At 69.3% G+C, this 108,052-nt stretch carries 112 protein-coding genes and 1 other RNA gene (2 of these 113 running past the window's edge); 50 read left to right on the top strand and 63 right to left on the bottom strand.

Annotated features, from left to right (window positions below; genetic code table 11):
- The 3 genes in view from ACRAQ3_RS13820 to phbB are tightly spaced (at most 58 nt apart) and all read left to right on the top strand, a layout consistent with a single transcriptional unit that may run on beyond the window.
- Positions 1 to 351, top strand: the 3' portion of a protein-coding gene (locus ACRAQ3_RS13820; RefSeq protein WP_269395653.1) for an acetyl-CoA C-acetyltransferase. Its footprint begins 825 nt before the window's first position; the window shows 351 of its 1,176 coding nt (coding positions 826-1,176); its start codon lies off the left edge, out of view; it ends in the stop codon at positions 349 to 351.
- Positions 351 to 1,178 (top strand): patatin-like phospholipase family protein, encoded by an 828-nt coding sequence (locus ACRAQ3_RS13815; protein ID WP_269395654.1) that lies wholly within the window; start codon positions 351 to 353, stop codon positions 1,176 to 1,178. Before ACRAQ3_RS13820 ends, ACRAQ3_RS13815 begins: the two co-directional genes overlap by 1 nt.
- Before the next feature lie 58 nt (positions 1,179 to 1,236).
- Positions 1,237 to 1,962: an acetoacetyl-CoA reductase gene (phbB, locus tag ACRAQ3_RS13810; RefSeq protein ID WP_432255006.1), complete on the top strand. Its 726-nt coding sequence runs from the start codon at positions 1,237 to 1,239 to the stop codon at positions 1,960 to 1,962.
- Positions 1,963 to 2,240: 278 nt separating this feature from the next.
- Here phbB and ACRAQ3_RS13805 read toward each other — a convergent pair whose 3' ends face one another.
- The 3 genes from ACRAQ3_RS13805 to ACRAQ3_RS13795 all read right to left on the bottom strand — a co-directional run bounded on the left by ACRAQ3_RS13805 (position 2,241) and on the right by ACRAQ3_RS13795 (position 3,493).
- The gene (locus ACRAQ3_RS13805) at positions 2,241 to 2,408 is read right to left on the bottom strand and encodes a YdcH family protein (RefSeq protein ID WP_085896234.1); all 168 of its coding nucleotides are present in this window, start codon (positions 2,406 to 2,408) and stop codon (positions 2,241 to 2,243) included.
- A 127-nt stretch (positions 2,409 to 2,535) separates the two neighbouring features.
- Positions 2,536 to 3,300: a tRNA1(Val) (adenine(37)-N6)-methyltransferase gene (locus tag ACRAQ3_RS13800; protein WP_432255005.1), complete on the bottom strand. Its 765-nt coding sequence runs from the start codon at positions 3,298 to 3,300 to the stop codon at positions 2,536 to 2,538.
- Positions 3,281 to 3,493, bottom strand: coding sequence for a DUF2007 domain-containing protein (locus ACRAQ3_RS13795; protein WP_432255004.1), 213 nt, complete (start codon positions 3,491 to 3,493; stop codon positions 3,281 to 3,283). The genes ACRAQ3_RS13800 and ACRAQ3_RS13795 overlap by 20 nt, the downstream gene beginning before the upstream one ends.
- 50 nt (positions 3,494 to 3,543) lie before the next feature.
- Between ACRAQ3_RS13795 and ACRAQ3_RS13790 the strand changes: the two genes are divergently transcribed.
- Positions 3,544 to 4,542: a polyprenyl synthetase family protein gene (locus tag ACRAQ3_RS13790; protein ID WP_432255003.1), complete on the top strand. Its 999-nt coding sequence runs from the start codon at positions 3,544 to 3,546 to the stop codon at positions 4,540 to 4,542.
- Here the strand turns inward: ACRAQ3_RS13790 and ACRAQ3_RS13785 are convergent.
- The 3 genes from ACRAQ3_RS13785 to ACRAQ3_RS13775 form a co-directional block, all read right to left on the bottom strand.
- The gene (locus ACRAQ3_RS13785; RefSeq protein WP_432255002.1) at positions 4,535 to 5,395 is read right to left on the bottom strand and encodes a 4-(cytidine 5'-diphospho)-2-C-methyl-D-erythritol kinase; all 861 of its coding nucleotides are present in this window, start codon (positions 5,393 to 5,395) and stop codon (positions 4,535 to 4,537) included. The genes ACRAQ3_RS13790 and ACRAQ3_RS13785 overlap by 8 nt on opposite strands.
- Positions 5,395 to 7,089, bottom strand: coding sequence for a tetratricopeptide repeat protein (locus ACRAQ3_RS13780; protein WP_432255001.1), 1,695 nt, complete (start codon positions 7,087 to 7,089; stop codon positions 5,395 to 5,397). The genes ACRAQ3_RS13785 and ACRAQ3_RS13780 overlap by 1 nt, the downstream gene beginning before the upstream one ends.
- A gap of 102 nt (positions 7,090 to 7,191) precedes the next feature.
- Entirely contained in the window at positions 7,192 to 8,862 is a 1,671-nt protein-coding gene (locus tag ACRAQ3_RS13775; protein WP_432255000.1) for an electron transfer flavoprotein-ubiquinone oxidoreductase, read from the bottom strand.
- Between the two features lie 247 nt (positions 8,863 to 9,109).
- On the opposite strand from ACRAQ3_RS13775, the gene greA reads away from it, so the two are divergent.
- Both greA and ACRAQ3_RS13765 read left to right on the top strand, forming a co-directional pair.
- Entirely contained in the window at positions 9,110 to 9,580 is a 471-nt protein-coding gene (greA, locus tag ACRAQ3_RS13770; RefSeq protein ID WP_085896227.1) for a transcription elongation factor GreA, read from the top strand.
- A gap of 28 nt (positions 9,581 to 9,608) precedes the next feature.
- Positions 9,609 to 10,583, top strand: coding sequence for a hypothetical protein (locus ACRAQ3_RS13765; RefSeq protein WP_432254999.1), 975 nt, complete (start codon positions 9,609 to 9,611; stop codon positions 10,581 to 10,583).
- A 3-nt stretch (positions 10,584 to 10,586) separates the two neighbouring features.
- Here the strand turns inward: ACRAQ3_RS13765 and ACRAQ3_RS13760 are convergent, their stop codons facing one another.
- From ACRAQ3_RS13760 to ACRAQ3_RS13740, 5 genes are all read right to left on the bottom strand, one after another.
- On the bottom strand, positions 10,587 to 11,168 hold the full coding sequence (locus ACRAQ3_RS13760) for a GNAT family N-acetyltransferase (protein WP_432254998.1): 582 nt from the start codon (positions 11,166 to 11,168) through the stop codon (positions 10,587 to 10,589).
- Positions 11,165 to 11,779 carry a molybdenum cofactor guanylyltransferase MobA gene (mobA, locus tag ACRAQ3_RS13755; protein WP_432254997.1) on the bottom strand — a complete coding sequence of 205 codons (615 nt, stop codon included), beginning with the start codon at positions 11,777 to 11,779 and terminating at the stop codon, positions 11,165 to 11,167. Before mobA ends, ACRAQ3_RS13760 begins: the two co-directional genes overlap by 4 nt.
- A gap of 81 nt (positions 11,780 to 11,860) precedes the next feature.
- Complete coding sequence (locus tag ACRAQ3_RS13750; RefSeq protein WP_432254996.1) at positions 11,861 to 12,472, bottom strand: hypothetical protein; 612 nt, start codon at positions 12,470 to 12,472, stop codon at positions 11,861 to 11,863.
- 3 nt (positions 12,473 to 12,475) lie between these two features.
- The gene (locus tag ACRAQ3_RS13745) at positions 12,476 to 12,625 is read right to left on the bottom strand and encodes an aa3-type cytochrome c oxidase subunit IV (RefSeq protein WP_085896222.1); all 150 of its coding nucleotides are present in this window, start codon (positions 12,623 to 12,625) and stop codon (positions 12,476 to 12,478) included.
- Between the two features lie 58 nt (positions 12,626 to 12,683).
- Positions 12,684 to 13,196, bottom strand: a complete 513-nt coding sequence (locus ACRAQ3_RS13740) for a hypothetical protein (protein WP_432254995.1) — start codon at positions 13,194 to 13,196, stop codon at positions 12,684 to 12,686.
- 127 nt (positions 13,197 to 13,323) lie between these two features.
- On the opposite strand from ACRAQ3_RS13740, the gene ACRAQ3_RS13735 reads away from it, so the two are divergent.
- A complete protein-coding gene (locus ACRAQ3_RS13735) occupies positions 13,324 to 14,286 on the top strand; it encodes an acetyl-CoA carboxylase carboxyltransferase subunit alpha (RefSeq protein WP_269395667.1) in 963 nt (320 codons plus the stop codon).
- Positions 14,287 to 14,347: 61 nt separating this feature from the next.
- Here the strand turns inward: ACRAQ3_RS13735 and ACRAQ3_RS13730 are convergent, their stop codons facing one another.
- The 4 genes from ACRAQ3_RS13730 to ACRAQ3_RS13715 are packed head-to-tail and all read right to left on the bottom strand — an operon-like array spanning position 14,348 to position 17,281.
- Positions 14,348 to 14,953 carry a pyridoxamine 5'-phosphate oxidase family protein gene (locus tag ACRAQ3_RS13730; RefSeq protein WP_432254994.1) on the bottom strand — a complete coding sequence of 202 codons (606 nt, stop codon included), beginning with the start codon at positions 14,951 to 14,953 and terminating at the stop codon, positions 14,348 to 14,350.
- The gene (locus ACRAQ3_RS13725; protein WP_432254993.1) at positions 14,953 to 15,705 is read right to left on the bottom strand and encodes a lysophospholipid acyltransferase family protein; all 753 of its coding nucleotides are present in this window, start codon (positions 15,703 to 15,705) and stop codon (positions 14,953 to 14,955) included. Before ACRAQ3_RS13725 ends, ACRAQ3_RS13730 begins: the two co-directional genes overlap by 1 nt.
- On the bottom strand, positions 15,702 to 16,610 hold the full coding sequence (locus ACRAQ3_RS13720) for a cell division protein FtsX (protein ID WP_432254992.1): 909 nt from the start codon (positions 16,608 to 16,610) through the stop codon (positions 15,702 to 15,704). The genes ACRAQ3_RS13725 and ACRAQ3_RS13720 overlap by 4 nt, the downstream gene beginning before the upstream one ends.
- Positions 16,607 to 17,281, bottom strand: coding sequence for a cell division ATP-binding protein FtsE (locus ACRAQ3_RS13715; RefSeq protein WP_085896216.1), 675 nt, complete (start codon positions 17,279 to 17,281; stop codon positions 16,607 to 16,609). The genes ACRAQ3_RS13720 and ACRAQ3_RS13715 overlap by 4 nt, the downstream gene beginning before the upstream one ends.
- Before the next feature lie 164 nt (positions 17,282 to 17,445).
- Here ACRAQ3_RS13715 and ACRAQ3_RS13710 point away from each other — a divergent pair, with 164 nt between their 5' ends.
- Positions 17,446 to 19,410 (top strand): zinc-ribbon domain-containing protein, encoded by a 1,965-nt coding sequence (locus ACRAQ3_RS13710; protein ID WP_432254991.1) that lies wholly within the window; start codon positions 17,446 to 17,448, stop codon positions 19,408 to 19,410.
- A 12-nt stretch (positions 19,411 to 19,422) separates the two neighbouring features.
- On the opposite strand, the gene ACRAQ3_RS13705 is transcribed toward ACRAQ3_RS13710, so the two are convergent.
- The 5 genes from ACRAQ3_RS13705 to argH form a co-directional block, all read right to left on the bottom strand.
- A complete protein-coding gene (locus ACRAQ3_RS13705; protein WP_432256297.1) occupies positions 19,423 to 21,957 on the bottom strand; it encodes a TIGR02302 family protein in 2,535 nt (844 codons plus the stop codon).
- A gap of 70 nt (positions 21,958 to 22,027) precedes the next feature.
- Positions 22,028 to 23,293, bottom strand: coding sequence for a diaminopimelate decarboxylase (gene lysA, locus ACRAQ3_RS13700; protein WP_432254990.1), 1,266 nt, complete (start codon positions 23,291 to 23,293; stop codon positions 22,028 to 22,030).
- Positions 23,294 to 23,370: 77 nt separating this feature from the next.
- Positions 23,371 to 23,679 (bottom strand): DUF2834 domain-containing protein, encoded by a 309-nt coding sequence (locus tag ACRAQ3_RS13695; protein ID WP_432254989.1) that lies wholly within the window; start codon positions 23,677 to 23,679, stop codon positions 23,371 to 23,373.
- Positions 23,676 to 23,804: a hypothetical protein gene (locus ACRAQ3_RS13690; protein WP_432254988.1), complete on the bottom strand. Its 129-nt coding sequence runs from the start codon at positions 23,802 to 23,804 to the stop codon at positions 23,676 to 23,678. The genes ACRAQ3_RS13695 and ACRAQ3_RS13690 overlap by 4 nt, the downstream gene beginning before the upstream one ends.
- Complete coding sequence (gene argH / locus ACRAQ3_RS13685) at positions 23,801 to 25,189, bottom strand: argininosuccinate lyase (protein ID WP_432254987.1); 1,389 nt, start codon at positions 25,187 to 25,189, stop codon at positions 23,801 to 23,803. Before argH ends, ACRAQ3_RS13690 begins: the two co-directional genes overlap by 4 nt.
- A 24-nt stretch (positions 25,190 to 25,213) precedes the next feature.
- Here argH and ACRAQ3_RS13680 point away from each other — a divergent pair, with 24 nt between their 5' ends.
- A complete protein-coding gene (locus tag ACRAQ3_RS13680; RefSeq protein ID WP_269395674.1) occupies positions 25,214 to 25,771 on the top strand; it encodes a TlpA family protein disulfide reductase in 558 nt (185 codons plus the stop codon).
- Positions 25,772 to 25,886: 115 nt separating this feature from the next.
- Here ACRAQ3_RS13680 and ACRAQ3_RS13675 read toward each other — a convergent pair whose 3' ends face one another.
- Positions 25,887 to 26,456, bottom strand: a complete 570-nt coding sequence (locus ACRAQ3_RS13675; protein WP_269395675.1) for a YqgE/AlgH family protein — start codon at positions 26,454 to 26,456, stop codon at positions 25,887 to 25,889.
- 117 nt (positions 26,457 to 26,573) lie between these two features.
- Between ACRAQ3_RS13675 and ACRAQ3_RS13670 the strand changes: the two genes are divergently transcribed.
- Positions 26,574 to 27,368: a protein-disulfide reductase DsbD domain-containing protein gene (locus ACRAQ3_RS13670; protein WP_432254986.1), complete on the top strand. Its 795-nt coding sequence runs from the start codon at positions 26,574 to 26,576 to the stop codon at positions 27,366 to 27,368.
- A gap of 7 nt (positions 27,369 to 27,375) precedes the next feature.
- Here the strand turns inward: ACRAQ3_RS13670 and moaB are convergent, their stop codons facing one another.
- The 6 genes from moaB to ubiA all read right to left on the bottom strand — a co-directional run bounded on the left by moaB (position 27,376) and on the right by ubiA (position 32,807).
- Positions 27,376 to 27,903 (bottom strand): molybdenum cofactor biosynthesis protein B, encoded by a 528-nt coding sequence (gene moaB, locus ACRAQ3_RS13665; protein ID WP_370161186.1) that lies wholly within the window; start codon positions 27,901 to 27,903, stop codon positions 27,376 to 27,378.
- A 2-nt stretch (positions 27,904 to 27,905) separates the two neighbouring features.
- The gene (locus ACRAQ3_RS13660) at positions 27,906 to 28,523 is read right to left on the bottom strand and encodes a LysE family translocator (RefSeq protein ID WP_269395678.1); all 618 of its coding nucleotides are present in this window, start codon (positions 28,521 to 28,523) and stop codon (positions 27,906 to 27,908) included.
- The gene (locus ACRAQ3_RS13655) at positions 28,520 to 29,311 is read right to left on the bottom strand and encodes a uracil-DNA glycosylase (protein ID WP_432254985.1); all 792 of its coding nucleotides are present in this window, start codon (positions 29,309 to 29,311) and stop codon (positions 28,520 to 28,522) included. Before ACRAQ3_RS13655 ends, ACRAQ3_RS13660 begins: the two co-directional genes overlap by 4 nt.
- A gap of 143 nt (positions 29,312 to 29,454) precedes the next feature.
- Positions 29,455 to 29,781, bottom strand: a complete 327-nt coding sequence (locus ACRAQ3_RS13650; RefSeq protein WP_432254984.1) for a hypothetical protein — start codon at positions 29,779 to 29,781, stop codon at positions 29,455 to 29,457.
- Between the two features lie 10 nt (positions 29,782 to 29,791).
- Positions 29,792 to 31,780: an OmpA family protein gene (locus ACRAQ3_RS13645; protein ID WP_432254983.1), complete on the bottom strand. Its 1,989-nt coding sequence runs from the start codon at positions 31,778 to 31,780 to the stop codon at positions 29,792 to 29,794.
- 58 nt (positions 31,781 to 31,838) lie between these two features.
- The gene (ubiA, locus tag ACRAQ3_RS13640) at positions 31,839 to 32,807 is read right to left on the bottom strand and encodes a 4-hydroxybenzoate octaprenyltransferase (RefSeq protein ID WP_432254982.1); all 969 of its coding nucleotides are present in this window, start codon (positions 32,805 to 32,807) and stop codon (positions 31,839 to 31,841) included.
- 12 nt (positions 32,808 to 32,819) lie between these two features.
- Between ubiA and ACRAQ3_RS13635 the strand changes: the two genes are divergently transcribed.
- From ACRAQ3_RS13635 to ACRAQ3_RS13625, 3 genes are all read left to right on the top strand, one after another.
- Positions 32,820 to 33,539 carry a 16S rRNA (uracil(1498)-N(3))-methyltransferase gene (locus ACRAQ3_RS13635; RefSeq protein ID WP_269395682.1) on the top strand — a complete coding sequence of 240 codons (720 nt, stop codon included), beginning with the start codon at positions 32,820 to 32,822 and terminating at the stop codon, positions 33,537 to 33,539.
- A 69-nt stretch (positions 33,540 to 33,608) separates the two neighbouring features.
- Positions 33,609 to 34,124, top strand: coding sequence for a hypothetical protein (locus ACRAQ3_RS13630; RefSeq protein WP_269395683.1), 516 nt, complete (start codon positions 33,609 to 33,611; stop codon positions 34,122 to 34,124).
- 114 nt (positions 34,125 to 34,238) lie between these two features.
- Entirely contained in the window at positions 34,239 to 35,609 is a 1,371-nt protein-coding gene (locus ACRAQ3_RS13625) for a glutamate--cysteine ligase (RefSeq protein WP_432254981.1), read from the top strand.
- Positions 35,610 to 35,639: 30 nt separating this feature from the next.
- On the opposite strand, the gene ACRAQ3_RS13620 is transcribed toward ACRAQ3_RS13625, so the two are convergent.
- From ACRAQ3_RS13620 to ACRAQ3_RS13590, 7 genes are all read right to left on the bottom strand, one after another.
- Positions 35,640 to 35,948 carry a TM2 domain-containing protein gene (locus ACRAQ3_RS13620; protein ID WP_432254980.1) on the bottom strand — a complete coding sequence of 103 codons (309 nt, stop codon included), beginning with the start codon at positions 35,946 to 35,948 and terminating at the stop codon, positions 35,640 to 35,642.
- Between the two features lie 104 nt (positions 35,949 to 36,052).
- A complete protein-coding gene (plsY, locus tag ACRAQ3_RS13615; protein ID WP_085896199.1) occupies positions 36,053 to 36,658 on the bottom strand; it encodes a glycerol-3-phosphate 1-O-acyltransferase PlsY in 606 nt (201 codons plus the stop codon).
- Positions 36,658 to 37,932: a dihydroorotase gene (pyrC, locus tag ACRAQ3_RS13610; RefSeq protein WP_269395687.1), complete on the bottom strand. Its 1,275-nt coding sequence runs from the start codon at positions 37,930 to 37,932 to the stop codon at positions 36,658 to 36,660. Before pyrC ends, plsY begins: the two co-directional genes overlap by 1 nt.
- Entirely contained in the window at positions 37,929 to 38,885 is a 957-nt protein-coding gene (locus tag ACRAQ3_RS13605; RefSeq protein WP_085896197.1) for an aspartate carbamoyltransferase catalytic subunit, read from the bottom strand. Before ACRAQ3_RS13605 ends, pyrC begins: the two co-directional genes overlap by 4 nt.
- A 77-nt stretch (positions 38,886 to 38,962) precedes the next feature.
- Positions 38,963 to 40,303 (bottom strand): chromate efflux transporter, encoded by a 1,341-nt coding sequence (gene chrA, locus ACRAQ3_RS13600; protein WP_432254979.1) that lies wholly within the window; start codon positions 40,301 to 40,303, stop codon positions 38,963 to 38,965.
- Positions 40,300 to 41,121, bottom strand: coding sequence for a chromate resistance protein ChrB domain-containing protein (locus ACRAQ3_RS13595; protein ID WP_432254978.1), 822 nt, complete (start codon positions 41,119 to 41,121; stop codon positions 40,300 to 40,302). Before ACRAQ3_RS13595 ends, chrA begins: the two co-directional genes overlap by 4 nt.
- Before the next feature lie 188 nt (positions 41,122 to 41,309).
- Positions 41,310 to 42,059, bottom strand: coding sequence for a DUF6473 family protein (locus ACRAQ3_RS13590; protein WP_269395690.1), 750 nt, complete (start codon positions 42,057 to 42,059; stop codon positions 41,310 to 41,312).
- 135 nt (positions 42,060 to 42,194) lie between these two features.
- On the opposite strand from ACRAQ3_RS13590, the gene ACRAQ3_RS13585 reads away from it, so the two are divergent.
- Positions 42,195 to 43,070 (top strand): 3-hydroxybutyryl-CoA dehydrogenase, encoded by an 876-nt coding sequence (locus ACRAQ3_RS13585; RefSeq protein ID WP_269395691.1) that lies wholly within the window; start codon positions 42,195 to 42,197, stop codon positions 43,068 to 43,070.
- 42 nt (positions 43,071 to 43,112) lie between these two features.
- Here ACRAQ3_RS13585 and ACRAQ3_RS13580 read toward each other — a convergent pair whose 3' ends face one another.
- Genes ACRAQ3_RS13580 through ACRAQ3_RS13555 form a run of 6 tightly spaced genes read right to left on the bottom strand, consistent with a single transcriptional unit; the run spans position 43,113 to position 47,652 of the window.
- Entirely contained in the window at positions 43,113 to 43,385 is a 273-nt protein-coding gene (locus tag ACRAQ3_RS13580; RefSeq protein ID WP_085896192.1) for an HPr family phosphocarrier protein, read from the bottom strand.
- Complete coding sequence (locus ACRAQ3_RS13575) at positions 43,382 to 43,801, bottom strand: PTS sugar transporter subunit IIA (RefSeq protein ID WP_085896191.1); 420 nt, start codon at positions 43,799 to 43,801, stop codon at positions 43,382 to 43,384. The genes ACRAQ3_RS13580 and ACRAQ3_RS13575 overlap by 4 nt, the downstream gene beginning before the upstream one ends.
- A complete protein-coding gene (gene rapZ / locus ACRAQ3_RS13570; protein WP_432254977.1) occupies positions 43,798 to 44,757 on the bottom strand; it encodes an RNase adapter RapZ in 960 nt (319 codons plus the stop codon). The genes ACRAQ3_RS13575 and rapZ overlap by 4 nt, the downstream gene beginning before the upstream one ends.
- On the bottom strand, positions 44,754 to 45,188 hold the full coding sequence (locus tag ACRAQ3_RS13565; RefSeq protein ID WP_432256296.1) for an HPr kinase/phosphorylase: 435 nt from the start codon (positions 45,186 to 45,188) through the stop codon (positions 44,754 to 44,756). The genes rapZ and ACRAQ3_RS13565 overlap by 4 nt, the downstream gene beginning before the upstream one ends.
- Positions 45,185 to 46,921 (bottom strand): sensor histidine kinase, encoded by a 1,737-nt coding sequence (locus tag ACRAQ3_RS13560; protein ID WP_085896189.1) that lies wholly within the window; start codon positions 46,919 to 46,921, stop codon positions 45,185 to 45,187. Before ACRAQ3_RS13560 ends, ACRAQ3_RS13565 begins: the two co-directional genes overlap by 4 nt.
- A gap of 29 nt (positions 46,922 to 46,950) precedes the next feature.
- Positions 46,951 to 47,652, bottom strand: coding sequence for a response regulator transcription factor (locus ACRAQ3_RS13555; protein ID WP_269395695.1), 702 nt, complete (start codon positions 47,650 to 47,652; stop codon positions 46,951 to 46,953).
- A 317-nt stretch (positions 47,653 to 47,969) separates the two neighbouring features.
- On the opposite strand from ACRAQ3_RS13555, the gene ACRAQ3_RS13550 reads away from it, so the two are divergent.
- Both ACRAQ3_RS13550 and ACRAQ3_RS13545 read left to right on the top strand, forming a co-directional pair.
- The gene (locus tag ACRAQ3_RS13550; protein ID WP_432254976.1) at positions 47,970 to 49,568 is read left to right on the top strand and encodes a phosphoenolpyruvate carboxykinase; all 1,599 of its coding nucleotides are present in this window, start codon (positions 47,970 to 47,972) and stop codon (positions 49,566 to 49,568) included.
- A gap of 107 nt (positions 49,569 to 49,675) precedes the next feature.
- Positions 49,676 to 50,710, top strand: a complete 1,035-nt coding sequence (locus ACRAQ3_RS13545; protein WP_432254975.1) for an alpha/beta hydrolase family protein — start codon at positions 49,676 to 49,678, stop codon at positions 50,708 to 50,710.
- Here the strand turns inward: ACRAQ3_RS13545 and ACRAQ3_RS13540 are convergent.
- Positions 50,707 to 51,342, bottom strand: a complete 636-nt coding sequence (locus ACRAQ3_RS13540; protein ID WP_432254974.1) for a ribonuclease T2 family protein — start codon at positions 51,340 to 51,342, stop codon at positions 50,707 to 50,709. The genes ACRAQ3_RS13545 and ACRAQ3_RS13540 overlap by 4 nt on opposite strands.
- A 134-nt stretch (positions 51,343 to 51,476) precedes the next feature.
- Between ACRAQ3_RS13540 and ACRAQ3_RS13535 the strand changes: the two genes are divergently transcribed.
- Positions 51,477 to 52,253, top strand: a complete 777-nt coding sequence (locus tag ACRAQ3_RS13535; RefSeq protein WP_269395699.1) for a DUF1013 domain-containing protein — start codon at positions 51,477 to 51,479, stop codon at positions 52,251 to 52,253.
- Between the two features lie 46 nt (positions 52,254 to 52,299).
- Here the strand turns inward: ACRAQ3_RS13535 and ACRAQ3_RS13530 are convergent, their stop codons facing one another.
- From ACRAQ3_RS13530 to ACRAQ3_RS13495, 8 genes are all read right to left on the bottom strand, one after another.
- Complete coding sequence (locus ACRAQ3_RS13530) at positions 52,300 to 52,728, bottom strand: PACE efflux transporter (protein ID WP_269395700.1); 429 nt, start codon at positions 52,726 to 52,728, stop codon at positions 52,300 to 52,302.
- A 130-nt stretch (positions 52,729 to 52,858) separates the two neighbouring features.
- Positions 52,859 to 53,452, bottom strand: coding sequence for a recombination mediator RecR (gene recR / locus ACRAQ3_RS13525; RefSeq protein ID WP_085896182.1), 594 nt, complete (start codon positions 53,450 to 53,452; stop codon positions 52,859 to 52,861).
- 67 nt (positions 53,453 to 53,519) lie between these two features.
- On the bottom strand, positions 53,520 to 53,864 hold the full coding sequence (locus ACRAQ3_RS13520; RefSeq protein WP_085896181.1) for a YbaB/EbfC family nucleoid-associated protein: 345 nt from the start codon (positions 53,862 to 53,864) through the stop codon (positions 53,520 to 53,522).
- Between the two features lie 77 nt (positions 53,865 to 53,941).
- Positions 53,942 to 55,705, bottom strand: a complete 1,764-nt coding sequence (locus ACRAQ3_RS13515) for a DNA polymerase III subunit gamma/tau (protein ID WP_432254973.1) — start codon at positions 55,703 to 55,705, stop codon at positions 53,942 to 53,944.
- 71 nt (positions 55,706 to 55,776) lie between these two features.
- Positions 55,777 to 56,166: a YidH family protein gene (locus ACRAQ3_RS13510; protein WP_269395702.1), complete on the bottom strand. Its 390-nt coding sequence runs from the start codon at positions 56,164 to 56,166 to the stop codon at positions 55,777 to 55,779.
- 45 nt (positions 56,167 to 56,211) lie between these two features.
- Positions 56,212 to 57,231, bottom strand: a complete 1,020-nt coding sequence (gene rsgA, locus ACRAQ3_RS13505; protein ID WP_432254972.1) for a ribosome small subunit-dependent GTPase A — start codon at positions 57,229 to 57,231, stop codon at positions 56,212 to 56,214.
- Between the two features lie 143 nt (positions 57,232 to 57,374).
- Positions 57,375 to 57,471: signal recognition particle sRNA small type (ffs, locus tag ACRAQ3_RS13500), an RNA gene on the bottom strand.
- A 52-nt stretch (positions 57,472 to 57,523) separates the two neighbouring features.
- Complete coding sequence (locus ACRAQ3_RS13495) at positions 57,524 to 58,183, bottom strand: HAD family hydrolase (RefSeq protein ID WP_432254971.1); 660 nt, start codon at positions 58,181 to 58,183, stop codon at positions 57,524 to 57,526.
- Between the two features lie 320 nt (positions 58,184 to 58,503).
- On the opposite strand from ACRAQ3_RS13495, the gene nudC reads away from it, so the two are divergent.
- Both nudC and ACRAQ3_RS13485 read left to right on the top strand, forming a co-directional pair.
- Complete coding sequence (gene nudC, locus ACRAQ3_RS13490) at positions 58,504 to 59,478, top strand: NAD(+) diphosphatase (protein WP_432254970.1); 975 nt, start codon at positions 58,504 to 58,506, stop codon at positions 59,476 to 59,478.
- Between the two features lie 60 nt (positions 59,479 to 59,538).
- The gene (locus ACRAQ3_RS13485; RefSeq protein ID WP_432254969.1) at positions 59,539 to 60,006 is read left to right on the top strand and encodes an SRPBCC family protein; all 468 of its coding nucleotides are present in this window, start codon (positions 59,539 to 59,541) and stop codon (positions 60,004 to 60,006) included.
- A gap of 4 nt (positions 60,007 to 60,010) precedes the next feature.
- Here the strand turns inward: ACRAQ3_RS13485 and ACRAQ3_RS13480 are convergent, their stop codons facing one another.
- Positions 60,011 to 60,862, bottom strand: coding sequence for a prephenate dehydratase (locus tag ACRAQ3_RS13480; RefSeq protein ID WP_085896174.1), 852 nt, complete (start codon positions 60,860 to 60,862; stop codon positions 60,011 to 60,013).
- 108 nt (positions 60,863 to 60,970) lie between these two features.
- Here ACRAQ3_RS13480 and ACRAQ3_RS13475 point away from each other — a divergent pair, with 108 nt between their 5' ends.
- The 5 genes from ACRAQ3_RS13475 to ACRAQ3_RS13455 all read left to right on the top strand — a co-directional run bounded on the left by ACRAQ3_RS13475 (position 60,971) and on the right by ACRAQ3_RS13455 (position 67,461).
- The gene (locus ACRAQ3_RS13475; RefSeq protein WP_269395708.1) at positions 60,971 to 61,507 is read left to right on the top strand and encodes a c-type cytochrome; all 537 of its coding nucleotides are present in this window, start codon (positions 60,971 to 60,973) and stop codon (positions 61,505 to 61,507) included.
- 174 nt (positions 61,508 to 61,681) lie between these two features.
- The gene (locus ACRAQ3_RS13470; RefSeq protein ID WP_432254968.1) at positions 61,682 to 63,661 is read left to right on the top strand and encodes an extracellular solute-binding protein; all 1,980 of its coding nucleotides are present in this window, start codon (positions 61,682 to 61,684) and stop codon (positions 63,659 to 63,661) included.
- Between the two features lie 18 nt (positions 63,662 to 63,679).
- Positions 63,680 to 64,756 carry a microcin C ABC transporter permease YejB gene (locus ACRAQ3_RS13465; protein WP_269395710.1) on the top strand — a complete coding sequence of 359 codons (1,077 nt, stop codon included), beginning with the start codon at positions 63,680 to 63,682 and terminating at the stop codon, positions 64,754 to 64,756.
- Positions 64,757 to 65,881 carry an ABC transporter permease gene (locus ACRAQ3_RS13460; protein WP_432254967.1) on the top strand — a complete coding sequence of 375 codons (1,125 nt, stop codon included), beginning with the start codon at positions 64,757 to 64,759 and terminating at the stop codon, positions 65,879 to 65,881.
- Positions 65,878 to 67,461, top strand: a complete 1,584-nt coding sequence (locus ACRAQ3_RS13455; RefSeq protein WP_432254966.1) for an ABC transporter ATP-binding protein — start codon at positions 65,878 to 65,880, stop codon at positions 67,459 to 67,461. The genes ACRAQ3_RS13460 and ACRAQ3_RS13455 overlap by 4 nt, the downstream gene beginning before the upstream one ends.
- Positions 67,462 to 67,876: 415 nt before the next feature.
- Here ACRAQ3_RS13455 and ACRAQ3_RS13450 read toward each other — a convergent pair whose 3' ends face one another.
- Together ACRAQ3_RS13450 and ACRAQ3_RS13445 are read right to left on the bottom strand one after the other, a co-directional pair.
- Complete coding sequence (locus tag ACRAQ3_RS13450) at positions 67,877 to 69,361, bottom strand: D-alanyl-D-alanine carboxypeptidase family protein (protein ID WP_432254965.1); 1,485 nt, start codon at positions 69,359 to 69,361, stop codon at positions 67,877 to 67,879.
- 316 nt (positions 69,362 to 69,677) lie between these two features.
- The gene (locus ACRAQ3_RS13445) at positions 69,678 to 70,379 is read right to left on the bottom strand and encodes an HAD family hydrolase (RefSeq protein WP_432254964.1); all 702 of its coding nucleotides are present in this window, start codon (positions 70,377 to 70,379) and stop codon (positions 69,678 to 69,680) included.
- 125 nt (positions 70,380 to 70,504) lie between these two features.
- Between ACRAQ3_RS13445 and clpS the strand changes: the two genes are divergently transcribed.
- Genes clpS through ACRAQ3_RS13430 form a run of 3 tightly spaced genes read left to right on the top strand, consistent with a single transcriptional unit; the run spans position 70,505 to position 72,714 of the window.
- Positions 70,505 to 70,849, top strand: coding sequence for an ATP-dependent Clp protease adapter ClpS (gene clpS, locus ACRAQ3_RS13440; protein WP_085896168.1), 345 nt, complete (start codon positions 70,505 to 70,507; stop codon positions 70,847 to 70,849).
- Positions 70,850 to 70,892: 43 nt separating this feature from the next.
- Positions 70,893 to 71,885, top strand: coding sequence for a class I SAM-dependent methyltransferase (locus ACRAQ3_RS13435; protein ID WP_432254963.1), 993 nt, complete (start codon positions 70,893 to 70,895; stop codon positions 71,883 to 71,885).
- A 25-nt stretch (positions 71,886 to 71,910) separates the two neighbouring features.
- Entirely contained in the window at positions 71,911 to 72,714 is an 804-nt protein-coding gene (locus tag ACRAQ3_RS13430; protein WP_085896166.1) for an SDR family NAD(P)-dependent oxidoreductase, read from the top strand.
- Between the two features lie 15 nt (positions 72,715 to 72,729).
- On the opposite strand, the gene ACRAQ3_RS13425 is transcribed toward ACRAQ3_RS13430, so the two are convergent.
- A complete protein-coding gene (locus ACRAQ3_RS13425) occupies positions 72,730 to 73,116 on the bottom strand; it encodes a hypothetical protein (protein WP_269395715.1) in 387 nt (128 codons plus the stop codon).
- Positions 73,117 to 73,215: 99 nt separating this feature from the next.
- Here ACRAQ3_RS13425 and hemF point away from each other — a divergent pair, with 99 nt between their 5' ends.
- On the top strand, positions 73,216 to 74,109 hold the full coding sequence (gene hemF / locus ACRAQ3_RS13420) for an oxygen-dependent coproporphyrinogen oxidase (RefSeq protein ID WP_432254962.1): 894 nt from the start codon (positions 73,216 to 73,218) through the stop codon (positions 74,107 to 74,109).
- A 79-nt stretch (positions 74,110 to 74,188) separates the two neighbouring features.
- Positions 74,189 to 74,875, top strand: a complete 687-nt coding sequence (locus tag ACRAQ3_RS13415) for a DUF2270 domain-containing protein (RefSeq protein ID WP_269395717.1) — start codon at positions 74,189 to 74,191, stop codon at positions 74,873 to 74,875.
- Between the two features lie 7 nt (positions 74,876 to 74,882).
- On the opposite strand, the gene hemE is transcribed toward ACRAQ3_RS13415, so the two are convergent.
- Entirely contained in the window at positions 74,883 to 75,935 is a 1,053-nt protein-coding gene (hemE, locus tag ACRAQ3_RS13410) for a uroporphyrinogen decarboxylase (RefSeq protein ID WP_432254961.1), read from the bottom strand.
- 104 nt (positions 75,936 to 76,039) lie between these two features.
- Between hemE and hemC the strand changes: the two genes are divergently transcribed.
- Entirely contained in the window at positions 76,040 to 76,984 is a 945-nt protein-coding gene (gene hemC, locus ACRAQ3_RS13405) for a hydroxymethylbilane synthase (protein WP_432254960.1), read from the top strand.
- A 43-nt stretch (positions 76,985 to 77,027) separates the two neighbouring features.
- Here hemC and ACRAQ3_RS13400 read toward each other — a convergent pair whose 3' ends face one another.
- Complete coding sequence (locus ACRAQ3_RS13400; RefSeq protein ID WP_085896160.1) at positions 77,028 to 77,588, bottom strand: cytochrome P460 family protein; 561 nt, start codon at positions 77,586 to 77,588, stop codon at positions 77,028 to 77,030.
- A 221-nt stretch (positions 77,589 to 77,809) separates the two neighbouring features.
- Between ACRAQ3_RS13400 and ACRAQ3_RS13395 the strand changes: the two genes are divergently transcribed.
- Entirely contained in the window at positions 77,810 to 78,691 is an 882-nt protein-coding gene (locus tag ACRAQ3_RS13395) for a DUF2189 domain-containing protein (protein ID WP_269395721.1), read from the top strand.
- A gap of 34 nt (positions 78,692 to 78,725) precedes the next feature.
- Here ACRAQ3_RS13395 and ACRAQ3_RS13390 read toward each other — a convergent pair whose 3' ends face one another.
- Entirely contained in the window at positions 78,726 to 80,366 is a 1,641-nt protein-coding gene (locus ACRAQ3_RS13390) for a glycoside hydrolase family 13 protein (protein ID WP_432254959.1), read from the bottom strand.
- A gap of 168 nt (positions 80,367 to 80,534) precedes the next feature.
- Between ACRAQ3_RS13390 and ACRAQ3_RS13385 the strand changes: the two genes are divergently transcribed.
- The 4 genes from ACRAQ3_RS13385 (at position 80,535) to rpsD (ending at position 84,537) form a co-directional block, all read left to right on the top strand.
- Entirely contained in the window at positions 80,535 to 81,539 is a 1,005-nt protein-coding gene (locus ACRAQ3_RS13385) for an aldo/keto reductase (protein ID WP_432254958.1), read from the top strand.
- Between the two features lie 89 nt (positions 81,540 to 81,628).
- Entirely contained in the window at positions 81,629 to 82,777 is a 1,149-nt protein-coding gene (locus tag ACRAQ3_RS13380) for a CaiB/BaiF CoA transferase family protein (protein ID WP_432254957.1), read from the top strand.
- Positions 82,778 to 82,849: 72 nt separating this feature from the next.
- On the top strand, positions 82,850 to 83,728 hold the full coding sequence (locus ACRAQ3_RS13375) for a lipid A-modifier LpxR family protein (RefSeq protein ID WP_432254956.1): 879 nt from the start codon (positions 82,850 to 82,852) through the stop codon (positions 83,726 to 83,728).
- A 188-nt stretch (positions 83,729 to 83,916) separates the two neighbouring features.
- Positions 83,917 to 84,537, top strand: coding sequence for a 30S ribosomal protein S4 (gene rpsD / locus ACRAQ3_RS13370; RefSeq protein ID WP_269395726.1), 621 nt, complete (start codon positions 83,917 to 83,919; stop codon positions 84,535 to 84,537).
- Between the two features lie 76 nt (positions 84,538 to 84,613).
- Here rpsD and ACRAQ3_RS13365 read toward each other — a convergent pair whose 3' ends face one another.
- Complete coding sequence (locus ACRAQ3_RS13365) at positions 84,614 to 85,426, bottom strand: hypothetical protein (RefSeq protein WP_432254955.1); 813 nt, start codon at positions 85,424 to 85,426, stop codon at positions 84,614 to 84,616.
- 110 nt (positions 85,427 to 85,536) lie between these two features.
- Here ACRAQ3_RS13365 and hisC point away from each other — a divergent pair, with 110 nt between their 5' ends.
- From hisC to ACRAQ3_RS13350, 3 genes are read left to right on the top strand one after another with little or no spacing between them, the layout of a single operon-like run.
- Positions 85,537 to 86,616 (top strand): histidinol-phosphate transaminase, encoded by a 1,080-nt coding sequence (gene hisC, locus ACRAQ3_RS13360; protein ID WP_432254954.1) that lies wholly within the window; start codon positions 85,537 to 85,539, stop codon positions 86,614 to 86,616.
- Entirely contained in the window at positions 86,613 to 87,560 is a 948-nt protein-coding gene (locus ACRAQ3_RS13355) for a prephenate/arogenate dehydrogenase family protein (RefSeq protein ID WP_432254953.1), read from the top strand. Before hisC ends, ACRAQ3_RS13355 begins: the two co-directional genes overlap by 4 nt.
- Positions 87,557 to 88,477 carry an extensin family protein gene (locus tag ACRAQ3_RS13350; protein ID WP_432254952.1) on the top strand — a complete coding sequence of 307 codons (921 nt, stop codon included), beginning with the start codon at positions 87,557 to 87,559 and terminating at the stop codon, positions 88,475 to 88,477. The genes ACRAQ3_RS13355 and ACRAQ3_RS13350 overlap by 4 nt, the downstream gene beginning before the upstream one ends.
- Here ACRAQ3_RS13350 and ACRAQ3_RS13345 read toward each other — a convergent pair.
- Complete coding sequence (locus tag ACRAQ3_RS13345) at positions 88,474 to 89,442, bottom strand: DUF2125 domain-containing protein (RefSeq protein ID WP_432254951.1); 969 nt, start codon at positions 89,440 to 89,442, stop codon at positions 88,474 to 88,476. The two genes, ACRAQ3_RS13350 and ACRAQ3_RS13345, sit on opposite strands and share 4 nt — an antisense overlap.
- 64 nt (positions 89,443 to 89,506) lie before the next feature.
- Here ACRAQ3_RS13345 and ACRAQ3_RS13340 point away from each other — a divergent pair, with 64 nt between their 5' ends.
- From ACRAQ3_RS13340 to ACRAQ3_RS13330, 3 genes are all read left to right on the top strand, one after another.
- Positions 89,507 to 90,052 carry a gamma-glutamylcyclotransferase gene (locus tag ACRAQ3_RS13340; protein WP_085896151.1) on the top strand — a complete coding sequence of 182 codons (546 nt, stop codon included), beginning with the start codon at positions 89,507 to 89,509 and terminating at the stop codon, positions 90,050 to 90,052.
- Positions 90,053 to 90,156: 104 nt separating this feature from the next.
- Positions 90,157 to 91,344 carry a biopolymer transporter ExbB gene (locus ACRAQ3_RS13335; protein WP_269395733.1) on the top strand — a complete coding sequence of 396 codons (1,188 nt, stop codon included), beginning with the start codon at positions 90,157 to 90,159 and terminating at the stop codon, positions 91,342 to 91,344.
- A 3-nt stretch (positions 91,345 to 91,347) separates the two neighbouring features.
- On the top strand, positions 91,348 to 93,483 hold the full coding sequence (locus tag ACRAQ3_RS13330) for a peptidoglycan -binding protein (RefSeq protein WP_432254950.1): 2,136 nt from the start codon (positions 91,348 to 91,350) through the stop codon (positions 93,481 to 93,483).
- Between the two features lie 3 nt (positions 93,484 to 93,486).
- Here ACRAQ3_RS13330 and ACRAQ3_RS13325 read toward each other — a convergent pair whose 3' ends face one another.
- The 3 genes from ACRAQ3_RS13325 to gloB all read right to left on the bottom strand — a co-directional run bounded on the left by ACRAQ3_RS13325 (position 93,487) and on the right by gloB (position 97,907).
- Positions 93,487 to 94,470: a M23 family metallopeptidase gene (locus ACRAQ3_RS13325; protein WP_432254949.1), complete on the bottom strand. Its 984-nt coding sequence runs from the start codon at positions 94,468 to 94,470 to the stop codon at positions 93,487 to 93,489.
- 143 nt (positions 94,471 to 94,613) lie between these two features.
- Positions 94,614 to 96,944, bottom strand: coding sequence for an ATP-dependent Clp protease ATP-binding subunit ClpA (gene clpA, locus ACRAQ3_RS13320; protein ID WP_269395736.1), 2,331 nt, complete (start codon positions 96,942 to 96,944; stop codon positions 94,614 to 94,616).
- Between the two features lie 201 nt (positions 96,945 to 97,145).
- A complete protein-coding gene (gloB, locus tag ACRAQ3_RS13315) occupies positions 97,146 to 97,907 on the bottom strand; it encodes a hydroxyacylglutathione hydrolase (protein ID WP_269395737.1) in 762 nt (253 codons plus the stop codon).
- 96 nt (positions 97,908 to 98,003) lie between these two features.
- On the opposite strand from gloB, the gene ACRAQ3_RS13310 reads away from it, so the two are divergent.
- The 7 genes from ACRAQ3_RS13310 (at position 98,004) to ACRAQ3_RS13280 (ending at position 104,329) form a co-directional block, all read left to right on the top strand.
- Entirely contained in the window at positions 98,004 to 98,765 is a 762-nt protein-coding gene (locus tag ACRAQ3_RS13310; RefSeq protein WP_432254948.1) for a methyltransferase domain-containing protein, read from the top strand.
- Between the two features lie 242 nt (positions 98,766 to 99,007).
- Positions 99,008 to 99,574, top strand: a complete 567-nt coding sequence (locus ACRAQ3_RS13305) for a F0F1 ATP synthase subunit delta (protein ID WP_269395738.1) — start codon at positions 99,008 to 99,010, stop codon at positions 99,572 to 99,574.
- Positions 99,574 to 101,112 (top strand): F0F1 ATP synthase subunit alpha, encoded by a 1,539-nt coding sequence (gene atpA / locus ACRAQ3_RS13300; protein WP_269395739.1) that lies wholly within the window; start codon positions 99,574 to 99,576, stop codon positions 101,110 to 101,112. Before ACRAQ3_RS13305 ends, atpA begins: the two co-directional genes overlap by 1 nt.
- A 30-nt stretch (positions 101,113 to 101,142) precedes the next feature.
- Entirely contained in the window at positions 101,143 to 102,015 is an 873-nt protein-coding gene (locus ACRAQ3_RS13295) for a F0F1 ATP synthase subunit gamma (protein ID WP_269395740.1), read from the top strand.
- Between the two features lie 20 nt (positions 102,016 to 102,035).
- Entirely contained in the window at positions 102,036 to 103,460 is a 1,425-nt protein-coding gene (atpD, locus tag ACRAQ3_RS13290; protein ID WP_269395741.1) for a F0F1 ATP synthase subunit beta, read from the top strand.
- Positions 103,461 to 103,472: 12 nt separating this feature from the next.
- The gene (locus tag ACRAQ3_RS13285) at positions 103,473 to 103,910 is read left to right on the top strand and encodes a F0F1 ATP synthase subunit epsilon (RefSeq protein ID WP_085896140.1); all 438 of its coding nucleotides are present in this window, start codon (positions 103,473 to 103,475) and stop codon (positions 103,908 to 103,910) included.
- A gap of 68 nt (positions 103,911 to 103,978) precedes the next feature.
- Positions 103,979 to 104,329, top strand: a complete 351-nt coding sequence (locus ACRAQ3_RS13280) for an H-type lectin domain-containing protein (protein WP_432254947.1) — start codon at positions 103,979 to 103,981, stop codon at positions 104,327 to 104,329.
- Between the two features lie 82 nt (positions 104,330 to 104,411).
- On the opposite strand, the gene ACRAQ3_RS13275 is transcribed toward ACRAQ3_RS13280, so the two are convergent.
- Positions 104,412 to 104,615, bottom strand: coding sequence for a hypothetical protein (locus tag ACRAQ3_RS13275; RefSeq protein ID WP_269395743.1), 204 nt, complete (start codon positions 104,613 to 104,615; stop codon positions 104,412 to 104,414).
- Positions 104,616 to 105,213: 598 nt separating this feature from the next.
- Here ACRAQ3_RS13275 and ACRAQ3_RS13270 point away from each other — a divergent pair.
- Complete coding sequence (locus ACRAQ3_RS13270; RefSeq protein ID WP_432254946.1) at positions 105,214 to 105,570, top strand: HIT family protein; 357 nt, start codon at positions 105,214 to 105,216, stop codon at positions 105,568 to 105,570.
- A gap of 119 nt (positions 105,571 to 105,689) precedes the next feature.
- On the opposite strand, the gene ettA is transcribed toward ACRAQ3_RS13270, so the two are convergent.
- Positions 105,690 to 107,345, bottom strand: coding sequence for an energy-dependent translational throttle protein EttA (gene ettA / locus ACRAQ3_RS13265; RefSeq protein WP_269395744.1), 1,656 nt, complete (start codon positions 107,343 to 107,345; stop codon positions 105,690 to 105,692).
- A 126-nt stretch (positions 107,346 to 107,471) separates the two neighbouring features.
- On the opposite strand from ettA, the gene ACRAQ3_RS13260 reads away from it, so the two are divergent.
- Positions 107,472 to 108,052 carry the beginning of an AI-2E family transporter gene (locus tag ACRAQ3_RS13260; protein ID WP_269395745.1) on the top strand. 631 nt of this gene lie beyond the right edge of the window, so the window shows 581 of its 1,212 coding nt (coding positions 1-581); its start codon is at positions 107,472 to 107,474; its stop codon lies off the right edge, out of view.

Below are 108,052 nucleotides of genomic sequence, written 5' to 3'. Positions count from 1 at the left end.
GCCTACGCCACCGCCGGTCTCGACCCGGCCTATATGGGCGAGGGTCCGATCTATGCCTCGAAGAAGGCGCTGGAAAAGGCGGGCTGGTCGGTTGACGACCTCGACCTGATCGAGGCCAACGAGGCCTTCGCCGCGCAGGCCCTCGCCGTGAACAAGGAGATGGGCTGGGATCCCGAGAAGGTGAACGTCAATGGCGGCGCCATCGCCATCGGCCACCCGATCGGCGCCAGCGGCTGCCGGGTGCTGGTCACCTTGCTGCACGAAATGGCGCGCCGCGATGCCAAGAAAGGCCTCGCCACGCTCTGCATCGGCGGCGGCATGGGCGTCGCTCTTTGCATCGAGCGCGATTGATGCCTTGGACCGCCCCCCGACAGCTCGTTTTCTCGGGGGGCGGTCTGCGCTGCTTCTGGCAGGGTGGCTTCATGGAGGTCCTCGGCCGCCATGCCAGCATCGCGCCGCAGCGTATCGCCGGCGTTTCGGGCGGCGCCTTGTCGGCGGCCTGCCATGTCGCGGGACGCGAAAGGGTTCTGCTCGACGCGATGTGCGAGGCGTTCGAGGAGCAGGACAGCAATCTGTTCGATCGCGAGGCGGGCGGCATCAGCCCGCATCAACGGATATACTGCAAGGTCGTCTCCAAGGTGCTCGACGAGGAGGCCGCACGGAAGGTGGCCGAGGGACCGCAGCTGCAGATTCTGATCGCGCATCCGCCGGCGGGCGGGCTGCCCAAGATCAGCGGCGTCGCGGCCACCGTCGCCTATGAGGCGGAACTTCACCTGATCAATTCACCGCATTTTTCTTGGGCCGCGAAGCTCGGTCTCGAACACGGGCTCGTAGATGCGCGGGCGGCCGCGCGCGACGGACGGCTGGTCGATCTGGTTTGTGCGGCGGCGGTGATTCCGCCGATTTTCGAGCCGCCCGATTGGGATGGCCGCCCGGTCGTCGACGGTGGCATGGCCGACCAGGCGCCGATGCCGGAGCCCGATGAAGGCGAGACTCTCGTGCTCCTCACCCGTCACTACCGCAGGTTGCCGGATGTGCCGGGGCGGCGCTACGTGATGCCCACCGACGAAACGCCTGCCGACAAGATCGATTTCACCGATCCCGAGAAGCTGCGCCGCACCTGGGATCAGGGAATGCGCGACGGCGAGGCCTTTTGCGACGAGCTTGGGCTTGCTTGACCCAGCGTGATGCGAGAGGGTCAATATAGACCACTTTGCAAGGCGAGGGAGAGCGGACATGGCACGCACGGCATTGGTGACAGGGGGCAGCCGGGGAATCGGCGCCGCCATTTCGAAGGCGCTCAAGGCGGAAGGATATAATGTCGTCGCAACCTACGCGGGCAACGACGAAAAGGCGCGTGCCTTCACTGACGAGACCGGGATTGCCACCTACAAATGGGATGTCGGCGACTACGAGGCCTGCAAGGCCGGCATCGCCCATGTCGAGGAAGAGCACGGTCCGGTCGACATCCTTGTGAACAACGCCGGCATCACCCGCGACGCGCCATTCCACAAGATGACGCCGCAGCAATGGCGCGAGGTGATCGACACCAACCTGACGGGTCTGTTCAACATGACGCATTGCGTCTGGCCGGGTCTGCGCGAGCGCAAGTTCGGTCGCATCGTCAACATCTCCTCGATCAACGGGCAGAAGGGTCAGTTCGCGCAGGCCAATTACGCCGCCGCCAAGGCCGGCGACATCGGCTTCACCAAGGCGTTGGCGCAGGAGGGCGCGCGCGCCGGCATCACCGTGAACGCGATCTGCCCGGGCTACATCAACACCGAGATGATGAGCACCATTCCTGAAAAGGTGATGAACGAGGTGATCCTGCCGCAGATCCCGGTGGGCCGTCTTGGCAAAGCCGAGGAAATCGCGCGCTGCGTGGTGTTCCTTGCCTCGGATCAGGCGGGCTTTATCACCGGCTCGACGCTCTCGGCGAATGGCGGTCAGTACCTGGCCTGAGATCCTGCCGACCGGAACATCGGGCGGGCGCCGGCGGCGCCTGCCCGAGCGCGGACGCGCACAACGATGCCTGCCAGAGGTCGCTCCGCGTCGCATGGCCGGAAATCGTCGCTGACAGGCAAAGCGGGTCCACCAGCGAGTTCACCCCTGCAAAGAAAAACGGGCGCCCGTTGCTCTGCCGCGGGCACCCGTCGATACGTGGATTGGCCGGATTTCCAGTACAGGCCATCCGATCGCGGGGAGGATGCGCGGCGGGGCGTCGCCGCCGCGCGGTAGCGCTAGTGCGGGCTGAGCCGCGTGATTTCTTCCTTAAGCATGAGCTTGCGCTTCTTCATCTGAGCGATCTCGAAGTCGCTGGTCGCAGGCGACCTCTGCGCCATCTCCACTTCCTGTGACAGGGTTTGATGTTTCCGGCGAAGTTCTTCCAGATGCGATGTCAGGCTCATGGACGTACTCCCGTGTCTGGTTTCGACCCTCCCAGTCGAGCACGGTTTTACAATTCTGTCACCTGCGAGATGCGACGGATTGAACCAATGTTCAGGTGACCGGCGAAATTTTGCGTACCTTCAGCGTTCAGAGGCGCAATTTTTCCCCATGACGAAGAATTGCTTCGGCCTCGGGGGTGAAATCGGCCGAGTCGGACAGGTGCCGCGCTCCGGCATGGAGCACCAGCGGCGCGGCCAGCCGGAACGCCGCGCGGCCGCTCTGGCGCGCCGTGACGAGTACCCGCTCCGCATCGCGCCCCGCCCGTGACACCAGCGGTCGCACCGCGAGACCGCCCATGCGGCCATGCAGCGCCGCCACGATCTCGGGCAACCGCTCCGCGCGCTGGATCAGCGTCAGCCGCCCCAAGGGCGCCACCCGGCGCGCCATGGCGTCGATCCAGTCCGCGAGCGGCAGCGGCGCCCCGAAGGCGGTCTCCTTCGTCACATCCGGGGCGGGGCGGGAATGGGCGCGGTCGAAATAGGGCGGGTTCGCGATGACATGGTCGTATCGCCTGGCGCGGATCTCGGGTGGCAGCCCGCGTAGATCAACAGTGTGAATCGCCGCCGTCGTGCCGTTCAGCACCGCGTTGCGCCGCGCCAGATCCGCATAGGGGGGCTGGATCTCGACGCCGGTGAGGTCGAGACCCGGCACCCGTGCCGCGAGGCACATCAGCGCCGCACCCGCGCCGCAACCGAGTTCGAGCACGCTTTGACCCCGCTCGGCAGGCACGGCAGCGGCAAGCAGCACCGGATCGGTCCCGGCCCGGTAGCCGCGCCGCGGTTGCAGCAGCACCACCCGCCCGCCAAGAAAGGCGTCACGGGTCAGCGCCTCCTCAGCCCAGGTCGATGTCATTGTCGCGCATCGCCCGCCGCGCCGCGGTCAGATCGGCCTCGCGCACCATCAGGCGGCGGGGCAGGATTCCGATCGAGCCTTCGAGGATGCTCGTGTTTACGTCCAACTCGAAGCAGTCTATACCCTCGCCGTTCAGAAGGGCGGTGGCAAAGGCGATGACCGTCGGGTCGTTGCTGCGCAGAAGCTCTTTCATCCGCAACCAGCTAGGACGTTCCGGCGTCCTTGTCGAGAAGACCGCCGCCCATGGATCTCGCCACCGATACCGCCAAGCCGCATGACCGCCTGTCCGAGGCCCTCTCGGATGACATGAGGGCGGTGAACGCGATGATCCGCGAGCGCATGGCCTCCGAGCACGCGCCGCGCATTCCCGAGGTCACGGCGCATCTGGTCGAGGCGGGGGGCAAGCGGCTCAGGCCGATGCTGACGCTCGCCGCCGCGCGGCTGTGTGGCTATGACGGGCCCCATCACGTGCATCTCGCCGCGACGGTGGAGTTCATCCATACCGCGACGCTGCTGCATGACGACGTGGTCGACGACAGCAAGCAGCGGCGCGGCCGCCCCACGGCGAACCTGTTGTGGGACAACACCTCCTCGGTGCTGGTCGGAGACTATCTCTTCGCGCGCTCGTTCCAGCTGATGGTCGAAACCGGCTCGCTGCGGGTGCTCGACATCCTCGCCAATGCCTCGGCCACCATCGCCGAGGGCGAGGTGCTGCAGCTCACCGCCTCGCGCAATCTCGATACCACCGAGGATACCTATCTGCGGGTGGTGCGGGGCAAGACCGCGGCGCTATTCTCGGCGGCGACCGAGGTGGGCGGTATCATCGCCGGCGCGTCGGAGGCACGCGTCGCGGCGCTCAGAGCCTATGGCGACGCGCTCGGCATCGCGTTCCAGATCGTCGACGACCTGCTCGATTACGGCGGCACGGCGGCGATCGGCAAATCCGTCGGCGACGATTTCCGCGAGGGCAAGCTGACGCTGCCGGTGATCCGTGCCGTGGCGCAGGCCGACGAGCCGGAGCGCGCCTTCTGGACCCGCTGCATCGGCCGGGGCCGGATCGACGAGGGCGATCTCGCGCAGGCGCAGGCGCTGCTGACCAAGCACGGCACGCTCGAGAGCACCCGGCAGACCGCGCTCGACTGGGCCGACCGTGCGCGCCGGAGCCTGAGGGACCTGCCGGATCATGAGCTGCGCGAGATGCTCGAGGATCTCGCCGATTACGTGGTCGAGCGGATCAGCTGAGCAGCGGGGCCGGGGCGACCCACCAGCCCATTTCCGACAGCTGGATCGCGCGGGCCACCTGCCGCGCGCGGCCCATGTCGCGGGTCAGGCCGATGCAGGTCGCGCCGGACCCCGACATCAGCGCCAGGTCGACGCCGGGCATGGCGCGCAGCCGCTTCAGCGCGCGGGCGATCTCCGGTGCGATGGCTTCTGCGGGGGCCTGCAGATCGTTGCGCTGCGCGGCCAGCCATTCGACGAAGCCCGGGTAATCGAGAGCCTCGGGCAACTCGTCCATGCCGGCATTGTCCGAGCGTTCCAGCTTGTCGAAGACCCGGCCAGTGGGCACCTCGACGCCGGGATTGACCAGCACGAGGCCGCAGGCGGGCAGGGCGGGCAACGGCTCGAGCACCTCGCCGATGCCGCGCATCCGCGCCGGTTCGGGGGCATGCAGGCAGACCGGAACGTCGGCGCCGAGTTCCAGCACCTCCGGGTCATTGGGCGCGAAATTCTCGACACCCCAGATCTGCGACAGCAGTCGCAGCGTCGCCGCCGCATCAGACGAGCCACTGCCAATGCCGGCGGCATGCGGCAGCGTCTTGGTCAGCTTGAGCTTTGCCCCCTGCGCCACGCCGCGCGCCTCCTGCAGCATCCGTGCCGCGCGCAGGACCGAGTTGGTCTCGTCGGCGGGGACGCCGCGCGAGAACGGACCCGTCACCTCCAGCGACAGTTCAGACGCGGGCAGCGCGGTGAGCTGATCGCCGACGCCGGCGAAGGCCACGATGCTGTCGAGCAGGTGATAGCCGCCAGCCCGCACCCCCGTGACGTGAAGCGCGAGGTTGATCTTGGCGGGCGCGAGCCCCTTGTCGAGCGGCATCAACGGTTCTCCGCGACCTGCCTGAGGGGGGTGCCGCCTTCGGAGGCAAGAACGGCGTCGAGCCCTTCTGCCAGCTTGCGGCGCAAGCGCTCGGCGTTTTCCGGCGTCGGCCCGAAGGACAGGGCGCGCTGCCACTGGAAGCGGGCCTCGGTCATCCGGCCCACGGCCCAGTAGCCGTCGCCGAGATGGTCGTTGACGATCGGATCGACCGGTTCGAGTTCGGCGGCGCGCTCGAGATTGCCGACCGCCTCGCGGTAGTGGCCAAGCTTGAACTGGGCCCAGCCGAGGCTGTCGACGATCGCGCCGTTGTCGGGCTGGGCGCGGACAGCGCGCTCAATCATCTCGAGCGCCTCCTCCAGCTTCTCGCCGCGTTCGACCAGAGAATAGCCGAGGAAGTTCAGCACTTCGGCGCGATCGGCATCGACTTCGAGCGCGGCGCGGAAATCGGCTTCGGCACCGGCCCAGTCATCCTGCGCATGGCGGGTGACGCCGCGCATGTAGTAGAGCCACCAGGCCGCATCGGCACCGGCGATGTCGATGGCGCGGCCATAGGCGGCCTCGGCCTCGGCAGGCGCGCTCTCGGACCGACGCAGATCGCCCAGCGCCACCTGCACCTCGGCAAGACCGGGGGCGGTGCGGGCCAATTCTTCGAGAACGGCGAGCGCGCGTTCGGGCTGGCCGGCACGGCGCAGCACCTCGGCCCGGCCAAGTTCGGCGGTGACATGGGCGGGATGCGTGGCGGGCACGCGCTCATAGACCGACTGCGCGAGGTCGTGGCGCTGCGACCGCTCCAGCAGACCGGCCGCGAGAAGCAGCCCGTCGACCCGGTCCGGATCGAGCTCCAGCGCCGCGCGGGCGTAGAGAAGGACGTAGGAGTCGGGCACCTCGTTGCTGAGCGCACCCGCGACGGAGATGTAGAGTTCCGACAGGCCGTCGGCCGGAGCGGTCACGCAGTCCCAGTCGACCGGCGCGCCGGATGCGATCTTGTCGCGCATCGCATCGAGTACCGGCGACCCGCGACCGGCTTCATCGAGAAGCGCCAGCGCATCGTCGCGACGGTCGAGCTGCGACAGCACCTGCGCATGCGCAAGCAGCACCGGCTCGCTCACCGGCAGGCCGTTTTCGGGGGCGGCGGCGAGGACCGTGTCGGCGCCCTCGAAATCACCGGCCGAGGCCAGCGCCAGCGCCTTGTGATAGAGACCGAAGCCGCGCAGGCCCGGGGTCTCGATCACCTCCTCGAGCGCCGAGAGCGCCTGATCCATGCGGCCCTGGCCGATCCGGGCCCAGACCCGGGTCAGCCCGTCCACGAGGGGGCCGACGCCACGATCGGCTTCGAGCAGTTCGAAGATCTCGCCCCAGGCACCGCGCTCGGCGGCATCAAGCTGGAGCACCATGTTGGCGACCTGGCTCGCGGCCCCGGTCTCGCGCATGCGCTGCGCCAGGGGCAACGCTTCGGACACCTCGCCCGCGGCGAGCAGCCCGGCGATGGCACCTTCGAGGAGGATGGGATTTCTGGGATCCGCGCCTAGCGCGGTCTGGAACCAATCTGCGGCTGCGGAGTAATCCTGTGCGGCTGCGGCGGCGCGTGCGGCGAGATAGGGACCCGCCTCGGTGTGGCTCGTTTGCGCGGCCACAGGCGTGGCTGCGACGAGCCCGGTCACGATGGCCAAGGCTCGCAGTCTTTGGATCACCATAGATTTGCTCCTGCCGTTTCCGGTGCTCACATTGGCGGGCACGCTAGTGATCGTAACGTGATCGCGCAATGTGAGTTCCGGATGACCGGCGGATATCCGCGATCACATGTTCGGGTAGTTGGGTCCGTCGCCGCCCTGCGGAACCGTCCAGACGATGTTCTGAGTGGGGTCCTTGATGTCGCAGGTCTTGCAGTGAACGCAGTTCTGGAAGTTGATCACGAACTCGGGTCCGCCTTCCTTTTCAACCACTTCGTACACCCCGGCCGGGCAGTAGCGCTGCGCCGGTTCGGCATAGACGGGCAGGTTGTGAGCGATCGGGACGTTTGGGTCCTTCAATTTTAGGTGACAGGGCTGACTTTCTTCGTGATTTGTGCCCGAAAAACTCACGTTGGTGAGTCGGTCGAAGCTCAGCACGCCGTCGGGCTTCGGATAAACGATCTCCACGTGATCCTTCGCCGGCTCGGTCGCCTCGGCATCGGACTTTCCATGGCCAAGAGTGCCCAGAAGCGAGAAGCCCAGCGTGTTGGTCCACATGTCGAAGCCGCCCAGCGCCATGGAGGCGGTAAGCCCCCAGCGCGACCAGATCGGCTTCACGTTGCGCACCTTCTTGAGGTCCTTGCCGATCACGCCCTCGCGCACCGCCATGTCGTAACTCTCCAGCACGTCGCCGGCACGGCCCGCGCCGATCGCCTCGAAGGCGGCTTCGGCGGCGTGGATGCCCGAGAGCATGGCGTTGTGATTTCCCTTGATGCGCGGCACGTTGACCATGCCAGCCGAACAGCCCAGCAGCGCGCCGCCCGGGAAAGCGGTCTTCGGCAGCGACTGCCAGCCGCCCTCGGTGATCGCGCGCGCGCCGTAGGCCACGCGCTTGCCGCCTTTCAGCAGCTCGGCCACCATCGGGTGGTGCTTGAAGCGCTGGAACTCCTGATAGGGGCGCAGATAGGGGTTCTTGTAGCCCAGATGCACGACGAAGCCGACATAGACCTGGTTGTTGTCGAGGTGGTAGATGAACGAGCCGCCGCCGGCGTTCTTCTCGAGCGGCCAGCCCATGGTATGGACGACGCGGCCCTCCGAGTGCTTGGCCGGGTCGATCTCCCAGATCTCCTTCATGCCGAGGCCGTATTTCTGCGGCTCGCGGCCTTCGGCCAAAGCGAAGCGTTCGATCACCTGCTTCGACAGCGATCCGCGCACACCTTCGCCGAGGAAGACGTACTTGCCCAAGAGCTCCATGCCCGGCTCGTAGCCCGGCCCGGGCGTGCCGTCGGGGTTCTTGCCGAACTCGCCCGCGACGACGCCGGCGACGCGACCATCCTCGCCCCAGACGATCTCGGAGCAGGACATGCCCGGGAACACCTCGACGCCCAGCTCCTCGGCCTTTTCGGCCATCCAGCGGCAGACATTGCCCATTGAGACGATATAGTTGCCGTGGTTGTTCATCAGCGGCGGCATGATCGCGTTGGGCAGGCGCATCGAGCCGCTTTCGCCCAGCATGTAGAAGCGGTCGTCGCGCACCGGCACGGTGATCGGCGCGCCCATCTCGCGCCAGTCGGGCAGCAGCCGGTCGAGACCGCAGGGATCGAGCACGGCGCCCGACAGGATATGCGCGCCCACCTCGGAGCCCTTTTCCAGCACCACCACCGAGATCTCGGGGTCGAGCTGCTTCAGGCGGATCGCCGCCGACAGCCCTGCGGGGCCCGCGCCGACGATCACCACGTCGTATTCCATCGCCTCGCGCTCGGGGCGGTTCTCGGTCTGGCTGGCGGTATCGCTCATGTTATGGTCCCTGCTGGCTCTCCTGCTGCGGGCCAATGGCTAGCGCATGCGCTGCGGCGGCACAATCGCGACAGGGTGACACCGCGTCACGCGCCGGGGTGACCGGCGCGCTCTTTGTACGGGGGCGGGCAAGGCTGGGGGACAGGCCAAGGGGACAGGCTGGGGCGGGCTTGACTTCGGCCCTTGGGGCGGGGTTAGAACGTCCGGTGTTGCACGGGCCCCGGGACCGGGGGAAAGGCTGTAGAAAATGGAAAAGATCCCGCTGACGCGCGCCGGTTTCGCCAAGATCGACGCGGAACTGAAGCACCTGAAGACGGTCGAGCGCCCGGCGATCATCGCGGCGATCTCGGAGGCGCGCGCGCATGGCGACCTCTCGGAGAACGCCGAGTACCATTCGGCCAAGGAGAAGCAGAGCTTCATCGAGGGCCGGATCAAGGAACTCGAAGGCGTGATCGGTCTGGCCGACGTGATCGACCCGTCGAAGATGTCGGGCTCGATCAAGTTCGGTGCCACCGTGAAGCTGGTCGACGAGGACACCGACGAGGAGAAGACCTACCAGATTGTCGGCGAGTACGAGGCCGACATCGAGGCGGGCCGCCTCAACATCAAGTCGCCGCTGGCGCGGGCGCTGATCGGCAAGGACGAGGGCGACAGCGTCGAGGTCCGGACCCCGGGCGGCGAGAAATCCTACGAGATCCTGAGCGTCAGCTATTCGTGAGGCCGCGGACGCGGCCCCAGGGGGCGGTATGAGCGACGATCCCGACAGCCCGGAGATCCGGCCCGTGGCCGAGCCCGCGACCGGGTCGGCCACGGGGCGCGAGGCCGATGCTCCCGCGCCGTGGGAGCTGATGGGCCGCGCCGAGCGCATCGCCGCCGGTGTCAGCCTGGGCTGGGTCGTGATCGCCGGCGCCGCCATGGCGATCGGCGGCCAGCCCCTGGTCGGGCCGGTGCTGGTCATCGTGGTGCCGGTGGCGCTGCTCTGGATGGGGCTGTTCGCCAGCCATGCCTCGCGCAGCGCCCGCGAGGAGGCGCATCGGTTGCGGGCCGAGATCCAGACATTGCAGCGCAGCCTGCGCACCCAGTCGCGCGGTGGGCTGCCGCCCGAGATGGACCGCAGGCTCGCGGCGATCGAGCGCGCGGCGCGGCAGACCGAGACCGCCCTGGCAGGGTTCGGCGTGAGCCGCCCGAGCGAGCCGGAGCCCGAGCCGGAACCGGCCGAGGAGGCACCCGCCGCGCCTGCCGCCCCGGCGCTGAGCCGTATCGAGATGGCGCGGGCGCTGAACTTTCCCGACAACGACCAGGATCTCGAGGGCTTCGCGGCGCTGCGCGCGGCGCTGCGCGACACCCGTGCCCGCCAGCTGATCCAGGCGAGCCAGGACGTGCTGACCCTGCTGAGCCAGGACGGCATCTACATGGACGATCTCGCGCCGCCACAGGCGCCCGCCGAAGCCTGGCGCGCCCTGGCCCGCGGGGAGCGCGGCGCGCCGCTCGAGCGGCTGGCCTACGGGCTCGACGAGGATGGTTTCGCCGGGACCGCCGCGGCGCGGCTCTCCTCGGACACGATATTCCGCGATACGGTGCAGCATTTCCTGCGGCTGTTCGACCGGATGCTCGACGAGTATTGCGACGGCGCCGACGACGACGAGATCGCGCTTCTGGCCGAAACCCGTACCGGTCGCGCCTTCCGCCTGCTTGGGGCGGCCGCCGGCAACTTCTCCTGAAGCTCAGCCGAGCCTGCGAATCATCGTCGTGGCGGCGCGGAACCCGAACAGCAGCCGCAGCACTCCTAGCGGGCGCCGCCCGGCGGCGGTGAAGCCGCGCCGCTCGTAGAGCGCCCGGGCGCGCGGGTTCTCGTCGATCACCTCTAGGCGGATCTCGGCATAGCCGCGCTGTCGCGCCTCCTGCGCCAGCGCTTCGATCAGGCGCGAGCCGACACCGCGACCGCGCGCCTCGGGGGCGACGAAGATGCCGTCGATCAGGAACCTGCGATTGTCGGTGTCGGTCTCGAGCAGAGTCAGCAACCCGGCCCGCCAGAGCGCGCCGGCCTCGCCATAGGCGCTGCGCATGCCGCGCAGGCCGCCCGAAACCAGCGCACCCTGCGCGGTCTTGAAGCCGGCCACCCCCAGAAGCGTGCCGTCGCCGTCGCGGGCACAGAGCGCGTGATCGGGATCGAGCGCGCGCTCGACGAAGCGCAGCGCTAGCCGCCGCGGGCCCAGCACCCGGCCGAGCTTGGCGCCGAAGGCGTCCCAGTAAAGCTCCGCAATGCGCTTGCGCTCGGCTTCGTCGAAGCCCGGGGCGATCTTCACGCAGCCCCCCCTGAAAGGGTTTCCGCCCGTGCGAAATCCTCCGGCGTGTTGAGGTTGGCGAAAGGGTCCGGTTCGCCGCTGGGAAACGGCGCGCGGGCCGCGCCCTGCGACAGCGCCCAGTCGCCGACGCGCCGCGCCCCCGCCGCGATGTCGGCGGCGAGCCGGTCCGCCAGCGCCACCGGCCAGAGGCCGCAGACCGGGTGCAGCCGTCCGCCGGATTCGGCCAGCGCCAAGCCATCCGCGTCCTCGGCGGCCATGATCAGACGGGGCACGAGATCGCCGGGCAGCCATGGCGTGTCGCCCGGCACGGTCAGCACCCAAGGCGCGCCGCGCGCCCTAGCCCAGCCGATCGCCGCCAGAACGCCGGCCAGCGGGCCGGGATGGTCGGGCAAGGTGTCGGGGATCACGTCGAGGCCGAACTCGGCGAAGCGCGCGGGATCGCCATTGGCGTTGAGCGCGAGGGCGGGAACCTGCGGTGCCAGACGGTCGATGACATGCCCGAGCAGGGGCCGACCGGCAAACGGCACCAGCCCCTTGTCGCCGCCGCCCATTCGCCGCGACAAACCACCGGCGAGGATCACCCCCGGCGGCGCCTCGATCGGCTGCTGCATCGCCCCGCTCCCGCGCTGTATCGTTGTGATCTCGATAGATAACGGGCGCCGCGCCTTCGAGCCAGCGCCGCGTGGGGGCGTTCAGCTTTCCAGTTGCCTGGCGATGGCGCGCCGCGCGTCGCGCAGGCTGTCGCTGTCATTCTCGTTGTGTTCGGTGGTGACCACGCCGGGCAGGGTGCCAAAACGCGCCGAGAGCTTGTCGGGAAACCACGTGGTGCCGAGACCCTCGAAGCCGGGCAGCTCGCCAAGGATCTTTGAGATGGCGCGGGTGCAATAGGCCTGCGGCACCGGACCCGCGACGAGGGCCAGCCGGTAGGCGCGCTCGGCGGTCTCGGCCGGCACCTCGATATACTGCTCCACCGTCACGTAGGATTCGCGCGAGTGGTAGGAGACATAGCTGGCCACGACCGAGGGTGTCATCCCGAACAGCACGTCGTTGCGCTCGGGGATCGACGCATGGCCGAAGCTTCCGGCCGGGTCGAACAGCACCCGCTCGGACGCATTGATCAGCAGCGCCGAATGCGCGCCGTTTCCGGTACCGAGATTGTTGACGGTGTAGAGCGTCAGGGCCGGCGGCCCGGCATGGCGGTAGCGCGCCCGCTCGACCGCCGCGTCGGGGGCCCAGACCGCTTCACCATTGCCGCAACCGGCCAGCGCCAGCGGCGCGGCCATCAGAAAGACGCGCCGCTGCATGGATCAGGCGTTGACCAGGGCGAGCAGGATCAGGGCGACGATGATCGCGATGGTGCCACGGGTCACCAGCGTCATGAACCCCGCGAAGGTGCGTTCCTGATCGGTGATGTCCATGGTGCCCTGGACGTGGTGGTGCTGCTGGTCATCGGCCATCTCGGGCTCCTCGCATCTGGCGTATCCGGGCGGGGGTTAGCCCGAATCCCGTCGCTTGTCACGATGTCTCGGCCGCGGCATCGGGTCCCTGTGGCGCGCCTTCCTCGTCGGCCTCGTCCTCCTCGAGCTCGCGCGCCAGCCGAAAGCCGATCCGTTCGGGCGGCGTCTCGGGGCGGGGCCGGGGCAGGGCGCGCAGGATCACCGACAATTGGGTGACGTGCTGGATCAGCTGCGTCTTGGCCCCCGAGGGATCGGTGCCGTAGAAGGTCACGATGTCGGGATCGAAATAGCCCAGCCCACCGATCCGAAGCACCCCCGAATGACCGCCCGTCATCGCCATGGCGACCTCTTCACCGGGCTCCAGCCCGTCCTCGAAGCGCTTGATGTAGTGGATCAGCCGTTCATAGGCCCAGCGCGCCGGGCTCTTGCTCTCCGCCGGCTTGCGCAGCGCCGGCGGCAACACGGTGGCGGCGCCGCGATCCTCGGTCGCGTCCGTGTGGACCTCGCGCAGCCGGGGCAGCGCCTCGGCCTCGAGCGCCTCGGCTGCGGTGGCGATGATGTCGTCGCTCATGACGGTCGTTTCCTCCTGCGGCACCCGAAGGGTGGCACGGCCGGGCGCGGCGTCAAGCGGCGGCGAGTTGCATGGCCCCGCCCGACGCGTCATATACGGCCTCACGAGCAACCGCAGAGGCCTTTGCATGACCATCTACCTCGAATTCGAGAAGCCGCTCGCCGAGATCGAGGGCCAGGCCGAGGAGCTGCGCGCGCTGGCCCGGCGCAGTCCCGAGATGGATGTCGAGAAGGAGGCCGCGGCGCTCGACCGCAAGAGCCACGACATGTTGGCCCAGCTCTACGGCAACCTGACGCCCTGGCGCAAATGCCAGGTGGCGCGCCATCCCGAGCGGCCGCATTGCAAGGATTACATCGATCGGCTCTTCACCGAGTACACGCCGCTCGCCGGCGACCGCAACTTCGCCGACGACCATTCGGTGATGGGCGGGCTGGCGCGGCTCAACGGCCGTGCCGTGGTGGTGATCGGCCACGAGAAGGGCAACGATACCAAGTCGCGCATCGAGCGCAATTTCGGCATGGCCCGGCCCGAGGGCTATCGCAAGGCGATCCGGCTGATGGATCTCGCGCATCGCTTCGGCCTGCCGGTGGTGACGCTGGTCGACACGCCCGGCGCCTATCCCGGCAAGGGCGCGGAGGAGCGCGGCCAGTCCGAGGCGATCGCGCGCTCGACCGAGAAATGCCTGCAGATCGAGGTGCCGCTGGTTTCCGTCATCATCGGCGAGGGTGGCTCGGGCGGCGCGGTAGCGTTCGCCACGGCGAACCGCGTGGCGATGCTGGAGCATTCGATCTACTCGGTGATCTCTCCCGAAGGCTGCGCCTCGATCCTGTGGAAGGATGCCGAGAAGATGCGCGAGGCCGCCGAGGCGCTGCGCCTGACCGCGCAGGAGCTCAAGGAGCTGGGCGTCTGCGACCGCATCGTCGCCGAGCCGCTGGGCGGCGCGCATCGTGACGCGAGCGCGGCGATCGACGCGGTGGGCCGCGAGATCGGCAAGATGCTCGACGAGCTCAAGGGCATGGACGGCAAGGCGATCCGCGCCGACCGTCGCAAGAAATATCTCGACCTCGGCTCAAAGGGGCTGGCCGCCTGAGCGCGCCGCCCCCGGCCAAACTTACCTGAATATAGGGGAGGCCCGGCGAGATCGCCGGGTGTCACCACATGCTGGTCTTCGCCCGCTCCGGCCATTCCCGGTCATAGGCGTCGCCGTCGAAGCCCGCCTTGGCCTCGGCCACCATCTCGCCGACGCTGGGCAGCTCCGTGCTCTCGTCGCCGCGTGTCCACAGCCCCGAGCGCATCACCGCGCGGGCGCATTGCGGATAGACCTCGGCCACCGTCACCACGATCACCGAGCGCGGATGCTTGCCCTCATGGGCGAAGCGCCCGGTCATAGCGGGGTCGTCGCTGACCACGGCGCGGCCGTTGACGCGCATGACACCGGTGGCGCCGGGGACGAGGAACATCAGGCTCACCCGCCCGTCGTGGACGATGTTGCGCAACGAATCCATGCGGTTGTTGCCGCGCCAGTCGGGCAGCAGCAGCGTCCGTTCATCGGCGATCTGCACCACCGGGCCGTCATCGCCGCGCGGGCTGGCATCGGTGCCCTCGGGACCCACGGTGCTGAGCACGCAGAACCGCGACGCGGCGATCCAGCGCGCTTGCGCGGGCATCAGCCGGTCGGTCACCTTGTCGAGCGCCGCGCCCGAAGGCCGGCGGTCATACAGGGCTTCGAGCGCCTCGATGGATTCGACGATGCGCATCAGCGCTCCTTCACGACGATGGGAAACCCGGCCTCGGCCATCAACGCATCGGACCGGGTTTCGATCTCGGCCTCGAGCCGCGACATGAACTCGGCCGAGGGCAGGCCCGCCGGGATCTCGGGCAGGAACTCGACGATGGCGGTGCCGGGGCGGCGCATCACGCCGCGCTTGGGCCAGAACACGCCGACATTGCAGGCCACCGGTACGCAGGGCTGGTCCAGTTCGCGGTAGAGCGCGGCGGTGCCCATCTTGTAGGGGGCGGCGACGCCCGGGGCGACGCGGGTGCCCTGCGGATAGATGATCAGCTGGCCCGGATCGGCGCGGCCCGCGCGCACATCCGCCGTCATCTGCTTCACGGCTGCGCCGCGCCGGCCGCGATCGACCGGCACGCAGCCGATCCGAAGCGCGATCTGGCCGAGGATCGGGGCGTAGACCAGTTCCTTCTTCATGATGAACTTGCCGCGCGGCACCGCGCCGTAGATCAAGATGATGTCGAGAAAGCTCTGGTGCTTGGCCGCGATCATCACCTCGCCGGTGGGGGGCGTGCCGCGCACTTGCGTGCGCAGCCCAAGAAGCACCCGCGCCAGCCATGTCACGAAGCGGCACCAGCGATGGGCGGCGGCGACCGCACCGTCGCGGCTGGCGATGGCCCATGGCAGATAGGCCAGCCCGATCGGCAGCATCGCGGCGTAGATCAGCACGCTGAACAGCAGGCTCCTGAGCCAGCGCCAAGCATAGGCCAGCCCGTTCATGACTGCCGCTCCAGCATGCGCCGCGCCGCGCCGCGCGTCGCGGCAAAGGCCACGGCGGCGGCCAGCGGCGGGATCAGCGGCAGCCAGAGCCAGTCGGCACCGGAAAAGCCGATGCCGGTGAGCACGCTGCTCCCGTCCTCGGCCCCGCCGGGCAGCAGCGCCACCAGAACCGCGCCGATGACGGTGCCCGCCGCCGCGCCCGACAGCGCCCGCAGCGTGAAGCGGCGCACGAAGGCGCGGGCGATATAGGCATCGCGCGCACCGACCAGCCGCAGCACCCGGATCACCTGCGCGTTGGCCGAGAGCGCCGATTGCGCCGCGAGCGTGATCATCGCGGCGGTCGAGGCACCGATCAGCACGATCGCCAGCGCGCCCAGGCCCCGCAGCTTGCCGGCGGCGGCGACCAGCGGCTCGCGCCAGCGGGTATGATCGTCGAGCACCGCGCCGGGCACCTCGGCCTGCAGCCGCGCCCGCAGGCCGGTGGCGTCGTAGCCGCGCCCCTCGGCCTCGATTTCGATCAGCCGGGGGATCGGCAGGGCGTCGAGCGGCAGGTCGGGTCCGAACCACGGGGTCAGCAAGGCCTGTTCCTCTTCCTCGGTCAGGGCGCGGGCCGAGGCGATGCCCGGCGTGGTGCGCAGCACCTCCAGCGCGGCGGCGGTCTGCGCCGCCATCTGCTCGGCCGGGGCCGAGATGCGCAGCGTCGAGGTCTGCGCCAGCTCGTCGGACCAGCGCGCGGCGAGCCGCCCCGCCGCCAGCGACAGCGACAGCGCGAAGACGGCGAGAAGCGCCATCGCGGCGGCGGTGAACAGCGTCAGCCGCGCTGTGAAGCCGGTGGGCGGCACGCTGCGATCGGCCTGGGCGTCTCCGGCGAGCAGGGACAGCGCGGTCCAGATCGCGCGCTTCACAGATCAGCCCCCGCCGCGAGGAGTTGCCGGTCCTTGAGCCTTAGCGTGCGCACCGCGACCTGCGCCTTGGCGCTGCGGATCAGGTTCAGGTCGTGGGTGGCGATCAGCACCGCCTTGCCCATGCGGTTCAGCTCCACCAGCAGCGCCAGCAGCCGTTGCGACATCTCCCAGTCGATGTTGCCGGTGGGCTCGTCGGCGATGATCACCTCGGGCGACATGATGACGGCGCGGGCCAGCGCCGCGCGCTGCCGCTCGCCGCCAGACAGCTCGGGCGGACGGCGGTCCACATGGCGCGTCAGCCCGACCCAGGCCAGCAGGTCGGGCAGGTAGGCCGCGGCCTCGTGGTGGCGCCCGGCGACGGTCAGCGGCAGCGCCACGTTGTCGCCAAGCGGCAGGTGGTCGAGGAACTGGCAGTCCTGATGCACCACGCCGATGCGGCGGCGGTTGAGCGCGAGCCCGTCGCGGGCCATGCCGGTCGTGGGCTCGCCCCAGAGCGCGACCTCGCCCGATGTGGGCACGAGATCGCCGTAGCACAGCTTCAGCAGCGTCGTCTTGCCGGCGCCGGAGGGGCCGGTGAGAAAGTGGAAAGACCCCGGCGCAAGCGCCAGCGACAGGCCGGAGAACAGCTCTCCGCCGCCGTAACTATAGGCCACGTCCCGAAGCTCGATCACCTGCCGTCCCCCGTTTGCGTCCCTTTTGCCCGAGCGGGGCCGGGGTTGCAATTGCAGCGCTGCATCATGCGGCGGCAGCTCGATCGCGTGTTCTTGGCGGCGCGGCGCCGGGCCGCTAGGTTGAACCGGCAGTGGCCCTGCCCGGGCGCGAGGGGATGAGACGGATGCGACTGACCTGCCCGAATTGCGGGGCGCAATACGAGGTGGCCCGCGATGCGGTCCCGCCCGAGGGGCGCGACGTGCAGTGCTCGAACTGCGGCGTGACCTGGCTTGCCATGCCGGAACCCGCGACCGAGCCGAAGGGGACGGTGTCGCCGTCCGCGCCGCGCAGCACGATCACGCCGGAGATCGCCGAGATCCTGCGGGCCGAGGCCGAGCGCGAGGCCGCCGCGCGCCGGCGTGACGGCACGGCAGGAGCGCCACCCGCGACCGCGCAGCCGTCGCAGCCCGGTGCCAGCCCCTTCGAAGAGGACGACGACGACACCGAGATCGACTTCACCCCGGATGATGGCGGGCTCAACAGGGGCGCGGGGGCCGGCCGCCGCCTCGAGAGCCGCGAGATCTGGGACGAGGAGGAAGATGACGGCGATTTCGACTGGGCGGGTTTTGCCGCGGCCCAGTCGGCCACGCCGAACGCACCCGCCCCTGAAGCCGAAGCCGCCGAACCGGCCGGGCCGTCCCGCGAGGCGGAAGCGCAAGGGGAGGGCGTCGGCGAAGAGGCGGCGCTTGACGAGCCCGGAGAGGTCTCGGCGCCGGATGAACCGCCGATGGAGGCGGCCCAACCCGACACGACCGATGTGCCGGAAGACGTTCGCCCGGGTGAGGATGAGGACGCCTTCGGCGGGCCGGACATGGAAATGGGCGGCGCTGCGCCCCGGGAGCCTGATCCCGAAGACGAGGACCCCTTCGCCCCGGCGTTGGACGATGACATGTCCGATACGGCCTTCGACGAGGGCAAATTGGAAAGCCACCCTGCCTCGACCGATCACGAGCCGGAGAACGAGGCGGCGCCTTTCGCCGCTGTGGACGGCCCGGACGATGACGACACCGAGATCGAACAGGATCCGTTCCTCCATGACGAGCCGGAGGAGTTCACCGAGCCCGGCCTTCCGGCGGAGGAGGTCGATGATCTGGATGCCGACGCCCCTCCCTTAGACCATCCGGCCGAGGACCGCGGCACGCAGCGGCTCGCCGCTCTCGCGGCAGATGAACAGCCGGACGACGACCGCATCGACAGCGCCCATGTCGATGAGGAACCGGTCGAGACGACGCAGCCGGACTGGCCAGCCCCGTCGAGACCGGCCGTGACCGGGTCCGACGATTTGGACGAAACGGAAGAGGACGACCCTTTCGGCCGGGCCATGGCGGAGGCCGCAAGGAGTGGCAAAGGACGTGCCGTCGCGCCGCGAGACGAGGAGCCGGAGGATGATCCTTTCGAGAGTGCTCCATATGACAATGACACGGTCGATGGCACGCGGACCGAAGGGCAGGATGCCCTGAAGCCGGCCGTGACCGAGCGCGAGGCTTTCGACCCGGCGGAGGAAGACGACCCCTTTGCGCGGGTTCTGGCGGAGGTCGCGGAAGACGCCTCCGACAGGCCGCTCGATGCGCGGGACGAGGCGTCGGAGGGCGATCCCTTCGCGGAGGCCGCCTCGACCTCGCAAGACGACCCGTTCGCGGCGGAAACCGAGGCGTCGATCGGCGATGATCCCGACGATGCCCGGCATCGGCCGGAGGAGTCGGACGCTCAGGACGAGTGGGAGGATCCGCATGCGGCGGCGCGGCAGCGGGCGACGCTGGCGGCGGCTTCGACCGGGGCGGTGACGCGTCGCGACCTGCTGCCGGATATCGAAGAGATCAATTCCAGCCTGCGCAGCACCTCCATGCGCGGCGGTCCGGCCCGGCCGGTCGAGGCCGAGGACGTGCAGCGCGGCCGGGGCTTCAGGTTGGGCTTCGGGGTGGCGCTGCTTCTCGCCGCGGCGCTGGCGCTGGTCTATTCCCATGCCGAACGCATCGGCATGGCGCTGCCGCCGCTGGCGCCGGCGCTCGACGCCTATGCCGGGGCGGTCGACGCGATGCGGATCGGGCTCGACAACTGGCTGCGCGGGCTGATCGACGCGCTGGGCTGAGGCCCACCGGGATCAGAACAGGTCGAGCAGCCGCTCGAGATAGTCGCGCTCGGCCTGCGGGCGTTCGCGCTCGGCGGCGCGGCGGCGGATCTCGCCCAGAAGCTCCTCGGCCCGCCGCGCCGGATCGGTGCCGTCGAGCATCGAATCGTCGCTGCCCGCACCACCCCGCTCGGCGGTATCGCGACCCAGCGGATCACGCTGGCCGGCCCCGGCGCCGCGGGTTTCGCCGGCGCCGGGCGTGCCGGGCTCGCCTTCCTCGCCGCGCGCCAGCGCCTCGCCGAGATCGCGCGCGGCGCCGCGCAGCGCCTCGGTCGCCTCGGCTTGCCGGTCGATGGCACCCGCCAGATCGTCGCGGCGCAGCGCATCCTCGGCCTCGTCCATGGCGCGACCGGCGCGGTCGAGCGCCTCGCCCGCGCGCCGGGCCGCCTCGCCCTCCAGCCGCGGCAGGGCGCCGCGCTGCCGCGCCAGCTCGTCACGCAGGGCGCGCTGCCGATCGGCGAGGCTGCCTTCGCCCGGCTGCTGTCCGGCTCCCGGTTGCTGGCCATCGCCGGGCTGGCCCGGCTGACCCGGCTGGCCCTGACCCGGTTGGCCCTGACCGGGCTGCCCCTGTCCCGGCTCGCGACCGTTGAAGCGGTCCTGCAGGTCGCGGAACGCCTCGTCCGACAGATCCTGCTGGTCGCGCAGCGACTCTTGCAGGTCCTGCATCGATTGCTGACCCGGGGTGCGCGGGCCGCTGCCGCCTTCGCCCTGCGCCACCTGCAGGTTCTCCATCATCCGGTTGAGCTGCTCCATCAGCTCCGCGGCCTCGGCCATCCGGCCCTCTTCCATCAGCTCCTGAATCCGGTCCATCAGCGCCTGCAGCTCGTCCTGGGTGACCTGCATGCTCTCGCCCTGTCCGGTCTGCGGCTCGTCGATGCCGTCCTCGGCGGGCTGGGCGTTTTCGGCGAGCATGCGCAGATACTCGTCGGTGGCAGCCCGCAGCTCGTCCATCAGCTCGGCGATCTCGTCGGGGCTGGCGCCGTCGCGCATCGCCTGTGCCAGCCGCTCCTGCGCCCGGCGCAACCGTTCGCGGGCATCGGCCAGCGTGCCGTCCTCGAGCTGCACGGCGAGGTCCCAGAGCGCCTGTGCGATCTCGGCCTGCGCATCCTCGGACAGCCCGTTCGGCGCGCGGCGCAGCGTATCGAGCCGGCGCAGCGCCACACGCAGCCGCAGATATGTGGTCTGGTTCGGAAACACCTCGCCGGGGCGGTGCGACACGGCGCGCAGCAGATCGACCACGCGGCCGGCATTGTCGCGCGACCAAAGCAGGTCGCGCCGCTGCTCGGCCACGGCGCGCGCCACCGGCTGGAAGAAGCGGCGGCCCGGTAGGGTGGTGGGGTAAGGTTCCGAGGCGCCGGTCTGCCCGGCGGCGTCGGTCACCTGCAGCGTGATCCGCACCGGCATGTTGGCGAAGGGATGCTCGGAGAAGTCGCCCGCGAGGATCTCCTCGATCTCGGCCCGGTCACCGGTGAATGGCATCGGCAGATCGACGGTCAGCGCCGGTCGCGGATCGGGTTCGACATCCAGACCGTGGCGCCGCTCGACCGCCTCGGCATCGAGCGCGATGGTGGCGCTGCCCGAGACCACGCCGTGGTCGTCGCTGGCCCGGAAGGGCAGGGTCATCTGCCCCAGCCCGGCGGTCTCGACCGGTCCTGCGACCGAGACCTGCGGCCGCGCGTCGGGGATCGCCTCGACCTGCCACGCCACGCCGCCCGGCCCGTCGATCTCGATCGTCCCGTCGCGGGTGACCTCGAAGGACTGGCTCGGCTCGGAGGCGGCGGGCAGCTCGCCGGTGCGGCCGGATACGGTCTCGGAGAGGGTCAGCGCGCCGATCTTGCCGTATAGCCGCAAGGTGACGGTGCTGCCGGTCGGGACACTCAGCGGCCCGGGCGGCTGGTCGGGCAGATAGAGCACCGGCTGGCCGGTATGGGCCGGCGGTTCGACCCAGCCCTCCCAGACCGGGCCCTGCGCCAGCGCCTCGCCACCCCCCGGGGTCAGGCCGGCGACGCTGCCGAGCCGCCAGACCGAGCCGAACATCAGCGCCGTCAGCAGGAACAGCAGCGCGATGTAGCGCAGGCCGAAGGGATCGCGCGCCGCGAGGTTGAGGTTCGGCCGGGCCGGAGGGGCGTTCTCGCTGCGCGCCCGCATCCGCGCCAGATGCGCGGTCCAGAGCGCCTCGGAGCCCGCATCGCCGCGCCCGGTCGCCTGCGCGTCCCTGAGCGCCGAGACCGGGCGACCCGGCAGGCTGCGGTCGAGCCGGTCGAGCGCCGCCTCGCGGGAGGGCCAGCGAAACCGCCACAGCCCCCAGCCGAGCCCGGCGATCGCGCCGATGATCGCCAGCACGCTCCAGCCCCAGAACGCCTCGACCGGCAGCCGGTCCTGCCAGCCGGCGATCAGCGGCGCCAGCGCCAGCGCCAGCACCGTCCAGAGCGGCCAAAAGGCGCGTAGCAGGCGTTCGGCGACCATCCCGGCGCGGGTCAGCGCGACGGGGCGTTTCAGATGCGACAGGGGATCGCGTGTCTCGGTCAGGGTGCCGGTGCTCCGTGCAGCGGGCTGGGGCGCGGTCGGGTCGTCTCCATCATAGCCATTCGGGGATGCTATCGCGCGCGATCATTTCCTCATAGCTCGGCCGACGGCGGATAACCGCGAATTGATCGTCCCTGACCAGCACCTCCGGCACCAACGGCCGAGCGTTGTACTCGCTCGCCATCGCCGCGCCGTAAGCCCCGGCGGAGCGGAACGCGACGAGATCGCCCTCGCCCACGGGGGGCAGCTCGCGGCCCCGCGCAAAGGTGTCGCCGGTCTCGCAGACCGGGCCGACTACGTCCCAGGGCCGGGTCTCGGCCCCGGCCTCGGGCTCGCTCACCGGGACGATGTCGTGATGCGCGTCATACATCGAGGGGCGGACCAGATCGTTCATCGCCGCGTCGAGGATCAGGAAGTCGCGGCCCTCGCCGGACTTGGCGTAGATCACCCGGCTGATCAGCACCCCGGCATTGCCGGCGACCAGCCGCCCCGGTTCGATCTCGATCTCGCAGCCCAGATGGCCGACCGTGCGCCGGATCAGCGCGCCGTAGTCGAAGGGCAGGGGCGGCGCCTCGTTGATCCGCTCGTAGGGAATGCCCAAGCCGCCGCCGAGATCGAGGCGGCGGATGTCGTGGCCGTCGGCGCGCAGCGTCTCGGTCAGCTCGGCCACCTTGGTGAAGGCCGCCTCGAAGGGGGCGAGCTCGGTGAGCTGGGAGCCGATATGCACGTCGATGCCGATCACCTCGATGCCCGGCAGCCGGGCGGCCATGGCATAGACCTCGCGGGCACGGGCGATCGGGATGCCGAACTTGTTCTCGGACTTGCCGGTGGCGATCTTGGCGTGGGTCTTGGCGTCGACGTCGGGATTGACGCGGATGGTGATGGGCGCGGTCTTGCCCAGCGACGACGCCACCTCGGAGAGCGCCTGAAGCTCGGGCTCGCTCTCGACGTTGAACTGGCGGATGCCGCCCTCGAGCGCCATGCGCATTTCCTCCCGGGTCTTGCCGACGCCGGAGAAGACGATGCGCTCGCCCGGCACGCCGGCGGCGCGGGCACGGGCGTATTCGCCGCCGGAGACGATATCCATGCCGGCCCCGGCCTCGCCCAGAAGCTTGAGCACCGCGACGTTGCCCAGCGACTTGACCGCGAAGCAGACCAGATGCGGCAGCCCGTCCAACGCCTCCTCGAACAGCTGCAGATGCCGCAGCAGCGTGGCGGAGGAGTAGACGTAGACCGGGGTTCCGACCTCGGCCACGATCTCCGAGATGGCGACGTCCTCGGCCATCAGCCGGCCGTCACGATAGAGGAAATGGTCCAAGGTCTCGCTCCGCTTGCTGCTCCGCGCCGCCTCTTAGCAGATCGCGCCGCGATCCCAAGCCCCGCGATGCCGCATCCTCAACCCAGCGGCCGGGTCCGCAGGAACAAGAACAGCGGCAATCCGCAGCCGATGCCGATCAGGAAGGTGGCAGGGATCGCCGCCAGCGCCTCCCAGTTGCGGCGCACCCGCACTTCGGAGAGAATCCAGAGCGTCAGCGCCACGGCCGCGATGGTGGCGTCCCACATCAGCCCGGTCGTCGCCGGGTTGGCGCGCCAGGCCGCGAACAGCCCGGACCAGGAATAGCCGTTCTGCGCGAACCAGGCGATGAACCAGCGCATCGGATGCAGCGCGCCCCAGACCGCGAGCGCCAGCCAGACCCATCTCACGGCGCGCCCCCGAGGCGGCGGTCTATCCCGGTCTCGCCATAGCCCAGCACCGCGCGGGGCGCCTCGGGCACGCCGCCCGCGCCGCAACCGGCCAGCAACATCAGCGCCAGCAGCGTGAGCTTCACTTGAGCGCGTCCCGCCAGCGCGCGATCTGGGCGCGGACATTGGCTGGCGCGGTGCCGCCATAGGCGGTGCGCGAAGCCACCGAGTTCTCGACCGTCAGCACGCCGAACACATCTTCGGTGATGCCCTCGTGCACGGCCTTCATGTCCTCGATCGTCAGCTCCGGCAGGTCGCAGCCCTTCTCCTCGGCCCGCGCCACCAGCGACCCGGTGACGTGATGCGCCTCGCGGAAAGGCAGGCCCAGCTCGCGCACCAGCCAGTCGGCGAGGTCGGTCGCGGTGGAAAAGCCCGAGGCCGCGGCGGCGCGCAGATTGTCGGGCTGGGCGGTCATGTCGGCTACCATGCCGGTCATCGCGGCCAAGGACAGCATCAGGTTGTCGGCGGCGTCGAAGACCTGCTCCTTGTCCTCCTGCATGTCCTTGCCATAGGCCAGCGGCAGCCCCTTCATCACCGTCATCAGCGCGACGTTGGCGCCCATGATCCGGCCGATCTTGGCACGGATCAGCTCGGCGGCGTCGGGGTTGCGCTTTTGCGGCATGATCGAGGAGCCGGTCGACCAACGGTCCGACATGGCAACGAAGCGGAACTGCGCCGAGGACCAGATCACAAGCTCTTCGGAGAGCCGCGACAGATGCATCGCGCAGATCGTCGCCGCCGACAGGAATTCCAGCGCGAAATCGCGGTCCGATACCGCGTCGAGGCTGTTGGCCATGGGCCGGTCGAAGCCGAGCGCCTGCGCCGTCGCCTCGCGGTCGATCGGGAAGGAGGTGCCGGCCAGCGCCGCGGCGCCAAGCGGGCTTTCGTTCATCAGCGCGCGGGCATTGGCGAAACGGGTGCGGTCGCGGCCGAACATCTCCACATAGGCCATCATGTGATGACCCCAAGTCACCGGCTGCGCGGTCTGCAGGTGGGTGAAGCCCGGCATCACCCAGTCGGCCCCGGCCTCGGCCTGCCCGAGCAGCGCCTCGATCAGCGCGGTGAGCGCGTCCTGCGCGGCATCGCACTGGTCGCGGACCCACAGACGCAGGTCGGTCGCGACCTGGTCATTGCGCGAGCGGGCGGTGTGCAGCCGGCCGGCCGGCTCGCCGATCAGCTGCTTGAGGCGCGCCTCGACGTTCATGTGGATGTCCTCGAGCGCGGTCGAGAATTCGAAGCTGCCGCCTTCGATCTCTGACAAGACCGTGAGAAGGCCTTTCCTGATCTCTTCCGCATCCTTAGCATCGATGATGCCCTGCGCCGCCAGCATCGCGGCATGGGCCCGGGAGCCTTCGATATCCTGCGGCGCGAGACGCCGGTCGTAGCCGATCGAGGCGTTGATCGCCTCCATGATCGCGTCCGGCCCGGCGGCGAAACGGCCGCCCCACATCGCGTTGGAGCTCTCGGTCATCTTTGGGTCCTCGAAGGAAGTCACATGCGCAGCGTCGTTCTCATCGGTCTTTACATGGCGGCAACGAGCCTTGCAAACGCCGGCCCCGCCGACATCGAGGCGCTGCGCGAAGGCGATATGCGCAAGCTCGCGGTGCATGCCGAGCCACAGCGCGGCTCCGACGTCGCCTTCGAAAGCGAGGATGGCGGCGAGATCACCCTGGCCGAATACGAGGGCAAGCCGGTGCTGGTGAATTTCTGGGCCACCTGGTGCGCGCCCTGCCGGGTCGAGATGCCGCAACTCGCGGCGCTGCAGGACGAGTATGGCGGCGAGGATTTCGAGGTCGTCACCATCGCCACTGGCCGGAACGATCCGGCCAGCATGGAGCGGTTTCTCACTGAGATCGGCGCCGAGACCCTGCCGCGCCACAAGGATCCCAGACAGGCTCTGGCGCGCGATTTCGGCGTGCTCGGCCTGCCGGTGACGCTGATCCTCGATGCCGAAGGCCGCGAGATCGGGCGCCTTCAGGGCGAGGCGGACTGGTCCTCGGACAGCGCGCGCGCCATCGTCGAGGCGCTGATTGCCGAAGGGCAGGAGGGCTGAACAGTCGGGATTTGCGTATTTGAAGAACAAAGTAGCCAAGGACTGCGCCACATGGCCACTTTGTTCCGAAAATACGCATGGCGGCCGGGCGGGGGCCCGGCGCGTCGTTCTCGGGTCAGGCGGTGCCGGAGGTCGGTGACAGACTCAACGGATCGATACCGAGCCCCTTGAGCGCGGCGGCCCATTTATGCTCGTTGGCGCGACCGAACACCACGGCGTGCTGCGCTTCGCCGATCAGCCAACCATTCTGCGCCAGCTCGCTCTCGAGCTGGCCGGGTCCCCAGCCGGCATAGCCCAGCGCCAAAAGCGATGATTTCGGGCCGCGCCCATGGGCGATCTCCTCGAGCACGTCGAGCGTCGCGGTCATCGCCGTGCCCTCGTCGACCTGCAGCGTGCCCTGGTCGGAGGCGTAATCCGTCGTGTGCAGCACGAAGCCGCGGCTTTCCTCGACCGGGCCGCCCAGATGCACGCGGATGTCGCGCAGGCCGGGATCGGGCGTGATCTCCAGCTGTTCGAGCAGATCGCTGAACCGCACCTCGGTGGCGGGCTTGTTGACGATCAGGCCCATCGCCCCTTCGTCCGAATGGGCGCAGATGAAGATCACCGCGTGATCGAAGCGCGGGTCGCCCATGCCGGGCATCGCGATGAGGAGCTTGCCGCTCAGATCGGGGTTCAGGGCTTTCATGCCTTCAGAATGTGGTGCATGGGCCACGCGATCAAGAGGGGGCACACATCGCTCTCGCGTCGACGTGACTTTCCTTCGATACGCGGGCGCGGCATCACTGCTGTCATGAACAGCCGAATGCCCCTTTCCCCGCTAGCCGCCCTGATCGCCCTGTCCATTCCCGTGGCGGTATCCGCCGGGCCGGTCGATGACATCGTCCGGCTGGATCTTCTGCCGGGCTGGCGGACGGCCGAGGGCACGCAGTTGGCCGGCTTTCGGATCAGCCTCGCGCCGGGATGGAAGACCTATTGGCGCGCCCCGGGCGAGGCGGGCATCCCGCCCCGGATCGACTGGAACGGCTCGGAGAACGTCGCCGGCGCCGCGTTCCGATGGCCGGTGCCGGAGGTGTTCGAGATCGGCGGCTACGAGACCTACGGCTATTCCGACCAGGTGGTCCTGCCGGTGGAAATCGCGCCCGCGCGGGCGGGCGCGCCGATGCGCATCGAGGGACGCCTGGAGATCGGGGTCTGCCAGGAGGTCTGCGTGCCGGTCTCGCTCGATTTCGCGGCCGATCTGCCGCGGACGGAGCAGCGCGATCCGACCCTCGCGCTGGCATTGGCCGACCGCGCGCACACGCCGGCCGAGGCCGGGGTCGGACCGGCGCGCTGCAGCGTCGCGCCGACCGGCGAGGGGCTGTCGCTCACCGCGACGCTTCCGGCGATGCCCGGAGCCCGGGCCGTGGTGGTGGAGACCGGCGACGACGCGCTCTGGGCGGCGCCGGTCGAGATGCGCCGCGACGGCGGTGCCGTCGTCGCCAGCACGCGAATTTCCCATGTCTCAGGCGCCCCGGTGGCGCTCGATCGCTCGGCGCTGGTGCTGACGATGATCGGCGAGGGCGAGGCGGTGGAGTTCAGGGGCTGCGCCCCGATCTAGGATCGGATCACTTGCGCCGCAGATGCTCGTCGAGACGCGGCAGGATCTCCACGAAATTGCAGGGGCGGTGGCGGTAGTCGAGCTGACGCTCGAGGATCTCGTCCCAAGCGTCGCGGCAGGCCGAGGGCGAACCGGGCAGGGCAAACAGGTAGGTGCCCATGGCCACGCCGCCGGTGGCCCGGCTCTGGACGGCCGAGGTGCCGATCTTGTTCATCGAGACGATGGTGAAGACCGTGCCGAAGGCGTCGATCTCCTTTTCGTAGACGTCGCGATGCGCCTCGACCGTCACGTCGCGCCCGGTCAACCCGGTGCCACCGGTGGAGATCACCACGTCGATCTCCGGATCGGCACACCATTTTCGCAGTGTCTCGGCGATGGCGGCACGGTCGTCGCGCAGCATCTCGCGCGCCGCCAGCACGTGCCCCGCCGCGCCGAGGCGTTCGACCAGCGTGTCACCGGAGCGGTCGTCGGAGGCATCTCGCGTGTCGCTCACCGTCAGGATGGCGATGCGGACGGGCAGGAAATCACGATCCATGATCAGGCCTTTGGCAAGAGGGCGAGGCGCAGCGCGAGCGCGGCGAAGATCGAGGCCGAGACGCGGCCCAGCCAGCGATTGAATCCCGCCGACCCGGCGAGGCGGCGGCCGATGCCGCCGGCTAGGACGCCGACCGCGCCGTTGACCACCAGCCCGCCCAGCGACAGCACTGCGCCGAGCGCGAGGAATTGCGGCAGCACCGGGCGGGCCGGGTCAGTGAATTGCGGCAGGAAGGCCAGCACGAAGAGGATCACCTTGGGGTTGGTGAGATTGACCGCGAGACCCTGTCGAAAGGCACGTGCCGGGCGCACGGCCGGGATCTCTGTCGCCGCGCCATCGCCGCGCAGGGCCGTCGCGGCGAGCCAGAGCAGATAGCCGACACCGATCCAGCGGATCGCGTCGAACAGCCATGGCATCGCCGCCACGGCGGCGCCGAGCCCGAGCCCCGCCAGCGTCACGTGACCCATCACCGCCAGCCCGATGCCGGCATCGGCGGCCAGCGCCGCGCGCGGCCCGCCGCGCAGGCCCTGACCCAAGCAGAACATCATGTCGGCCCCCGGCGTCAGGTTGAGCGCGAGCGCCGCCGGAAGAAATGCCAGCAGCACGATGGGATCGATCATGCCTTGCCTCCGTCGAGCCGTGTCTTCAGGGCCAGGAGGTCGGCCCAGGCCTCGCGCTTGGCCACCGGGTTGGCGATCAGATGCGTGGGCGAGAAGATCGGCAGGGCCGGCCGGCCTGAAAGCTCGGTCCAGCGGCCGCGCAGGCGGTGCAGCCCGCCACCCTTGATCAGCGCGGCGCAGGCGACCGAGCCCATGATCACGACGACATCCGGATCGGCCAGCGCGACATGCCGGTCGAGGAAGGGCCGCATCATCGCGAGATCCTTGGGGTCGGGGGCGCGGTCGCCCGGTATCCGCCAAGGCAGCACCGGCGCCATGTAGACCGCACGTTCCGCGTCGGGGGCCTCGGCGGAGAGGCCGATGGCGGCGAGCATCCGCTCCAGCAGCACGGCGGCGGGGCCGGCCACCGGCGTGCCGGCGCGGTCCTCCTCGCGATGCGGCGGATCGAGAAGCAACATCACGCGGGCACCGGCCCGGCCGCCCGCGAAGACGAAGCTGCGCGCGCCGCGCCGCAGATCGCAGGGTTCGAACCCCTCCATCGCGGCGGCGAGCGCCTCGAGATCGGGCGCGGCCTCGGCGGCGGCATGGGCCAGCGCCACCGGATCCGGCTCCTCGATGCGAACCGGCCCGGGGGCGGCAACCGCGCCGGGAGCAGGGGTCACGGCAGGGCGGCTATCGGTGAGCGTATAGCGGTCGAGCGGCGCGTCGAGCATCGCCTCGTCCGCCCCCATCTCGATCTGCCAGTCGAGAAGCGCCCGTGCGCTCCAGTAATCCAGTGCCGATTCCATGGGGCGCAGGCTATGCCGGATCGCGTCGGGATGGCAGGGGGCGAATGGGCCCGATGAACGGTGTGCCGCCCCTGTTCATCTTTCTTCAAATACGCATGGCGACCGGCCCGATGCCGGCGCGCCGGCCAGGCCTTCCGGGTGCCTCAGCCGACGTTGTGACGATCGATCCAGCCGCGCAGGTCCTCGGCCTCGTGGCGCGCCTCGCGCAGCGCTTCCATGGCGGCGCGCAGCTCTGCCTCGGATTGCTTGAGCTGGCCGGTCAGCTCGGCCTCGCGCTCCTCCACATAGGAGATCGCCTGGTCGCGCGTCTCCTCGGCCTCGTGCAGCGCCTGCGCCATCCGGTCCAGCTCGCCGATATCGGCGCGGGTGACGCGGGTGAAGCGGTTCACCAGCCAGCTGGCGAACCAGCCTAGCGCGAAGGCGGCGAAGAGGATGACCGCCGTGGCGATGATGAACTCGGTTCTGTTCACGTCCCTGTCCCTACTCGTCTTCCTCGTCTGAGGGTCGTGCCCTCGGCCCGGTTCCGGGCTTTTCCATCGGCTGCGGCGCTGCGGCCGTATCCTCGTCCGTTTCGGCCTCGGCTTCGGTTTCGGCCTCGCCATCCGCCTCCGCCGCGGCTTCGGTCTCGGCCTCGTCTTCAGTCTCGTCTTCGGTCGCGGCCTGCGCGCCCGAAAGGCGGAACTCGATACGGCGGTTGGCCTCGCGGCCCGCCGAGGTGTCGTTGTCGGCGATCGGGTCCGCTTCGCCATAGCCCACCGCGGTGAAACCCGCCACCGGTACCCGGGCGCGGCGCAGCGCCTCGACCACCGCGTCGGCGCGCTCCTGGCTCAGCTCGAGGTTCATCTCGTCGCGGCCCTGGCTGTCGGTATAGCCCGCCACCTCGATCTCGAGCTCCGGGCAGCGGCGCACGATCTCGGCGATGTCGTCGATCACCGGGCGCGCCTCGGCGGTGATCGAGGCCGATCCCGCGTCGAAGGTGATCTTGGTATCGGCGGTCACGAAGGCGATCTGGCGCAGGCATTCCTCGGGCGAGGGCAGGCCGGCGATCGGGTCGAGCTCTTCGCGATAGCTCACGTCGATGTCGTACTTGGCGCCCTGGCCGAGCTTCTCGGCCATCAGCCCGGCGATGTCGGCGGCGGCGCTCTTGCGGCCGGTCAGCCCGCTGACCGCGACATTGTCCGGGCCGACGGCGAGGCGGCCCTCGGAGAGAAGCGACAGCGCGTCGAGACCGGTCAGTACCCGCACCGACCAGTCGCCCGGCAGCCCATCGGTCACCCGCGTCGCTACGGCGAGGCCGTCGCCGCCAAAGCGGGCCCGGGCGAAGTTCTCGACCGTGGTGCTGGCCAGCTGGTCGGGCAACCGGCCGCTCAGCCGCAGCGCCCCGTCCTCGGCGAGGATGGCGTTGAATTCGGGGGCGCCTTCGGGACGCGCCTCGGGCGCCTCCGGCAGCACCGCCTCGAGCGCGAAGAAATCGGGCAGCTCGGTTTCGAGCTGCGCCGCCGCGCGGTCGAAAGCGGCGGCATCGGTGCCCTGCGCCGCGACCAGCGAGACGTCGGCATCCGAGAAGGTGACGCTGCCGCCGCCGATCTCGGCCAGCGCGGCGATGGCGCGCGAGACCGCCTCGCCCCATTCATCCGAGGGCACGCCCAGCCCGAGGATACAGTCGATCTCGCCCTTGGCACCGGCCGCCTCGGCGGCGGCGATGATGGCAGCCTGGGCTTCGGCGGTGTCGGCCGAGCAGGCGTCGAAGCGGGCGCCGTCCTCGTCGATCACGAAACGGGCGGTGAAGGGGGTGATCACCGGGCGGGGCGCCGAGATCCGCAGCGCCAGGCGCACGGTGTCGGGCTTGAGCCGCGCCAGCTCGCTCTCCAGCTTGCGCTGCGCCTCGGGGCTTTCCGAGATCGCCTCGACCCGGACCCGGCCGGGCCGCACCGAGAGCTTGGAATGCGGCAGCGTCTGCAGCGCCCGGCCCGCATAGCGCAGCGCCGAGGCCCAGTGCTCGGGCACCGGGTGGTCCGCGACGTCGAGCAGGTCCGTCACCGGCAGCCCGTCGGCGGCGCGCTCCATCTCGGCGATCAGCGCCGCGCGGTCGGTACCGGCCGGGATCAGGCCGATCAGCGACACGCCGCTGTCGTTGCGCAGGATCTCGACCGCGAAATCGGGCGGCGGCGGCGTCTCGGCCTCGACCACCCGCATGTTGTCGATCACCCGGCTCGCATCGACCACGCCGCCCGCCGCCGACATCGCCCGGAACCGGATCGCCTCGGTCGGGGCGGCGCCTTCGATCACCACCTGCAGCCCGTCGGCCTGCACGCTGGCCCAGTCGTAACCTTGCGCGGCGAGCGCGGCGCGGACCTCGCTGGCCGAGACATCCTCGACCACGGCGACGGCGGTGCGCGCGGCGATGACCGAGACTCCGCCGGCGAGGGCGAAGGCGGAAATGACGGCGGCGATCGGAGGGAGGCGCATCTGGGGTCCGGGTCTGTGGCGGCCCGCGCCTTCTAGAGCGCAGGGGATGCCAGATCAATCACAGCGCCAGCGCGGCGGCGGAAAACAGCACGGGCAGGAGCCCGGCATCGCGGTTCGAACGGAACAGCCGCAGCAGCCCGGCATTGTCGGCAGGGTCGAAGCGCGACAGCTGCCAGACCATGTGCCAGCCCATCGCCCAAGGCCCGCCCAGCGCCACCACCAGCGACAGCACCGACCGGTCCCGCGCGGCCAGCAGCACCGCGAGCCCCATCAGCAGCACCGTGGCCACCAGAAAGCCGCGCAGCCAGATCCGGGAGCGGTCGCCGAACAGGCGGGCGGTCGATTTCACGCCGATCAGCGCGTCGTCCTCGGCATCCTGATGCGCGTAGATCGTGTCGTAGAACAGCGTCCAGGCGATGCCCGATAGGTAGAGCGCCACCGGCGCCCATGACAGCGACCCGGTGAGCGCCGCCCAGGCCAGAAGCGCGCCCCAGTTGAAGGCGAGGCCCAGGAATACCTGCGGCCACCAGGTGAAGCGCTTGGCGAAGGGATAGATCGCCACCGGCACCAGCGAGGCGACGCCGAGCCAGATCGCGGCCCAGTCGAAGGTGAGCAGAATCACCAGCGACACCAGCGTCTGCGTTGCCATCCAGATCAGCGCCTGCACCACCCGCACCTGTCCCGACGGGATCGGGCGAGAGCGGGTGCGCGCGACCGAGCCGTCGATATGCCGGTCGGTCACGTCGTTCCAGGTGCAGCCCGCGCCGCGCATCAGGAAGGCGCCCAGCGCGCAGCCGATGGCGATCCACGCGCCCTCGATCCCGAAGCCGTCCGTCGCGAGCGCCGCCAGCAGCAGCCCCCACCAGCAGGGCAGCAGCAGCAGCCAGGTGCCGATCGGCCGGTCGGCGCGGCTCAGCCGCAGATAGGGGCGGGTGCGGCGCGGCGCGAGGCGATCGACCCAATTGCCGCGCGGCGCATCCGCGACGCTGCCCTCTTCGGCCTCTGGCATCCGATCCGCCGCTTTCATATGGTCCGCCCCATGGCATCCAAGGTCCGGCTGTTTGTAGATCACCCTCTGGCCGAAGGGCAAACCGTTCCGCTGGAGGCGGCGCAGGCGCATTACCTCTCAGGGGTGATGCGCCTGCCCGCCGGCAGCGTCATTTCCGTCTTCGACGGGCACTCGGGCGAGTTCGACGCCACCATCGCGCAGGCCGGCAAGCGCGGCGGCACGCTGGAGATCGGCGCGAAGACCAAGCCGTTCATGCCGCCGCCCGATCTCTGGCTGTGCTTCGCGCCGATCAAGAAGGCGCGCACCGACTTCATCGTCGAGAAGGCGGCCGAGATGGGGGCGGCGCGAATCCTACCGGTGCTGACCGAGTTCACCAATTCCGAGCGGGTGCGGGTCGACCGGCTGCAGGCCCATGCCGTCGAAGCGGCCGAACAATGCGGCGGCACCTATGTGCCGCAGGTGGCCGAGCCGGTGAAGCTGGCGCGTCTGCTCGACGGCTGGCCCGGGGCGCGCAGGCTGATGTTCTGCGACGAGACGCTGGTGGGGGAAAGCGGGCGGTTGCCCGACGCCCCGGGGCCATGGGCGGTTCTGATCGGACCCGAGGGCGGGTTCTCGGACAAGGAGCGGGCGCGGCTGCGCGGGCTGGAGGGGGCGCATCCCGTCAGCCTCGGGCCGCGCATCCTGCGCGCCGACACCGCGGCGGTCGCGGCCCTGACGCTTTGGCAGACCACGCTCGGGGACTGGCGGTGAGCCGCCCGGACCCGGTGCGCCCGGTCGTGGCCGGGTTTGCGTATTTGAAGAACAAAGTCGGGCAGGGCGATGGCTGATCTGCTGCGCCCGGAAGCGCGCGCGGCGCTATGGCGCGGGCGCGAGGTGATCGTCGGGCTGGTCCTCGCCGGGCTCGGGCTCTGGTGGGCGCTCGCGAGCTTCGGCATCCTGCAATGGCTGGGCTGGGGGCTGGCCGCGCTGGGTGCCGGGCTGGTGATCGGCGGCGTGCAGCGCTGGCGCTTCCGGCAGGAGGGGCGGGGGCCGGGGCTCCTGAAGATCGACGAGGGCCGGGTCGCCTATATGGGGCCGCTGACCGGCGGCATGGTCGATCTCGACGAGGTCCGGCGGCTCAGGCTCGACCGGCGCGCGAAGCCGGCGCATTGGCTTTTGGAAACCGGCACTGAGGTTCTCGCGATCCCGGTCACCGCCGAGGGGGCGGAGGCGCTGTTCGACGCCTTCGCGGCACTGCCGGGGCTCAAGCGCGGCCGGATGATCGAGATGTTGAACGACGAGACGCGCGACGTGGTCACGATCTGGACTCGGCCGGCGCGGCTGACCGTGGTCTGATTTTCTGTGCGGCCGCGCATGGCCGGCCCGCGCGAAACCGGGTGTCGGCTCCATTGACTTATGGCCCCATGCGCGACACCTGTAGCCCCGCCTCGCGAGATAGGAGCCAGCGCCATGTCCATCCCTCAATCCGGCGGCGGGCCGATCGAGCATCATTCCCAGCTCGCCGAGTATCTGGCCAAGGGCTGCAAGCCCGAGAGCGACTGGCGCATCGGTACCGAGCACGAGAAATTCGGCTATTGCCGCGACAGCCTCAAGCCGCTGCCCTATGACGGGCCGCGCTCGATCCGCGCCATGCTCGAGGGGCTGCGCGACCGCTTCGGCTGGAGCCCAGTGGAAGAGCAGGGCAAGCTGATCGGGCTGGAGCGCGACGGCGCCAATATCAGCCTCGAGCCGGGCGGGCAGTTCGAGCTGTCCGGCGCGCCGCTCGAGACGATCCACCAGACCTGCGACGAGGTGAACAGCCACCTCGCCGAGGTGAAGAGCGTGGCCGACGAGATCGGCGTCGGCTTCATCGGGCTCGGCGCCGCGCCGGAATGGTCCGAGGCCGAGATGCCGATGATGCCGAAGGGCCGCTACCGGCTGATGACCGATTACATGGACCGCGTCGGCACCCACGGGAAGCAGATGATGTACCGCACCTGCACGGTGCAGGTGAATCTCGACTTCTCCTCCGAGGCCGACATGGTCAAGAAGCTGCGCGTGGCGCTGGCGCTGCAGCCGGTGGCCACCGCGCTCTTCGCCAACTCGCCCTTCTTCGAGGGCAAGCCCAACGGCATGAAGTCGTGGCGTTCGCGGATCTGGCGTGGCCTCGACGATTCCCGGACCGGCATGCTGCCCTTCGCCTTCGAGGAGGGCATGGGCTTCGAGCGCTACGTCGAATGGGTGCTCGATGTGCCGATGTATTTCGTCTACCGCGACGGCAAGTACATCGATGCGCTGGGCCAGTCGTTCCGCGATTTCCTGCGCGGCGAACTGCCGGCCCTGCCGGGCGAGAAGCCGACCCTGTCGGACTGGGCCGACCACCTGACCACGGTGTTCCCCGAGGCGAGGGTCAAGAAGTTCATCGAGATGCGCGGCGCCGATGGCGGCCCGTGGCGCCGGCTCTGCGCGCTGCCCGCCTTCTGGGTCGGGCTGACCTACGACCAGGGCGCGCTCGACGCGGCGTGGGATCTGGTGAAGGGCTGGGACGCCGAAACCCGCGAGGCACTGCGCGTCGCGGCGGCCGAACAGGGATTGCAGGCGAAGGTCGGCGGGCTCTCGATGCACGATCTGGCGCGGCAGGCGGTGGAGATCGCCGAGGCCGGTCTCAAGGCCCGCGCCCGCCCGGGCGCCGGTGGCCTCGTGCCGGACGAGACGCATTTCCTCAACGCGCTGAAGGAAAGCGTGGAGACCGGGCGCACCCCCGCCGACGAGCTTCTGGCGGAGTATCATGGCGAATGGGGCGGCGATCTGAGCCGGATCTACGCGGCGCATTCCTATTGAGGCCGGTGGGCCGCGCCCAAGGGGGCGGCCTCAGTTCAGGAGCGGAAAGCCGTGGGTGGCGCTGCGCCGGTCGAGGGCGCGGCGCTGCGCGATCGCGTCGTTGTGGCGACGGATCATGGCCGGGAGTCGCGGCAGGTCGATCAGCAGCCAGATCGCGGTGACCGACAGGCCGACGATGGTGACGGCGAGCATCAGCATCATCGCGGCCGAGCCCTTATGGCCCATGTAGAAGCGATGCGCCCCGAACGGGCCAAGAAACAGCGCCAGCAGCAGCGCCGTGGACAGCGCCTTGGTTCCGTCAGGGGTTTCCGCATCCGTTTGCTGGGCGTCGTCCGTCATCTTTTGCTCGATCCGCAGGCATCATTCTTGGGCGACGCCATCGGCGCGCCGCGGCGACCATCACCGCTCGGTGGGAGAGATGCAATTCCCGCGTGGGAAACAGGCTATTTCGCGCCGATCCGCGGCTCGGTGCCGGCGCGAAGCCGCGCGATGTTGGCGGCGTGGCGGGCATAGAGGATCATCGCCAGAACGAGGCTCAGCAGCACGATCCGCCCTTCGCCCAGAAGCAGCGAGTAAAGCGGCGCGAAGCCCGCCGCGAGCAGCGCCGCGAGCGAGGAGTAGCGAAAGGCGAAGGCCACGAGCAACCAGGTGGCGCAGGCCGCGAGGCCCACCGGCCAGCTCAGGGCGATCAGCAGGCCGAGGATCGTCGCCACCCCCTTGCCGCCGCGAAACCGCAGCCAGACCGGGTAGCAATGCCCGGCGAAGGCCGCGGCTCCGGCGATCTGCGCGGCGTCCTCGGCGGCGAAGATCCGTGCGAGGATCACGGCGGCGATCGCCTTGCCCGCGTCGAGTAGCAGCGTCGCGATGGCGGCGGCTTTCGAGCCGGTGCGCAGCACGTTGGTGGCGCCGATATTGCCCGAGCCGATGGCCCGCACGTCGCCCAGGCCCATGGCGCGGGTGATGATGAGACCGAAGGGGATGGAGCCCAAGAGGTAGCCGATCACCGCCCAGAGGATCAGCAGGGCGGTCGTGGTCTCCATCAGCGGCATCAGCGGGTCTCCGTCACGCTCCGACCTGCAACCCAGGTCCCGAGGACCCTGCCCTCGAGACGGGCGCCATCAAAGGGGGTGTTGCGCGATTTCGAGCGGAGTGTGGCCCGATCGAGCACGAAGGGCGCGTCCGGGTCGAACCAGACGAGATCGGCGGGCGCGCCCTTGGACAGTCGACCCGTCTCCAGCCCCAGCCGCTTCGACGGGTTGAGCGACAGCGCCCGGAACAGGCCCGGCAGGTCGATCACCCCGCCATGCACCAGCCGCATCGAGGCGGGCAGCAGCGTTTCCAGCCCCACGGCGCCGGAGGCCGCCTCCTCGAAGGGAAGGCGCTTGCTTTCCTCGTCCTGCGGCGTGTGCATCGAGCACAATATGTCGATGAGGCCGGAGGCCAGCGCCTCGCCCACCGCCATGCGGTCCTCCTCGGCCCGCAACGGCGGCTTGAGCTTGAAGAAGCTGCGGTAGTCGGCGACGTCGAGCTCGTTAAGCGTCAGGTGATGCACCGAGACGCCCGCCGTGATGTCGAGGCCGTTGTTCTTCGCCCGCTCCAGCGCCGGCAGGGCGCGGGCCGTGGTGATCTGGTCGGCGTGGTAGCGCGCCCGCGTCATCTCCAGGAGCGCGATGTCGCGGTCGAGCGCCATGCGCTCGGCCATGGGCGACACGCCCGGCAGGCCACGCAGCGAGGCGAACTTGCCGGAGGTCACGACGGCGCCGTTCGAGAGGCCCGGCTCCTGCACATGCGCCATCACCAGCGCATCCAGCGAACGCGCATAGGTCAGGGCGCGCGAGAACACCTTGGTGTCGGTGACGACCCGGTCGCAATCGGTGAAGGCCACCGCGCCCGCGTCGCGCAAAAACCCGATCTCGGTCATCTCGCGGCCCTCGCGGCCCTTGGTGAGGGCGGCCATCGGCAGCACCCGCACCGGGCTGTCCTCGCGGGCGCGACGGACCACGAATTCCAGCGTCTCGGGCGTGTCGATCGCGGGCAGGGTGTCGGGGCGGGTGACGATGGTGGTGACGCCGCCCGCCGCCGCGGCGCGGCCGGCCGAGGCGAAGCTCTCCTTGTGACGCTCGCCCGGCTCGGAGACCTTGACCCCGAGATCGACGATGCCCGGGGCGAGGCAATGGCCGCGGCAGTCGATCACCTCGGCCGCCTGCGGAAGATCGCCGCTCTTGATCACCGCCTCGATGCGGCCTCCCTCGACCAGCAGCGCGCCGCGTGTCTCGCCGCGCTCGGGATCGATCAGCCGGGCATTGGTGAAAAGGATGCTCATGCCATCACTCCGGTCTCTTGCCGCGCCGCGCGCGCGTTGCGCGCCAGCAGATCCATCGCCGCCATGCGCACCGCGACGCCCATCTCGACCTGTTCCTGGATCACGCTGCGATTGATGTCGTCGGCGATGGTGCCGTCGATCTCGACGCCCCGGTTCATCGGCCCGGGATGCATCACGATGGCGTCGGGCTTGGCATGCGCCAGCTTCGCGGCATCGAGCCCGTAGCGGTGGAAATATTCGCGCTCCGACGGGATGAAGCCGCCATCCATGCGCTCCTTCTGGAGCCTGAGCATCATCACCACGTCGACGTCCCGAAGCCCTTCTTCCATGTCATCGAACACCTCGACGCCGAACTCGGCCACGCCCGAGGGCATCAGGGTGGGGGGCGCGATGAGCCGGATGCGGTTCTCCATCTTGCCCAGGAGCATGATGTTCGAGCGCGCGACGCGGCTATGGGCGATGTCGCCGCAGATCGCGATCGACAGGCGGTGCAGCCGCCCCTTGGCGCGGCGGATCGTCAGCGCGTCGAGAAGCGCCTGCGTCGGGTGTTCGTGCCGCCCGTCGCCGGCGTTCAGCACCGAGCAGTTGACCTTCTGCGCCAGCAGATCGACCGCGCCGGAGTTCGGGTGCCGCACCACCAGCAGGTCGGGGCGCATCGCGTTCAGCGTCAGCGCGGTGTCGATCAGCGTCTCGCCCTTCTTCACCGAGCTGGCCTGCATCGCCATGTTCATCACGTCGGCCCCGAGCCGCTTGCCCGCGATCTCGAAGCTGGCCTGGGTGCGGGTCGAGTTCTCGAAGAACATGTTGATCTGGGTCAGCCCCGCCAGCACGTCGCGCGGGGCGCGGCCCTGCCGGTTCAGCTCGGCATAATGCTGGGCGGTGTCGAGAAGCTCGGTGATCTCGGTGGGGTGCAGGGGCTCGATCCCGAGCAGGTGGCGGGCGCGGAAGGTCATGTCAGGGGCTCCGGATGCTGCGCGCGCCTTATAGGGCGGGGGCGGCCCCGGGGTAAAGCGGCGCGCCCCGTCGCCGGCTATCCCCCGAGGGTCGAGAGTACGATGCCGCAGGCCGAGCAGACCGCCAGCGTCAGCGGCACGCCCCGGTGCCAGCGCAGCAGGAGCAGCGCCGCCACCAGCACGATCAGGGTACTGCGCCAGTCGAGGCTGGCCCAGTCGGGCAGCGCCAGCTCGACAGCCCGGGCACGTATCGTCCCGATCCTTTCGAACAGGACGTGCAGGCCGAACCAGACCGACAGGTTAGCGATCACCCCGACCACCGCCGCCGTCACCCCCGCCAGCGCCGCGCGCAGCACCGGCCGGGCCGAAATCGCGTCGATCCATGGCGCGCCGGCGAAGATCCACAGGAAGCAGGGCGTGAATGTCGCCCAGAGCGTGACCAGCGCGCCGCCCAAGCCCCAGAGCAGCGCCCCGCCACCTGCGGGCGCGGCCTGGTGCCCGGCGAGAAAGCCCACGAATTCGGTCACGAGGATCAACGGGCCGGGTGTGGTTTCGGCCAGCCCCAGCGCATCGAGCATCTCGCCGGTGGTAAGCCAGCCCTGCGTGGCGACCGCCTCCTGGGTCATGTAGGCCAGCACCGCATAGGCGCCGCCGAAAGTGACCGTGGCCAGCACCGAGAAGAACCGGGCCATCTCGCCGAAGACCGGCGGGGCGATCGCGGCCACCGCGAGCAATGGCGCGGCCCATAGCGCAAGCCATGTGGCCGAGGTTCGGATCGTGGCGCGCACTGGCCGGGCGGGTCCGCCGCCGGGCGATGCGGTGGCCGGGCGGGGCCGCGTCTCGCCGTCCCGCAGGCGCAGCGCGCCCCAGATTGCCGCCGCGGCGATCACGAGCGGGTAGGGCACCGCGAAGACGAAGAGCGCGACGAAGGCCAGCGCCGCGATGACGAGGGCCTCGGTGCCGATCAGGGCGCGGCGGGCGACGCGCAGCAGCGCCTCGATCACGATCACCAGCACCGCCGCCTTGACGCCCATGAACAGCGCCGCGGTGACGGGCAGCGCGCCGAACCGGACATAGAACGCCGCGAGGCAGGCGATCACCACCGCGCCGGGCAGCACGAAGAGCCCGCCGGCGATCAGCCCGCCGCGCACCCCGTGCATGCGCCAGCCCGCATAGGTGGCGAGCTGCATCGCCTCGGGGCCGGGCAGCAGCATGCAAAACGACAGCGCGTCGAGATATTGCCTCTCGGTGAGCCAGCGCCGTTCGTCGACGACCATCCGGTGCATCAGCGCGATTTGCGCCGCCGGTCCGCCGAAGGAGAGGATACCGATACGCCACCAGACGCGCGCCGCCTCGGCGAGGGTGGGGGCCGCGCCCGAGGCCGGGGCCCCGGAAGCGGGCGACAGCCCGCTCGTCATGACGGCCGCACGGCGGCGGCGGGCCAGTCATGACCTTCCTCCGTCGCGTCCCGCGCCCAGCGGTACAGGGCGTCGTAGAGCGTCATCCCGGCCTCCAATTGTGCCAAGTCGTCGCGATACATGCGCGACAGGCCGAGCGATAGCGCCAGCAGGCCCGCCGCCTCGGGCGCGAGGTCGTGCCGGTTCGTGTCGGCGCCCCGGACGATGGTCGCGACCCGCTCCAGCGGCGCGCTTTGCAGCCCGAAGGCATCGAGGACGGCGTCGAAGGAACAACGCTCGCCCGCATGGGTCAGCCCCGCCCCTTCGATGTCGAAGGGGACGGCGCCGAACCTCTCCGCCACCAGCGCCACATCCTCCGGCGGCACGAACAGGAAGCGGGCGCGCGGATCGACGAAGCGCCGCACCAGCCAAGGGCAGGCGATGCGGTCGATCTTGGGCCGATGCCGCGTGACCCAGAGGCTGCGCCCCTCGGCGTCGGGGGCGGGCAGGGCGGCGGCCGCGACCATCGGGGCCTTCGCGTCGCGCCAGGCGAACTGCCCGCCTTCGAGCACTTCGCAGGCCACGCCTTCGACGCGCAGCAGCGCGGCCGCGCCTTGCGAGATCTTGCGGCCCTTCTGGCAGTAGACGACGGCGCGACGCCGGCGCAGCGCCGGCACCAGCGTCGCGACCTCGGCAAAGCGGTGCCGGAACGCGCCCGGGATCAGCCGCGGATCGGCGGCGAAATCCTCATCGGTGCGCAAGTCGATTAGTGTCGGCGCGTCGGGCGTGCCGACGAGCCGCAGAAGCTGTGGCACGGTGATTTCGGTGGGTGAGGGCATCTGGCATCCTTTCCCGGCCGGGGGGCGGCCTTGCGGCAAGCCGAACCTGCCGGTCCAACGTGACGAGGATGCGAAACGGTGGCCTGAGCCTCACGAGGCGTCCGCGAGCCCCTTGGGCAAGATGATCGCAGAGCCGGCGCGCTGCCGCAAGTGCCGGGCCCCGGCGCGGCGGTCCCGGGGCGCGCCCCTCAACCGGCCTCGGCCGTGAGGCTGCGCGCCAGATCCAGAGCGACCCGCCGGTGCTGCGCCATCTCGGTCGCCTCGTCGCAGGGCACCACCACGACGCCCTGCGCCAGCGGGCACAGCGCCTCGATCATCGCCGGGGTCACGAAGAGCGGGTCGGGGCCGAGGCGCCCATGGCCCAGCCGCCGCGGCAGTGCCACGAGCGTCACCGGCACCTCGATGCGATCGAACAGGCCGCGCATCCGCATGCTCCAGGCGGCGCGCAGCTCGTCGCGTACCGCGTCGAACCGCCCCGGATCATGGTGGTGCAGGGTTTCGAGCATGTGGCGCACGAAGCAGAAATCGGTGAAGTCGATCTCCGGGTAGAGCGCGCGCAGCTTGGCCGAGGCCCGCAGGAAGCGGTCGTTGCGGCGCGGGTGCACGGTGTAGAAGCGATTGCCCAGCCCCTGCGCCCCGGTGAGCTGCAGCACCACCCGATCGGCGCCGTTGCACAGCGCCAGCAGGGCCGCGTCGCCGAACAGCGCCCCGGGCCCGGCGTTCATCGTCCCGAGATTGATGCAAGGAAGGCCCAGCTCCTGCTCCAGCAGGGCCGGAAAGGGCAGCGCCAGACCCGGACCGAAGGTCTCGGTGCCGCCCGCGCAGGCGATATAGGCCCGGTCGAGCCGTCGCAGCGGCGCTCTTACCTCAAGCCGCGAATTCCCGTAGCGGCCGCGTATGATCCGCGGGCCGGCCAAGCCGATCGTTTCGTGCCTCATGGTGCACCCCAACCCATTTTCCCGCCGAGGATCAGAGCAGGAAAGGCTTGCCAGACCGCTAAGCGCCCTCCGGCGCTTGTGAGCGGGGCAGCTGCGGACCTATGGTGCGGCCGAATCGGGAGAAGGAACTGGCAGATGGCGATCGAGAAGGTGGGCGTCGTGGGCGCGGGGCAGATGGGCAACGGCATCGCCCATGTCTTTGCGCGGGCGGGTTACGATGTGGTGCTGACCGATATCAGCGCCGAGGCGCTGCAACAGGCGGTGGCGCTGATCGGGCGCAACCTCGACCGGCAGATTTCCAAGGGGACGCTGAGCGAGGCCGAGAAGTCCGAGGCGCTGGGTCGGATCTCGACCACGCAGACCCTGACCGACCTCGGACCCTGCGACCTGATCATCGAGGCCGCGACCGAGCGCGAGGCGGTGAAGACCGCGATCTTCGAGGAATTGGTGCCGCATCTGGCGCCGCACACGATCCTGACCTCGAACACCTCGTCGATCTCGATCACCCGGCTCGCCTCGCGCACCGACCGGCCCGAGAAATTCATGGGCTTCCACTTCATGAACCCGGTGCCGGTGATGCAGCTGGTCGAGCTGATCCGCGGCATCGCCACGGATGACGAGACGTTCCGCGCCTGCCTCGATGTGGTCGAGCGGCTCGGCAAGACGGCGGCGACCTCCGAGGATTTCCCGGCCTTCATCGTCAACCGCATCCTGATGCCGATGATCAACGAGGCGGTCTACACGCTCTATGAGGGGGTGGGCTCGGTATCCTCGATCGACACCTCGCTCAAGCTCGGGGCGAATCATCCGATGGGGCCGCTGGAGCTGGCCGATTTCATCGGGCTCGACACCTGCCTCGCGATCATGAACGTGCTGCATGACGGGCTCGCGGACACCAAGTACCGGCCCTGTCCGCTGCTGACGAAATACGTCGAGGCGGGCTGGCTCGGCCGCAAGACCAAGCGCGGCTTCTACGATTATCGCGGCGAGACGCCGGTCCCGACCCGCTGAAGCGGGCAAGGCCGGTCTTCGATACGGAAGGCGAGGGGGGCTTCAGCCCCCTTCGCCGAAGCAATCCGCGACCAGCGCCTCGATCGCGTCGGCGAGACGCTCGGCCTCGGCGCCCGAGGTTTCGACGTCGATCCAGGTGCCGCGCGAGGCGGCAAGCATGAGAAGCCCCATGATGCTGTCGCCGGTGGTCGAGAGACCGTCCCGGCTGACCGTCGCCTCGGCGTCGAAGGATTCGACGGTTTCGGCGAGTTTGGCGGAGGCGCGGGCGTGCAAGCCCTTTACGTTGATGATCTGCAGGCGTCTCGAGGTCGTCATGTTCCGGTACGTGTCTCCGTCTGCAGTCCTGCATCGACGATCAGGCTGTCGATGTATTTGCGCCCCGCCGTGAGCGCCGCGCGCACCGCCTCGGGGACGGTCTTGCCGCGCGACTTGGCGAGCTTGATGAGCATGGGGAGGTTGGCGCCGTAGAGGATGCGCCGATCCGAGACCGAGCAGGCCCTGAGCGACAGGTTCGAGGGCGAGCCGCCGAACATGTCGGTCACGATCACCACCCCGTCGCCGGTATCGACGCTGTCGGCGGCGACGCAGATCTCCTCCTGCTTGGCGGCGCGGTCGTCGTCGGGCAGGATGGTGATGGCGATGACGCCGGTCTGATGGCCCACGACGTGTTCCACGGCGGCGAGATATTCGCGTGCGAGCCCACCATGGGCCACGATGACGATTCCGATCACGCGACTTGTCCCCGTACGGTCGTCGGGCTCCCCGTCCCGGCGCGGCGTTCCAGCTCCCTGTGACGTTTAGACACCTGCCATCCCTCCTTCGCAAGGGCCTTGGCCAACCGTTCGGTCACGGCGACCGACCGGTGTTGCCCGCCCGTGCAGCCGAAGCCGATCGACAGATGCGTCTTGCCCTCGGCGTGATAGGCGGGAAGCAACGGTATCAGAAAATCGCACATCGAGGTGAAGAAGTCGTCAAAGCGGGGATCGCCCGCGACATGCGCATCGACGGCGGCATCGCGCCCGTCCAGCGGCCGCAGTTCCGGCTCCCAATGCGGGTTGCGCAGGAACCGGCAGTCGATCACGAGGTCGAGCCCGCGCGGCAGGCCGCGCTTGTAGGAAAAGCTGTGCAGCGTCACCGCCAGCGTCCGCCCCTCCGGCGGCGCGAACCAGCGCTCGATCTCGGCCCGCAGATCGTGCGGCGAGAGGCTGGAACTGTCGAGCAGCACGTCGGCCCGGGCCCGCACCGGCACCAGCAACTCGCGTTCGCGGGCAATACCGGCCGACGGGCATTCGGCGGGTGCGAGGGGGTGGCGGCGCCGCGTCTCGGAATAGCGCTGCACCAGTACGTCCTCGTCGCAGTCGAGATAGAGCACCTGGAGCGCCAACTCCGGGCGCTGCGCCAGCCGGTCGATCGCGTCGATCAGCGCATCGGTCGTGAAATCGCGGTTGCGCACGTCGAGCCCGAGCGCGAGCGGATGCGACAGCGGCGGCCCCTCGAGCAGCCGGGGCAGCAGCGACAATGGCAGATTGTCGATCACCTCGAAGCCGAGATCCTCGAGCACGTTGATTGCGGTGGTGCGTCCGGCGCCGGACGGGCCGGTGACCAGCACGAGGTTCTGGCGCCCCTCATCGGGCGCGCGGGACCGGGTACCGGCCGGGGCAAGGGCTAGGGCAGGGTCGGGTATCATGGCTCTCTCCGTCCTGCCTTGAGATACTGCAGGATCGCCGGCGCGAAATGGCCTGTCCCAATGTTGTGAAGCAAAGGGAGGGAACAGCCCAGATAGGTGACGCAACGTTTCGGGGGGAGACGTTCGGTCTCGGGGCGGTCGAGCGCCACCGCGAGGCACGGCGCTGCGGGACCGGCGGGCCGCGCCTCGAGCAGCCCGACGCCGCGCGCCTCGATCAGCCCGGCGATCGCGGCGGAGCAGGTGGCGCGCAGCCCGCCATCGGCGCCAACATAGACCAGCGTGCGGTCGTCGGCCACGAGATCGCAGCCATAGGCCATCAACTCAAGGGCGAGCGCGGACTTGCCGCTGCCCGACGGGCCGGTGATCAGCACCCCACGCCCCTGCCATGCGACGCAGCTCGCATGGAGGGAAAGAGGCGCCGTCCCGGTCAGATCGGAAGACCCACGACGAAGCGGGCGCCCAGCGGCTCCGAGGTCGGATCGGCCTCGGTCGGCCGGATGTTCTCGGCCCAGATCACGCCGCCATGCGCCTCGACGATCTGCTTGGAGATGGCGAGGCCGAGGCCGGAATTGTTGCCGAACTGCTGCTCGGGCCGCTCCGAGTAGAAGCGCTGGAAGATCTTGGTCAGCGCCTCTTCGGGGATGCCGGGACCGGTATCCTCGACCACGACGAGCACCCGGTTCTCGCGCTGGCGGGCCCAGATGCGGATCGCGTCGCCATCCTCGCAAAACGAGATGGCATTGGTGATCAGGTTGACGAAGACCTGCGCCAGACGCCCCTCGAGGCCCTGGATGTGGATCGGTCGCGACGGCAGATCGGCGATGAAATCGATTCCCTTCAGCGCGGCTTCGCGGCCGAGGAAGTCGTTGAGGTTCGACAGCATCTTCAGCAGGTCGAAGCTCTCCTCCTCCTCCTTCACCAGCTCTGCGTCGAGCCGCGAGGCATTGGAGATGTCCGAGACCAGCCGGTCGAGCCGGCGCACGTCGTGCTCGATGACGTCGAGAAGCTTTTCACGGTGATCCTCGCGCTTGACCACGCGCAGGCTTCCCACGGCCGAGCGCAGCGAGGCCAGCGGATTCTTGATCTCGTGCGCCACGTCGGCGGCGAACTGCTCGTTGCCCTCGATCCGGTCGTAGAGCGCGGCCACCATGCCTCTGAGCGCCGCCGAGAGGCGGCCGATCTCGTCGGGCCGGGCGGTGAGGTCAGGGATCCGCACCTTGGTGGGGGCGAATTTGCGGGCGTTGCGGTCGCGCCCGGTCTCGGCGGCGGCGGCCAGCTCGGAGAGCGGGTTGGCGATGGTCGAGGCGAGCACGAGGCTGAGCCCGATCGAGACCAGCATGCCGATGACGAACATCTGCAGCACCTGCTCGCGCTCGCGCCGCACCAGCGCGTCGATCTCGCCGGCCGCCGAGGTGACGGCGACCACGCCGACGGCGCGACGACCCTGCTCGATCGGCGTCGCCACCGCGAAGATGGTGCGGCCCTGCGCATCGGTCCGGGTCTGCACCGCGGTGCCGCCAGCCAGCGCCGGCGACACCAGCGCCCGCGCCGCGTCGGCGGTGCCGAAGGCGGGGGGCGGGGCGCTCGCGGGCGACAGCAGCCCGGCCAGCGCCTCCCATCCGGAATTGAGCAGATCGGTCAGCACCGTGCCGCCGGTTCCGAGGTCGAGCCCGCTCACCGCCTCGCGGCCCTGCGCCGCGGTCTCGCCGGCGAGCTGCCCCGAGGCGTCGAAGACCCGCAGCTCGATGCCGTCGCGCAGATCGAGCGCCGCGAGGCTCGCCTCGACATCGATGCCGTCGCCGGTGATCAGGTTGACCGGCGCGCCGGCGGGCAGCTGCACCTCGAACAGATCGGCGATCAGCTCGGCCTGGCTCACCAGCGACGAGGCGCGCTGGAAGGCGAGGTTGTCGCGCGACGGCGCCAGATAGAGCATCCCCGCGACCAGCAGCAGCAGCGCGATCAGGTTGAAGGTGATGATCTTGCGCGCCAGCGGCGAGCGGTTGAGCTGCACCAGCCTGCGGCGGCGGCGCGGCCGCTCGGCCCCGTTCTCGGGCGTGACCCAATCCTCGCCCAGCAGCACCCGCTCGCGCGTTTCGGACCCGCCGCGGGCGGCGCGCCGGACCGAGTTCAGGTCCCGCACGTCGATCTTGGGGGCGGCGGTCATGATGCGCTCATGCTCCGGGACGACCTTTCTTATTCCTCGTTGTAGCGATAGCCGATGCCATAGAGGGTTTCGATCGCCGAGAAGTCGGGATCGGCGTTGCGCATCTTCTTGCGCAGCCGCTTGATGTGGCTGTCGATGGTGCGGTCGTCGACATAGACCTGATCGTCATAGGCCACGTCCATCAGCTGGTCGCGGCTCTTGACGAAGCCCGGGCGCTGCGCGAGCGCCTGCAGCAGCAGGAACTCGGTCACGGTGAGCGACACGTCCTTGCCCTTCCAGGTCACGGCGTGGCGCAGCGGGTCCATGGTGAGCTGGCCGCGCTCCATCACCTTGTTCTCCTCGGTGACCTCGACGGTCTCGCCCGAGATCGCGTCCTGGCGGCGCAGCAGCGCCCGGATGCGCTCCACCAGCAGGCGCTGGCTGAACGGCTTCTTGACGTAGTCGTCGGCACCCATGCGCAGGCCGAGCACCTCGTCGATCTCGTCATCCTTGGAGGTGAGGAAGATCACCGGCATCTGGGTCTTCTGGCGCAGACGCTGCAGCAGATCCATGCCGTCCATGCGCGGCATCTTGATGTCGAGCACGGCCATGTCGGGCAGCTTCTTGTTGAAGGCGTCGAGCGCCATCTGGCCGTCATTGTAGGTCTCGACCTCGAAGCCCTCGGCTTCGAGCGTCATCGACACCGAGGTCAGAATGTTTCGATCGTCATCCACCAGCGCGATTCTCGACATCGAAATCCCTTTCCTGCTCGGATTCTCTTCTTGGACCTTGCTTTGTCATCCCGGTTTGACCCTCCCAGATCAAGGGCGGAGAGCGAATCGTGGCCCTGAAGACGCCTCATTTGTGCCGAAATGGAATAACCAATGGCTAAAATGCCTCACCTTTTCGACCTCTCCAAAGCGCTCCTGCCGCTGCGGCAGGCGCGGCGGCCGGACGGTTGCGCTAACAGTCCGGCTGGTTGCGCTAACTGGATGGTCGCCTTGGAAATCATCGTGTTAAGCCCTTTGCACCGGGTCGGAAGGCGACCCCGATCAAAGGAGCCGGTCAGATGCAGCATGGACGCGTGAACCCCGAAATGACGCTCGAGGCGCAGGGGGTCTCCGGACTGGGCGAGGTCTATTACAACCTCACCGAGCCGCAGCTGATTCAGGCGGCGATCCGTGCGGGCGAGGGCAAGCTGGGTCAGGGCGGCACGCTTCTGGTGACCACCGGCCAGCACACCGGTCGCAGCCCCAAGGACAAGTTCGTGGTCCGCTCGGCCACCACCGAAGACACGATCTGGTGGGAGAACAACGCCGCGATGGAGCCGACCGCCTTCGCGACGCTCAAGGCCGACATGCTGGCGCATCTGGCGGGCCGCTCGATGCATGTGCAGGACCTCTATGCCGGGGCCGACCCGGCGCATCGCATCGACGTGCGCATGGTGACCGAGCTGGCCTGGCACGGGCTGTTCATCCGCCACCTGCTGCGCCGCCCCGAGCGCGCCGAGCTGGACGGCTTCGTGCCGGAATACACGGTGATCAACGCGCCGAGCTTCCGCGCCGACCCCGAGCGTCATGGCTGCCGGTCCGGCACCGTGATCGCGATCGATCTCGACCAGAAGATGATCCTGATCGGCGGCACCGAATACGCGGGCGAGAACAAGAAGGCGGTGTTCACGCTGCTGAACTACCTGCTGCCCGAGAAGGGCGTGATGCCGATGCACTGCTCGGCCAACCACGCGCCGGGCAACCCGGTCGACACGGCGGTGTTCTTCGGCCTGTCGGGCACCGGCAAGACCACGCTCTCGGCCGATCCGTCGCGCGTGCTGATCGGCGATGACGAGCATGGCTGGTCGGATCGCGGCGTCTTCAACTTCGAGGGCGGCTGCTACGCCAAGACGATCTCGCTCTCGGCCGAGGCCGAGCCCGAGATCTACGCCACCACCCGCAAGTTCGGCACCGTGATCGAGAACATGGTGCATGACGAGGACACGCTGGAGCTCGATTTCGAGGACAGCTCGCTCACCGCGAACATGCGCTGCGCCTATCCGCTGCACTACATCTCCAACGCCTCGGAGAGCGCGCTGGGCGGGCACCCGAAGAACATCGTGATGCTGACCTGCGACGCCTTCGGCGTGCTGCCGCCGATCGCGCGGCTGACCCCGGCGCAGGCGATGTACCACTTCCTGTCGGGCTTCACCTCGAAGGTGGCCGGCACCGAGCGCGGCGTGACCGAGCCCGAGCCTACCTTCTCGACCTGCTTCGGTGCGCCCTTCATGCCGCGCCGTCCCGAGGAATACGGCAAGCTGCTGCAGCAGAAGATCGGCAATCACGGCGCCACCTGCTGGCTCGTCAACACCGGATGGACCGGCGGCGCCTACGGCACCGGCCGCCGCATGCCGATCGCCGCGACGCGGGCGCTGCTCGCCGCGGCGCTCGATGGCACGCTGGCCGAGGGGGCGTTCCGCAAGGACGTGAATTTCGGCTTCGACGTGCCGGTCTCGGTCGAGGGCGTCGACGACGCGCTGCTCGATCCGCGCGGCACCTGGGCCGACCCTGCCGCCTATGACGCGCAGGCCGCGAAGCTGGCGCAGATGTTCGCCGACAACTTCGCGCAATACGTGCCGCATATCGACGAGGACGTGCGCGCCGCCGCCATCGGCTGAGGCCTGCGCACCCGTTCCGCGGGGGAGGGGAGGCCCCCGCGGAACGCTTGACAGCCGGGCGCCATGGCCGCCCTATCGGGCGGCTGACGCGCCCCCGGAGACCCGCCATGACCAAGCCGTTTCTCGCCCTCATCGGCGCGGCGCTTCTCGCCGCCCCGCTTCTTGCCCAGGAGGCGGAGAGGTCCGAGGCCGACACGACCGAATCGCAGGTGTCCGAGCCGCCCGGGAGCGCCGAGCCGGACGCGGCCGCCGCGCCCGGGATCGATCTTTCCACGCTGATGATCACCGCGCCTTGGCCGCGCCCGCTGCCGCTCTCGGACGGGCGCGCCGGGCTCTCGGACCGGGTCTCCTTCGAGGTCGAGGGCACGCCGGTCTACGGCACTCTGGCGCTCCCGCCCGACGGCCCCGCGCCCACGGTGCTGCTGCTGCACGGCTTTACCGGTGACCGCGACGAGCTCGACATCGCGGGGGTGGAGGAGGGCGTGTTCCGCCGCACCGCCCGGCTTCTGGCCGAGGCGGGCTATGCCAGCCTGCGCATCGATTTCCGCGGCTCCGGCGAAAGCGTCGAGGGCTTCGATTTCGCCGATACCACCTTCGAAAGCCAGATCGCCGATGCGCGGGCGGCGCTCGACTGGCTCGGGAGCGAGGACCGCGCCGGTGGCCCGCTCTACCTGATCGGCTGGAGCCAGGGGGGGCTGGTCGCTGCCTCGCTCGCCGGGCGCGGCGCGCCGGTCGAGGCGGTGGCGCTCTGGGCCGCGGTGGCCGATCCGCAGATCACCTTCGCCACGCTGTTCGGCCCCGAGACGCTGGCCGAGGGCGTGCTGTCGGAGAAGCCGACCGAGCTGACCCTGCCCTGGGGCGCGGAGATCACGCTGGGCCAGCCCTTCTTCGAAGGCGTCATCGCCGCCGACCCGGTGGCCGAGATCGCGGGCTATGACGGGCCGCTCTTCGTGGCGCAGGGCACCGAGGACGCGACCGTTGACCCGGCACAGGCCGAGATGCTGCTCTCCGCGCATGAGGGGCGCGAGGAGCTGTGGCTCAGGGAAATGGACCACGCCTTCGACGCCTTCGAGGGGCCGGAGCGGCTCGACGAGATGGTCGCGGCCACCGTGGCCTTCTTCGACATGCTGGGCGCGCCCTAGCGGATCGGCAGCATCAGCGCATCGGACAGCGCGCAATCGCGGATCACGTCGGCGCCGCAATCGCGCGGTTCGAGATCGCGGGTCAGGCAGATCCGCACCTCCTGCACCATCCCGTCGCGGCAGGTCACGGTGAGCCCGTCGGCGGTGAGTTCCGGGTTGTCGCGCAGGAACGCCTCCTCGACCAGGCTGGCGGGCAGGGTGATCTCGCGCTCCAGCCGTCGGAACTCCTCGGGACGCGCCACGCGCTCATAGGCCGCGCGGGCGGTCTCGAAATAGGCGTCCGGCGACAGTCCCGAGCAGGTGCCGTGCTTCTTCCACTGGTGCCAGGCCGAGCCGCCGCTGCCCATGATGTCGGCCATCGCACCGGTACGAGCGCGCGAGGGCGGCGCTTGGGGCGTGGCGCAGTAATCGGGCCAGCCGGTCTCGTATTGCGGCCAGAGCCCGTGCAGCACCCAGCCATGGTCGCGGCTCGCCTCGCATTGCTCGGAGCCGCGCGCCTCTCCCTCGCGGGCGCACCAGCCGGGCGACCAGCTCAGCGCCAGCACGTAGTAGTCGAATTCGCCCGCCGTCTCGGCCCGCAGGGGCGAGGCGAGAAGCGCCAGCGCCGCGAAGGCTCTTGCCGCAAAGGTCATTTATGTCTTTCCTCCAGCCGGTGTGATCCCTATATAGCGCGATGAGTTCCCCGAAAATGGAAACCAAGGATCGCCATGGCGGTCCGCCCCAGGCCGGGGCCGGGGGAAGACGTGTTTTTCGAAAGGGTGTTCACATGGCTGACAAACCGCTCATGGCCAAGGCCACCGCCGTCTGGCTGGTGGACAACACGACGATCAGCTTCAAGCAGATCGGCGATTTCTGCGGGCTGCACGAGCTCGAGGTGCAGGGCATCGCCGACGGCGACGTGGCCGCGGGCGTGAAGGGCTTCGACCCGGTCGCCAACAACCAGCTGACGCAGGACGAGATCGAGAAGGCGGAGAAGAACCCGCTGCACAAGCTGAAGCTCAAGTTCAACGCCTCCGCCGTCGGCGAGGAGAAGCGCCGGGGCCCGCGCTACACGCCGCTGTCCAAGCGTCAGGACCGGCCCGCCTCGATCCTGTGGCTGGTCAAGTTCCACCCCGAGCTGTCGGATGGTCAGATCTCCAAGCTGGTCGGCACCACCAAGCCGACGATCCAGGCGATCCGCGAGCGCACCCACTGGAACATCGGCAACATCGACCCGATCGACCCGGTGGCGCTGGGGCTGTGCCGCCAGTCCGAGCTCGATGCCGCCGTGCAGCAGGCCAATGCCAAGCGCCTTCGCGACGGATCGGCGATGAGCGACGACGAGCGCCGCAAGCTGGTCTCGACCGAGCAGAGCCTCGGCATGTCGCCCGAGCCCAAGATGCCCTCCTCGATCTCGGGGCTGGAAAGCTTCACCCTGTCGGAGAGCAACGACGCCGAAGAGGAGGAGGCCGAGGAGCCGCAGGACGAGCGCGACGTCTCGGATGCCGACAGCTTCTTCAACCTGCCCAAGGGCGGCGACGAGGACGAAGACGAGGACAAGTAAGTTCTTGGCTGCGCCGGGCCCCTCGCGGGCGCCCGGCGCGGGCGGCTCAGGCTGCCACCCGGCCGTCGGGATCGGGAAAGACCCTGTCGTAGCACCAGGTGAAGACGAAGGTGTAGACGAGGTAGAACAGCGCGAAGCTGAGCTGCACCACGAAGGATTCCACGTAGCCCAGCCCCAGCCACCACGAGAAGATCGGCAGCAGGATCAGCAGCAGCCCCAGCTCGAAGGCGGTGGCATGCAGCGCCCGGAGCGGCATCGTCTTGGTGGTGGTGCCACGCCAGTGCTTCAGCGCGTGGTCGAAGGCGAAGTTGAACGCGTAGTTCCAGCAGGTCGCCACCAGCGACGAGATCACGCTGATCGCGCCGATGTCGAACAGCGGAAAACCGTAGAGCCACGATCCGAACGGCGTGACCAGCGCCAGCCCGAGAAGCTCGAAGCTGACGGCCTGCCGGATGCGGTCGGATTTGGTGCGCATGAGATCTCCGCTCTTGCCGTGTCCGTCGGGTCGTCCCGATCTTTCAGGCCCCGGACGGGGCGGAGGTCGTCCTCGCTCGCTACAGGAAATATGTTGCGGCGCCGTTGCGCCGCAAGGGGGCGCGGTTCGGTTACAGGCTGCGCCGTGCCCTCAATGCCGCGCTGATCGTGCCGTCATCGAGATAATCCAGCTCGCCGCCCACCGGCACGCCCTGCGCCAGCGAGGTCACCGAAACGTCCGGTAGCTGGTCGGCGATGTAATGCGCCGTGGTCTGGCCGTCGATCGTGGCGCCGAGCGCGAGGATCACCTCGGACACCGCCTCGGCGCGCACCCGGTCCATGAGACGCGGAATGCGCAGCTCCTCGGGGCCGACGGCGTCGAGCGCCGAGAGCGTGCCGCCGAGCACGTGGTAGCGGCCCTTGAACACGCCCGAGCGTTCCATGGCCCAGAGATCGGCCACGTCCTCGACCACGCAGATCTGCCCCGTCGCCCGGCGCTCGTCGGCGCAGATGCCGCAGATGTCGCCGGTGCCGACATTGCCGCAATTGAGGCATTCGCGCGCGGTGGCGCCGACCTCGGTCATCGCCTCGGCCAAGGGCGCGAGCAGCGTGCCGCGCTTCTTGACGAGATGCAGCACCGCGCGCCGCGCCGAGCGGGGCCCGAGCCCCGGCAGGCGCGACATCAGCTCGATCAGCCGGTCGATGGCCTCGCGATCCTCGCTCATGCCACGGCCCCTCGCGGGGCGGCAGGGCGGTGCCGGGTATTTGCAGGGTGACGGAGCAGGGCGGGCCTCAGAACGGCAGGTTCATGCCCGCGGGCAGGCCGAGCTCTTCCTGGATCTTCTTCATCTCCTGCTGCGCCCGCTCGGTGGCGCGCGACTGCGCGTCCTTGATCGCGGCGAGGATCAGGTCCTCGACCACCTCCTTTTCGGAGGCCACGAAGATCGACGGGTCGATGTCGAGCCCGGTGAGCTCGCCCTTGGCGGTCGCCGTCGCCTTCACCAGCCCCGCGCCGCTTTCGCCGGTCACGGTGATGGTCTCCAGATCCTCCTGGATCTTGGCCATCTTGCCCTGCATCTCCTGCGCGGCCTTCATCATCTTGGACATGTCGCCCAGGCCGCCGAGCCCCTTGAACATCGCTGATCTCCTCGAATGCGTTCGCCCAGAGATACGGTCGAGGCCGCCCCGTCACAAGGGCGGCACCGCGAAAGCCGTCACTCTTCCTCGAACGGGTCCCACTCGTCCTCGACCTCGGCGAGCGCCTCCTCGGCGGCGTGCTGGCTGCGCTCGGCCTCGGTACGGATCTCGGTGATCCTCGCCTTGGGGAAGGCCGCGAAGACGGCGCGCACCAGCGGGTGCGCCTCGGCCTCCTGTCGGAGCGCCAGCGCCGCCGCGTCGCGGGTCTCGGCGATGGTGGGCTGGCCGCCCTCGTTGGCGACGCTGATCGCCCAGCGCGCGCCGGTCCAGGCCTGCAGCTTCTGGCCCAGCCGCTGCGCCATGTCGGCGCGCGCGTCCGGGGTCGGTTCGAACTCGATCCGGCCGGGGCTGTAGCGCACCAGCCTCAGCGTGGTCTCGACCTCGATCAACATATGCACGTCGCGATGCGTACGGATGAGCTCGACCACGTCCTCGAAGCGGGCATAGCGCGCCAGCGCGTTTTCCGTGGCGACCGCCAGCGCGGGCTGCGCCGCGCCGCGCGCCGAGGGTCCCGACGGGCCGGCATGGGTGGGCGCGGGGGTGCCGCGCGCCTGGACCTGGCCGCCCTGCGCGGGTCGGGCACCGCCGCCATTGCCGCCACCGGGAGGCGGCGGCGGGACGGGGGTGTCCTGCAGCTTGCGCACGAGTTCCTCGGGGCTTGGCAGATCGGCCACGTGGGTCAGGCGGATCACCGCCATCTCGGCCGCCATCATCGCGTTGGGGGCGTGCGCCACCTCTTCGAGCGCCTTTAGCAGCATCTGCCACAGCCGGGTCAGCACCCGCATCGGCAGCGCCTCGGCCATCTGCGCGCCGCGCGCCCGCTCATCCGGGCCGACGGTGGGGTCGTCGGCGGCCTCGGGCGTGATCTTGATGACCGAGACCCAGTGCGCGATCTCGGCCAGATCGCGCAGCACCGCCATCGGGTCGGCGCCCTCGGCGTATTGCGCCGAAAGCTCGGTCAGCGCCGCCGCCGCCTCGCCCTTGAGGATCATGTCGAACAGGTCGAGCACCCGGCCGCGATCGGCGAGGCCGAGCATGGCACGGATCTGCTCCGCAGTGGTTTCGCCCGCGCCATGGCTGATCGCCTGATCCAGTAGCGAGGTCGCGTCGCGCGCCGAGCCTTCGGCGGCGCGGGTGATCAGCGCCAGCGCGTCATCGGCGATCTGCGCGCCCTCGGCATCGGCGATGCGGCGCAGCATCCCGATCATCACCTCGGGCTCGATCCGGCGCAGGTCGAAGCGTTGGCAGCGCGACAGCACCGTCACCGGCACCTTGCGGATCTCGGTGGTGGCGAAGATGAACTTCACATGAGCCGGCGGCTCCTCCAGCGTCTTGAGGAGCGCGTTGAACGCCCCCGTCGACAGCATGTGAACCTCGTCGATGATGTAGACCTTGTAGCGCGCCGAGGCCGCCCTGTAATGCACGCTGTCGATGATTTCGCGGATGTTGGCGACACCGGTGTTCGAGGCCGCGTCCATCTCCATCACGTCGACATGGCGGCCCTCCATGATCGCCACGCAATGCTCGCACTGCCCGCAGGGCTCGGTGGTCGGGCCGCCATCGCCATCGGGGCCGATGCAGTTCATGCCCTTGGCGATGATCCGCGCGGTGGTGGTTTTCCCGGTGCCGCGGATGCCCGTCATGATGAAGGCCTGCGCGATGCGGTTCGCGGCGAAGGCGTTCTTGAGCGTGCGCACCATCGCGTCCTGCCCCACCAGGTCGGCGAAGGTCTCGGGCCGGTATTTCCGGGCGAGGACCTGATAGGCGGGGGCGTCGGACATGCGTGGGACTCCGGTCGAGGGGACCGGGCCAAACTAGGGCTTGGCGCCGCCGAGGTCCACCTCGCGGGATCTCACAACAGCCACAGGATCGCGCCCGTGGCCAATCCGCCGAAGGACAGCAGCAGCGCGAGGATCAGCATGCGCCGGACGCTCTGCGCCTCGGCGTCGTGGCTGGAGATGCGCGCCTGCGCCTTGCGCGCCTCATGCGCCGAGGCGGCGAAGATCAGCAGCGCGCCGAGGATGAAGATCGTGGCCACGGCCTTGGCCATCCAGGTCGGGTCGAACTCGCCGAACACCGCCTTGAGGCCGATCGCCACGGCCAGCGCCGCCATGCCGGTGCGCATCCAGCCCGCGAAGGTCCGCTCATTGGCCAGAAGCGTCCGGTCCTCGGCCCAATCGGTGCGGCGTTCGGCCCATTCGGTCTTGGGGTCGGTTTCGCGATCGCCTTCGGTCTCGTCCATGCGTCCTCCCTGACCGGGCCATCAGGCCCGGCAGGAGCGGAGGCGTCAACCGCCCTTGCGGCGGCGCGCCCCGCGCTGGATCGTCTTGATCCTCTTGGTGAAGGACTTGCCCCGCGCGCGGCCCTCGGCGAGGGTTTCGCTGTTGTGCCGGTCCTCGGCCTCCAGCTTGCGCCAGCGCGCGAGACGGTCGGGGTCGAGGTCGCCCGCATCGAGCGCGGCGCGCACCGCGCAGCCCGGCTCGGTGTCGTGCGCGCAGTCGCTGAACCGGCACTCGCTCACCAGCGCGGTCACGTCGTCGAACAGCTCCTCGATTCCCTCGGCGGTATCGGTGAGCTGCAGCTCGCGCATGCCGGGCGTGTCGATCAGCCAGCCACCGGCGCGGCAGCGCCGAAGCGCCCGGTAGGTGGTGGTGTGACGCCCCTTGGCGTCGTCCTCGCGGATGCCCGCCGTGGCCTCGGCCCCGCCGGTGAGCGCGTTCTGCAGCGTCGTCTTGCCGACGCCCGAGGAGCCGACGAGAGCGAGCGTCTGGCCCGGCCCGCACCAAGGCTCCAGCCGCGCCGCGTCCTCGAGATCGCGCGCGTTGAGCGCCAGCGCCACGACCAGCGGCGAGATCGCGCGGGCCTGCGCGAGATAGGGTTCGGGGTCCTCCACCATGTCGGATTTGGTGAGGATCACCAGCGGCAGGCAGTCGCCCGCCATGGCCAGCGCCACGTAGCGTTCCAGCCGCGCCGGGTTGAAGTCGTCATTGCAGCTGGTGACGATGCCGAGGCTGTCGACATTGGCGGCGACCAGCTGGCGCGAGACGGTATGACCGGCGGCCTTGCGGGCGATCTGGCTGCGCGGCGCGAGCCGCATCCGCGCCTGCCCGTCGCGCATGCCGACCCAGTCGCCGACGGCGAAGGAGCCGGCACCGGAGGGCGCGCCGATCTTCACCGGGCCCTCCGGGGTGAGCGCCACGAGGATCGTGCGATGGATTTCGGCGATGCGCGCGGGGGCGTCGCCCTCTTCGAGCTGGCGCGCGAAATGGTCCGACCAGCCGAGGTCGGAAAGCGTGAGGTCTGTCAATGGATTGGTCCCGTCACGAAAGAACATGGGCCCGCCGGAGCGGGCAGCTTCGCGTCGGGCGAGGGGCGGCTCAGGCGGCCCCGGCCCGGAGGGCGATCACAATCTCCATGATGTCCTCCGTCATTCGGGTGGGGGGTCGAATGGGTGAGAGGCTGGAACACGACCCAAGCGGGGCTCGTTGCGGCTGCTTCCTTCCGGACCTGACCGGGTTGGCGAGGCGCTTGCCCGCGCCAACCTCTCGAGGCCGATATAGGGAAGGGCGGCGCGGGACGCAAGGCCGCCGGGGCGCGTCTCAGACCGGCAGCGGCAGCAGCCCGGCGGCCCGCGCGCCCTCGATCAGGTCACGGGCCAGATGCGTGGCGTGGCGGCCCTCGCTGGCGTTCAGGTCGGGCACCTGCACCACGGTCATGCCCGCGGCATGGCCGGCTTGCGCACCGGTCTCGCTGTCTTCGAAGACGAGGCAGCGGGCGGGGTCGGCGCCAAGGCGGCGCGCCGCCTCGAGATAGGCGTCGGGCGCGGGCTTGGCGTTCTCGATGTCCTCCACCGTGACGATGGTCTCGACATGGGCATCGAGCCCGGCGGCGCGGATCTTGGCCAGCCCCGGCGCGCGGCGCGACGAGGTGGCGATCGCCATCGGCAGGCCGAGCCCGGCGATCGCCGCGATCAGCGCCTCGGCACCGGTCTTGAGCGACAGCCCCGGCGCGAGGCGCGCCTCGACCCGCGCGTCCCAGTCGGCATAGAAGCGCGCCGCGTCGAGCGGCTTGCCGGTATGTTCGCGGATCAGCTCCACCCGGCGGTCGTCATGCACCCCCGCGAGGCTTTCGAAGAAGTCGGGGCCGATCTCGATGCCCTGCGCGGCCAGAGCGGGCAGCGCCTCGGCGTTGCACAGGGTTTCGGTGTCGACCAGCGTGCCGTCGAGGTCGAAGATCACGGCATCATAGCTGCGGGGCATCGGGGGCATCCTTGTCTCGGCGGGCCCGCCATAGCCAAGCGGGAGCGCGGAGTCGATGGGTCCGGATCGCCGGTTCCGGGCGTGGCGGGCGGCCCGACGAGAGAGGCCGGGCGGAGCGGGTCGCGCGCCATGCGATCCGGTGGCTCTTTTCTGCCGCGCCATGCAGGCCGGTTCGTCGCGACCGGCGCTCGGCCGGGCCTCGGTCATGTCGCGACGGTTGCATTTCCGGGGCTGGTTCCGCCCCCGCCCGGCTTTACATGGCGGCGGCGTCGCGCATCCTGCGCGATGCTGCCGCATCATTTCACGAAGGAGCACGCCGAATGGGGCTTTTGGACAGGATCACCTTCGGCGGTGGCGGGCTCGATCGCGCCGCGGCGCTGCGCATCGATTCGGACGGGTGCGCCGCGTTGGCGGCCCGCCCCGGGGCGCGGGTGCTGCCGCTGTGGCGCGGCCGTGTGCTGCTCGCGGCGGACCGGCTGGCGGGGCTGCCTTTCGATCACGAGGCACTGGCCGATGGTGGGGCCGATGACGGGGCAGACGCGGCGGCGGAAACGGTGCTGCTCGGCCGCGACGCGGCGGGGGAGGGGATCTGGGCGCGACGCCTGCCGGACTGGCCGGGCGCGCCCGAAACGGTGGCCCCGGAGGAGGAGGTCGCGCATCCGGCGATCGAGGGGGCCGTCTTCGCCGAGCTTCGGGGTCGCATGGCGACGCTCGACGCGCGCGATGCCGAGCTGGCGGCAATGGGCCGGGCGGTGCTGAACTGGCATGCCTCGCACCGGTTCTGCGCGGCCTGCGGAGCCCGCAGCCGGGTGTCGCAGGCGGGCTGGCGCCGCGACTGCCCCGCCTGCGACACGCCGCATTTCCCGCGCACCGACCCGGTGGTGATCATGCTGGTGACGCATGGCGACGCGGTGCTTCTGGGCCGGGCGCCCGGCTGGCCCGAACGGATGTATTCGGTGCTGGCGGGCTTCGTCGAGCCGGGCGAGACCGCCGAGGCGGCGGTGCGCCGCGAGGTGGCCGAGGAGGTTGGCGTGTCGGTGGGGCATGTCGGCTACGTGGCCAGCCAGCCCTGGCCCTTTCCGGCGTCGCTGATGCTGGGGTTTCACGCCCGTGTCGAGGGGGCGGAGCGTCCCGTGCTGCGCCCCGATCCCGCCGAGATCGCCGCCGCCCAATGGGTGTCGCGGCAACGGCTGGCGCGGATCTTCGCGCAGGAGGATGCCGAGATCCGCGCGCCGCTCAGGGGCGCGATCGCGCGGCATCTGATGTGGAACTGGCTTGCGGGCCGGATGGATTGACGCGAGAAATGGGCCAACAGGGGCGATCTGGCGTCCCGTGAGACCAAGCGAGGCACAGGCATGGAACTCTCGTCGCAACAGCGGGTCGCGGCCCCACGCGATTTCGTCTTCGCGCAGGCCAGCGACTTCACCGCCTTCGAACGGCAGGCGCTCCGGCGCGGCATCGAGGTCGAGAGCCGGGGTGGCCCCGAGGCGCTGGGCCGCGGCTGGAGCGCATCGGTGCCGGTGATGGGGCGCGAGCGCGAGATCGCGGCCGAGATCGTGGGCTATGCCGCGCCCGAGGATTACACGGTGCGCGGCGAAAGCTCGGGTGTCGAGATCCTGGTGCGGGTCGAGACCCTGCCGGAGGAAGAGCTCGGCCACAGCCGGCTCGGCCTGTCGGTGACGCTGGCGCCGCGCTCGATGCCCGGGCGGCTGGTGCTGCAATCGCTGAAGCTGGCGCGCGGATCGCTCGAGACCCGCCTCGCGGGGCGGCTCGAGGGCTATGCGCGCGAGATCGAGGCGCGCTGGGCCCGGCGCGCCGGCTGAAGGCTCAGCCGCGCGGCGCCGGTTCGTGCCGGCGTGGCGCCGCCGGGAACACGCCCATCAGCTTGATGCTGTCGGTGAAGTAATCCAGCTCGTCGAAGGCGAGCTGGACGTTGCGGTCGTCGGGGTGGCCCTCGATCTCGGCATAGAACTGGGTCGCGGTGAACTGGCCGCCGACCATGTAGCTCTCGAGCTTGGTCATGTTGACGCCGTTGGTCGCGAAGCCGCCCATCGCCTTGTAGAGCGCGGCCGGGATGTTGCGCACCCGGAACACGAAGCTGGTCATCATCCCCGCCTTGCCGCGCCGCTTCAGGTCGGGCTCGCGCGCCATCACGAGAAAGCGGGTGGTGTTGCGCTCGTGATCCTCGATGTGGCGCGCCAGCACGTCGAGACCGTAGATCTCGGCCGCGATCTCCGAGGCCAGCGCGGCGTGGCGCGGGTCGTTCAACTCGGCGATGGCGCGGGCGGACCCGGCGGTGTCGGCACCGGTATGCGGCGTGATCGAATGCTCGCGCAGGAAGCCCCGGCACTGGCCCAGAAGCACGGTGTGGCTGGTCGCGGTCTCGACCTGGGCCAGCCGCGCGCCCTTCACGCCGAGCAGGTTGATATGCACCCGCACGAAGGCCTCGTCGACGATGTGCAGCCCGCTTTCGGGCAGCAGGTGGTGCACGTCGGCGACCCGGCCATAGGTCGAGTTCTCGACCGCGATCATGCCCAGATCGGCGGTGCCCTTGCGCACCGCCTCGATCGCGTCCTCGAAGGTCGTACAGGGCAGGGGCTCCATGTTCGGCCGCGCCTCGGCGCAGGCCTGATGCCCGTAGGCCCCGAGCTCTCCCTGGAATGCGATGCGACCGGCCATGGTGGATCCTCCCCTCAACAGGCGTCCCCATAAGGGCAATTCGTCGCGGGACTACACCTTGCAACCGCGCGCGGGAAGCGGATACATACCCGCGAAACGCCGAACGGAATGGAACGCGACATGTTCGACACGATGACCCTGACCAAGGTCGTTGGCGGCCTCTGCGGCACGCTGCTGGTCTTCCTCCTTGGTGGCTGGGCCGCCGACATCATCTATGGTGGCGGCCATGGCGGTGGTCATGGCGAGGTCGAGCAGGCCTATTCGATCCCGGTCGAGGAGAGCGGGGATGGCGGCGCCGCCGAAGAAGAGGCCGTGCCCTTCGAAGAGATCTACGCCTCGGCCGATGCCGCCGCCGGCGAAGGCGTCTGGCGCAACTGCCGCTCCTGCCACGCGCTGGAGGACGGCGTGAACGGCACCGGCCCGTCGCTGCACGCCGTGGTCGGCCGCGAGGTCGGCGCCTATCCGGGCTATGACTACTCGGGCGCGCTCAAGGCGGTGGCCGATGTCTGGTCGCCCGAGAACCTCGACGGCTTCCTCGCCAACCCGCGCGACTACGCGCCGGGCACCAAGATGACCTATAACGGCCTCAAGGACGCCGAGGACCGCGCCAATCTGATCGCCTATCTGGCGACGATCGGCAGCTGATCCCGCGCGCAGCCGAGGATTGCAGGGCCGTCCCGGGAGGGGCGGCCCTTTTCGCATGGCCGAATTCGCCGCGCGACGTGGCGGACACGTGCCGCTCACGCATTCTCGCCTTGAACGTCAGGCGCTTGCGCCGCTAGCCTCGCCCGCAGGCCATCCCCTCGCGAGGAGTGCAAGATGCAAGCGACCCGTCATCCCGCCCGCGCCAGCCGCGCCGCTCTTCGCCCGCTGAGCGAGACGCCCTCGTGGATTGCCGGCTCGGCGCTCGTGCTCGCCGCCATGCTCGCGGCCGCGCCGGCCTTGGCACAGGAGGGGGCGCAGCAGGGGGCGCAGGCCACGTCGCCCGACACGGTCGCGGCGGCCGGCGACGAGACCGTCATCGAGAGCCATGGCTACACCAATTTCGGAGAGCTGAAATACGGCCCCGACATCGCGCATCTCGACTACGTCAACCCCGACGCGCCGAAGGGCGGCGAGATCAGCCAGTGGGCGCAGGGCAGCTTCGACAGCTTCAACCAGTATTCGCGGCAGGGCGTGGCCGCGGCGCTGAACACCCTGCCGCATGAGCGGATCATGACCTCGGTGGCCGATGATGCCTACGGGCTCTACTGCTATCTCTGCACGACGCTGGAATACCCCGCGAGCCGCGACTGGGTGATCTTCAACCTGCGCGACGACGTGACCTTTGCCGACGGCACGCCGATGACCGCCGAGGATCTGAAGTTCACCAACCAGCTGTTCCTCGAACAGGGCATCGCCGAGTATCGCGCGGTGGTGCAGAACTTCCTCGAGAGCGTCGAGGTGCTCGATCCCTACCGCATCAAGTTCACCTTCACCGACGAGGCGCCGCGCCGCGACGTCATCGGATTCGCCGGCTCCACGCTCGCCTTCTCCAAGGCCTGGTTCGAAGAGACCGGCGCACGGATCGACGAAAGCCAGCGCGAGCCGTTCCTCGGTACCGGCCCCTACGAGCTCAAGGACTTCGACATCAACCGGCGCATCATCTACGGCCGGAACGAGAACTTCTGGGGCGCCGATCACCCGCTCAATATCGGCCGCAACAACTTCGACACGATCCGGATCGAGTATTTCGCCGACAGCGCGGCGGCCTTCGAGGGATTCAAGTCGGGCGAATACACCTTCCGGGTCGAGAACTCGTCCAAGGACTGGGCCACGGGCTATGACTTTCCGGCGATCCAGAAGGGCTGGGTCGTGACGGAGGAGATCCCCGACGGCACCATCGCCGGCGCGCAGGCCTTCATCTTCAACCTCGACGACCCGAAATGGCAGGACCCGCGGGTGCGCGAGGCGATCGGGATGATGTTCAATTTCGAATGGTCGAACGAATCCCTGTTCTACGGCCTCTATGAGCGGGTCGAATCGTTCTGGGAGAACTCCGAACTCGAAGCCACGGGCACGCCGTCGGAGGCCGAGCGCGCGCTTCTGGAGCCGCTGGTCGAGGAGGGGCTCCTGCCCGAGACCATCCTCACCGAGGAGGCGCGCCGCGCCCCGGTGCTCGACGCCGCCGCCAACACCCCCGACCGCCGCACCTATCGCCGCGCGGGGCAGCTCCTCGAGGAGGCGGGCTGGACCATCGGCGATAACGGCCTGCGCCAGAAGGACGGCGAAGTGCTGGAGTTGGTGTTCCTGCAATACAGCCCGCAATTCGACCGCGTGGTGAACCCGATCATCGAGAATCTCGCGCGGCTCGGCGTGCGCGGCGTGCTGGAGCGGGTCGACACCTCGCAATATGTCGAGCGCACCCGCTCGGGTGATTTCGATCTCGTCAACCACACCTTCTCGATGGGCTTCGAGCCCGGCGTCGGGCTGGAGCAGTGGTACGCCTCGAAGACCGCCGAGGACAGCTCGCGCAACCTGATGCGGCTGCGCAGTCCGGCGGTGGACCGGCTGGTGGCCGAGGTGATCGCGGCGCAATCGCTCGAGGAGCTGACCACCGCGACCCATGCGCTCGACCGGGTGCTGCGCGCCGAGATGTTCTGGGTGCCGCAATGGTACAAGGACGTGCACACCATCGCCTATTTCGACCAGTACCGGCATCCCGAGCCGATGCCGCCCTTCGCGCTGGGCGAGCTGGACTTCTGGTGGTACGACGCCGAGGCCGCAGAAGAACTGCGCGCCGCGGGCGCGCTGCGTTAAGGGAGATCCTCCGACCGCATGGGCGCCTATATCCTCAGACGATTGCTGCTCGTGATCCCGACCCTGCTCGGAATCATGATCATCAACTTCACCCTGGTGCAGTTCGTGCCCGGCGGGCCGATCGAGCAGATCATCGCCCAGATGGAGGGCGGCGGCGACGTGTTCGAGAGCATCGCCGGCGGCGGCGCCGAGGTGAGCCAGGGCGGTGGCGACAGCGACTATATCGGCGCCCGCGGCCTGCCGCCCGAATTCATCGCCGAGCTGGAACGCGAGTTCGGATTCGACAAGCCGCCGCTCGAGCGCTTCCTCACCATGATGTGGAACTACATGCGCTTCGATTTCGGGGAGAGCTATTTCCGCTCGATCTCGGTGATCGACCTAGTGCTGGAGAAGATGCCGGTCTCGATCACTCTGGGCCTGTGGTCGACGCTGCTGGCCTATGTGATCTCGATCCCGCTGGGTATCCGCAAGGCGGTGCGCGACGGCTCCTCCTTCGACACCTGGACCTCCGGCGCGATCATCGTCGGCTACGCGATCCCGGGTTTTCTGTTCGCGATCCTGCTGATCGTGCTCTTCGCCGGCGGCTCCTACTGGCGGATCTTCCCGCTCAGGGGGCTGACCTCGGACAACTGGGAGAGCCTGTCGCTGATCGGCAAGGTGCTCGACTATTTCTGGCACATCGCGCTGCCGGTGCTCGCCTCGACCATCTCGGCCTTCGCGACGCTGACGCTGCTGACCAAGAATTCCTTCCTCGACGAGATCAAGAAGCAGTACGTGATGACGGCGCGGGCCAAGGGCCTCAGCGAGCGCAAGGTTCTCTACGGCCACGTGTTCCGCAACGCCATGCTGATCGTGATCTCGGGCTTCCCGGCGCTGTTCATCGGCGTGTTCTTCGGCGGCTCGCTGATCATCGAGACGCTGTTTTCGCTCGACGGGCTCGGACGCCTGGGCTTCGAGGCGGCTGTGGCGCGCGACTACCCGGTGGTGTTCGGCACGCTGTTTGCGTTTTCGCTTTTGGGGCTGATCGTCGGCATCATCACCGACCTCACATATGTGCTGATCGATCCGCGCATCGACTTCGAACGGAGAGGCTGAATGGCGCTGTCGCCGCTCAACGCGCGCCGCTGGCGCAATTTCAAGCGCAATCGCCGGGCGCTGTGGTCGCTGATCATCTTCTCGGTGCTGTTCGGGCTGAGCCTCTTCGCCGAGCTTCTGGCCAACGACAAGCCGCTCCTCGTAAGCTATCGCGGCGAACTCAGGAGCCCGATCCTGAGCTTTTATTCCGAGCAGGATTTCGGTGGCGATTTCCCGACCGAGGCGGCCTATTCGGACCCCGAGGTGCAATGCCTCATCGTCACCGGCGGGCTGACCGACTGCTTCTACGAGCCGACGGCGATCATGGCCGCGGCGGAGGCGGGCGAGGCGCTGCCGCTCGAGGAGAGCGACCCGGCCGATTATGCGGAGGGCTGGATGGTCTGGCCGCCGATTCCCTATTCCTACGACACCATCGTCGACGTGCCGGGCGTCGCCCCCGCGCCGCCCAGCGAGACCAACTGGCTCGGTACCGACGACACCAAGCGCGACGTGGTGGCCCGGGTGATCTACGGCTTCCGGCTTTCGGTGGTCTTCGCGATCATCGTGACGCTGGCCTCGTCGCTGATCGGCATCGTCGCCGGCGCGGTGCAGGGCTATTTCGGCGGCTGGACCGACCTGATCTTCCAGCGGATCATCGAGATCTGGACCGGTACGCCCTCGCTCTACGTGATCATCATCGTCTTCGCGATACTGGGACGAAGTTTCTGGCTCCTGGTATTCCTCACCGTGCTGTTTGGCTGGCCCGCGCTGGTCGGTGTGGTCCGGGCCGAGTTCCTGCGCGCCCGCAATTTCGAATACATCCGCGCCGCCCGGGCGCTGGGCGTCTCGGACAGCAAGATCATGTTCCGCCACATGCTGCCCAACGCCATGGTGGCCACGGTCACGATGCTGCCCTTCCTCGTCACCGGCGCCATCGGCACGCTGGCCGCGCTCGATTTCCTCGGCTTCGGCCTGCCGTCCTCGGCGCCCTCGCTCGGTGAGCTGACGCTTCAGGCCAAGCAGAACCTGCAGGCGCCGTGGCTCGGCTTCACCGCCTTCTTCACCTTCGCGATCATGCTGTCGCTCTTGGTGTTCATCTTCGAGGGCGTGCGCGATGCCTTCGACCCGAGGAAAACCTTCGCATGAGTGACACGATCCTCGACGTCCGGGACCTGCGCGTGAACTTCCGGCAGGACGGGGCGCTGATCCCCGCGGTGCGCGGCGTCTCCTTCCATGTGCGGCGCGGCGAGACCGTGGCGCTGGTCGGCGAGAGCGGATCGGGCAAGTCGGTCACCGCGCTTTCGACCGTCCAGCTCTTGGGCGAGACGGCGCAGGTCTCGGGCTCCGTGAACTACGAGGGCCGCGAGATGGTCGGCGCACCGGAGGCCGAACTGCGCCGGGTGCGCGGCAACGACATCTCCTTCATCTTCCAGGAGCCGATGACCTCGCTCAACCCGCTGCACACGCTGGAGCGGCAGCTCTCGGAATCGATCGAGTTGCATCAGGGGCTGCGCGGCGGTGCGGTGCGCGACCGCATCATCGAGCTGCTGAACCGGGTCGGCATCCGCGACCCCGAAACCCGTCTGGGCGCCTATCCGCACCAGCTTTCGGGCGGGCAGCGGCAGCGGGTGATGATCGCCATGGCGCTCGCCAACAACCCCGACCTGCTGATCGCCGACGAGCCCACCACCGCGCTCGACGTGACGATCCAGGCGCAGATCCTCGAGCTTCTGGCCGAGCTGAAGCGCGATGGCGCCATGTCGATGCTGTTCATCACCCACGATCTCGGCATCGTGCGCCGCATCGCCGACAGGGTCTGCGTGATGAAGGACGGCGAGATCGTCGAGCAGGGGCCGACGGCCGAAATCTTCGCCAGCCCGAAGCATCCCTACACGCGGATGCTGCTCGAGGCCGAATCCTCCGGCCTGCCGGATCCGGTGCCCGCCGATGCGCCGGTGGTGGCCCGGACCGAGAAGCTGAAGATCTGGTTCCCGATCCAGCGCGGCCTGCTGAAGCGGACGGTGGGCCACGTGAAGGCGGTCAACGACGCCACGCTCTCGGTGCGCGCGGGCGAGACCGTCGGCGTGGTGGGCGAGAGCGGCTCGGGCAAGACGACGCTGGCGCTCGCCATAGTGCGGCTGATCGATTCGGAGGGGCGCATCCTGTTCGACGGGCAGGAGATCCAGGGCCTGTCGCAGCGGCGGATGCGACCGCTGCGCTCGGAGATCCAGATCGTGTTCCAGGATCCGTTCGGCTCGCTTTCGCCGCGCATGACCGTCTCGCAGATCATTTCCGAGGGCCTGGGCGTGCACGGGGTCGAGAAGGGCCGCGACCGGCGCGAGATGGTGGGGGAGATCATGACCGAGGTCGGGCTCGACCCCGCTTCGATGGACCGCTACCCGCACGAGTTCTCCGGCGGCCAGCGCCAGCGCATCGCCATCGCCCGCGCACTGATCCTGCGACCGCGGCTGATCGTGCTCGACGAACCGACCAGCGCGCTCGACATGACGGTACAGGTGCAGATCGTCGAGCTGCTGCGCGAATTGCAGCGCAAATACGGGCTGGCCTACATCTTCATCAGCCACGACCTGAAGGTCGTGCGGGCGCTCAGCCACAAGGTGATGGTGATGCGCAACGGCGACGTGGTCGAGGCGGGGGCGGCCGAGGAGATCTTCGATGCGCCGGGCAGCGACTACACGCGCGAACTGATGGCGGCGGCGTTCTGAGCGGCTCCGGCCCGGCCGGGAGGCGCAATCACCGGAAACCGAGTGCCCAAGGCCAGCTGTGGCAACCTTGGCAGCTCAGCGCCCTCCGGCGCTTCGGCTTGGGCTACCGGTAAAGCCGGGCACATACCGGCGGCGTAGCTTCATTGGTACGGCCCATGGGGAGGTGGGGCGACTGAAAAGTGGTGCTCGCCTCCTGAACGAACGCGACGCATGAAGCCGATCCCGAGAATTAGCACGCCTCGATAGCAACAGACGAGACGCCTGGGGCTCGGTACCGGAACGAGAGCGGCAGCGAGTAGGCGCGAGGAGCACCCGATCCCGCCCTACTGCCCACGTTGCCCAGCCCTTGAATGCAAGACGGCGCCGCGTCCCGTGAGGAACGCGGCGCCGATCAGGGACGCCTGAGGGGAGGGACTCAGGACGGCCCGATCATGAAACACATCGCGCCGCGTGCCTGCAGGCGGCGGCAGGCCAGATCGGCGGCCTCGTTGGTGAGGCCCATGAAGTTGGCGTCGAAGCCGCCCGACCGCTGGGTCACCCGGCGCAGCGCGCCATCAAGTGCGCCGGGTTCGTTCAGCGCGGTCTGGATCAGCACCCGCTCGGCGGTGCCGCGGCTGTTGTAGCGGCCGACATTGATGCCCCAGAGGCGGCCGCCGGAGGTCGAGACGCGGGTCACCACCTCGGGCACCGCCTGCATCCGCGACGCGTCGACCGGCGCGATCGCGGCGGCGGTCATGATCATCTCGGTCGGGCGCGGCTCGGGGCTGGTCTCGGGTGCAATGCCGGCCTCGGCAAAGAGTTCGGCAGTCTCGGGAGCCATGTCGCTCAGATCGGTGACCGGGGCCGCCGGAGCCGGGCTGGGGGCAGGGGCCGCCGCGACGGCGACGCGCGCCGGTTCGGCCTCGGGCTGAGCGGCCGCGGCGGGCGCCGAGGAGACCAGAAGCGCGGCGGCGAGCGCATCCTCGATGCCGGTTGCGGTCGCGACCTGCACCGGGGCGGCGGCGCTGCCGGGACGCTGCTGCGGGCGCAGGCTGCGCTTGACCACGCCGCTGACCCGGATCGTGTGCGCGCCGCTGGTGGCGCCGAGCGCCGGGGCGGCGGCGACGAGGCTGGGTGCCGGGGTGGAGGGGGCACCGGGCTGGCTCGCAAAGCCCTTGTCGAGCAGCTTCATCACCTGCGCGTTGCGGTTCGCGGTCGAGGTGCCGCCGAAGACGGTGGCGATGATCCGGCGGTCGCCGCGCTGCGCCGAGGCCACGAGATTGTAGCCCGCGGCGTTGGTGAAGCCGGTCTTGATGCCGTCCGCGCCCTTGTAGGCGTCGAGGAAGCGGCGGTTGGTGTTGTTGACCTGCTTCATGCCGGCATCGGCGGTGCGGCGCGAGAACAGGTTATAATATTGCGGAAAGTCGTAGATCATGTGCCGGCCGAGCACGGTCATGTCGCGCGCCGTCGACAGGTGGCCATTGGCGGTCAGCCCGTGCTGGTTCACGAAGGTCGTGTTGCGCATGCCCATCGCCTGGGCGGTGGCGTTCATGCGCTTGGCAAAGGCCTCTTCGCTGCCGGAGATGGCGAAGCCGATCGCGGTGGCGGCGTCGTTGGCCGACTTCACCGCGGCGGCGCGCAACAGGTAGCGGAACTTGATCTTCTGGCCGGTGCGCAGGCCGAGCTTCGAGGGCGGCTGCGCCGCGGCCTGGGCCGGGACGGTGATCTCGGAATCGAGGCCGATCTCGCCCCGCTGGATCGCCTGGAATGCGATGTAGAGGGTCATCATCTTGGTCAAGGAGGCGGGATGCAGACGTGTATCCGCGTTTTCCTCGTGGATGACGGCCCCGGTCTTGGCGTCCACGACCATCGCCGCGTAGGGCGCAGCGACTGCGCCGGTGGCGATGGTGATACCCGCCATGAGTGTGGTGACTAGAAACAGCCCGGTCCGGGCCGTCCGCAACAGACGACTGCTCACGTGGATTGCCCTTTGTTTTGCCTCGTGGGTGCCGGTTTATGGAGTGGGCACCTCATCATTGTCTCAAAAGGTAACACAAACGTTGCGTCACAAAAAGAGACTAATTTCCAATTGGTTTGCTTGCTAAGTTGAGGCAACACCCTAAGCGGGGCCCGACTCGCCCTATGCGGAAGACGGCCTTTGAAGACAGGCGCATAACGGGCGGGGGTGGCAACGAAGCGTGGCGCGAAAGTCGCAGGCAAGCGCGACGGTGACCTTCTCAGAGACCGATCTGTGCAACCATGGCGGGCAATCCCGCGAGGCTGTCGAGTTGGCGGAATCGCGGATGCGCCAGCGGCGCCTCGGCCTGCTCCAGCTCCCAGGTGGTCTCGAACGGCACATGCACGCCCCAGCCCCCGGCCTCGAGCACCGGGATCACGTCGGATTTGAGCGAATTTCCCACCATCACCGCCCGGTCCGGGATGACGCCGTGCCGCGCGAAGATCGCGGCATAGACCGGCGCGGTCTTGTCCGAGACGATCTCCACCGCCTCGAACATCTCGCCCAGGCCCGACTGCGCCAGCTTGCGCTCCTGGTCGAGCAGGTCGCCCTTGGTGACCAGCATCAGCCGCGCCTCGCCGGCAAGCGCCTGCACCGCCGGCTCGACGCTGGGCAGCAATTCGATCGGATGCGCCAGCATCTCGCGCCCCATCTCCATGATCTCGCCGATGGCGCTGGCGGGCACGCGCGCCGCGCTGACCTCGATCGCGGTCTCGATCATCGACAGCACGAATCCCTTCACCCCGAAGCCGTAGCGCCCGAGATTGCGCCTCTCCGCCGCGAGCAGCCGCTCGCGCAGGTGATCCTCGCCGGCGTGATCGCGCAGCAACTCGACGAAACGCGACTGGGTGGAGCGGAAGAAGCGCTCGTTGTGCCAAAGCGTGTCATCGGCGTCGAAGGCGATGGTCCAGCGATCCGGCATTTGCGGTACACTCCGAGGCGAGGCCGGGCTTTTCACCACGGCCGGGGCGCTTATATAACGGAGCCAGAGCGAGAATGGCAACGAGACGCGGGACCCATGCCGAGATGGCCGGAGAGCGGATGAGGATGCAGGACGCGAGGATCGTGATGGCGGGACGCGACGACGGAGAGGATGATGGCCTCACCGGCGTGAAGGTCGAGACACGCCCCAAGACCAAGCGGCCGCCGCTCTACAAGGTGCTGATTCTCAACGACGACTACACGCCGATGGAATTCGTCGTGCATGTGCTCGAGCGGTTCTTCGGGCTGAGCCACGCGCAGGCCTTCGAGATCATGCTCACCGTGCACAAGAAGGGGCTCGCCGTGGTCGGCGTGTTCTCCTACGAGATCGCGGAAACCAAGGTGGCGCAGGTGATGGATTTCGCGCAGCGTCACCAGCACCCGTTGCAATGCACGATGGAAAGGGAATAGGGGCCCCGATGCCCCAGTCCTTCCCCCTGTCCCCGGAGTGCCCATGGCCGATCCCCGCCTGACCACCGCGATCGAGAGCGGCGCCCTCGTTCTGCCCGAGGGCGAGATCGTCGCGCTGCGCCCCGCCGCCGGCACCGATCTCTCGGCGCTGCCCAAGGACCGCACCCGCATCGCGCATGGCTTCCGCCCGGACATCGACGCCTGGGAGGCGCAGGGCTGGACCGTGGCCGAGCCCGCCCCCGCCGCCGTCGCCGTGGTCTTCGTGCCGCGGGCCAAGCCGTTGGCCCGCGCGATGATCGCGCAGGCGGCGCGGCTGGCGCCGATGGTGATCGTCGATGGCCAGAAGACCGATGGCGTCGACAGCCTGTGGCGCGAGATGCGCACCCGCGTCGGCGACCTGCCCTGCATCACCCGCGCCCATGGCCGGCTGTTCTGGTTCGATTCGAGCAATGTCGACGTCACGGATTGGGCGGCGCCCGCGCCGGCGGAGGTCGAGAGCGGCTTCGTCACCCAATGGGGCGCCTTCTCGGCCGATGGGCCCGATCGCGGCTCGCAGCTTCTGGCGCAGGCGCTGCCGCAGAAGCTTCCCGCCCGCATGGCGGATCTCGGCGCGGGCTGGGGCTATCTCTCGCGCCATGTCCTCGAGCGCGACGGGGTGAAGAGCCTCGACCTGATCGAGGCCGAGCAGCTGGCGCTCGACTGCGCCCGGCGCAACGTCACCGATCCGCGCGCGGCCTTCCACTGGGCCGATGCGACCCGCTTCAGGCCCGATCATCTCTATGACGGCATCGTGACGAACCCGCCCTTCCACACCGGGCGCGCCGCCGATCCGGCACTGGGCCGTGCCTTCATCGTGGCGGCGGCGCGGATGCTGGCCCCGTCGGGGCAGCTGTGGATGGTCGCGAACCGGCATCTGCCCTACGAGGCGAGCCTGCGCGAGAGCTTCCGCAGCGTCGAGGAGATCGGCGGCGACGGCGCCTTCAAGCTGTTCCACGCGATCCGCCCGACCAAGCCCACCGACAAGAAACCCCGCTGACACCTTCCTTTCACCGGAGACCGTCATGAGCTTTTCCATCGCCGGCAAGACCGCGATCGTGACCGGGGCCGCGCATGGCGTCGGCCTCGCCATCGCCCGCGCCATGGTCGAAGCGGGGGCCAACGTGGTCTTCGTCGATCGCGACGAGGCCGCGCTCGAACGCGAGACCTCGGTGCTGCGCGAGGCCGACGGGCCGGTGCGGCATTTCGCGGGCGACCTGCGCGAGCGGCTGACCATCACCAACCTGCTGTCCTTCACCATCGACGCCTTCGACCGGATCGACATCGTCGTCAACGCGGCGCGGCAGGTGCGGGTCACTGATCCGTTCGATGCCGAGGATGATTCGGTCGAGCGGCTGCTCGATCAGAACCTGATGTCGGCGCTCCGGCTGAGCCAGGCGGCGGCCAAGCGGATGATCAAGCAGGCCGATCCCGAGAGCGACGCGCCGCTGGGTTCGATCATCAATCTCAGCTCGATCGCGGCGCGGCTGACGCACCCGCAGTTGCTGGGCTACTCGGTGAGTTGCGCCGCGCTCGACCAGATGACCCGCTCGATGGCGGTGGCGCTGGCCTCGAAGCGGATCCGCGTCAATGCGGTGGCCTTCGGCTCGGTGATGAGCGCCTCGCTCAAGCATTCGCTCTCGGACCACGAGGAGATCCGCGAGGCGATCCTGCAATGCACGCCGCTCGGACGCATCGCCAGCGCCAGCGAGGTGTCGGATGCGGTGCAGTATCTCGCCTCCGACGCCTCGGCCTTCGTCACGGGGCAGGTGATCACCGTCGATGGCGGCCGCAGCCTGATCGATCCGAGCCACGTGGCGGCGCATTAGGCGCCGCCCCGGCGGTCACTCCGGGTAGCGCGCCACGCATTGCGCTCGCGCCGACGCCTCGGCCCGGGTCAGCGCCTCGCGCCGCGCCAGAAGCTGGTCGAGCTTCACCTTCTCGGCTTCGATATCGAGCGTCACCGGCACCCGTACCTCGTCGGTCACGACGCGGTCGCAGAACCGGCGGCCGATCGTGCCGTCCGCACGGCGGAAGTCGCAGAGCTGGCGGCGGGTGCGCAGTTCCTCGCGCTCCTCGATGCCATAGCCGCGCGCGACGTTGCCGCGGGTCTCGGCGATCAGCGCGTCGATCACCCGGCCCTCGCGGCTGACCGATGAGAGGCAGCTTTCGCGTGGGGTGGCGCAGGCGGCGAGGGCGAGGGGCAGGACGAGCAGCAGGGCGGGACGCATCGGTGAACTCCGGTCGAATCGGTCAAGGCCAGCGGGTCGCATGGCGGGCCGCTGGAGAGGATGCTAGACCGGGCCGATATTCAATAGCAGGGGGCGCGCATGACCTCGGACAGCATGATGAGCGAAAAAACCGAGGCCGCCGGCTGGTTTCGCGAGCTTCGCGACGAGATCGTCGCCGCCTTCGAGGCGCTCGAGCAGGCACAGACCGTTGGCCCGCTCTCCGAGCGCGCGCCGGGCCGGTTCGAGGTGACGCCCACCAAGCGCAGCGGCGATGACGGCGAGGATGCGGGCGGCGGGCTGATGAGCGTGATGCGCGGCGGCCGGGTGTTCGAGAAGGTCGGCGTCAACATCTCGACCGTGCATGGCACGCTGGGGCAGGCGGCGCAGGCCTCGATGGCGGCGCGCGGCGTGCCGGGCATCGAGAAGGACGCGCGGTTCTGGGCCTCGGGCATCAGCCTCGTCGCGCACATGCAGAACCCGCATGCGCCCGCCGTCCACATGAACACGCGCATGTTCTGGACCCCGGGGGCCTGGTGGTTCGGGGGTGGCGCCGATCTCAACCCCTGCATCGAATACGCCGAGGACACCGCGCATTTCCACGACACGCTGAAGCGTCATCTCGATCCGCACGGGAGCGACCTCTATCCCGCGCTCAAATCTTGGGCCGACGAGTATTTCTACATCCCGCATCGCAAGCGCGCGCGCGGCGTCGGCGGCGTCTTCATGGATGACCGCTGCACCGGCGACTGGCGCGCCGATTTCGCGCTGACCCGGGATATCGGCCGCGCCTTCCTGCCGGCCTGGCTGCCTCTGGCCGAAAAGCGGCGCGGCATGCCATGGGGCGCGGCCGAGAAGGAGGCGCAGCTTCTGCATCGCGGTCTCTACGCGGAATACAATCTCGTCTACGACCGCGGCACCAAGTTCGGCCTGGCCACCGGCCACGACCCGGACGCAGTGCTGATGAGCCTGCCGCCGCTCGCGAAATGGACCTGAACTTCCTCTGATCTTCCAAGGGCTTTGACCCGCGCCCGCCGCCGGTGTCTTATGATCCGGCAAGCAGCGGGAGGAGCCGATGACGCCTGTCGAGAAGCCGGTGACGGAGGGGCGGCGCGAATTCAGCTCCGCCGAGATGGGCGCGCTGGCGCATCTGTGGCGCGGCGAGGTCTATCGCTCGACGATCTGGCGCACCCGGCTCGATACCACCACCAACTGGGCGGTGGTCACGCTAGGCATCGCGCTGTCGATCGCCTTCGCCTCGCGAGAGGCGTCGCCGCTGCCGCTGGTGCTGGTCGGCATCCTGATCCTGTTCTTCCTGATGCTCGAGGCGCGGCGCTATCGCTACTTCAACGTCTGGCGCGCGCGCTGCCGCTGGCTCGAGACGCATTTCTACGCGCCGATGCTGCAGGACGGAAATTTGCGGCTGGGCGAGGGCTGGCAGAAGGAGCTGGCCGAGGATTACTGGGTGCCGCGCTACCACGTCTCGTTCCGGGTCTCGGTCGGGCGGCGAATCCGGCGCAACTACCTGTGGATCCTGCTGATCCAGACCGCCGCCTATATCGGCAAGCTGATCGTGCACCCGACCCCGGTCGAGAATTTCGAGATGTTCGTGGACCGTGCCGCGATCGGGCCGATGCCGGGGCTCGTGGTCCTGGCGATGGGCGCGGTCTATGTCGTGGCCTGGGCCAGCTGGGCCTTGCAGAGCTGGTTGCATGACCGGCGGCGCTGGGGCTCGACCCAGCGCCCGACCGGCATGGGATGAGCGCGCGCTAGCGCGTTTCGCGCAGCGTCTCGATCATCAGCGCCACGTTCTCGGGATCGGCATCGGGGGTGATGCCATGGCCGAGGTTGAACACGTGCGGCCCCTTCGAGAACGCGTCGCGGATGCGCCGCGTCTCGTCGATCAGCTCCTGCCCGCCGCTGACCATGTGACGGCTGGCGAGGTTGCCCTGCACGCAGGCGATCGGCTGCACGTGCTCGGCCGCCCATTCCGGGCTCACCCCGTCATCGAGCGCGATGCAATCGGCGCCGATGGCGCGGGCGGCGTCGGTGAAACGTTCGCCGGCACCGCGCGGGAAGGCGATCACCGGCAGGCTGGGGTGGCGCGCCTTGAGCGCGGCGGTGATCCGCGCCATCGGCGCGATCGAGTAGCGGTCGAGATCGTCGCCCTTGAGCGATCCGGCCCAGCTGTCGAAGATCTTCACCACCTCGGCCCCGGCTGCGACCTGCGCCGAGAGATACTCGATCGTCGCCTCGGTGATCCGGTCGATCAGCGCCTCGAACTCGGCCCGGTTCTCATCCTTGAGCGCATGCGCCGGGCCCTGATCCGGCGTGCCGCGCCCGGCGATCATGTAGGTGGCCACGGTCCAGGGCGCCCCGGCAAAACCGATCAGCGCCGTCTCGGAGGGCAGCTCGCGCGCAAGGATCTTCACCGTCTCGTAGACCGGGGCGAGGTGGTCGTGGATCGCGTCTGCCGGTTTCAGCGCCGCGACGCCGCCCGTTTCGGTGATCGGCGACAGCCGTGGCCCCTCGCCGGTGACGAACCACAGATCGAGGCCCAGCGCCTGCGGCACCAGCAGGATGTCGGCGAAAAGGATCGCCGCGTCGAAGCCATAGCGGCGGATCGGCTGCAGCGTCACCTCGGCGGCAAGCTCGGGGTTGTAGCACAAGGACAAGAAGTCGCCTGCCTTTGCGCGGGTGGCGCGGTATTCGGGCAGATAGCGCCCGGCCTGCCGCATCATCCAGATCGGCGGCACGGGCAGGGTCTCGCCCGCAAGGGCGCGCAGCAGCAGCTTCGACGGGGGGGTGTGGGCAATGCTCATGCCACCTCGTCCCGCTGACACGGCCCAAAGTCAAGCGGCACGGCGCCGGGCGCGGCAGGCGGTCGCGGTTGCCGCGCGGTGCGGGCGCGCGTAGAGACATGGGCATGACCCGCGATCTTCCCACCCCCGCCCAACCGCTGCGCGTCGGCACCCGCGGCTCGCCGCTGGCGCTGGCGCAGGCCAACGAGACGCGCGAATTGCTGGCCCATGCCTGGGACCTGCCCTTCGAGGCCTTCGAGGTGGTAATCATCCGCACCACGGGCGACCGGGTGATCGACCGGCCGCTGAGCCAGATCGGCGGCAAGGGGCTGTTCACCAAGGAGATCGAGGAAAGCCTCTCCGCGGGCGGCATCGACATCGCCGTGCATTCGATGAAGGACATGCCGGTCGAGCAGCCGGCGGGGCTGGTGCTCGACGGCTATCTGGAGCGCGAGGACCCGCGCGACGCCTTCGTCAGCCTTGCCCATGCCGCGATTCCCGACCTGCCCGAGGGCACGGTGGTCGGCACCTCGAGCCTGCGCCGCAAGTCGCAGATCCTCGCGCGGCGGCCCGATCTGCGGGTCGTGGAGTTCCGCGGCAACGTGCAGACCCGGCTGCAGAAGCTGGAGGACAAGGTGGCCGAGGCGACCTTTCTCGCCATGGCGGGGCTGAACCGGCTCGGCATGTCGGGCGAGGTGCCGGCGCGGGCCATCTCCGAGGACGAGATGCTGCCGGCCATCGCGCAGGGCGCGATCGGCATCGAGCGTCGCGGCGCCGACACCCGCGTCGCGGCGCTCCTCGAACCGATCCATCACGAGGAGACGGCGCGGCGGCTCGCCTGTGAACGCGCCTTCCTCGCCGCGCTCGACGGCTCCTGCCAGACGCCGATCGCCGGTCTTGCGGAGATCGTGGAGGGCCGGTTGCGGTTCCGGGGCGAGATCCTGCGCCCCGACGGTTCCGAAGTGCTGCTGGAATCGGGCGAGGCGGCGATCGCCGACGGCGCGGCGCTGGGCCACGAGTTGGGCGAAACCCTGCGCCGCATCGCCGGTCCGGGCTTCTTCACGCTCTGAGAGCCGCGCCGCGCGCCGTTCGGGCACGAGGCGCGGCGCCGGTTCACTCCATCATCATGCCCATCTCGGCATCGGTGGTGAACAGGTAGTCGTCGCCGCCCGCGTTCTGGTGGCAGGCGATGCAACCGGCTTCGGCGTTCTTGCCGACCAGACCGGCCAGCGCCATGCCATCCGGGCTCTGGTCGAGCGAGCCGTCGGGCAGGTACTTGGCGTAGAACCAGTTGCCGGTCTCGTCGTCATAGCCCGCCTCGCGCTGGAACATGATCGTCAGCGCGCCCAGATGCTCGGCCGGAGCGCCCAGGACCTCGTCGACCGAGACGCCCTCGGGACCGTAGTTGCGCTTGACCACCAGCGCCCCCTCATGGCCGTCGATCGTGGCGGTGGTGTAGAAGGTCTCCAGCATCATCCCGTGCGGATCGGTGCCCGGATAGGGAAACGACATGATCGCGCCATCCCCCGCGAGGTGCTGATCCGTCATCGCCTGCCAGACCTGCTGCGCATAGGCCTGGTCCTCCTCGCCGCCGAACATCGGCGCGTCCTGCGCCAGCGCCACGCCGGCCAGTCCCAGCCCCAGCGCCGCCCCGGTGATAAACTTCATCGCCATCGTACCCTCCCTGAATGTCACGTGGGGTAAGCCTACGCCCCCGCAGGGAAGTTGCGGGGTCACGACGACTCACGACTGCGCGACGCTCTGTAACTTTCGGACACGTGCCGTTGAGAGCCATCGCCGCGAAACCGTGCTAGGATCGCCCCATCCGGATGACCCCGCCGCGGCGCATCCGGTCCCGGCGGGGCCGTCCCTTGGCGATCAGGGAGGACGGCATCATGGCGAAGACCGACGGCCATGTCGACAAGACCATCGGCAACCCGCTGAGTTGGGCGGGGCATGTTCTGAACGCGGGCACGCACCATCTGGGCGAGGGCGCGCGCGAAACCATCGGGCGCGACACCGCGCCGATCAAGCTGCGCCGCATCGAGACCGAGGATCTCAAGGCGGCGCTGCGCGCGGGATACGAGGATTTCAAGGCGTTCCGATCGGACGTGATCTTCCTGTGCGTGGTCTACCCGCTGGCGGGGCTGGTGCTGATCCGCTTCGCGATGAACGAGAACCTCTTGCCGCTGCTGGTGCCGCTGATCACCGGCTTCGCGCTGCTGGGGCCGGTGGCCGCGGTCGGGCTCTACGAGATGAGCCGCAGGCGCGAGGCAGGCGGGCATCCGACCTGGGGCGCCGCCTTCAAGGTGATCGAATCGCCCTCGGCGATCGCGATCCTGACGCTGGGCGTGCTGTTCGTGGCGATCTTCGCCGCCTGGATGCTGCTGGCCTGGAGCGTCTACGCGTTGACGCTGGGACCCGAGCCGCCGGTTTCCGCGATGGCCTTCATCAGCGACACGCTGACCACCGGGGCCGGCTGGGCGATGATCGTGGTCGGCACCGGCATCGGCTTCGTGCTTGCCGCGACGGTGCTGGTGATCGGGGTGATCTCCTTCCCGCTGCTGCTCGACCGGCATGTCGGGGTGCGCCGCGCGGTGAAGGCCTCGGCCCGTCTGGCGGCCGAGAACCCGCGCACCGTGGCGCTGTGGGGCGCGATCGTTGTGGTCGGGCTCGGCGCCGGCATGGCGACGCTGATGGTCGGGCTGGTCTTCGTGCTGCCGATCCTCGGCCATGCCACCTGGCATCTCTACCGGCGCGCGGTCGAGCCCGCCTGAAGCGGCGCGCGGGCCGAACGCCCGCGCCTGCCTCTCATTCTTCGAGGATCGCCACCGCCTCGAAGGGGCGCAGTTCGGCCGTGCCGTCCAGCGCGTCGCGGCCGGGATAGTTGGCGCTGATGGCGCGTCCTGAAATGGCGAGGCCCCGGGGTACGTCCACCGTCACCACCTCGCCGGTGAAATTGGCCAGCACCGAGATCCGCGCGCCCTCGTGCCGCCGGACATAGGCCATGACCTTGGGATGGTCCTGCAGATAGGGGGTGAAGTCGCCCTCGCGCATCACCGCCAGCTCGCGGCGCAGCCGGGCCAGTTCGCGGTAATGCGCGAAGATGCCGTCGGGCCTCGCCCGATCGGCGGCCACGTTGATCTCGCGGTGGTTCGGGTTCACCTCGATCCACGGCTCGCCGCTGGTAAAGCCCGCCTGCGGCCCGGCGGTCCACTGCATCGGCGTGCGCGCGTTGTCGCGGCCGTTCGAATTGGCTCCGGCGAGGAAATCGCCCGGCGTCACCCCGGCGGCGGTCTGGATCTCGTGGAAGTTCAGCGTCTCGATGTCGCGGAACTGGGAGATGTCGGTGAAGGCGATGTTGGTCATGCCGATCTCTTCGCCCTGATAGATGTAGGGCGTGCCCTTCATCATGTGCAGCACCGTGGCGAGCATCTTGGCCGAGACCACGCGAAAGCGTCCGTCATCGCCGTATTTCGACACCGCCCGCGGCAGGTCGTGATTGCTCCAGAACAGCGAGTTCCAGCCATCCTCGGCGAGCGCGATCTGCCACTCGGCCAGCACCCGCTTGAGCCCCACGAGGTCGAAGGGCTTGGGCTTCCACTTGCCATGCACCTCGTCCCAGCCCTGCACGATATGCGCGAACTGGAACACCATCGACAATTCGCCCGCCTCGCGGCCCGAATAGAGCAGCGCGCCCTCGGTGGTGGCGCTCCAGGCTTCGCCCACGGTGACGACGTCGCGGCCCTTGAGCGTGGCGTCGTGCATCTCGCGCAGGAACGGGTGCAGGTCCGGTCCGTCGGCGGTGATGCCGGCATCGGGGTCCTTGCCGATCAGGTCGATCACATCCATGCGGAAGCCCGCGACACCCCGGTCCAGCCACCAGTTCATCATCTCGTGGATCGCGCGGCGCAGCTCGGGGTTCTGCCAGTTCAGATCGGGCTGCTTGCGGTCGAACAGGTGCAGGTAATACCGCCCCGTGCGCTCGTCATAGCTCCAGGCCGGGCCGCCGAAATTCGATTGCAGATCGTTGGGCGCGCCGCCATTCGGGGCCGGATCGCGCCAGACATAGTAGTCGCGGTAGGGATTGTCGCGGCTCCGGCGCGCCTCCTGGAACCAGTGATGCTCGTCCGAGGAATGGTTCACCACGAGATCCATGACGATGCCGATGCCGCGCGATTTCGCCTCGGCGATGAGCCGGTCCATATCGGCCAGCGTGCCGAATTCCGGCGCGATGTCGCGGTAATCCGAGATGTCGTAGCCGTTATCGGCCATCGGGCTGCGATAGACCGGCGAGAGCCAGACGAAGCCGATCCCGAGATCGGCGAGGTGGTCGAGCCGCGAGATGATGCCGGGAATGTCGCCGATGCCGTCGCCGTCGCTGTCGCAGAAGCTGCGCGGATAGATCTGGTAGGCGGTGGCGCTCTGCCACCAGTGACGGTCCTCGGTCATCCGGCTCTCCTGTCGCGATGCGCGCCCAGCCTCGCCGCGGCAGGGCGGCCGCGCAACCCCTTTCCGAACCGCTTCGGAAAGCCGCTGGACCTTGCGGCGGGGGGCGCTTACCCCTTTGCGCGAAACGGTCCGCGCAAGCCGCGCGCAAGGCGAAGGGGGAGAGACCGCATGCAGTATCGCAGGTTGGGCCGGACCGGCCTTCTGGTGTCGGAACTGGCGCTGGGCACGATGATCTTCGGCGAGGAGGGCGGGCGCGGCACCGACGCGCCCACCGCGGGCCGGATGATTGACCGCTATCTCGACGCGGGCGGCAACCACATCGACCTCGCCAATGTCTATGCCGGCGGGCGCGCCGAGGAGATCGTGGGCGAGGCCGTGCGGGGCCGCCGCGAGGAACTGGTGCTCGCAACCAAGCTGCGCTGGCCGATGGGGCAGGGGCCCAACCAGGTGGGACTCTCGCGGCATCACGTGATGAACGCGGTCGAGGCGTCGCTGTCGCGCATGGGCACCGACCGGATCGACCTGCTCTACATGCACGGCTTCGATCCCTATACGCCGCTCGACGAGACGCTGCGCGCCTTCGACGACCTCGTGGCAGCAGGCAAGGTCCGTTACCTCGGCGTGTCGAACTTCGCCGCGTGGCAGGTGATGAAGGCGCAGGGCATCGCGCAGCATCGGGGCTTCACGCCGCTGATCGCGGCGCAGTATCAATACAGCCTCGTCGAGCGCGACATCGAGGACGAGTTTCCGGCCCTGTTCGACAGCGAGGGTATCGGGCTGGTGCCCTGGGGGCCGCTGGGCGGGGGCTTCCTGAGCGGGAAGTACAAGGCCGGCGACCGGCCCGCAGGCGGCGGGCGTATCGCCGAGACGCCGGACGGCTACGAGGAAAGCTGGGACCGCCGCGCGACGGATCGCAACTGGGCCACGCTGGCCGAGGTCGAGAAGGTCGCGCGGGCGCATGGCGCCAGCATGAGCCAGGTGGCTCTGGCGTGGCTCATGGCGCGCCCCACCGTTGCTTCGGTGATCCTCGGCGCGCGGACGCCCGAGCAGCTCGAGGACAATCTCGGCGCGGCGGAGTTGCGTCTCTCCGACGACGAGATGGCCAGGCTGGAAGAGGTGTCGCGCCCGGCGAGCCGCTACCCCTACCGCATCCTCGACCAGCCCGCGCGCTGAGACGATCCACGTGAAACCTTTCCCGCCGCCGTTGAAGCCCGGCGGCGGGGCGGCTAGCGTCCGCCCGGACACGGCGTGGGGAGGGCGCGATGAGCGAGGGGACACCGCCGCTGGCGGGGCTGAAGGTGGTGGAGCTGGCGCGCATCCTCGCCGGGCCATGGGCCGGGCAGGTGCTGGCCGATCTGGGCGCCGAGGTGATCAAGGTCGAGGCGCCCGAGGGCGACGACACCCGCCGCTGGGGCCCGCCTTGGATCGAGACCGATGGCGACCGCTCGGCCGCCTATTTCCACGCCTGCAACCGCGGCAAGAAAAGCGTCACCGCCGATTTCCGCACGCCCGAAGGGCTGGCGCTCACCCGCGCGCTGATCGCGGGCGCCGACGTGGTGATCGAGAACTTCAAGGTCGGCGGGCTGGCGCGGTACGGGCTCGACTATGACAGCCTCAAGGCCGAGAACCCGGCGCTGGTCTATTGCTCGATCACCGGCTTCGGACAGGACGGCCCCTATGCGAATCGCGCGGGCTACGACTTCCTGATCCAGGGCATGTCGGGGATCATGGACCTGACCGGCGCCCCGGATGGCGAGCCGCAGAAGATCGGCGTCGCCTTCACCGACATCTTCACCGGGCTCTACTCGGTCATCGCGATTCAGGCGGCGCTGGCGGCGCGCGAGAAGACGGGCAGGGGCCAGCATATCGACATGGCTTTGATGGATTGCGCCACCGGCGTGCTGGCCAACCAGGCAATGAACTTCTTCGCCACCGGCAAGCCGCCGCGCCGCCTCGGCAACGCCCATCCCAACATCGCGCCCTACCAGGTGTTCTCGGCCGAGGATGGCGACCTGATCCTCGCGGTCGGCAATGACGGGCAGTTCGCCCGCGCCTGCGGGGTGCTGGGCCTCGACGGTCTGGCCGATGATCCGCGCTTCGCCACCAATGGCGCGCGGGTGGCCAACCGGGCGGCCCTGACCGAGGCGATGGGCGCGGCCTTCGCATCCTGGGGCCGCGACGCGGTGCTGGCCGCGCTCGAGGCGGCGACGGTGCCGGCAGGACCGATCAACCGGGTGGATCAGGTCTTCGACGATCCGCAGGTGATCGCACGTGGCCTGCGGATCGACCCCGAGGGCGTGCCCGGCCTGCGCAGCCCGATCCGGTTTTCCGAAAGCCCGCTCTCGCTCGACCGCCGCGCGCCGCGCCTGGGCGAGCATGACCCGCAGGACACGCCCGGCGCCGCAGGCTGATCGCGAGCCGGGCGTGGACTGGCGGCGCGGCGGGGCCGGGGGGTAGGACTGGAGCGAGCCCCCGGAGACCCCATGCGCCCCCTGATCCTCGCCCTGTTCGCCCTCATCGCCGCGCCCGTTTCCGCCGAGACCCTCGGTTGGGGGCGGATCTTCTCCAACGATCATATCGGCGACGGCCACGACCGCTGGCGCTCGGGCGCTTTCGCGCTGAGCCATGTATCGGGGGCAGGCTGGGACGGCGCGCCGCCCGCCATGCCGGACGCGCTGGTCGAGCTGCGGTTTCGCACCGAGATCCTCGCGCCCGCGCGAACCCGTGCCGGTCGCGACGACAGACCCTATGCCGGCGTGATCGCTCTCGGCGGCTTTCTGCACCAGTCCATCGGCCCCGTCGAAGCGGCCTTCGGCGGCGAGATCCTCGCCATCGGCCCATCGACCGGCCTCTCCGGTTTCCAGGAACGGGCGCATGAGATCCTCGGCTTCGATCCGCCGCGCGGCACCGACCGGCAGATGGAGGATGCGCTGCACCTGCAGGCGCGCAGCGAGGCGGTGCTGCCGCTGCGGCCCGCGGCGCGGCTGAGCCTGCGCCCCTTCCTCGCCGCCGAGGCGGGCGCCGAGGAGATGCTGCGCGCCGGGATCGACGCGATCTGGGGCGGCATCGGCCATGGCGACCTGTGGCTGCGCGATCCGGTCACCGGCCAGCCCTATCGCGGCATCGAGGCCGAAACGACCGGCCTCGCGCTGGTCGCGGGCGCGGATGCCGCGCGGGTCGGCGACAGCGTGCTCCTGCCCGGCCTTGAGCCACTCGACCGGCGCCGCGCCCGGATCGGGCTGCATTGGCAGCCGAGGCCGGAGGTGCGGCTCTTCTACGGGTTGAGCTGGCTGTCCGAGGAGTTCGAGGGGCAGCATGAAGGCCAGGTGCTGGGTTCGCTGAAACTCGAATTCGGCTACTAGGGCGCGGCGGTTGACTCCCCGCGTTCCGACTGTATAAGCCGCCCGTCCCGGGTCCTCGTGTCCCGGGTCTTTCATTGGTGTTGGCGGACCCCGCGAGGGGATCCCTGTCGGGAGGCGGCGCAAGCCGTCCCAGAGGACAACGCCCTTCGAGACATGGCCCATCCGGGCCGACAGAAGGAGATCAGAGAGTGACCAAACGCACCTCTGCCAAGTACAAGATCGACCGCCGCATGGGCGAGAACATCTGGGGCCGTCCGAAGTCCCCGGTGAACCGCCGCGAATACGGCCCCGGCCAGCACGGCCAGCGCCGCAAGCAGAAGCTGTCGGATTTCGGCATCCAGCTGCGCGCCAAGCAGAAGCTCAAGGGCTACTACGGCGACCTGACCGAGAAGCAGTTCCGCCGCATCTTCGGTGAGGCCGAGCGCGTCAAGGGCGACACCGGCGAGAACCTGATCGGCCTGCTCGAGCGCCGTCTCGACGCCGTCGTGTACCGCGCCAAGTTCGTGCCGACCGTTTTTGCCGCCCGCCAGTTCGTGAACCACGGCCACGTGACCGTGAACGGCAAGCGCGTGAACATCCCCTCCTACCGCGTCAAGGAAGGCGACGTCATTGCCGTCCGCGACAAGTCCAAGCAGCTCGCCGTGGTGCTGGAAGCCGTCCAGCTGCCCGAGCGCGACACGCCGGACTACCTCGAGGTGGACCACTCCAAGATGACCGCGACCTTCGTGCGCGTGCCGGCGCTGGGCGACGTGCCCTACCCGGTGGTGATGGAGCCCAACCTCGTCGTCGAATTCTACGCCAAGAACTGATCCGGACAACGGATCGAGGGACAGGGGGCCGCGCGGGAGACCGCGCGGCCCTTTTCCAATGCAGGGGCGCCGTCGCTCAGCTCTCCAGCGGTCCCAGCCGCTGCCGCCCGGCCCAGACCCGCAGCGCCTCGAACCGCGCGGCGTTGTCCTCGGGAAGATCCAGATGCGGCAGGTCCGCGATCAACTCGTAGAACCGGTTCTCGACCTCCGGGCCCTGCGCCGCCGCGCCCCGCGCCATCCGCACCAGCGCCTCCGGCAGGCGCCGCTCGGCCCAGCCATGGCTGTAATAGAGCGCGAAGGGGGCCGAGTTCAGCCCCGCCACGATATCGGCCAGCCGCCCGAAGAGCGGCGCGACCTCGGCGCCCTTGGGCTGGCTGTGCAGCAGCGCCGCGAAGGCCCGACCCAGCTGCACCGTCTGCACCGTCGACAGGATGAAGCTCACCGCCAGCGTCAGCACCACCATGCCGTTGACCCCGGCAAGCACCTCCACCGCGTTCCAGAAGGTGTCGCCGGGCCGGGTGATCGCGCCGCCCAGCGTCGAAAGCAGGTGCCCGGCATGGGCGGCGGCATCCCAGAACCCGGCCTCTTCGGCCGATTGCGTCAGCACCACCGCGTGGCGCGGTGCCGAAAGGAAGATATGAGTCCAGCCCAGCGCCGTGCCGACGACCCAGAACCCCGCGACGAGGACCATCACGATTACGCCGCTCATCCGCGCCAGCACCCGGGCCGGGCGGTGCCGGGTGATCCGGCGCAGCAGCGCGAAGATCCCCCGGGCCAGCCGCTCCGACAGGATCACCCGCGGCGCCGCGCCGATGGTGGCAAGGAGGAAATCGATCGAGACCAGCGTGAGGATCGCGATCCCGGCGGCGAGGTGCAGGGGCTGTTCCATGGCTTCTCACATAGCGGCATACCGCCGGCGGGCGAGGGGAGGCGGCTTGCATGACGCTGGAAACCATCCGCCGCCCCGGCTATGGAGGCCCGGTTCGAAGGAGCGCAGAGATGAGCATCACCCCGCAGCCCGGCATCATGGACATCGCCCTCTATGTGGGCGGGCAGAGCAAGCTCGAGGGGCATTCCAGCCCGCTCAAGCTGTCGTCCAACGAGAACCCCTATGGTCCCAGCCGCCACGCCGTGGCGGCGCTGGAGGGCTCGGCCGCGACGCTGCATCTCTATCCCCCGACCGATCACGCGGCGCTGCGCGCCGCGATCGCAGAGATCCACGGGCTCGACGCGGAGCGCATCATCTGCGGCGCCGGGTCGGACGAGGTGCTGCAGTTCCTGGCGCAGTGCTATGCCGGCCCCGGCGACGAGGTGATCCACACCGAGCACGGCTTCGCCATGTACCCGATCCTCGCCCGGGCCGCCGGCGCGACTCCGGTCGAGGTGCGCGAGCGTGACCGGGTGGTCGATACCGACGCGATCCTCGCCGCCTGCACCGAGCGCACCCGGTTGATCTACCTCACCAACCCCGGCAACCCGACCGGCACGATGATCCCGGTCGAGACGGTCGCGCGCCTCGCCGACGCGATCCCCGATCACGTCATCCTCGTGCTCGACGGCGCCTATGTGGAATTCGCCGACGGCTATGATGGCGGCGCGAAGCTGGTGGAGAGCCGCCACAACGTGGTGATGACCCGCACCTTCTCGAAGATCCACGGCCTTGGCGGGCTCAGGATCGGCTGGGGCTATGGCCCGCGCGAGATCATCGACGTGCTGAACCGGGTGCGGCAGCCCTTCAACCTGTCGAACAGCCAGCTCGCCGCCGCCGAGGCGGCGATCCGCGATACCGGCTTCACCGAGCATTGCCGAAGCGAGAATGCGCGGCTGCGCGTCTGGCTGCGCGACAGGCTCCTCGATCTTGGCATCGCCTGCGACGAGAGCCACGCCAACTACGTTCTGGCGCGGTTCGCGGACGAGGCAGAGGCGGCGGGCTGCGACGCGGCGTTGCGGGCCGAGGGCATTCTGGTACGGCGCGTCGGCGGCTACGGTTTTCCCGAGGCGTTGCGCATCACCGTGGGCGACGAGGCCGGCTGCGCCCGGGTGATCGACGCCATCGCCCGTTTCAAGGGCGCGGCATGAGCGTGCCGGTGTTCGAGCGCGTCGCGCTGATCGGCCTCGGCCTGATCGCTTCGTCGATGGCGCATGCGATGCGGCGCGCCGGTCTCGCGGGTGAAATCACCGGCCATGCGCGATCGGCCGAAACGCGCGAGATCGCGCGCGAGATCAATCTCGTCGACCGGGTCTGCGAGACGGCGGCCGAGGCGGCGGAGGGTGCCGATCTCGTGGTGCTCTGCGTGCCGGTGGGCGCGATGGGCGCGGTTGCCGAAGAGATCGCGCCGGTGCTCAGGCCCGGGACCGTCGTCTCGGATGTCGGCTCGGTCAAGAAGGCGGTGATCGAGGCGGTCGCCCCGCATATCCCCGAGGGCGTGCATTTCATCCCGGCCCATCCGCTCGCCGGGACCGAGCATTCGGGCCCGCGTTCGGGCTTCGCCGAGCTTTTCGACAATCGCTGGTGCCTGATCGTGCCAGCGAATGGCGACATCGACCCCGACGCCGTGGCGCGACTCTCGGCGCTGTGGGAGGGGATGGGCGCGCATGTCGACGTGATGGATGCCGACCACCACGACCTCGTGCTGGCGGTGACCAGCCACACCCCGCATTTGATCGCCTACACCATGGTGGGCGTCGCCGACGACCTGCGCCGGGTGACCGACAGCGAGGTGATCAAGTATTCCGCCGCCGGTTTCCGCGACTTCACCCGCATCGCGGCCTCCGACCCGACCATGTGGCGCGACGTGTTCCTGACCAACAAGGAGGCGACGCTGGAGATCCTCGGCCGCTTCACCGAGGAGCTGTTCGCGCTGCAACGCGCGATCCGCACCGGCGACGGCGATCACCTGCACGACTACTTCACCCGCACCCGCGCGATCCGCCGCGGCATCATCGAGGCGGGGCAGGACACGGCCGCCCCGGATTTCGGCCGGGGCGCCGCGCGCGGCGACAAGACGGAGCCCCGGAGATGAGCCGTACCACATGGCTGGCGGCCTGCCTCGCGCTCGCCCCGCTCGCGCTCGCAGCACAACCGCTGGCGCCGGAGACCGCCGCACGTCCCGTGGGCCGCGCGGCCACGACCGCGCCGGACGCACCTGTGCTTGATACGCCCGTCGCCACGGCGCCGCCCACCGCCACGCCGGGACAGCCCAGCACCGTGTCGCGGCCGCGCGCGCGGCTCGCCACGACGGCGGCGCCGGTGGCCGTGCCAGCGCCTGACGCCGCGGTCGCCAGCGCCTCGCCCGAAGCCGTGGCCACGGCCGCCCGGCCCGAACAGCGACCCGGCGCGCGCCCCTCGCTCTCGGCCTCGCTGTCCGAAGCGCAGGTGGTCTCGGCTCCCGTGACCCGTGCCGCGCCGCCCGTCGGGAGCGCGGGTGCGCTTTGCGGCATGCCCGGGCTCGAGGGCGCGCCCGTCGCCCCGGTGAACGGGGCCGGGGCCTGCGGCATCGAGGCTCCGGTGAAGATCACCGCCGTCCATGGCGTGCGGATCGCCCCGGCGGCGGTGGTCGATTGCGACACCGCGCGGGCGCTGGGCGCCTGGGTCGGTCAGTCGGCAAAGCCGATGCTCTCGGCCACCGGCGGCGGTCTCGCGGTGCTGCGCACCGCCGGCAGCTATGTCTGCCGCTCGCGCAACAACGAGGAGGGGGCGCAGCTTTCCGAGCATGCCTTCGGCCGCGCCATCGACATCACCGCGTTCGGGCTGCGCCACGGGCGCGAGATCAGCCTGACCTCGGGCTGGAACAGCCGCGGTGCGGGCGGTGCGCTGCGCGAGTTGCACAAGGCCGCCTGCGGCCCCTTCGGGACGGTGCTCGGCCCCGACGCCAACGCGGCGCACCGGGACCATTTCCACTTCGACACCGCCTCGAATCGCAGTCCCTACTGCCGCTAGCGCAGCAGCGGCGCGGGCCCCAGCGGGATGAAGCCGAGCCGCATCGCGCCGTTGGCGAAGCTGATCGGCGCGCGCAGCACGCCGTCCTGCGCCATCGAACCCAGCGCACCGCGCAGCAGCGAGGATTCGGCGATCGGCACCCCGGCCCGGGCGGCGAGGTCCAGAAGCACTTCCCAGCCGTCGATCTCGAGCACCACCTCGCCCTCGGGGACACCGGCGGGGTCGACATCGAGCGTGCCGCTGCCGCGCGCCTGCACCGGGCCCCAGTCGAGCGCCAGCTCGCCGAGATCGATCTGCTCGATCGCCGCCGCCTCTCCCGCAAGCGCCAGCGGTGCATCGAGGCCCAGATCCGCATCGAGGCGCAGCGCCGCGATCTCGGCGGGAAGCGCGCCCGTGGGATCCCAGGCCGCGCGCCACGCCTCCGGCACCGCGATCCGCGTCGCCTCGGCATAGGCGTCATAGCCATTCGCGGCACCGTTGCCGCGCAGCGCGGCGAGCAGCGTGCCCACCTGCGTCTCCCAGCCCAGCGAGGAGGCCACCGCGAGATCGGCCGCCTCCACGGTGAGCTCGGTCACCGGCAGTGTCTCGCCGATCTCCACCGCGCCCGAGGCGCGCGGGCCGGTAACCTCGATGTCGAGATCCTGGCCCGGCACTGAGACGCGGTGCGTCTCGTCGGCCGCGACGATCAGCCGGTTCGGCTCGTAGCTCTGCGCCACCACCCGCAGCCGCGGGCTCTGCCAGCCGTAGATGCCGTTGGGCGAGACCAGTGAGATGTCGCGCAGGTCCAGATCGAAGCGGTAGGGAAAGCCCGCCGTGCCGTCGGTGGTGTAGTCCACCTGCCAGCCCGCCGCCCGCAGCTCTTCGGTCAGTTCGGCCAGCCTTGCATCGACGGCGCGGCTGCCCCAGACCCACCAGCCGCCGAAGGCCAGCGCCAGAAGCGCCACCAGAATGAGAAGAAGTCGCATGTATCGAGGCCCTTTCGCCCGGTCAGGATCGGGTATTTACAGGGGGGCAGCTAGGAGGGCCAGCATGACCGACCAGACCGCGCTTTGGGTATTCGGCTACGGATCGCTTCTGTGGAATCCGGGCTTCACCCCCGAGGAGGTGGTGGTGGCGCGGCTCGACGGCTGGCACCGCAGTTTCTGCATGTCGTCGATCCACCATCGCGGCACGCCGGAAATGCCGGGGTTGGTGCTGGCGCTCGACCGCGCGCCGGGGGCGGTCTGCACCGGGCTGGCGCTGCGCGCGCCCGAGGCCGAGCGCGAGATGGTGATCGCGATGCTGCGCGAGCGCGAGCTGGTTTCCTCGGCCTATCTCGAGACGCATCAGCCGCTGGCGCTCACCGACGGGCGGGTGGTCGATGCGTTGACCTACGTGATCGACCCGGGCCACGCGCAATACGTGGCGCTCGATCTCGAAACCCAGGCGCGGCGCATCGCCGGTGCGGTGGGCGGGCGCGGCCCCAATGACGAATACCTGTTCAACACCGCCGCGCATCTGACCGAGATGGGCGTGCACGACCCCGATCTCGACTGGCTGGTCGAGCGGGTCAAGACGCTGCGCAGCGGGGGCTGAGAGGCACCGCCGCCACATCCCGGCCGGCGCCGCGAAAGGCCATTGGCGTCCCCGCCTTGCGATCCCTATGGTTTGAAAAGCGCAATCTAGAGGATAAGGCCCGCATGAGGCAGCCACAGGCGAAACCGCATTTCTCGCAGCCGGTCCGGCAGATCCTGTCGATGCTGGTGGCGTTGGGGCTGGTCGCGGCCGGGCTGGTGCTGGGGCGCGAGGTGCTGCGCGGCATCTTCCTGACCAACCCTTGGCTCAACAGCGCCATCAGCGCCTTCTTCGTGCTTGGCGTGCTGACCTGCTTCTGGCAGGTGATCGCGCTGATCCGCTCGGTGGGCTGGATCGAATCCTTCGTGCGCACGCCCAAGACCACCGGCCCGGCGCCGGGGTTGCTGTTGCCTCTGGCGACGCTGCTGCGGTCGCGCGGGGCGCGCATGCACATCTCGCCCGACAGCGCCCGCTCGATCCTCGAATCGGTCGGACAGCGCATCGACGAGGAACGCGAGATCACCCGCTACCTCTCGAACACGCTGATCTTTCTCGGCCTGCTCGGCACCTTCTACGGGCTCGCCACCACCGTGCCGGCGCTGGTCGACACGATCCGCTCGCTCGATCCGTCCGAGGGCGAAAGCGGCACCGCGATCTTCGAGCGGCTGCAACAGGGGCTCGAGGCGCAGCTCGGCGGCATGGGCACCGCCTTCTCATCGTCGCTTCTGGGTCTTGCCGGCTCGCTGGTGGTCGGGCTGCTGGAGCTGTTCGCCACCCATGGGCAGAACCGCTTCTACCGCGAGCTCGAGGAATGGCTCTCGACCATCACCCGGCTCGGCTACGCCTCGGGCGAGGAGCAGCAGCCGGCCTCGAACGGCGATGGTGGCCTGCTGGCGCAGATGGTCGAGCATCTGGGCGAGCGGATGGAGGGGCTGAGCCACGCCGTCGGTGCCGCGGGCGAGGCGCGGCGCGAGAGCGAGGCGCGGATCGCGGCGCTGACCGAGACGCTGGCCCGGATCGCCGAGCGGATGGATCCCGCCGCCGAGCGCGCGGCGCTGGAGCGGGTCGCCGAGGGGCAGGAGCGGGTCCATGCCGCGCTCGAGCGCGCCGCCGAGGGCGGCAATGACAGCGAAACCCGGATGCGGCTGCGCAACATGGACGTGCAGCTGCTGCGCATCCTCGAAGAGATCGCGGCGGGGCGGCAGGAGATGCTGGCCGAGCTGCGCACCGATCTCGCCGGGCTGAGCCGGGTGCTGCGCGAGACCGGGCATCCGGGCGGGCTCCGCGCCACGCGCGGCCACCCGGACCACTGATCCATGGGGCTCAAGCGCCGCCACGCCAACCGCTTCCAGGCCTCGATCTGGCCCGGCTTCGTTGATGCGATGACCGGCCTGCTGCTGGTGCTGATGTTCGTGCTGACGATCTTCACGGTGGTACAGTTCGTGCTGCGCGACACGATCACCGGGCAGGCGAGCGAGCTCGACACGCTGGGCGCCGAGGTCGAACGGCTGAGCAGCGCGCTGGGACTGGAGCGGAGCCGCGGCGCCGAACTCGAAAGCGAGATCGGCAGCCTCGGCGAGCAGCTGGCGCAGGCGCGCGCCCGGGCCGAGGCGCAATCCGACCGGATCGCGCGCCTGACCACCGAACGGGCCGAGGCGCGCGACCGCATCGCCGGGCTGGAGCAGGATCTCGCGGCCGAGCGCGACCGCTCGGGCGAGGCCGAGACGGCGCTTGCCACCGCGCGCGAGGAGATCGACGCGCAGGCCGAGGCGGCACGGCTGGCCGCGGCCCGGCGCGAGGCGCTCGAGGCGCTCGTCGCCGATCTGGAGACGGAGGCGGCGCAGGACGCGGAAACCATCGCCGGGCTCGAGGACGAACGCGCCGAGGGCGCGGAGCGGATCTCGGAACTGGAGGCCGAGCGCCTCGCCGACGCCGCCGCCGCCGAACGGCTGCGCGCGCGGCTGCAGGACGCGGATGCCGAGCTGTCGGTGATGACGCTGGCGCTGGAGGAGAAGCGGCGCGAGGCCGAGGAGACGTTGACGCTTCTCGCCGCCGCCGAGGCCGCGCGCGACGATCTCGACCGGGCCCTGGCCGAGGCGGTGCTGGCGCGGCAGGAAAGCCAGAACGCCCTGACCCGGGCGCTGCGCGAGGGCGAGGGGCTCGACGCGCGCCTGGCCGCCGCGCTGGATATCGCCGAGGAAACCGAGGCCGATCTGGAGGCGGCCCGCGCGGCGCTGGCGCAGGCGCAGGCCGAGAGCGAGGACCTGTCGAGCCGCCTCGCCGCGGCGCTGGCCGCGCGCGAGGCCGGAGAGGCCGATCTCGAAGCGGTGCGCGCCGAGCTTGCGGCGGCGCTCGAAGCGGGCGAGACCACCGAGGCCGAGCTCTCGGCGCGGCTGGCGGCGGCGGTCCTCGACCGCGACGCCGCACGGGCCGAGGCCGAGGCGGCGCGCGCGGCAGGGGCCGAGGCCGAGCGCGGCCGCGCCGATCTTGCCGACCGTCTGGCCGAGGCGCTGGCGGCACGAGAAGCCGCCGAGGCCCGGGCCGAGACCCTGTCGCAGGACCGCAGCGAAACCGAGCAGGAGCGGGCCGAACTCGAATCCCGGCTTGCGCGCGCGCTGGCCGATCTGGAGACCACGCAGGAACGGGCCGAGGCCGAGGCCAGCGAGGCGGAGCGTCGCGCCGCCCTTCTGGCCACGGCCCGCGCGGCGCTGGCCGACGAGGAAAGCGCCACCGCCGAGGCGCAGCGGCGCATGGCGGCGCTGAACGCGCAGGTCGCGGCGCTGCGCGACGACGTGGCCGAGCTGCGGTCGCTGCTGGGGCAGGCCGAGACGACCAGCGCCGTGGCCGAGGCCGAGATCGAGGATCTGGGCCGACAGCTCAACACCGCGCTGGCCCGCGCCGCCGCCGAGGAGCGCCGCCGCCGAGAGTTGGAGGAGGAAGAGCGCCAGCGGCTCGAGGAGGAGGCGGCGCGCCTCGCCGCCGAGGCCGAGGACCTCGAACGCTACCGCTCGGATTTCTTCGGCGAGCTGCGCGGCATGCTCGAGGGCGAGGAAGGCGTGCGGATCGAAGGCGACCGCTTCGTCTTCTCCTCCGAGGTGCTGTTCGGGCGGGGCGAGGCAACCCTGTCGGACGAGGGCGAACAGGAGATCGCCAAGGTCGCGGCCCTGCTGCGCCGGATCGCCGCCGAGATTCCCGAAGGTATCGACTGGGTGATCCGCGTCGACGGTCATACCGACGACATCCCGATCCGGGGCGGCCGCTACGCCGACAACTGGGAGCTGAGCCAGGCCCGCGCGCTGTCGGTCGTGCGCTACATGAGCGAGGAGGAGGGCATTCCGCCGCAACGCCTCGCCGCCAACGGCTTCGGCGAATACCAGCCGCTCGATCCGCGCGACACGCCCGAGGCCCGGGCCCGCAACCGGCGGATCGAGCTGAAGCTGACCGAACGCTGAGGCTCAGCCGCCGATCTCGATCGGCACCACCTGCTCGCCCAGCACCCGGTCGCCGCGCAGCAGGGTGACCCGGCCCTCATAGCGGCCATCGGGCCAGCCGCCCTCGGGTGCGCGCAGCCCGGCGGCCCGGAACAGCTGCGCCTGGGTCCGGTCAAGGGGCATCTCCTCGTCGATCACCTCGCCCTGCGGTCCCTCGATCGCAAGCCGCAGCCGGTCGCCCTCGCGCGCGCCGAAGACGAAACCCCAGAGCACCAGCGGCGTGTCGGAACCGATCTCGCCGTTCGCGGTGCCCGACTGCACCGCCTCCCATTCCGGGACGCCCGGCGCCGTGCCGGCATCGAGCAGCCCACCCGGCACGTAGTCCAACGGTTCGGCCCAGAGGGTCTGCGTCGGCGCGGCACCGCATTCGGCACGGCCCTCGGGGTTGAAGGGATCGACCACCTCGCCGTTGCGGCGGACCGAGATGTGCAGATGCGGAAACTGGCTCTGGCCCGACAGGCCCACCAGCCCCAGCCGGTCGCCCGTCTCGACCCGGTCTCCCGGAGAGACCGCGACAGACCCTCGTGCCATGTGGCAATACTGCGTCTCCCAGCCATCGCCGTGATCGATGACGAGACCGTTGCCGCAGTCGCGCCCGCCGAGATCGGGTGCGCCGTCCCAGCCCTGCAGGATGTCGGGCATGTTATTGCGGGTTCCCTGCACCACGCCGGGTGCAGCGGCCAGTACGTCGACGCCCTCGCCCTGCCGGGCGATGGTGGCGAGGCGGAAATCCGTGCCCTTGTGGCCGTCATAGCTCAACGGGCCGCAGCTGAAATCCGCCACGCCCGGCCCCGGATCGGAATCGACGTAGTTCTGCACCACGCAGTCTTCGCCGGGGGTGCAGTCGATCGGCAGGGCAAGGCGGAAGTCCTCCTCCTGCGCCGCGGCGACGAGAGGCGGAATGGCCAATAGGAAAGAGATGGCCGGGACGGAAACGAGACGGAACATGGAACACTCCTGCGGCGGCGGGCTGCAACCGGCCCGAGAGTGCGGCAGGTCGCACGGCGAATCCAGAGCGGAGTGGGGGAGGGCGAATACGCAACGCGCGGCCCCGAGGGGCCGCGCGGCGTGGTGTCATCTCATGGGCCGGCTCAGTCGGCGGTGAGCAGCGGCGGGCGGTTGCCGGAGAGCCGCTTGGTGCCGGGCTGCTCGAACAGCAGTTCGATCTTGTCGTCCTTGACGCCGACCCGGACGATGCCGCCCTTGGTCAGTTGGCCGAACAGCAGCTCTTCGGCGAGCGGCTTCTTGATGTGCTCCTGGATCACCCGGCCCAGCGGGCGGGCACCCATCTTGGAGTCGTAGCCCTTCTCGGCCAGCCATTCGCCGGCCTCGCGGGTCAGCTCGATATGGACGTTGCGGTCCATCAGCTGCGCCTCGAGCTGCAGCACGAACTTCTCGACCACTGACAGGATCGTCTCCGGCGCCAGCGGCGCGAAGGAGATCACCGCGTCGAGACGGTTGCGGAACTCGGGCGTGAAGGTCCGCTCGATCGCGGCCGTGTCCTCGCCCTCGCGCCGCGCCCTGCCGAAGCCGATCGCTTCCTTGGCCTGTTCGGCCGCGCCGGCGTTCGAGGTCATGATCAGGATCACGTTCCGGAAATCCACCGCCCGGCCGTTGTGGTCGGTCAGCTTGCCGTGGTCCATCACCTGCAACAGGATGTTGAACACGTCCGGATGCGCCTTCTCGATCTCGTCGAGCAGCAGCACGCAATGCGGGTGCTGGTCGACACCGTCGGTCAGCAGGCCGCCCTGGTCGAAGCCGACATAGCCCGGAGGCGCGCCGATCAGACGGCTCACCGCGTGCTTCTCCATGTACTCGGACATGTCGAAGCGCAGCATCTCGACGCCCAGCGTCGAGGCGAGCTGCTTGGCCACCTCGGTCTTGCCGACGCCGGTGGGACCGGCGAAGAGGTAGTTGCCGATCGGCTTCTCGGGCTCGCGCAGACCGGCCCGGGCCAGCTTGATCGCCGAGCTGAGCGCGGTGATCGCGTCGTCCTGACCGAACACCACCCGCTTGAGCGTCGGCTCCAGATCCTTGAGCACCTCGGCGTCGTCCTTGGAGACGTTCTTGGGCGGAATGCGGGCGATCTTGGCGATCACCGCCTCGATCTCCTTGGCACCGATGGTCTTGCGCCGCTTGCTCTCGGTCACGAGATGCTGCGCCGCGCCGGCCTCGTCGATCACGTCGATCGCCTTGTCGGGCAGCTTGCGGTCGTTGATGTAGCGCGCCGACAGCTCCACCGCGGTCTTGATCGCCTCGGCGGTGTACTTGATCTGGTGGTGATCCTCGAAATAGGGCTTCAGCCCCTTGAGGATCTTCACCGCATCCTCGACCGAGGGCTCGTTCACGTCGATCTTCTGGAACCGGCGCGACAGCGCGCGGTCCTTCTCGAAGTGCTGGCGGAACTCCTTGTAGGTCGTCGAGCCCATGCAGCGCAGCTTGCCACCCTGCAGCGCGGGCTTGAGCAGGTTGGAGGCGTCCATCGCGCCGCCAGAGGTGGCGCCGGCGCCGATCACGGTGTGGATCTCGTCGATGAACAGCACCGCGTCGGGGTGGTTCTCCATCTCGGTCATCACCGCCTTCAGCCGCTCCTCGAAATCGCCGCGGTAGCGGGTGCCGGCGAGCAGCGCGCCCATGTCGAGCGAGTAGATCGTGGCGTGGCTGAGCACCTCGGGCACCGCACCCTCGACGATCTTCCAGGCGAGACCCTCGGCGATGGCGGTCTTGCCGACGCCCGGATCGCCCACCAGCAGCGGGTTGTTCTTGCGGCGGCGGCAGAGCACCTGGATGCAGCGCTCGACCTCGTGTTCGCGACCGATCAGCGGATCGACATCGCCCTTGCGCGACTTGGCGTTGAGATCGACGCAGTACTTGGCGAGCGCCGAATCCTTCTCCTCGCCCGCGGCGCCGGTCGAGGAAGAGGCGGTCTCCTCGTCCTTCTCGGCGGCGCCGGTCACCGGCCGGCTCTCGCCGAAGGCGGGGTCCTTTGCCTGGCCATGCGCGATGAAGTTGACCGCGTCGTAGCGGGTCATGTCCTGCTCCTGCAGGAAGTATGCGGCGTTGCTTTCGCGCTCGGCGAAGATCGCGACGAGCACGTTGGCACCGGTGACCTCGGTGCGGCCCGAGGACTGGACATGGATCGCGGCACGCTGGATCACGCGCTGGAACGCGGCGGTCGGCACGGCCTCGGAGCCGTCGACATCGGTGACGAGGGTGGACAGATCATCCTCGATGAAATCCTCGAGCGACTTGCGCAGCTCGTCCAGATCGACGGCGCAGGCCCGCATCACACGGGCGGCGTCGGGTTCCTCGATCAGGGCCAGCAGGAGGTGCTCGAGGGTCGCGAGTTCATGGCGGCGGGCATTGGCCAGAGCCAGCGCCGCGTGGATGGACTGCTCGAGAGTGGTCGAAAAAGACGGCACGGTGATGTGCTCCTCTGATCGGGGGTCCGGGCGGAGATAGCCCCGCCCTGACCGTGGCCTCTGTAGTTAAAGATCGGGTTTATCGGCCGCGCTTCAAGTTAAAACTCGCAAAAACCCCCGTCCTGACCGTACGACGTAACGCAGCTGTGTTCTTTGCATGCCAAAGGCCCGCGTTCCGTTGCACAACCGCCTCGGAAGGATTCAGAAGCGGTCCTTTCTGCTTCTGATCTCCGCAAACACCTGCGCCGCGCTGTGGCCTTCGAGCCCGGCGGCCCGCTGCAGCTCGGGCATGTCGGCGCGCAGGAACGGGTTGGTCGCGCGTTCCTCGGAAAGATGCGAGGGCACGGTGGGGCGGCCCTCGGCGCGGGCGCGGGCGATCGCCGCGGCGCGGTCGCGCAGGGCCTGGTTGTCGGGCTCGATCGTCAGGGCGAAGCGGGCGTTGGTCTCGGTGTATTCATGGCCCGAGCAGATCAGCGTCTGTCCCGGCAGGTCGCGCAGCTTGCGCAGGGAATCCCACATCTGATCGGCCGTGCCCTCGAACAGCCGGCCGCAGCCCAGCGCCATCAGGCTGTCGGCGGTGAAGGCCATGTGGTCCTGCGGGAAGTGGAAGGCGACGTGACCCAGCGTGTGGCCCGGCACGTCGATCACCTCGACCTTCACGCCCAGCACCTCGAGCGGATCGCCCGGCGCGACCTCGAGATCGAGCGGCGGCAGGCGATGCGCATCGGCCCGGGCCCCGATCACCCGCGCGCCGTCGCGCAGCTCGGCCACCCCGGCCACGTGATCGTCGTGGTGATGCGTGAGCAGGATGTCCGAGAGCTTCCAGCCATGCGCGTCGAGCGCGCGTCGGATCGGCGCGGCCTCCGGCGCGTCGACCAGCGCGGTACGGCCGGTCCCGGCATCGTGCAGCAGGAAGGCATAGTTGTCGGAGAGGCACGGAACGGTGAGAAGTTCGAGAGGCATGGCGGCACCCGTGATTTGCTTGCTATGGTGGTCCCGGACCTAGACCGGCCTCCGCCACCGGCTCGCAAATTCTGGACCAAGGACCGCCGGCCCGCAATGCATCTGGACGTTCTCGACCTGCGCAACTTCTACTATCGCAGCGCGCTTGGCCGCGCGGCGCAGAAGGTGATCCGCGACCAGCTCGTCGAGTGGTGGCCCGCCTCCCACGTGCAGGGCCAGACCGTGGTGGGCTACGGCTTCGCGGTGCCCCTGCTGCGCCCCTACCTGCCGGATGCGCGGCGGGTGATCGGGCTGATGCCGGGGCCGCAGGGCGTGATGCCGTGGCCGGCGGGCCAGCCCAACGTCTCGGTGCTGTGCGAGGAGACGCTCTGGCCGCTGCGCACCGGACAGGTGGATCGGCTGGTGCTGATGCACGGGCTCGAGACCTCCGAGCATGCCAGCGCGCTGCTGGAGGAATGCTGGCGCACCCTCGGGCCGGGGGGCAGGGCGGTGTTCATCGTGCCGAACCGCGCCGGGCTCTGGTCGCGCTCCGACGCCACCCCCTTCGGCTATGGCCGGCCCTATTCGCTGGGCCAGCTCGAGGCGCAGCTCAAGGCGCACCGCTTCGAGACCGAGAAGGCGATCTCGGCGCTCTACCGCCCGCCGAGCCTGCGCCGCGGCTGGCGCCGTTCGGCGGCCCTCCTTGAAAAGGCGGGGCGCTACATGCCGGTGTTCAACACCGGCGGCGTGCTGATGGTCGAGGCCTCCAAGCAGGTCTCGGCGCCGACGCGGCCGGGGCTGACCTCGGCGGTCAAGCGGCCGCTGCGGGTGCTCGAAGGGATCGGCGCCCCGGTGCCCGAGCCGTCGCGTCGCAACTAGCCCGACAACCGGACCGACCGGGGGGGCATTCGCCGGACGGGCAAATGGTCGCACCCCCGGACCACCTGTGACCATGGGGCACGGCGGCGTCCGAGGGGGCTTCAAGGCGGTTGCGACACCCCGGGCGCTCTGCTACATCGCCCCTGATTTTGACGGCCTTCGCCCGCGCGGGGGCCATGCAAGCTGCCCGACCGTCGCCATTTTTTTCGGCGCGGGATCGCCGGGCCCAAGACTGCGGAAGGGTGGACGTGTCCGAACCAGCATCGATCTCAACCGGCATCGCGCAACGCTATGCCACGGCCGTGTTCGACCTGGCGCGGGAGGGCGACGACCTCACCGCCCTGACGTCGGATGTCGACGCGCTGCGGGCCGCGCTGTCCGAAAGCGCGGAGTTCCGCGATTTGATCTCCTCGCCGATCTATTCGCGCGACGACCAGGGCCGGGCCATCGCCGCGATCGCCGCGAAGATGGGGCTGACCCAGACCACCACCAACGTGCTGGGGCTGATGGCCTCCAAGCGCCGGCTCTTCGTGCTGCCGCAGATGCTGCGCGCGCTCGACGAGAAGCTCGCGGAGGCGCGCGGCGAGGTGACCGCCGACGTCACCACCGCCAAGGCGCTGTCCGACAAGCAGAAGACCGCGCTGGCCGCCGCGCTCAAGGAGAGCGCGGGCCGCGAGGTGAAGATCAATCAGACCGTGGATGAAAGCCTCATCGGCGGTCTCGTCGTCAAGCTGGGCTCGAAGATGATCGACACCTCGATCCGCTCGAAGCTCCAGGCACTCCAGAACACCATGAAAGAGGTCGGATAATGGCGATCCAAGCTGCGGAAATCTCCGCGATCCTGAAGGACCAGATCAAGAATTTCGGCCAGGAGGCCGAGGTCGCCGAGGTCGGTCGCGTGCTCTCCGTCGGTGACGGCATCGCCCGCGTCCACGGCCTCGACAACGTCCAGGCCGGCGAGATGGTCGAGTTCCCGGGCGGCATCCAGGGCATGGCGCTCAACCTCGAGAGCGACAATGTCGGCTGCGTGATCTTCGGCTCGGACCGCGACATCCGCGAAGGCGACGTCGTCAAGCGCACCAACTCGATCGTGGACGTTCCCGCCGGCATGGGCCTGCTGGGCCGCGTCGTGGACGGCCTCGGCAACCCGCTCGACGGCAAGGGCCCGATCGACTCGACCGAGCGCCGCGTCGCCGACGTCAAGGCGCCGGGCATCATCCCGCGCAAATCGGTGCACGAGCCGATGGCGACCGGCCTGAAATCGGTCGACGCGATGATCCCGATCGGCCGTGGCCAGCGCGAGCTGATCATCGGCGACCGCCAGACCGGCAAGACCGCCGTGGCGCTCGACACCGTTCTGAACCAGAAGACCTACAACGAGGCCGCCGGCTCCGACGAGAGCAAGAAGCTCTACTGCATCTACGTCGCGGTGGGGCAGAAGCGCTCGACCGTGGCGCAGCTGGTGAAGAAGCTCGAGGAAACCGGTGCGATCGAGTACTCGATCGTCGTCGCCGCCACCGCCTCCGACCCGGCTCCGATGCAGTTCCTGGCGCCCTACGCCGCGACCGCCATGGCCGAGTATTTCCGCGACAACGGCAAGCACGCGCTGATCATCTATGATGACCTGTCGAAGCAGGCCGTGTCCTATCGCCAGATGTCGCTGCTGCTGCGTCGCCCGCCGGGCCGCGAAGCCTACCCGGGCGACGTGTTCTACCTCCACTCGCGCCTGCTGGAGCGTTCGGCCAAGCTCAACGAAGAGCACGGCGCCGGTTCGCTGACCGCGCTGCCGATCATCGAGACCCAGGGCGGCGACGTCTCGGCCTTCATCCCGACCAACGTGATCTCGATCACCGACGGCCAGATCTTCCTCGAGACCGAATTGTTCTACCAGGGCATCCGCCCGGCGGTGAACACCGGCCTCTCGGTGTCGCGCGTGGGCTCCTCGGCCCAGACCAACGCGATGAAGTCGGTCGCCGGCCCGGTGAAGCTCGAGCTCGCGCAGTACCGCGAGATGGCCGCCTTCGCGCAGTTCGGCTCCGACCTCGACGCCTCGACCCAGCAGCTGCTGAACCGTGGCGCCCGTCTGACCGAGCTGATGAAGCAGCCGCAGTACTCGCCGCTGACCAATGCCGAGATCGTCTGCGTGATCTTCGCCGGCACCCAGGGCTACCTCGACAAGATCGCGGTCAAGGATGTCGGCCGCTTCGAGCAGGGCCTGCTCAAGCACCTGCGCAGCAACGAGCGCGAGCTGCTGGACTGGATCACCAACGAGGACCCGAAGATCAAGGGCGATGCGGAAGCCCGCATCCGCAAGGCGCTCGACGCCTTCGCCAAGGACTTCGCCTGAAACCAGCCACGGAACTAGGGAGGCTGGCCGATGCCTAGTCTGAAGGACCTCAAGAACCGGATCGCGTCGGTCAAATCGACCCGCAAGATCACCAAGGCGATGCAGATGGTCGCGGCGGCGAAGCTCCGTCGCGCCCAGGACGCCGCCGAAGCGGCGCGCCCCTATGCCGAGCGGTTCAACGCCGTGATGGCGGGGCTCGCCTCCTCCGTGGGCGGCTCCGACGGCGCGCCGCGCCTGCTTGCCGGCACCGGCAAGGAGGACGTGCATCTGCTCGTCGTCATGACCGCCGAGCGCGGGCTCTGCGGCGGCTTCAACGGCTCGATCGTGCGCAAGGCGCGGATCCGGGCCAGCGAGCTGCTGGCGCAGGGCAAGACGGTGAAGATCCTCACCGTCGGCAAGAAGGGCCGCGAGATGCTGCGCCGCGACTACGGCCAGCACTTCGTCGGCCATGTCGACCTCACCGACGTCAAGCGCGTGGGCTATGCCAACGCGCAGGACATCGCCCGCGACGTGCTCGGCCGCTTCGACGCGGACGAGTTCGACGTGGCGACGATCTACTATGCGCGGTTCCAGAACGTGATCACCCAGATCCCGACCGAGCAGCAGATCATCCCGGCCCATTTCGAGGGCGGGGAAGAGGCCGACACGGCGCTTTACGATTACGAGCCCGGCGAGGAGGAGATCCTCGCGGATCTGCTGCCGCGCGGCGTGGCGACGCAGATCTTCGCGGCGCTGCTCGAGAACGCGGCCTCCGAACAGGGCGCCCGGATGAGCGCGATGGACAACGCGACCCGCAACGCGGGCGAGATGATCGACAAGCTGACGATCGAGTACAACCGCTCGCGTCAGGCGGTCATCACCAACGAGCTGATCGAAATCATTTCGGGCGCTGAGGCGCTCTAAAGAGAACCGGAGTACAACACATGGCAGCAGCACAAGGCAAAGTGACCCAGGTCATCGGCGCCGTCGTGGACGTGCAGTTCGGGGATCACCTGCCGGAGATCCTCAACGCCCTGACCACCGAAAACAACGGCAAGAAGCTGGTTCTCGAAGTGGCCCAGCACCTCGGCGAGAACACGGTCCGCACCATCGCGATGGATGCGACCGAGGGCCTCGTCCGCGGCGCGGCCGTCACCGACACCGGCAAGCCGATCTCGGTGCCCGTGGGCAACGCGACGCTGGGGCGCATCCTCAACGTCATCGGCGAGCCGATCGACGAGAAGGGCCCGGTCGAGGCGACCGAGACCCGTCCGATCCACGCCGACGCGCCGAGCTTCGCCGAGCAGTCGACCTCCTCGGAGATCCTCGTCACCGGCATCAAGGTGATCGACCTGCTCGCGCCCTACGCCAAGGGCGGCAAGATCGGCCTGTTCGGCGGCGCCGGGGTGGGCAAGACCGTGCTCATCATGGAGCTGATCAACAACATCGCGAAGGTGCACTCGGGCTACTCCGTGTTCGCCGGCGTGGGCGAGCGGACCCGCGAGGGCAACGACCTCTACCACGAGATGATCGAATCCAACGTCATCAAGCCGGACGCGCTGGGTGAATCGCAGGTGGCGCTGGTCTACGGCCAGATGAACGAGCCGCCGGGTGCCCGTGCCCGCGTCGCGCTGACCGGCCTGACGCTGGCCGAGCAGTTCCGCGACCAGTCCGGCACCGACGTGCTGTTCTTCGTCGACAACATCTTCCGCTTCACCCAAGCGGGCTCCGAGGTGTCGGCGCTTCTGGGCCGCATCCCCTCGGCCGTGGGCTACCAGCCGACGCTGGCGACCGACATGGGCGCGCTGCAGGAGCGGATCACCTCGACCAAGAACGGCTCGATCACCTCCGTGCAGGCGATCTACGTGCCCGCCGACGACCTGACCGACCCGGCGCCGGCGACCTCGTTCGCGCACCTCGACGCGACCACGGTTCTCAACCGCGCGATCTCGGAGCTCGGCATCTACCCGGCCGTGGACCCGCTCGACTCGACCTCGCGCCTGATGGACCCCGCCGTCGTCGGCGAGGAGCATTATCAGGTGGCGCGCGACGTGCAGGGCATCCTGCAGCGCTACAAGTCGCTCCAGGACATCATCGCCATCCTTGGCATGGACGAGCTGTCGGAAGAGGACAAGCTGACCGTGGCCCGCGCCCGCAAGATCCAGCGCTTCCTGTCGCAGCCCTTCGACGTGGCGAAGGTGTTCACCGGCTCCGACGGCGTTCAGGTGCCGCTCGAGGAGACCATCGCCTCGTTCAAGGCGGTCGTCGCGGGCGAGTACGACCACCTGCCGGAATCGGCCTTCTACATGGTCGGCGGCATCGACGAGGTGAAGGCCAAGGCCGAGAAAATGGCCGCCGCGGCGGCCTGATAGGAGGGCTTCATGGCCGACACGCTGCAATTCGACCTGGTCAGCCCCGAACGGAAGCTCGCTTCCGTTCAGGCGACCGAGGTGCGCATTCCGGGCACCGATGGTGACCTGACGGCGATGGCGGGCCACACGCCCACCATCACCACCCTGCGTCCCGGCCTGCTGCAGGTCGTGCATCAGGGCGGGACCGACGACTACGTGGTCTCGGGCGGCTTCGCCGAGATCGGCTTCGATGGCGTCTCCGTGCTGGCCGAACGCGCTCTGCCGCGCGGCGAGGTCACGCAGGAGGTCTATGAAGGCATGGTCGAGGAGTTCGCCGCGGCGCATCGCGACGCGCGGGCGAGGTTCGAGAACGAGCCCGGCCCGGTGGACGACACGGCGAAGCTTCTCGCCGACATGGTCGCCGTCGGCACGCATATCGGGCTCGACCCGAAGCAGCCGAACTTCTGATCGGAACCACCGTTCCGCCATAGGGCCCCGCTTCGGCGGGGCCTTTTCACATTCTGCCGGGGCCTGCCATGACGCATTTCATCAAGGGAAAGATCGCGATCGACCAAGGGGAGCTGATCCCCTTTTCGGATTTCGAGAATGACGGGCCGATGTGGACGGGAGAGGGACCGCGCGAGATTCGCCGCGCCGTCGCCTTCGGGACGCCCTTCGCCACGCCGCCGGTGGTGCAGGTGGGGTTCTCGATGCTGGATATCTCGAACGCGGCCGGGGCCCGCATCGATGTCACGGCAGAAGATATCGGCCGGACGGGTTTCGTGCTGCGGGTGGGCACCTGGGCGGACAGCCGGATCGCGCGCGTCCGGGTCGCGTGGATCGCCTTCGGGTCATGCCCCGACGAGGATCTCTGGGAGATCGGTTAGGACGGGAACAGCCGCCGTAGCCCCTGCAGGGCCTGTCCCCGCTCCAAGGCGCCGAAGCGGAACGGCTTCGGCCGCGGAAGGCTCAGGCGAGGTGGCGTCCGGGGGCGCTGCGGTGCAGGGCGCGACCGGCAGGCAGGACCAGCCCGAGATAGAGAAGCGCCGAGAACGGGCCGGACATGATCCAGATCGCCAGCCCGGCAAGAAGGGAAACCTGACCAAAGCCCACCGAGAGGATCGCGATGACGAAACCCAAGAGGCTTCCGGCGAGAATAAAGATCGTGCCCATTAAAACGTCTCCTGCGATATGACCCGACCTTTTCAGGCGAATCCGGCGAGAGTGTGTCTGGTTCGGGGCGAAGCCCTGCTGCTGTCGGAAATGCCCCGAGAAGGCATGTGGAAATCTTCACCAATCGGTGAATTGAGATCAAGATAACACTCGGGGAAGAAACTGTCTTCAAACCGTCACGTTGGCTCCATTCCCTGCGCCGACTGCCCAAGGCGTTTGCGATCCAACCGATTGATCCGGTTTTCTTTATGGGATGGCCAAAACCCGCCTATCGGTCGGAGCGGAGCGCGGACCGGCGATGCGCACGCCCGATCCAGGGAAGGCACCTAATCCAAACGGCGTATTGCTGGAGAATCATTTCCAGCACGAACGAAAAAGGACGGGGTCAGACCCCAGCCCCTGACTGTAAATGTTGATCTGGCACTTGCGCCGCCCGCGTGCGGACCAATACACCTCATGCAGTCAGAGCGCAGCGGCACGACGAGCGGGTAGGGTAGTCGTGGAACGTCCCGAAAATATCTTCGAAGGTGATCAGCGATGACCTGCGTGTTCTGTGAGATCATCGCTGGACGCATGCCAGGTCATTTCCTGATACGAGATGCAGTTGTCATCTCTCTGCTTTCACTGGAAGGGCATCCTCTGGTCCTTCCACGAAGGCACGTGCCCAACCTTTCCCATCTTCAACCTTTCCCATCTTGATGACGAGATCGCCGCTGCCCTCATGAAGACGGCGACGCGCGTCGCGCGCGTGTTGCGTGTGGCCACGGCTTGCGAGGGCGTGAACCTCGTGCTCTCCGACGGGGCGGCGGCGGGGCAAGACGTGTCGCACCTCCACCTCCATGTAAAACCCCGATGGACGGGCGACGACGTAATGTTGCGCTGGGATACAGCCACCGCACCGGAGGCGGAGCGCGCTCGGCTGGGGAAGGTGATCAGCGATCACCTTACAGGTTAGCCTTAGAAGCCCGCCCTTCGAGAAGAGCGGGCTTCAACAATTATCGTAAGGGGCTGGGGGTCAGGCCCCGCCCTTTCGAAATTCCGAAGATCGCGGCGGTCGTGGCCCGCCGCATCGCCTCAGCGGGTGAACTTCTTGAACTTCACCCGCTTCGGCTCGAGCGCGTCGGCCCCGAGGCGGCGCTTCTTGTCCTCCTCGTAATCCTCGAAGTTGCCCTGGAACCACTCGACATGCGCCTCGCCTTCGAAGGCGAGGATATGGGTGCAGATCCGGTCGAGGAAGAAGCGGTCATGCGAGATGACCACGGCGCAGCCCGCGAAATCCACCAGCGCGTCTTCGAGCGCGCGCAGCGTCTCCACGTCGAGGTCGTTGGTCGGCTCGTCGAGCAGCAGCACGTTGCCGCCATCCTTCAGCAGCCGTGCCATGTGGACTCGGTTGCGCTCGCCACCCGAGAGCAGGCTCACCTTCTTCTGCTGGTCGCCGCCCTTGAAGTTGAAGGCACCGCAATAGGCGCGGGAGTTCATCGAGGCATCGCCCAGCTCGATCACCTCGGCGCCGCCGGAGATCGCCTCCCAGACCGTCTCGTCGGGCCTCAGATCGTCGCGGCTCTGATCCACGTAGGACAGCTTCACCGTGTCGCCGAACTCGATCTTGCCCTCGTCGGGCTGTTCCTGGCCGGTGAGCATCTTGAACAGGGTCGATTTGCCGGCGCCGTTCGGGCCGATCACGCCGACGATGCCGCCCGGCGGCAGCGAGAAGTCGAGATCCTCGATCAGGAGCTTGTCGCCCATCGCCTTCTTCAGCCCCTCGACCTCGATCACCTTGCCGCCGAGACGCGGGCCGTTGGGAATGACGATCTGCGCCTTGCCGACACGCTCGCGCTCGGACTGGCTTGCCAGTTCCTCATAGGCCGCGATCCGGGCCTTGGACTTGGCCTGGCGCGCCTTCTGGCCCTGCCGCATCCACTCCAGCTCGCGCTGCAGCGTGTTCTGCTTGGACTTGTCCTCGCGCGCCTCCTGCTCGAGCCGCTTGGCCTTCTGCTCCAGCCAGGAGGAGTAGTTGCCCTCGTAGGGGATGCCCCGGCCGCGATCGAGCTCGAGGATCCAGCCGGTGATGTCGTCGAGGAAGTAGCGGTCGTGGGTGACGACGAGGATCGTGCCCTTGTACTCGATCAGGTGGTTCTGCAGCCAGGCGATGGTCTCGGCGTCGAGGTGGTTGGTCGGTTCGTCGAGGAGCAGCATGTCGGGCGCTTCGAGCAGCAGCTTGCACAGCGCCACGCGGCGCTTCTCGCCGCCCGAGAGGGTCGAAACGTCGGCATCGTCCGGCGGGCAGCGCAGCGCCTCCATGGCGACGTCGATCTGCGCGTCGAGATCCCACAGGTTCTGCGCATCGATGTCATCCTGCAGCTTGGCCATCTCCTCGGCGGTCTCGTCCGAGTAGTTCATGGCGAGTTCGTTGTAACGGTCGAGCACGGCCTTCTTGGCGGCGACGCCTTCCATCACGTTCTCGCGAACGTTCTTGGTCTCGTCGAGCTGCGGCTCCTGCGGCAGGTAGCCGACCTTGGCACCCTCGGCGGCCCAGGCTTCGCCCTGAAAATCCTTGTCGATCCCGGCCATGATCTTGAGCAGGGTGGACTTACCCGCGCCGTTGACGCCGACCACGCCGATCTTCACGCCGGGCAGGAAGTTCAGCCGGATGTTCTCGAAGGTCTTCTTGCCGCCGGGATAGGTCTTGGAGACGCCGTCCATGTGATAGACGTACTGGTAGCTGGCCATCGGGGAACTCCTGTCTGCGATCGGCCCCCCTCATACGCCCGCGCGCCCGGCGTAGCAATCGGGCCCGCGCGGAACCGGCGCCCTTCGGTCACGTTGGGCGGCATCGTGCGGCCGGAGGTGGGAAAGATGGCGGAGCAAAGGTCGAAGGCCGGGGACACCGCGGAGGCGGACCCCGTCGATCCGCATATCGACCTCGCCGAGCGACGGCTCAGGGAACTGCGGATCATCCGGCGGCTGATGCTCGGCTCCTTCCTTCTGGCCCTGTTCACCGCGACCTATTTCGCCCGCGACGTGCTGCTGCCGATCGTGTTGGCGATCCTGCTGACGCTGACGCTCCGGCCGGTGGTGCGGGGCATGCAGCGGATCGGCATCGCGCCGGGCTTCAGCGCGGTTCTGGTGATGCTGGCGATCGGGCTCGGGTTCGCGGTCGCGGGCTATTTCCTCTCCGGCCCGATCGGCGACATGGCGGCGCGGGCGCCGCAGATCGGTTCGGAGGTGCAGCGCAAGCTCGCCGGGCTGATGGACCGGCTCGCCTCGATCCAGGAGGTCGGCGAGCAGGTCACCGAGATGACCGACGCCGCCGGCGCCACGGGCGAGGGCGAGAAGGTCGAGGTGGTGGTCGACCAGTCCGGGCCGATCCCGGCCGCCGTGGGCTCCGTCGCCTCGATCACCTCCTCGCTGGTGGCGGCGATGATCCTGACGCTGTT

The sequence above is a fragment of the Limimaricola sp. AA108-03 genome (assembly GCF_050847355.1).
GTDB lineage: Bacteria > Pseudomonadota > Alphaproteobacteria > Rhodobacterales > Rhodobacteraceae > Limimaricola.
This window is presented reverse-complemented; position numbering and strand designations above follow the sequence as displayed.

Coding starts and splice junctions, on each gene's coding strand:
- ACRAQ3_RS13335 (WP_269395733.1), top strand. CDS start 90,157: ATGAGGCAGCCACAGGCGAAACCGCATTTCTCGCAGCCGGTCCGGCAG.
- ACRAQ3_RS13455 (WP_432254966.1), top strand. CDS start 65,878: ATGAGTGACACGATCCTCGACGTCCGGGACCTGCGCGTGAACTTCCGG.
- ACRAQ3_RS13655 (WP_432254985.1), bottom strand. CDS start 29,311: ATGGAATCGGCACTGGATTACTGGAGCGCACGGGCGCTTCTCGACTGG.
- ACRAQ3_RS13475 (WP_269395708.1), top strand. CDS start 60,971: ATGGAACGCGACATGTTCGACACGATGACCCTGACCAAGGTCGTTGGC.
- ACRAQ3_RS13620 (WP_432254980.1), bottom strand. CDS start 35,948: ATGACGGACGACGCCCAGCAAACGGATGCGGAAACCCCTGACGGAACC.
- ACRAQ3_RS13735 (WP_269395667.1), top strand. CDS start 13,324: ATGACCATCTACCTCGAATTCGAGAAGCCGCTCGCCGAGATCGAGGGC.
- ACRAQ3_RS13625 (WP_432254981.1), top strand. CDS start 34,239: ATGTCCATCCCTCAATCCGGCGGCGGGCCGATCGAGCATCATTCCCAG.
- ACRAQ3_RS13800 (WP_432255005.1), bottom strand. CDS start 3,300: ATGACATCGACCTGGGCTGAGGAGGCGCTGACCCGTGACGCCTTTCTT.
- ACRAQ3_RS13515 (WP_432254973.1), bottom strand. CDS start 55,705: ATGTCCGACGCCCCCGCCTATCAGGTCCTCGCCCGGAAATACCGGCCC.
- ACRAQ3_RS13435 (WP_432254963.1), top strand. CDS start 70,893: ATGGCCGATCCCCGCCTGACCACCGCGATCGAGAGCGGCGCCCTCGTT.
- ACRAQ3_RS13330 (WP_432254950.1), top strand. CDS start 91,348: ATGGGGCTCAAGCGCCGCCACGCCAACCGCTTCCAGGCCTCGATCTGG.
- ACRAQ3_RS13710 (WP_432254991.1), top strand. CDS start 17,446: ATGCGACTGACCTGCCCGAATTGCGGGGCGCAATACGAGGTGGCCCGC.
- ACRAQ3_RS13815 (WP_269395654.1), top strand. CDS start 351: ATGCCTTGGACCGCCCCCCGACAGCTCGTTTTCTCGGGGGGCGGTCTG.
- ACRAQ3_RS13280 (WP_432254947.1), top strand. CDS start 103,979: ATGACGCATTTCATCAAGGGAAAGATCGCGATCGACCAAGGGGAGCTG.
- hemC (WP_432254960.1), top strand. CDS start 76,040: ATGACCCGCGATCTTCCCACCCCCGCCCAACCGCTGCGCGTCGGCACC.
- ACRAQ3_RS13775 (WP_432255000.1), bottom strand. CDS start 8,862: ATGAGCGATACCGCCAGCCAGACCGAGAACCGCCCCGAGCGCGAGGCG.
- hisC (WP_432254954.1), top strand. CDS start 85,537: ATGAGCATCACCCCGCAGCCCGGCATCATGGACATCGCCCTCTATGTG.
- ACRAQ3_RS13465 (WP_269395710.1), top strand. CDS start 63,680: ATGGGCGCCTATATCCTCAGACGATTGCTGCTCGTGATCCCGACCCTG.
- ACRAQ3_RS13595 (WP_432254978.1), bottom strand. CDS start 41,121: ATGCCCTCACCCACCGAAATCACCGTGCCACAGCTTCTGCGGCTCGTC.
- ACRAQ3_RS13645 (WP_432254983.1), bottom strand. CDS start 31,780: ATGCGCCTCCCTCCGATCGCCGCCGTCATTTCCGCCTTCGCCCTCGCC.
- ACRAQ3_RS13560 (WP_085896189.1), bottom strand. CDS start 46,921: ATGACCGCCGCCCCCAAGATCGACGTGCGGGACCTGAACTCGGTCCGG.
- ACRAQ3_RS13550 (WP_432254976.1), top strand. CDS start 47,970: ATGCAGCATGGACGCGTGAACCCCGAAATGACGCTCGAGGCGCAGGGG.
- ACRAQ3_RS13425 (WP_269395715.1), bottom strand. CDS start 73,116: ATGCGTCCCGCCCTGCTGCTCGTCCTGCCCCTCGCCCTCGCCGCCTGC.
- ACRAQ3_RS13725 (WP_432254993.1), bottom strand. CDS start 15,705: ATGAACGGGCTGGCCTATGCTTGGCGCTGGCTCAGGAGCCTGCTGTTC.
- ACRAQ3_RS13765 (WP_432254999.1), top strand. CDS start 9,609: ATGAGCGACGATCCCGACAGCCCGGAGATCCGGCCCGTGGCCGAGCCC.
- ACRAQ3_RS13520 (WP_085896181.1), bottom strand. CDS start 53,864: ATGTTCAAGGGGCTCGGCGGCCTGGGCGACATGTCCAAGATGATGAAG.
- ACRAQ3_RS13535 (WP_269395699.1), top strand. CDS start 51,477: ATGGCTGACAAACCGCTCATGGCCAAGGCCACCGCCGTCTGGCTGGTG.
- ACRAQ3_RS13295 (WP_269395740.1), top strand. CDS start 101,143: ATGCCTAGTCTGAAGGACCTCAAGAACCGGATCGCGTCGGTCAAATCG.
- ACRAQ3_RS13450 (WP_432254965.1), bottom strand. CDS start 69,361: ATGGCGGGTATCACCATCGCCACCGGCGCAGTCGCTGCGCCCTACGCG.
- moaB (WP_370161186.1), bottom strand. CDS start 27,903: ATGGATCGTGATTTCCTGCCCGTCCGCATCGCCATCCTGACGGTGAGC.
- ubiA (WP_432254982.1), bottom strand. CDS start 32,807: ATGAAAGCGGCGGATCGGATGCCAGAGGCCGAAGAGGGCAGCGTCGCG.
- plsY (WP_085896199.1), bottom strand. CDS start 36,658: ATGCCGCTGATGGAGACCACGACCGCCCTGCTGATCCTCTGGGCGGTG.
- atpD (WP_269395741.1), top strand. CDS start 102,036: ATGGCAGCAGCACAAGGCAAAGTGACCCAGGTCATCGGCGCCGTCGTG.
- ACRAQ3_RS13355 (WP_432254953.1), top strand. CDS start 86,613: ATGAGCGTGCCGGTGTTCGAGCGCGTCGCGCTGATCGGCCTCGGCCTG.
- ACRAQ3_RS13805 (WP_085896234.1), bottom strand. CDS start 2,408: ATGAGCCTGACATCGCATCTGGAAGAACTTCGCCGGAAACATCAAACC.
- ACRAQ3_RS13750 (WP_432254996.1), bottom strand. CDS start 12,472: ATGCAGCGGCGCGTCTTTCTGATGGCCGCGCCGCTGGCGCTGGCCGGT.
- ACRAQ3_RS13680 (WP_269395674.1), top strand. CDS start 25,214: ATGCGCAGCGTCGTTCTCATCGGTCTTTACATGGCGGCAACGAGCCTT.
- ACRAQ3_RS13605 (WP_085896197.1), bottom strand. CDS start 38,885: ATGACCTTCCGCGCCCGCCACCTGCTCGGGATCGAGCCCCTGCACCCC.
- ACRAQ3_RS13470 (WP_432254968.1), top strand. CDS start 61,682: ATGCAAGCGACCCGTCATCCCGCCCGCGCCAGCCGCGCCGCTCTTCGC.
- ACRAQ3_RS13675 (WP_269395675.1), bottom strand. CDS start 26,456: ATGAAAGCCCTGAACCCCGATCTGAGCGGCAAGCTCCTCATCGCGATG.
- ACRAQ3_RS13630 (WP_269395683.1), top strand. CDS start 33,609: ATGGCTGATCTGCTGCGCCCGGAAGCGCGCGCGGCGCTATGGCGCGGG.
- ACRAQ3_RS13285 (WP_085896140.1), top strand. CDS start 103,473: ATGGCCGACACGCTGCAATTCGACCTGGTCAGCCCCGAACGGAAGCTC.
- ACRAQ3_RS13660 (WP_269395678.1), bottom strand. CDS start 28,523: ATGATCGATCCCATCGTGCTGCTGGCATTTCTTCCGGCGGCGCTCGCG.
- ACRAQ3_RS13790 (WP_432255003.1), top strand. CDS start 3,544: ATGGATCTCGCCACCGATACCGCCAAGCCGCATGACCGCCTGTCCGAG.
- ACRAQ3_RS13590 (WP_269395690.1), bottom strand. CDS start 42,059: ATGAGGCACGAAACGATCGGCTTGGCCGGCCCGCGGATCATACGCGGC.
- ACRAQ3_RS13510 (WP_269395702.1), bottom strand. CDS start 56,166: ATGGACGAGACCGAAGGCGATCGCGAAACCGACCCCAAGACCGAATGG.
- gloB (WP_269395737.1), bottom strand. CDS start 97,907: ATGCCTCTCGAACTTCTCACCGTTCCGTGCCTCTCCGACAACTATGCC.
- pyrC (WP_269395687.1), bottom strand. CDS start 37,932: ATGAGCATCCTTTTCACCAATGCCCGGCTGATCGATCCCGAGCGCGGC.
- ACRAQ3_RS13365 (WP_432254955.1), bottom strand. CDS start 85,426: ATGGAACAGCCCCTGCACCTCGCCGCCGGGATCGCGATCCTCACGCTG.
- ACRAQ3_RS13430 (WP_085896166.1), top strand. CDS start 71,911: ATGAGCTTTTCCATCGCCGGCAAGACCGCGATCGTGACCGGGGCCGCG.
- ACRAQ3_RS13390 (WP_432254959.1), bottom strand. CDS start 80,366: ATGACCGAGGACCGTCACTGGTGGCAGAGCGCCACCGCCTACCAGATC.
- argH (WP_432254987.1), bottom strand. CDS start 25,189: ATGACCGAGAGCTCCAACGCGATGTGGGGCGGCCGTTTCGCCGCCGGG.
- ACRAQ3_RS13400 (WP_085896160.1), bottom strand. CDS start 77,588: ATGGCGATGAAGTTTATCACCGGGGCGGCGCTGGGGCTGGGACTGGCC.
- rapZ (WP_432254977.1), bottom strand. CDS start 44,757: ATGATACCCGACCCTGCCCTAGCCCTTGCCCCGGCCGGTACCCGGTCC.
- ACRAQ3_RS13745 (WP_085896222.1), bottom strand. CDS start 12,625: ATGGCCGATGACCAGCAGCACCACCACGTCCAGGGCACCATGGACATC.
- phbB (WP_432255006.1), top strand. CDS start 1,237: ATGGCACGCACGGCATTGGTGACAGGGGGCAGCCGGGGAATCGGCGCC.
- ACRAQ3_RS13325 (WP_432254949.1), bottom strand. CDS start 94,470: ATGTTCCGTCTCGTTTCCGTCCCGGCCATCTCTTTCCTATTGGCCATT.
- ACRAQ3_RS13275 (WP_269395743.1), bottom strand. CDS start 104,615: ATGGGCACGATCTTTATTCTCGCCGGAAGCCTCTTGGGTTTCGTCATC.
- ACRAQ3_RS13350 (WP_432254952.1), top strand. CDS start 87,557: ATGAGCCGTACCACATGGCTGGCGGCCTGCCTCGCGCTCGCCCCGCTC.
- ACRAQ3_RS13785 (WP_432255002.1), bottom strand. CDS start 5,395: ATGCCGCTCGACAAGGGGCTCGCGCCCGCCAAGATCAACCTCGCGCTT.
- ACRAQ3_RS13345 (WP_432254951.1), bottom strand. CDS start 89,442: ATGCGACTTCTTCTCATTCTGGTGGCGCTTCTGGCGCTGGCCTTCGGC.
- ACRAQ3_RS13495 (WP_432254971.1), bottom strand. CDS start 58,183: ATGCCCCGCAGCTATGATGCCGTGATCTTCGACCTCGACGGCACGCTG.
- ACRAQ3_RS13270 (WP_432254946.1), top strand. CDS start 105,214: ATGCAGTTGTCATCTCTCTGCTTTCACTGGAAGGGCATCCTCTGGTCC.
- ettA (WP_269395744.1), bottom strand. CDS start 107,345: ATGGCCAGCTACCAGTACGTCTATCACATGGACGGCGTCTCCAAGACC.
- nudC (WP_432254970.1), top strand. CDS start 58,504: ATGGGGCTTTTGGACAGGATCACCTTCGGCGGTGGCGGGCTCGATCGC.
- ACRAQ3_RS13540 (WP_432254974.1), bottom strand. CDS start 51,342: ATGACCTTTGCGGCAAGAGCCTTCGCGGCGCTGGCGCTTCTCGCCTCG.
- ACRAQ3_RS13780 (WP_432255001.1), bottom strand. CDS start 7,089: ATGGTGATCCAAAGACTGCGAGCCTTGGCCATCGTGACCGGGCTCGTC.
- ACRAQ3_RS13730 (WP_432254994.1), bottom strand. CDS start 14,953: ATGCGCATCGTCGAATCCATCGAGGCGCTCGAAGCCCTGTATGACCGC.
- ACRAQ3_RS13635 (WP_269395682.1), top strand. CDS start 32,820: ATGGCATCCAAGGTCCGGCTGTTTGTAGATCACCCTCTGGCCGAAGGG.
- ACRAQ3_RS13480 (WP_085896174.1), bottom strand. CDS start 60,862: ATGGCCGGTCGCATCGCATTCCAGGGAGAGCTCGGGGCCTACGGGCAT.
- ACRAQ3_RS13415 (WP_269395717.1), top strand. CDS start 74,189: ATGACGCCTGTCGAGAAGCCGGTGACGGAGGGGCGGCGCGAATTCAGC.
- ACRAQ3_RS13380 (WP_432254957.1), top strand. CDS start 81,629: ATGAGCGAGGGGACACCGCCGCTGGCGGGGCTGAAGGTGGTGGAGCTG.
- ACRAQ3_RS13340 (WP_085896151.1), top strand. CDS start 89,507: ATGACCGACCAGACCGCGCTTTGGGTATTCGGCTACGGATCGCTTCTG.
- chrA (WP_432254979.1), bottom strand. CDS start 40,303: ATGACGAGCGGGCTGTCGCCCGCTTCCGGGGCCCCGGCCTCGGGCGCG.
- ACRAQ3_RS13485 (WP_432254969.1), top strand. CDS start 59,539: ATGGAACTCTCGTCGCAACAGCGGGTCGCGGCCCCACGCGATTTCGTC.
- recR (WP_085896182.1), bottom strand. CDS start 53,452: ATGAGCGAGGATCGCGAGGCCATCGACCGGCTGATCGAGCTGATGTCG.
- ACRAQ3_RS13580 (WP_085896192.1), bottom strand. CDS start 43,385: ATGACGACCTCGAGACGCCTGCAGATCATCAACGTAAAGGGCTTGCAC.
- ACRAQ3_RS13530 (WP_269395700.1), bottom strand. CDS start 52,728: ATGCGCACCAAATCCGACCGCATCCGGCAGGCCGTCAGCTTCGAGCTT.
- ACRAQ3_RS13395 (WP_269395721.1), top strand. CDS start 77,810: ATGGCGAAGACCGACGGCCATGTCGACAAGACCATCGGCAACCCGCTG.
- ACRAQ3_RS13310 (WP_432254948.1), top strand. CDS start 98,004: ATGCATCTGGACGTTCTCGACCTGCGCAACTTCTACTATCGCAGCGCG.
- ACRAQ3_RS13795 (WP_432255004.1), bottom strand. CDS start 3,493: ATGAAAGAGCTTCTGCGCAGCAACGACCCGACGGTCATCGCCTTTGCC.
- ACRAQ3_RS13460 (WP_432254967.1), top strand. CDS start 64,757: ATGGCGCTGTCGCCGCTCAACGCGCGCCGCTGGCGCAATTTCAAGCGC.
- greA (WP_085896227.1), top strand. CDS start 9,110: ATGGAAAAGATCCCGCTGACGCGCGCCGGTTTCGCCAAGATCGACGCG.
- clpS (WP_085896168.1), top strand. CDS start 70,505: ATGCAGGACGCGAGGATCGTGATGGCGGGACGCGACGACGGAGAGGAT.
- ACRAQ3_RS13585 (WP_269395691.1), top strand. CDS start 42,195: ATGGCGATCGAGAAGGTGGGCGTCGTGGGCGCGGGGCAGATGGGCAAC.
- ACRAQ3_RS13545 (WP_432254975.1), top strand. CDS start 49,676: ATGACCAAGCCGTTTCTCGCCCTCATCGGCGCGGCGCTTCTCGCCGCC.
- atpA (WP_269395739.1), top strand. CDS start 99,574: ATGGCGATCCAAGCTGCGGAAATCTCCGCGATCCTGAAGGACCAGATC.
- hemF (WP_432254962.1), top strand. CDS start 73,216: ATGACCTCGGACAGCATGATGAGCGAAAAAACCGAGGCCGCCGGCTGG.
- ACRAQ3_RS13385 (WP_432254958.1), top strand. CDS start 80,535: ATGCAGTATCGCAGGTTGGGCCGGACCGGCCTTCTGGTGTCGGAACTG.
- mobA (WP_432254997.1), bottom strand. CDS start 11,779: ATGCAGCAGCCGATCGAGGCGCCGCCGGGGGTGATCCTCGCCGGTGGT.
- ACRAQ3_RS13740 (WP_432254995.1), bottom strand. CDS start 13,196: ATGAGCGACGACATCATCGCCACCGCAGCCGAGGCGCTCGAGGCCGAG.
- ACRAQ3_RS13445 (WP_432254964.1), bottom strand. CDS start 70,379: ATGCCGGATCGCTGGACCATCGCCTTCGACGCCGATGACACGCTTTGG.
- ACRAQ3_RS13555 (WP_269395695.1), bottom strand. CDS start 47,652: ATGTCGAGAATCGCGCTGGTGGATGACGATCGAAACATTCTGACCTCG.
- hemE (WP_432254961.1), bottom strand. CDS start 75,935: ATGAGCATTGCCCACACCCCCCCGTCGAAGCTGCTGCTGCGCGCCCTT.
- ACRAQ3_RS13375 (WP_432254956.1), top strand. CDS start 82,850: ATGCGCCCCCTGATCCTCGCCCTGTTCGCCCTCATCGCCGCGCCCGTT.
- ACRAQ3_RS13670 (WP_432254986.1), top strand. CDS start 26,574: ATGCCCCTTTCCCCGCTAGCCGCCCTGATCGCCCTGTCCATTCCCGTG.